The following is a 115,343-nucleotide window of genomic DNA, read 5'->3' as shown; positions in this document are numbered from 1 at the left end:
GCGCCAGGCACAACGGCATGATGCTTTAATCAGCAAATTATTGGCAGACTGAACCAAGTTTCAGTATGATGCCCAGTCATTTCTTTACCTGTGGAGTCGCACACATATGGCACGCGTAACTGTTCAAGACGCTGTAGAAAAAATTGGTAACCGTTTTGACCTGGTGTTGGTCGCCGCTCGTCGAGCACGTCAACTGCAAACAGGTGGTAAAGATCCTCTGGTTGCTGAAGAGAACGATAAAGTCACGGTTATCGCTCTGCGTGAAGTGGAAGAGGGCCTGATCAACGGTAAAATTCTGGACGTGCGTGAACGCCAGGAACAACAAGAGCAGGAAGCCGCAGAAATGCAGGCGGTTTCCGCTATCGCGGAAAGTCGTCGTTAATCTACGGTAGGTCTGCCTTGTATCTGTTCGAAAGCCTGAATCAGCTTGCCCAAAAATACCTGCCCGGGGCTCAGATTGAGCTCCTCAAGCAGGCTTACACTGTTGCGCGGGATGCCCATGAAGGGCAAACCCGTACCAGCGGTGAGCCTTACATTACTCATCCTGTCGCAGTTGCCTGTATTTTGGCCGAGATGCGTCTCGACCATGAAACGCTGATGGCCGCCTTGTTGCATGATGTTATTGAAGACACGCCCGCCACCTTTCAGGATATCGCCCAGCCTTTCGGCCCTGTGGTTGCCGGGTTAGTCGAAGGGGTTTCCAAACTTGATAAGCTGAATTTCCGCGATAAAAAAGAGGCACAAGCGGAAAATTTCCGCAAAATGGTCATGGCAATGGTGCAGGATATCCGCGTCATTTTGATCAAACTGGCAGACCGTACCCACAATATGCGCACGCTCGGCGCGTTACGCCCAGATAAGCGCCGCCGTATCGCCCGGGAAACGTTAGAGATCTACAGTCCCTTAGCCCATCGTTTGGGTATCCATCATCTGAAAACGGAGTTAGAAGAGCTAGGGTTTGAAGCCCTTCACCCTAACCGCTACCGGGTTATCAAAGAAGTGGTAAAAGCGGCCCGAGGTAACCGTAAGGAGATGATCCAGAAAATTTTGTCTGAAATCGCAGGCAGGCTGGCTGAAGCAAATATCGAGTGCAAAGTCAGCGGTAGGGAAAAACATCTCTATTCTATCTATCGGAAAATGCACCTCAAAGAGCAACGTTTTCATTCAATTATGGATATCTATGCTTTTCGGGTCATCGTTAACAATGTTGATATCTGTTATCGGGTTTTGGGGCGGATGCACAGCCTATATAAACCCCGTCCGGGCAGAGTCAAAGACTACATTGCCATCCCTAAAGCTAACGGCTATCAATCCTTGCATACTTCCCTGATTGGCCCTCACGGCGTGCCAGTTGAGGTCCAAATCCGCACCGAGGATATGGATCAAATGGCGGAAATGGGCGTCGCAGCACACTGGGCTTACAAAGAGCAGGGTGAATCCGGTACAGCCGCACAAGTCCGTGCTCAGCGCTGGATGCAAAGTCTGCTGGAATTACAGCAAAGTGCCGGTAGCTCTTTTGAATTTATCGAAAGCGTTAAATCTGATCTGTTTCCTGATGAGATTTACGTTTTTACCCCGAAAGGGCGCATTGTGGAATTACCTGCCGGTGCCACCCCGGTCGATTTTGCTTATGCCGTACACACCGATATTGGTCACGCCTGTGTTGGCTCGCGAGTTGATCGCCAACCGTACCCATTATCTCAACCGCTTACCAGCGGTCAAACGGTTGAGATCATTACTGCGCCGGGCGCTCGCCCAAATGCGGCCTGGCTGAACTTTGTCGTCAGTTCAAAAGCCCGCGCTAAAATTCGTCAGTTGCTAAAAAACCTTAAACGAGAAGACTCCATTGGGCTAGGCCGCCGTCTGTTAAATCACGCGTTGGGTAGTGGGAAGAAACTGGTTGATATTCCGCCGGAAAGTATCAATAAAGAATTGACGAGAATGAAACTCTCGACAATAGACGATCTGCTGGCTGAAATCGGGCTTGGCAATACCATGAGTATCGTCGTCGCCCGTAATTTGCTAGGCGCGCCGCCAGAAAATACCACCAATACCTATCACAACAATGGCGCCCGTAAATTACCCATCAAAGGCGCTGACGGTGTGCTGATTACTTTTGCCAAATGTTGCCGACCCATCCCCGGTGACCCTATCATCGCCCATATCAGCCCCGGCAAAGGGTTGGTTATCCACCATGAGTCTTGCCGTAATATCCGTGGTTATCAGAAAGAACCCGAAAAATTTATGGCCGTCGAGTGGGATCAAGAGATCAATAACGATTTCACCGCCGAAATAAAAGTGGACATGTTTAACCATCAAGGGGCGCTGGCAAATCTAACCGCCGCCATTAATGCAGCCAATTCCAATATTCAGAGTATGAATACCGAAGAGAAAGACGGCCGGGTTTACTGTGCTTTTATCCGGCTCACGACTAAAGACCGTATTCAGTTAGCGAATATTATGCGCAAAATCCGGATCATGCCGGATGTGATGCGAGTCAGTCGTAACAGAAACTAAACCGGATAGCCCGTGCAAATCAGCAGGTCAACAGCCAGCAGCGCTATCTACCGGCGATGACGTCGCCGGATATGGGGCTGGCGGCATATCATCCTGGTTATCAAAGAACAAACCAATCAATACTGAATCAACCTCATCCAGTATGCGGTCTAACCAACCCTCCCCACCTACACCAAACATCAATACCAGCCCGATAGCGATAAATAACAGTGGTAAGATCCATGTTCGGCACCAATACGCTAACAGCATACGGGGATACCGCGAGTAGCGAATTTTGTTGCCCAATAAAAACCCACAGACGGCCAACAATATGATCCCGATAGCCAGTACCATCCGACTTATCAGCCCCCCATAAGGCATCACACACAGAACCGATAAAAACCCGTCTTCCATCATGTCCCGCCAGATAACCACATGAGTGATACAACTCAGGAGATAAACGGACCACAAGCCCGCTGCAAAAACCAAGTACGCATGTGATTAGCTTGTGATGATGTCCGGGAGCGCGTCGACTTCACCGTTTTCGTTACCGCCGCCTGACCCTTCTGGGGCATAGGTTCAACGACTGCCGTAACAATCAGCATCAGGCGACGACTTCCCTGTTTCTCACGAAAGAAGACTTTTTCACAGGCGATCACATCACGTCGCTCATTGTAGATATAATTCATCACATCTGTTGCCCGGCGTTCTGTCACTCGGAACACCTGGCTGATTTCACTTTTGGTAAATCCGCGCCCCTTCAATAATCCCCAATACGCGACTGCCATGTACAACGGTGTATCTTTCAAATGAGACAAACAGGCTGGCAGCCGAAAATCCCCATGATTACTTTGTTTGCCGGTAATAGTCTGACCTCCAGGCAAATCGGTCTGGCTGCCGCTTATCTGAAGCAGCATTGAATCATTAACATTGGTTGTCATTTTACTCTCCACTGGTGACTAACTGGTCAATTTGTTACCACATGAGAAATGAAATAGTGTGATTTATTGAGACGAAGTACCTATGGCGGCTAAGCCACCATGCCATATTTAAATACCTTGCCAGCGCAGCGTTATTTCACGACTAGAGTTGCCGTCATAGACGTTTTGAACTCACCAGAAAGCTTGGGGTCTATCGCCTTCGTTTGCCAAAGCTGCACAAAAAACCTGTTGAGAGAATGATGAGAATAATACACTACATTATTTTTAGTTTTTTTCACGGCTGACTTAGCATCTACAGTAAAAACCAGCACACTTTTAGGGTCAGCTGCAGAACCAAATGTTACTGGCTGACCAATCTGGTTGCCGCCTACAAGCTTAGTCTGTATGCCTAGAACTCGCGGCAACAGTTTTATCTCCAACGCGTTACCGAAGTCCTTAGTCCCCTCCGCCTTAGTGTCCATCACTATACTTTTACCATCAACACCTAGATGCTCGGTAGAAAAATTCACAATGGCTACGCCTGTATCTTCCTCATTGGGTGTATTGCATGCAACACTTATCAATAGATCATATATACCTACCGTTTTCCGGTGTAACTCTATTGGGAATATCGCGTCCGACGGCTCCCGGCGAATCTCTCCGAAATCAAAATTATTACTAGACTCACTTTCAAAAATACAAGCCGGAGGGGACATCACTGTTACAGGGTCTTTGATAGTCGGAAGAATTGGTCTAGACCACCACATAAAATCCCCTCCATCAATTAAAATACCCACAGGTGCATTAACATTCTGGGTTTCGAATTCAACTTTTTCATCGGCCTTTCGCTCCCATGAAAAATCTACCCCTTGACAAGACACATTAAAAGAAAGGTCACTTAGTTTTGCCTTTGCTACACTTTCATCATCCTGATTACCAGTAGTTCTCGCCTTGAGCGTTGATAGTTCAGAATAATTTGCATCTGGATATGGCTTATTAAGGCTCACCGTAAGGTGTACAATGGCTACTCCTGGACGACCATTTGTAAATTTGGCTTCAATTGAGCATTCGTAACTGCCTGAAACCACTCTCGGGACTTTAAAAATTTCCCCGTGCCCTGCTTTGATCTGGAACTTGACCTGATCCAACGTTTTACTACTACCCCACTTCATAGACAGTGTTGGAAACACATCTTTTAAGGTCGCTTTACCCGTTGCCGGATAAGTGATTATTCCGTCACTCCACTTTACCTTTCGAGCAGGCCCCAGAGCTTCAATGGCGCGATCAGCATTCCAATTTATTGTCGACGCGGCGAACAGTGTGGGAGAAGAAAAGATACCCACGGATAGGCATATCATCCCCACCCATATCGGCATCGGCCACCAGCGACAATGAACCACCATCCAACTCATATCCTGTTTTATCTTGTTAATAAATGTCTTATTCGTCTTCATCGGCTGCCCAACCGGGAGTAACTTCCCAGTTGTCCTGTTAGAAATTTTCATTCGTTGATACACCCCATCCCGACCAAATCACATCCGCCTTTCAGAGGGTCCTCTTCCTAATAATTATGGTTTTCCACATTAGGTTGTCAGTGCAGAGCCACAACACATTGCCTCATCTTAACGACAGGTTTCGTTCAATTGCCTCATTGGATTCCAGCTTTTATCTGCCTTCGCCTTTACCGGAGGAGGCCCCAGGTTAAACGCCACCTCGCACTGCCTGTCCGGTGTACTGCCCCACTTCACTTTCAGTACCCCGCTGGGTGGCATACCACTCAGGTACACTTGTCCACCCTCCCCGACTATCGCGGCCAGATTTGTGTCTGTATCCCCTTTAAGCCCCGCCATTGCCCCAAACGGCACGGGCTTACCGTTATAGGTCAAATTCATCAGCAACTGCTGCCCAATACGCACGGGGTAATCCACCATCACAACCGCGCCACTCGTCGGGAATACGTTCTTGCTACCCTGTGCCATGTCAGCCCCTTCCGGCAGCGATGACGGATCTAAACTGATACTATTACGGCTGTACGTCTGGGCATAAGGCACAACCGCATATCCCCAGCGATTAGTAGTCACCGAACTGGAATTCATCACACGAATACCTGCAACCCCCGATGTCCGCACTAATACAGCAGCATCACCAATACGCGATGCCAAAGTAACGCCATGCTGATGTGCAATCAGTCCTCCACTAAACCCGTAGTTCACACCACGTCCCCCCCATGAATCGTAGTTGTATCCCAAGTTGGCTTGCCCAAAGGAACCAAGATATCCCATTGACACTGATCCGCTGCGCCCTCTCCCTTTATTCGCCTGACTCTGCGATACGTTCCAAGACAGACTATTATCATCCAGCACCGATCCGCCTATGCCCAACTGGTTATTACTGCGTCCCGTACTATCACGGGAAAAACTATAGTTAGCATACGCATTATTCAGCGCCGCATAGGAGCCAAACAGACTCAGTGGAACGTTTACGTTCAACGAAATTTGCCGGTTCTCAGGCCAGTCACCGTTACCGCGCATGCGATCAATGCTGTAATTAAGCCCCCAGCCCACACGGTAGAAAGAACCATTCAATCCCATCGATAGTGTGGTGTTAGTTTTAGAGCTTCCCCAGTAGTTATCCCGCTGACCACTGAGCCACAGAGAATAGTTACCGGGCAATGACTGGCTCAGTCGCATCTGCCAACTACTGCGTCGCCGCTCAGACATCCAAGAAGGGAGTTCTCCCCAAACACTGTAGCCTTGAGTATTCGCATCCGAAAAACTCAGGTAATTACGTGTGGAATAGCGGTACGCGGTTAAATCCACTGTCGTGCCAGTGGTCAGCATACTTTTCGAATATTTAGCGCGGTAAGATTCCCCACGCAGGATGTCAGGCGTATTTTGTAACCGGGTCCGGGAAGTCGTGATATCCGCAGATAATGCCCCCATCATACCCAGAGAGAGCCCAGTTCCCAGCGCCGCAGATTGGTACGATTGCGCCACCAGGCCACCACCGTATAACGTGACGTTACCAGGCAGACCGTAAATCATCGAGGCCATACCAAACACCGGCTTACGTATGCCGCTGCCATATCCACTACTGTAATAACGCCCGGCGGCCACTTCGTACTTGAATTGCCCCTGCCGCAACATCATAGGCAGACTGGAATAGGCCTGAGTGAACCCATGATGAGTACCATCGGCCTCAGTTATCGTTACCTGTAAGTCTCCCCCGACCCTGCTGCCCACCAAGTCTGTGATACGAAATGGACCGGGTGCCACGTTGGTTTGATAAATCACACTGCCATTCTGCGTCACCGTAATCTGAGCATTAGATTTAGCTATCCCACTGATAATCGGCGCAAAACCACTCAGCCTGCCGGGCATCATCGGGTCACTGGTGGCAAGCCCAATACCACGATAAGGAAAACCATCAAACACCTGACCTGCCACACTACCGGTCGAGGTATCCCCTATCGTCAGATCACTGCGTAACGCCACCACGTCCCGCTGCAAATAGGTTTGCTGAAAGTTCCAACGTTGCTGGGATTCGGTTGTTTTTTTCACTGCGTCATTGAATGAGTCATACCGGTTATAAGTTTGAGTGTTATAAGAATAAGTAGCCGTATTACGAAGACGCCAGGCCCCCAGATTCAATCTAGAATTGAAGCTACCGAACAGACTCTGATTAGTCTGTTTATTGCCAAACTGTGAGCGTTGATTCTGGCTGCCATTGATGCTGTAGTTCAGTAAAAAAGCCGGAATGCCCTCCTGCCATAACTTCGGATCAACCAGGCCATTCGTTGAAGGCTTCATCGCTATTTGGGGTACGCTTACATTCAGCTGCATCTGGGAAAAGTTCAAGCGGGCCGCCGCTTGGGGAATCAATTTACCCAACGGACTCTCTATCGGCTTATCCACCGGCAATGCTTTCAATGCTGGTATACCGCTGATATTAACACCAGCCGCTTCCAACAAATCTGGGGTAAGTACCGGCGTCAGCTCGGCATTACCCTCGCTATGACGCTGGAACGTAATATCACGCGTATCAAAAAAAGTACCATTCACGTAGATATCAACACGGTAAGTTCCCGGCGCCTGACCTCCTACGGTCTCAAACTGTGATAAGTCTACCGGTTGACCGGAATTCGAACCAAAGTCCAATAAAGCCGGATCAAAATAATCACGCGCTGTTGCCTGAGCGCTCCATCCCGTCAGAAATGCCAGCATCACCCGACAAAAAACGAGAGACCCCCCCATTTGGTGCTTTGATAGGGTAAGAGAAGTAAAAATACCTTGATTTACACAACGACAACAAGTAGACGGCCGTTTTGAACGACGGCTTATTGCCGGAATCAACACTTTCATTCTTAATTGCCATCTCTTATTTAACATATAGAGGTTCATTGCTCATATCTATTCTGTCGATATCTTGCAACATCGCTATTGACCACTGCCGGATACGGCAATAGATCTACTCTCTTCATCAGTGTCTAACCCAAACTCATCAATAGCACGCCACGATACAGTGACATGACTACCAGGAGACACTTTACCCGCCGGCAGCGACCAGCTCTGCTGACCAAAGGGTGGCACCATCCTAAACAAATCCTTGCCCGGTACGGCAAACGAACTTACATGCAAAGTCTGCAACGTTATCCAAAACGGTGACGGATTAGACAGCATCACGACATCCTCTTTTACTGACGCACTTAACTGTTTCACCGCACCGGCAACCCCCTTTTCTGGTAACCCTTCAGGACGGTAGAACAATTTCACCGCCAGAGCTGTCACCATTCTCATCTTGCCAGAGTCATCTTTAGATACTGGTAATTGTTTCTCAGAAGGCAACATAAGCAGATTCAGAAAGAACAGAGATTCTCGATCTTTCGGCAAAACCCCACCAGTACGAAGGATTTTCAGCACCTGCCGTTCATCTGCCCCCACCTTCGCAATCGGCGGAATAACGATAAATGGCGCCTTAACCCCCAGCGGTAAACCGGTCTCTGGGTTTAGTTCTCGTACGATTGACTGAATGAGATAATTGTTGTCGCTGTTATTAATGAGTGTCGAAGAGACTCCGTTGCTGGATGATTCAGGATAAATCACACGAGCGTCATCGAGATACAACCCCTTCAGACTCTCTGCTGCCCTGAGCGGCAATACCGGTAATATTATTGCCAGAACACATGACACAGTTATAACGATCTGTTTTATTGAAATATTACGCTCCACCATGTCATGCTCTTCCAATTTCAAAATATAAAAACATACTTAGTCGGCCCGTAACGTACCGCTCTGTAGTCTACTCACTCCACCGGCATCGGTGATCATCGACCATGTCACTTTACTTCCCGCCGTACCTGCCAAGGAAAAAGTCATCTGGCCGAAAGGGGCCAACATTGACGGGGCTTTGTTAAGATCTACTGCCTTGCCATCAAGTTTCAATTGGGCAAAAGTCTGGTAATACGGTGTTGGGTTAGTCACTACGACAGTATTGCCTGCTCGTATAAATGTCAGTCGGCCATAGGCCTGCTCCGGTGTCATCGGCAGCTTATCTGGCCGGTAGATAAGTTTAATATTCATCCCCAGCGCAATAGACAGAGATGCTCCAATCTCTCCTGGTTTTCCATTGCCATTGGCCTTGCTCTCATCTAGTGTTTTCTTCGCCGGGATCGCATTAATACGAAAACGAAACAGAGACTCTCGATCAGCTGGGAAATCACCACCAGTACGTATAACACGCATCACGTTCAAGCTATTACCCTCCATGCGAAACAACGGAGGCAACACGGTAAACTCCGATGAACGGGTATTTGAGTTATCTCCCGGAGTCACAGCAGCTTGTATTAGATACACCTCATCGCCTGAATTCTGCAATGACATGCTTTGCACCTTGTCGCCCTGATGATAAATAATACGTGTCTTCCTCAACATAAGACCCGCATGTGCTGGTGACGATGCCATAACCGCCCATATCGCCAGCATTCCCATGACTATCATCTTTTTCATATATCCCACTTCATCTCAGAGAATCAGACAAAATCCCTTGAATACACCCGGCTTAACGCCATCTACTGATACACAAACTCAAAATGTATCTTCACATCCGCAACTCCTCCGCATAATACATTGGTATCGTTATTCTCTGTTTTGCAGGTTACTGGATTATTTGTATCGCCCAGACCTCCCACATACGCCCTGAACCTCCTCATTGTTCCCTCCAATTTCCCACCATTTCCTTTTACACTGTCTGAGAGGTCTACCCTATACGGATCAGTCCCCTTCCTTACCTCTACAAACTTGCTAGTTCCCTCGTCGAATAACCTAACCCCTACTCCTTTAGTACTGTTGTTAACAACATCACTGTCATCAGGCATGAAAAGCTCCCGATCTGTTATGGCAGGCACATCACTCCATATGTAGAAAGCGGGTTTTGATTCGCCTAGATCACAGTCACTAAACATAAAGTTCAGTTCCACGGGATCTCTTGCGATATATTTGCTATTTCTGAGTTCACTGGCATAGACCGGAGCGAAATCATCATTATAAAACCCGGCAAAGCTGGACCCATTCACACTCAACACACAGGTCGGAGGCAATAACATGCCTCTGAAATTGATTGTACGCTCCGTATCCGTATCCGCCTGCACTGGAAAAGTCGTCACACAACCGATGGTCCATCCAATCAGCATCATGAAGAGCAACACATATTTTGCCCTGCTGTGATATGTCATTAATTCACTGTTTATAAGATTGCTATTTTTCGTTTTCATCTAACTCTTTCCGCCTCTCCCAATTTTTATCATCCGTGATAAATCACACCTCACTGATAAGAATATGTAAATGTGACGTGCGCAATCAGCGTCCCGGGTTGAATAACCTTACTATCTATTCCACGTGCGATTGCTACCATTACATACATCTCAGCACTGCCCTCATCAAATTCAACCTGGAACGGGAACTCCATTTCCTGATGATTGATTGACAACTGATCATTCAGCCCTATTTTCTTCTTCTCATTTTCTTCGATTAAAATAATAAACCCCAGCCCCTCAGAGGTACCAGAATCACCGGAACTAGGATCACTAAATATCACACCATGTTCAGCGTCGATGGTATTTCCAGATACAGTGATCTTGGGTATAAGGCCGAGACTCCCCGGATCGCCACAATTCGTTAATTTCAGCTTAAATGACTTGGGGGCTGATACATTCCCTTCATGACTAAACTCCGCCGCCAGCAGGGAACCAAAATTCAGCTCCGAACCCTTCATATCACCACCACCGATCTCTATGTCACAAGGATCAGGATAAACATTTACACGCAGCTGTACGTTTACCCCACTCGTGATCGTCGCAGGGTACTTGGGCTCGGTCTTGGACTTGGAATCATCAGCCATGACGCTGCTTGCCAGGAACAGCAGAACCGTTACAGAACTCCAGCAGAAGCAGCGCATCACAACCTGCAATACCGGGTTTCTACCCTTGGTCAGGAAGGTCGACTGGTCATTCAGCCTGCTTTTTTTTTGTTCTGTCGCTGTCCCAAACATCGTGCTCACCTCAAATTAACCCTATCACTCTTCTGTTAACGCGATATCACGCTGCAATGCCGATACATCAACGATAATTAAACGTAAACGTCAGCGTAGCCTTGATTTTTCCTGCCTTTTTGCAGACCGCTACCGTCTGCCCGCCTGCCAAAGCACATACCAGTGAAAATTTCACCGGCACAGTAGGCGTTTTATCGTTTACGATTGTGCCTTTATTAGCCAGATGAAAAGGTTCACCGTCCTTTAAATCTGGGGACCATTCTGTTCCACTAAACTTCTTCAATTGCACAGTGATGCCCACTGCCGTTGAAGCTTCGTTTTTTTCATCTGCTCCTTTATCACGAAACAAGCTCTTATCATTCGTACCAACATGATTTCCGGTAACGGTAATCGTGGGAGTAATACTGTTTCTATTGACCACACTCGTGCAATTTCTCAGCGTAATCTGAGTTTCCCTGTTAACTTTTCCTAATACCAAGTCTGCAAACTGCACTATGCCCAGCTCGATATTATTGCTGTCCACAATGACATCACACGTGCCTTGAGTAATTTCAGCCTTAAATGTGGCCCCGGCAGAATTCGCTGCCCACAAGGGACCAGAAGAGAGCCACAGAACCCCACCCATGCCTAGGTAACTCAGGTATCTCTGTATACGCTGAACCCTTGAAATACCGGCTTTACTGAATTTCACCATCGAAGTTCTCTCCACCGCCGAGATCGTTGATCACCGCCCATTCCACTTTCTTTTTGTTCTGATTGTTCTGAGCGGGATAAACATGGGTGCTGAAAGGCGCCAGCATTTGCGGATGACTGTCAGAAAACTTCACCGGCACCCCATCAACTTTGATCTGGGTAAAGCTGATGTGATAAGGCGAATTGTTACTGACTTGAACGCCACCGGGAGCATGGGTAAAGCGCAGCGCTTTGTATGCCAGCTCTGGTGTACCCACCAACCCCGTTGGCCGATAAAATAGTTTGATCGTATTGCCGATGGCATAGGCCAGCCCACCCGAAATCTTAGCGCTTTCAGAGCGCTGGCCCGGAGCATTACTACCGGGAATGGCAGAAGCATTAAAATAAAAGACGCTCTCCCGGTCAGTCGGCAACTGACGGGTATCACCCAAGATGCGCAACGTATTGGTCCCTTGAGGGTCCAGACGGAATAAAGGAGGCGAGACATAAAATGGTGTTTTACCCTTGCCATCAACGGTGGAGCTGATTTTAGCCGTCACCAAGTAAGGGATATTAGTTGTCGTATTACGCACCGAGACTATTGCTTCAGCTTTATCCTGTAAAAAAACAATGCGTGTAGCGTTGATGCCAAACCCGCCTTCAGCCCAGCTCTGTGACGCAAACAAAAATATGCCCAAGACGAGGCTTTTTACTATGATGTTGGGAAGTCGGAGTTTACTGATCATTATTTTTTCTCTTTTCGCCTCGTTACTCAGCCAATAGCGGTTTATAAAACGCCGTTTCAATCATCCAGAACTTGCAACCTAAAGAAGCCTGAAGAGAGGCTCCTCAGGCTGGTTTATCGAATTAACAATTACTCATATGCTATGGAAAAGTTAAGAGGAGCATGAATCTGCTGAGGAGATGGTTTTTCAGCCACTGACGCCATATAAGCTTTAAAGGTTACAGACTTGTTATTAAGAGCTTCCACTTTAGGATCTTTATCACTTGATGAAGCCAATACGATCTTGCTGTCTTTCTTAAGAAGCTCTTCCGTTGCAGTAGAGGAATCACCAACCTTATAGGTTAATGCAACACCCGCATTTGGAACGAAACCCTGCGTATTACCCTGACCATCACTAAATACATCAGTTGTTGATGCTATCGTAGCCCCTGTCACCAGTAGCTTAAGTGATTTCTTTGCGGCAACAGTCCCATCACAGCCACCGACACCGACAGAAAAAGTTTCATATCCAGGAATAACAAACTTTCCCTCCAATAAGCTATTCGAACCAGCCCCAGGCTTGAAGTCATCTGGCTTATGGTTACCCAAACTCACATCACCATTTTTTACGCCACTGGTAATGTCACATGACACATCCGAAACAGTACCGGTAATGGTCACTTGAGCATTATTTTTCGCATTAGCAACCGAAGCTGCCCCCAAAACCAACGCCGCCACGACGCTTATCTTTAATATCTGTCTTTTCATTTCATTAATCTCGTTTAACTACTTAACTAAAGTCCGATTCAAATTCGTGTATCATGTTTTGACAAACAGAGACATCTAGCTGTACATAAATTTGTCAATTAGGACCATTTTGACAATTGAGATACAAAAATTTTTCTGTGCAAAAACAGAGCAATATAGAGATAGCTGTAGTTATTTTGCAAATTTTAAGGATATTTAATTATTTAATCCGAAATTAGTAACAGTAATTTCTTTAAAGTAACGAAGGAAGTGTAATGTTTTTACATATTGGAATAAAAAGAGTGGATTATCGAAATGTTTTTGTGGTAAGATGTTTGGGATTTACAAATATATACAAATCTGTCTCTTTTTTTATTAGAAAACTTTCAGTATAATTTCTAGGCAATTGTATCTCAATTGTCAAAATGGTCCTAATTGTAATTGCTTAACGTTTACCCTTTATACCCCAAACCCCTTGAAATCGTTCAGCATTACTGGCAGTATAGCGCACTGTATGGCGGATGTTTTTATGTCCAAGGTAATCTTGTATCAACCGGGTATCTATTCCCCGGTCTGCAAGAGCAAAACCGCAGGCATGGCGCAACATATGCGGATGCGGATCTACAGAGATATTAGCCAATTGTCCTAATTGGCTAATAATCTGATAAATACGCTGGCGAGTAAGCGGTTTCCCACAACGTGACAAAAACAGCCAATCACTATCAGCGCCCTGAAAAGTTTTGCGCACTTTAAGCCATGCCTTAATCGCCTTAACTTCACGCTGCAACAAAGGATGATTAGTACAAAACCCGCCTTTTAATCGCCTGATATATAAGCATTTTTCTTTTAATTCCATATCAGATAACCGTAAATGCCTGGCTTCGCTAACACGAAAGCCGTGAATATAGCTCATATACACCAGACAGTAATTCCGTTCTGGATTAGGCCCAACTTTTGCCATCTCCAACATGCTTTCTACTTCTGATTGAGTCAGATATTTTCTTTGGCCCATGATTATTTCTCCAAAATATATTGATAGTACAACCCGGCTATATCCCGCTTAGAACACCCTAACTCTGGGGACCCAGACCAGGAACAGGCAGAACCTGAGGATAAAATACACACCAAACCCAAATGATGCATGTTGTCTACCCAGGCTACAGAAGGTTATACAGATATGGGATAAAATTTAAACACCTTTTTTGATTATTTTTTCACCTCAAAAGAATGTTAGTTTACATTTGGTTGACGGGGAGGATTATTCAAAACAGACTACAAGAACCTGTCGTTACAAATCGTCTTCTCGGTTATAGCAGCTTACTCTCAAGGTATTGATATGATTTTCAATCAGTTACTGGGAAAAATATTCCGTTGATTACGTCAAACCCGTCTGTATTATTATGGATGGTAAATAGGATCAGGCCGTGGTCTGTGAAACATGACGGACGGCCATGCAATCAATGGAGATAAAGAAACCGTATGAAAGGCCAACTGCTTGATGCCATCCCTTTGACTTCCCTGCATGGCATCGGGGCAAATCAGGCCGCAAAATTAGCAAAAATAGGACTGGTTAATTTGCAGGATCTGCTGCTACATTTCCCGCTGCGTTATGAAGACCAAACACGCCTTTATACGATTAATGATCTTTTACCGGGTATTTCCGCCACCGTCACAGGTGAAATTCTTCGTACCGATGTTGTTGTTAGTCGTCGTCGAACCCTGATCTGCAAAATTAGTGATGGTACCGGTGTGCTCACACTGCGCTTTTTTAACTTTTCTATGGCAATGAAAAGCAATCTCGCGAAAGGGAAACAGGTTGTTGCCTACGGTGAAATCAGAAGAGGCAGTCAAGGCGCCGAAATTATTCATCCTGAGTATAAGATTCAAAATCATACTGGAAATGTGCAGCTTCAGGAGACATTAACACCGATTTACCCCACAACGGAAGGTGTTCGTCAAGCGACGCTGCGTAATCTCATTGATCAAGCACTGAAATTGCTAGATACCTGTGCAATCAATGAACTCCTGCCGGAAGAACTTAGCCGCTCTATCATTAGTCTGCCGCAAGCATTGCATATCTTGCACCGTCCAACGCCAGATATTGCTCTGGCGGATCTGGAAACTGGCAGACATCCAGCTTATCGCCGTCTGGTTCTGGAAGAACTTTTAGCGCATCATTTAAGTATGTTAGCCGTCAGAGCTGGCGTACAACGCTATCACGCTCAGCCATTGCCGATGGAAAACGAGTTAAAACCGCAATTCCTTAATCGCCTGCCATTTTCGCCAACTCATGCGCAACAGCGGGTTGTCTCGGAAATTGAGCAGGATCTGGCAAAAGATGTTCCCATGATGCGACTGATTCAAGGCGATGTAGGTTCAGGAAAAACACTGGTTGCCGCATTGGCTGCGTTGCGGGTTATTGCTCATGGCAAACAGGTTGCCCTGATGGCGCCGACTGAACTACTGGCAGAACAGCATGCAAATACCTTCCGGCAATGGCTGGAACCTTTGGGGATTCAGATCGGCTGGCTAGCGGGTAAGCAAAAGGGGAAAGCGCGTCAGAAACAACAAGAAGCCATTGCCAGCGGTCAGGTCGCCATGATTGTTGGTACGCATGCCATGTTTCAGGAACAGGTGAAGTTTTCCGGTCTGGCGCTGGTGATTATTGATGAGCAACATCGATTTGGTGTTCATCAACGTCTGGCTTTGTGGGAAAAAGGACGTGAACAAGGTTTTCATCCTCACCAATTGATTATGACGGCCACCCCGATTCCCCGTACCTTAGCAATGACCGCTTATGCCGATCTCGATACTTCTATTATTGATGAATTGCCACCGGGGAGAACGCCGGTCACAACAGTTGCGATCCCGGATACACGCCGCGAAGAGGTTATTAAACGGATCAAAAATGCCTGCCTTGATGAAAACAGACAAGTCTATTGGGTTTGTACGCTGATTGAAGATTCTGATGTGTTGGAAGCTCAAGCCGCGCAAGCCACCAGTGAAGAGCTGACTCTCGCCTTACCGGAACTGAAAGTTGGGTTAGTGCATGGCCGAATGAAAGCCGCAGAAAAACAGGCAGTGATGGAGGCTTTCAAATGTGGAGAATTACAGCTTCTGGTCGCCACAACGGTTATCGAAGTTGGAGTGGATGTGCCAAATGCCAGTTTGATGGTTATCGATAACCCGGAACGGCTTGGCTTGGCGCAACTACATCAATTACGCGGACGAGTCGGCCGTGGCGCTATTGCCTCCCATTGTGTTTTACTTTACAAAACGCCGCTGAGCAGTACTGCCAGAATACGCCTGCAAGTACTCAGAGACAGTAACGATGGTTTTGTTATCGCGCAAAAAGATCTGGAAATTCGTGGTCCCGGGGAGCTATTAGGAACACGCCAAACTGGAAATGCGGAATTTAAGGTGGCTGATTTGCTAAGAGATCAGGGAATGTTGCCGGAAGTACAGCGTATTGCCCGGCATATTCACCAACGCTATCCTGAACATGCTCGTGCCTTAATTGAACGCTGGTTACCGGAACGGACACATTATAGTCATGCGTGATTGAGAACATATCGGCGCGGGCTTTTCGCTTCTCAACGCTGCCAAAAATATGGATATTTGGTTTTATTCAATAATTAAGATGCTCTGCTACAGGACTTTCTTTTAATTATTCAGTTTAATTGGCAATATATTATTTCAGAAGGAATTAAAAATCTAATTATAAAGATAAGTAAAATAAAATTCTTATTCTAATCTGCTATTTTTCATTATTTTCTTAAAAAAATTAAATCCAGTACCTCGGATTAATTGATACGACGTTTCACTATCCGAAGTCTTTTACCCGCTAATTGGGGTAACAGGCGGTTCCGACATTTTTCATCAAATTCAGTTATAGTGTATGCGGTATTAGCGCAATGTTATGCTCAAAGGTAAAAATGGTAATAGATGTAAATCTATGATAGGAAATTTTCATCAATGTAATATTGAATTACTAAGTTTAAATAGTAAATGTTTCTATTAACCCAATGAATGTAATTTTAAATATTTTCTTTTCGAAGTATAAAACTTTGATAGAGGTCACACAAATATTAGTTTTGTTTTGGTTTTTTTATCTATACTTAATTTCATTATGGTATACATTAGGGTGTTTTTAAATTAGAGCTAAATAAATCTACGTTGATATAATGGAGAGTTTAATATGATTTATGCTAAAAATATTTCAGATAAGGTGGTTAAAGTTTCAATTAATAAATGGGGTAGTGAAGAAGGTGATGACGAATATGTTGATATTAATCCAGGAGAGGTGGCTCAATGGGGTAGATCAGATGAGCGCGGTTTTTTAATGTCAGTAGCACGCAAAGATAGTGTTACATTGTTGTATTCAATAAGATCAAATGGCTACATAATTATTTATAATAACTCGGTTGAAAATAACGGTAGCCGAATAGATTCTTTATATTCCATACCATCCGTCTAAAAAAATTTTATTATTGCACTAGTTTTCTTAATTTAATTTCAGATCATATATTGTTGAATTAAATGTAAATGTTAATTATTGACATAGTGGAGGATTTATGATTTATGTTAAAAACCTCTCAACTGAACCGGTTAAAGTTTCGGTTAATAAATGTGGAGAGGAAGGCAGAGAGGAATATTTAGCTCTTGATTGTGAAGATGTAAAGGTGTGGGATCTATCCGATACGCATGGTTTTATATTTTCAGTAATTCAGCGAGGTATTGAAAAATCATATTCTGCTTCGCAGAACAGTTTTATTATTATTTTTGATGATCATGTACAAGATAGCGGCACTAATATATCTCATTTAGAGAAATAAATGAGAATTTGTCATCTGATTTAATTGAGTGTTAGACCCAATTAAATCACCATCATCAGGAATGGAATCTCCATTCCTGAACTATTTATATTCAATGGTTTGCTACTTTCGCCCGTAATGCTTGTTTTCCTGCTTCACTGATAAAGATATTTCCAGCCTATTTATGATTAATCAGTTGTTTTATCAACTTCCGCTGACATAATTTCCAGACTGGGTATTTAGAGAGGATGTATATCTTTATGGCTACTCTTATTAATACGCAAACATGTAACTTAAATATATAACTTAAATATATAACGTAATCTTATAATGATTATCTGTAAAGCAAAGAATAAGAATCACCAAGGGTGGCGTAATATATTTTCTGTTTATAAAAAAATGAGTTATTTTTGTTTTTTTAGAATTTATATTTCAAACTATTTCGTAAAGTTATTTTCTTTTGATATTTATTTGAAAAGTGGTTTTGGTAATAACAGGGCGGGAGAGCTAACATTTCGAATTAAATAAACGATAGGCTGAACCGAGGTATTATGGCTCAGCCTTGTTTTTCGTGTTTTTTAGTAATTCATAATGACAATGGATTAATCATCATATTCACTGTGTACTATATTATCGCCACCAACATCCCAGGCTAATCTTTCTCCATTCGCCCGCAGGACTGAGAATGAACTTCCTGATGCGCTCAAGCTGACTATATCTTGTAATCGGGCTATCCCGGGTGGAACGCTGATACCACCCCCGCCATTGTCCCCCCAGGAAACCACACTGCGGTCTGCCCGTAGGACAGCAAAGGCATAAGTTGCTGCTTTCAGACTGGCGACATCCTTTAATGCGGCAATTTCGGGAGGGATTTCACCGCCTCGAAGATTATCCCCCCAGGCGACTACGCTACGATTTGCCCGCAAAGCCGCGAAAGCATAGCCTGTTGCACTTAGACTGACAATACTGCAATTGAGCAATTTCTGGCGGGATTTGCCCGCCATAGTCCGAAAGTACCCAAAAGTCATCTTGGTTGGCGGTTGGCTATTTTGATTACTGGTAGCTCCATACACTTTTAGCCATAATGGCTATTCGAGCCATTTTTAGACGGTAGGTGATGTATGGAAATTATTCCCGCACAACTAGCTAAGAACCAGTTTGGTGATCTGCTTAGGAAAGTTCAGCGTGAACCTGTGGAAATTACTAAGCATGGAAAGCGCGTGGCCGTGGTTATCTCTCCTGAAGAGTATGATCAGTTCGCACAGCTCAAGTTACAGAATTTAAAAGCCGTTCTGGCTGAATCTATTGCACAAGCTGATCGTGGCGAATTGCATAGTATTGATGATGTATTTGCACCGTTGACGGTTGATGAACTTGAGGGTAAGGCTTAAGGATGAGTGTCCGGTTTACTAAGAAAGCCAGAGAGCATATTCGTGCAATCAAACTCTATTCTATGCGCCGATGGAGGGCGAATGTCGCGGAAGCTTATTCAACTTCGTTACGTGTGACTATGACGGAAATTCTTGATCGTCACCCATCCCCTGGCCGTGATCGCAGTGACGATCTTTATTTTGGTGTGCTGAGTTTCCCCGTAGAGAGCCACATTATTTACTACCGGGAAGTTCCGACTGGTATTGAAGTGTTGGCGGTGTTGCATCAGACGCAAGATCCACATAACCATCTATAATGAAGAGCATAAAACATGGGATACTTTATTTAATTCGCAATAAAATAAGCAGTTAAACTTTTTTATCAGATGTTTGAGTGAATTACCCGAGCGCCGTTTTCCTCAGAAACCTGAGTTGTCGAACTATTTCATCCGGTTCTCACCGGACACATACCCCACAGATTTTATGCTCTCTGTACGCTATGCAGCTCAGCACATGGCCTCCTACCAAACCCTGACTTTCTCACCAGAATCCCGGCTGGAGGTCAGGAAGAGTTGTTTAGCAGGACGAGGGAAAGTCAAAAAAATCCCGCGATTTTCATCGGGGGATTTGTATAGGAAAGACAACAGATATAGGGGATTATCTCGTTAAACCTGACAAACAAGAGCTGTATCAAGGCAATTTCGTTGATAATCATCCCAAAAACCTGGGGAATGAGCCTCAATATCGCTTTGTAACAGCATTGGTTTTTGCCATTTAAATTGTTTGAACCCTGCCTTTTGGATCGCTGCTTGATATTGTTCACGACTCCAACGATACATAGTGAAAGGGCTAGGTGGTGTGGTAAGAAATTCAGCTTTCAGGAGAGTGGTGTCTTTCACCGGCTCTTCACTCAGAATTTTTATACAATAATTCTCATAATTCCCTTTCTCTAATCGATAATCAGGTTCAAAGGTATACGCAATTAGTTTACCGGAAGGCTTGAGATGAGCAGCAATGACACGGAACATAGTTTCAAGGTCTTCAATAGATTCTGCATGGCAAAATAACCAAGCTGCATTAACTATGTCAAACTTGCCAAATGACTCCATCTTGCAGACATCTCTTACGTGAAATTCGATATCGTCACCGTATTGTTGTGATTTGCTTTTCGCAATCGCTATCATGTTATCTGATATATCAACTCCAATGACTTTTGACGCACCACGATTTTTGTATTCTCGACTAAAGAGGCCATATCCACAGGCTAAATCTAACACTGATTTCCCGTGTATATCTCCTGCCAGATTGAAGATAGTTCTGATTTCTACTTTGATATGGTCAGTAGCATCTGAAAAGCTCTCGTAAAGATGTGCAATAGGGCCATATAAAGTGTTATCTTTCATGTTTTTTTATCCTTAGCTAAAGGCCAAAATACTTTATTTATCGAAGAGATATATTACTTAGTATGAATTAATAATTACTGAAAATTTTTCTCTTATTATAAATAAGATTCCAAAATAGTACCACATCTTACATCACTCACGATTCCATATATAACAATTGGTTAGCAAAATAACGCATAGCAAAATCATGAAACGTTATCTATATTAATACGTTAGTGATGAATTAGATATGATTTTTTAATATTGGTTAATTTTCGGATAAATATAAGGAGGAAAATAAATATAAAATACCTATGATGTGTTCTGTGGAAACTATTATTCTTATAATAATTATGTCGTATCATCAATTGTTGAAATTAGAATAATCTCAGCGTTAAACAATAGAAAAATGACAATGACCCGTCGTTATGCCTTTATATGGACTCCCCTGAACGATCAACGGATTTTATACGGGTATATCAACAACAATACTGCACCAGCTATTCAGTTGGTGCAGTATCTTGCTAATTTACTCTACACCGCCGGGAATACCGGCAACAGCAGATAGAGTTTAATCACAATCGCGTTAACGATATCGATAAAGAACGCGCCAACCATCGGCACCACCAGAAACGCCACATGGGATGGCCCAAAGCGATCGGTAATCGCCTGCATGTTCGCAATGGCGGTAGGTGTCGCCCCTAAACCGAAACCACAGTGACCCGCCGCCAGCACCGCAGCATCATAGTTTTTACCCATCACCCGATAAGTAATAAAAATTGCATACAACGCCATGACGATGGCCTGGATAGTGAGAATGACCAGCATGGGTAATGCCAGCGATGCCATCTGCCACAATTTCAGGCTCATTAGCGCCATTGCCAGAAACAGGGAAAGGCTTACGTTACCCAGTACAGAAACCGCTCGGTCAAAGACTCGGTAAAAACCTAACACCGACAGACTGTTACTGAGGATAACTCCGATAAACAGCACACAAACGAATGTCGGTAATTCAAACCATGTACCTTGCAGAAGTTCAGATACAAAATTACCTGCCATTAGACAGATAGCAATCAATGCGATCGTTTCCAGCATGACCAACGCAGTGATCATCCGCCCAGTATAAGGTTTTTCAAATGCTGTTGGCACTTCGGTATCATCTGACCTCAAGCCTGGGGTTTTGGTATTTCTCACCAGAAAACGAGCAACCGGGCCACCAATCAAGCCACCCAGTACTAAACCGAAAGTCGCACAAGCCATTGCTACTTCTGTTGCATTTTCAAAACCATAACGCTCACTAAACAGTTTACCCCAAGCGGCACCGGTACCATGACCACCAGATAGGGTAACAGAACCCGCCAGTAAGCCCATTAATGGGTCCAGCCCTAACAGTTCAGCCAGGGCGATACCCACCGTGTTCTGAACCAGCAACAAGCCAACAACGACGAAGACAAATGTGAGCAAGACCTTACCACCCGCTTTCAGGCTGGCAAGATTGGCATTCAAGCCGATAGTGGCAAAGAAAGTTAGCATCAAAGGGTCTTTAAGAGACAAATCAAAGCTGATTTCCCAACCTATTGTTTGTTTAACAGCTAAAAGAATCAGAGCAACTAACAGGCCACCGGCGACCGGCTCAGGAATGGTGTATTTTTCAAGAAATGGGACTGATTGTACAAGTTTGCGCCCAAGTAATAGTACTAATGCGGACGCCACAAGCGTGCCATAAACATCAAGATGATACATCTATGTACCCCAGCTATATTGTTAAAATTATGTAAGTTATTACGACGTTATACTCATCCTTTAGAAAACGCCAAAAGCAGGCAACGCTGGATTAGAAAAAAAATCTGCAACAAACACAAGTTAAAACATATAAAAATGTGACCAAAGCGAATCATGGCAACGAACAGAATTTTTACGCAAACGATTGCCTTTACACCATTGATCATTAAAATGCGTTCTTTGTCAGTCCGGAATTTCACACCATGCTCACCTCATCCCCTGAACAGGCTGAAACAATACCCCCGAAAAAACCAGCTAGTGAATTGATTTATCCGGTGCGCCGTAAAACCCCGCTCTTCGGGGAGGGTGTGAAGATTATCGCGCTATCTTTAGCGGTTGGTATGGGCGTTGCTCAACAACCGCTAATTTTACAGTTCACTCCTGATTGGCTGAAAACTTTACTCTCTTCCGGTATTGCTGCCGGTGGTCTGACAGCCATCACTCTTAATCTGGTATTTCCTCAGGAGAAATAATCTTCCTATAAATCTGATATCGGGTTACACATAATCAACTCATCACGCACGTATATTTCATCATCATCGCGCGTGATGATGATTTATCTCCTAGCGGTTGGAAGGCCAAACAAAATCATTACCAACCCAACCATCAAGATCGTATTCACTCATACACTGCTCAGCAAACCCTTTCAATTGATCCACTAAGCCCGTGGCTTGGGAAGCCAACAACACATCGACCCTGATAGCTTCATGGTTGCCGGAATAATTGCGCTCGTATAATTCATGCCTGCCAGCAAATTCCGTACCGATAGAGTCCCAAATCAGTTTCATGAGCTTGACTCGCTCAACTGCACTATAACCATTGGAGCCACGCATGTATTTATCAAGATAAGGAGACAATTCCGGGTTGGAAAAATCGCGGGCATGAGAGTTAATATAAATCAAGGCACTGCCCAGATCCTGTTCAATAATTTCTTTTACCCGCGGGTAACCCAACGTCATAAACCAACGATAAGCTATCCCATATTCGTACCGAGGCAATAAGGCATCTCCACGCCAAGGCTCCGGAGATTTAATCATCGCATCACTGAGCGCCCAAAACATATTACGCCATGACAATACTTCACCAACCCGTGCTTGCACGCCACGAAAATCCTTCGTACCCGTAGCTTCAACACCCTTAATAAGCAATCCAGAAAGAAAATCAAGTTTAACCGCCAATCGAGTCACACCATGCAACATAGCCCGATGAAAATAACCCGATTCAGCAAAAAATAACGAAACTTTATCCACATCTCCATAGATAAATATGTTTTCCCAAGGAACCTTCACTTTATCCAGAATCATTATCGTATCGTTCTCATCAAATCGGGACGAGAGCGGATAATCAAAAGGACTGCCCATTTTATCAGCTGCCATTGCGTAAGAAGGACGACAAATTAATTTCACTCCCGGGGTATTCATCGGCAAGGTAAAGACCAACGCAAATTCCCGTTTCTTTATTGGTAAACCGTAATGACCAATAAAGTTGTAGTGACTAATCGCCGATCCTGTGGCAACAACTTTAGCGCCGCTGACAATTAATCCATCATCACATTCTTTTTCAACATGAATACAAATATCCCCAATTTCATCAGGTGATAAATGACGATCTATTGGCGGATTAATAATCGAGTGATTCCAGTAAAACACGCTCTCCTGCGAACGGATATACCAGTTTTTTGCATTATCAGCAAAATCACCATAAATTTCCGGTTTTACGCCGAGCGAGGTAAGAAACGAAGCCTTATAATCAGGGCTTCTACCCAACCAGCCATAACTCATGCGAGCCCACGCGGCAATAGCATCACGATCAGCAATTAAATCTTGCTGTGAGCGCGGTATACGGAAAAAAGGATGTGTTACACCACAACTCCCCGTATCTGTCGCCGTGGTCAGTACGTCACGATAAGCAGGATCGTGCAAAGCGTCGTAGAGTTTCGCAACAGCTCGGGCCGGATTTTGAAAAGCAGGATGGTTGACAACATCGTGAATACGTTCACCATAAGCCCAGACTTCCCGACCATCATTTAGCCCATCCAGAAATTCCTTTCCATTAAGTGGGCGGGTTGTGCGGATATTACCTTCATCCGACGATTTTTGTTTCATATTTTCTGACATAGAAGATTCCTTACATTATTTATTTACCAGAAGATGGGTGAAAATAAACTATGCAGTGTTATTTCAAGCATCAATCAAATTGAGAAAGGAATAGAAAGGAATGACGAAAAAAAATACCATTATTCCATTTACAACCATCCACTAATACATTAATTCATTCAGATGTCATTGGCTATATTGTCATGCAATAAAATATAGATTTAATAATTATATTAATCACACAATATAATTATTAACAAATTAATACAAACATGCCAAGTCATTAATAAACACTTAGCACAAAAAACAAAAATACAATTAATCAAAGACTAATCCCAGAAGTTTATTTTAATAGAATAAAACGATAACGAATAATTGATTATTTCCCTCATTTCATATCCTGAAATTATTATAAATAACAACTAATATATACCCTATGGATTTCAAGTTGCATCGCGACGGCAAGGGAATGAATCCCCGGGAGCATAGATAACTATATGACCGGGGTGAGTGAGTGCAGCCATGAAGGATGACGGGTATAGTGACTTATTGGTATTTCTATTGTTAAATTATACAAATGTTACAAATAATAATTTCTCCTCGCTCATAACTTTTATTCACCATCTCTTGAGTGAACACAAAAATTACGGCATAAAAGGAAGCTATAAGCCGATTAAATTGGAGTCTGATGATGAGATGGTTAGGAAAATCGCTGGTTACTCTGTTATTACTGGTAATACTGGCAGTAATCACTGTTTATGTCGTGATGCAAACAAATTGGGGAACACATCAGCTTAGTCAATGGTTGAGTCATCACAGCCGTTATCGGGTTCAAATAGGCAATATCGAACATAACTGGTCACAACCGGGCACCCTGGCATTTTCCAATATTGTCATTAGCAATCAGCAACAGACTTTCATTTTAGCAGCTCAAGTTGTCGCATTCGATTTCAACTGGCAGCAACTTACTTCCCCGCGTCATTTTCATCGTCTGTTATTGCAACAGGGCCAATTAACAATCAAAGGCCAGCAACAATCCTTGCCTTTTAGCGCCAACATTCTACAACTTAATCAGATGGCTATTCAGTCAGAAAATGCAAGCTGGCAAATTCAAGGGCAAAACATCACTGGCGGTATCACCCCCTGGAACCCACAATCAAATACGTTGGCAGGGAATGGGGAATTTCAATTCAGCGCTGATAAACTGAATTTCAATGATATTTCTCTCGAAAAAGTCATTATACGAGGAGATAACCAGCAAAATACCCTCACTCTCCGTTCATTTGGTGCAACATTGGCACAGGGTGCGGTATCAGGTAATGGGCAACGTCTGCCTGATGGCAGCTGGCAGTGGGATAATTTACTTATCAGCAATATTCGTTGGCAAACGCCAATGACACTTGACGAGTTATTGCTAAAAACGGACAAATTACCCGCCGTTCGCATCAAAGATCTGAACCTTACGAATGCCAAGCTGGAAGGTAAAAACTGGTCTGCTAACTATCTGGATATCTCAGTAAAAAATGTCGGTTTGGCTAACGGCAACTGGCAGGCAAAAGAGGGCATTATTGATTTCAACGTTATGGATACTACGCTAAATGATCTTCATTTCACCGATGTTATTGGTCACCTTCTTCTTACAGGCAATGAACTCACTATTTCCAATCTCACTTCCCGTTGGGAAAAGGGATTATTCCACGTCAAAGGGCAATGGAATCACCAAACAAAACAATTCAACATCACCAATGCAACGGTTGCCAGTTTAACTTATACCTTGCCACAAAACTGGCATCAGTTGCTGAAAAAATCATTGCCTAAATGGATATCCGGATTCTCCATTAACGAGCTGACAATTAACAACAGCTTGTTGATTGATATTAACCCCGATTTTCCATTCCAACTTACTGCCCTCAGTGGTTATATCTATGACATGGAATTACTGAAAGAAGGGAAATGGGGAATCTGGCGTGGCTCTTCGAACTTAAGTGCCACCAGCGCAACATTTAACAAAGTTGAATTACGTCGCCCTTACCTTAAATTACATACAGAGGGAAATAAACTGATCCTCGACCAATTAGATGCCTCTGTTGATGATGGATTACTAAAAGTGAAAGGTACAGTAGATCAACAGGTACAGAAGCCATTTACTTTAGATTTCCGGGGAATAGATGCAGATTTAGCGATTTTGCCTCAATGGCGGTGGGTGCCGTTGAAATTACAGGGTAAAGGCAATTTCACGCTGTTAATACAGGGAGATCTTGCTGCTGATGATATTAAAAGTACTATCGATGGTTCATTGACTGCCACGGATAAACAATCAGGCAGCGAAACTCAAGTCATTAATAAGGGGCAAATATCCACACCAAACTGTGAAACTTGTCCGGTTGTTAAGCTATAGTAACGAATATTCGGGTACCTATGTGCCCGACTCAACCTTATAATAGTTATTTTCTATTTCAATCCATTAATAAAATCTCCGATCAGTATCAGCCGAAAAACCACACTAATATCGATGACATTAAAAACGCAATTAAATTTCACCAATGAAGTTGTAACAAGGTACAAAAAATGACGTGTATACTGCCTGAAGCCATTGAAAACAAACTGCAAAATTATGACCGTATTGTTGTCGGCGGCATCATCAGAGACCAAAATAGCCATATTCCGTTCTTACAACGAGCGCCTGATGAATCCCCGCCTAATCTCTGGGAAATTCCTTCCGGCGGTGTAGAAAAAGGAGAAAATCTATTACAAGCACTATCTCGTGAAATAACTATCTCGTGAAATAGAAGAAGAGACCGGACTGCTTCTTGATAATGTTATTGGTTTTCTCAGCGCGGTGGAATATTCTATTAAGCAGACTCTATGCCTTCAAGTAAATTTTAATGTCATATGCACAGGTGAAGTTAAGCTTTCTCCTGAACACACTCAATATATATGGAGCAATATAGCCAATTTCCGCACTAAACTTGATGATTTTATGCTGCGTGTACTCAACGAAGCTTAATTTTATAAAAACGACTCTTATTATTGCTACTGATGATATGAAAAATCCCCAGTGGCATATTTAATGCCACTGAGAAATCTAAGCGATAGCCGTATAAGCATTTGGCAATACCATATAGGTACCCGTAAATACCGCACCGATTCCCTGATCACCGCTAACAATCACATCCAATTTCACTCTCGCTTTACTGCCTTGTGCCAAACGAGCCAAATCGCCGCTCATATTTTTAAGATCGGCAACAGATTTTGGCCTGCCAACAACCGGTTTTTTGTAACGGATATCGGCATCAGCCAGAATGATATCACCACCTAGTTGACGTTCCTGTAACAACAGCCAGATCAATCCCCAACCGGTCAGGGTTGCCAGAGAAAACAGACTGCCAGCAAAGATAGTTTGGTGAGGATTTTGATTACCAGCTTCCGGCATGGTGGTAATAAAGCTCTGACCGGTATATTGAGAAATTCGTACCCCCATTTTTTCACTGAGGGGAATATGTTTGTACCAAGCCTGTTGCAGTTCGTTGCACCAATCTGGCCGGTGAAGAATATCATCAAGTGTTGCAACCGGCTTTATCATCAGAAAATGGCGAATGGGTGTCGTTTGTGGGCTAGCAATTAGCCCACGGTTTTCAAACCCCAATTTACTGAAAAACTCCACCGCATGTTCACGAGCACTGCATACTACCCGTTTAACACCCTCCTGACGGGCAACAGATTCCAAAGCCATTGCGATTAATTTTCCTAACCCTCTACCTTGCATGTTGGGATGCACTGCCAGAAAGCGGATTGCCCCTTCACTATCCGCATTGATATATAAACGCCCTACCGCCACCGGGTTCCCTTTCTCATCCACAACCATCTGATGATGAGCCATCGTGTCGTAACCATCTTTCTCAGAGCCTACAGGCTGATGCAATGGCTTACGCAACATTTCCCAACGAAATCGATAATATGCTTCCAGTTCTTGTTCTGTTTCAGGTACTCGCAGATGATACATAGAAACTGCCCCTTTCTTTTGCTCATGATGTTAATCGGGGATGGTTGCGTTCTACTGGCTATTTTTGGTTGCTAGACCTGCAACCAGAAAGTGACTGGCCCATCGTTTGTCAGGCTGACTTTCATATCGGCCGCAAACCGCCCGATTTCTGTTTTTACACCACTTTGGCGGCATAGTTCAACAAAATAGCGATATAATTCGTCGGCCTTATCTGGGGCGGCGCCACCGGAAAAACTGGGTCGCATGCCCTTTTGAGTATCGGCAGCCAGTGTAAACTGGGAGACAACTAACAAACTGCCTCCGATTTGTTGGACGTTCAAGTTCATTTTGTCCTGTTCATCACTGAATATCCGATACCCTATCACCTTCTCACACAACCGTTTTGCTTTCTGTTGATCATCTCCTTTCTCAACACCTAGCAACACCAGCAGGCCGTGACCAATTTCCCCAACCACTTCGTTCTTAACAACAACATTTGCCTGTGTTACCCGCTGGATTAACGCGATCATATTTTTCCTTTACTCAAATAATAGCATCAGCACACTATCCTTTGTTATCCGTTCAATCCCTCATTTTGTTCAGAAAAACCGCTTGCCTCGAAATAATCTGGCACTGTCTGCCTATTAACAACATGAACGCTATTGATCCCTAACGCACTGGCTGCTTCCACATTTTCCAGCACATCGTCAAAAAACACCGTCTGATCCGGTGAAAAACTTTCTGTCTCAAGCACATATTTGAAAATATCCGGTTCAGGTTTACGCATTGCCAAATCCTGCGACAAATAGAGGTAATCAGCGGATGCTGCAATTTCAGGATAATTATGAGCCCAGTAATCCAGGTGCAAACGGTTTGTGTTGGATAACACCACAACCCGGTGTCCCTCCTCACGTAATTTCTTCATTATCTGAATGACTTCAGGTCGAATATTAATAAAGATAGCATGCCATCCAGCAGCAAACTGCTCAAAACTGAGTGAAATATTCATTTCCTGACATAAAGTATCAGCGAATTCCAGATCAGTAATTTGACCACACTCATGTTTTTCAAACGTTTCTCCCATAGAGAAACTTTTAGTCAAAGTCGCAAGAGGTGTCCCGCTCAAATTACTCCATACCGCTAAAACTCTTTTAAAATCAATCTCAATAATCACATTACCCATATCGAAGATATATAACATAATTACCCCCTGGCTAATTAATAACTTTTTACTTTAATCGTATTTTCAATGAGAAAACAGTACGGACAAGTAAAAAGCGAATTACTTCACGGTATTTTTCTTACGAAACGATAAAGTAGCATCCAGATTAAAAAAGTCGAGTAAGGTGTTATAGTTATGTTGTGGTTCCTCCTCTGTATCGGCCTTCTTCTGGCTGGATATTTCATATATGGCAAGATTGTCGAAAAGATATTCACTATTCGACCAGAAAGAAAAACCCCTGCTCTTTCTATGGCTGATGGTGTTGATTACGTTGCTATGTCCACCCCAAAAGTTTGGTTAATTCAGTTACTAAATATTGCCGGCGTTGGTCCTATTTTCGGCCCAATTCTTGGTGCCCTCTATGGCCCGCTTGCCATGCTGTGGATTGTATTCGGCTGTATCTTTGCCGGTGCAGTACACGATTACTTCTCCGGTATGCTCAGTGTGCGTGCCAGCGGTGCATCCGTGCCCGTTATCGTTGGTAACGAACTGGGCAAAACCATGAAGCATTTCATGAACATATTTGCTGTTATTCTGCTGATGCTAGTTGGAGTCGTCTTTGTTTTGAGTCCAGCCGGCTTACTGAATAACTTGCTGAAAGAGGCAATGGGTTGGGATAACATTGCTATCTGGGTCGGTGTTATCTTTGCTTACTATATTCTCGCAACGCTGGTGCCTATTGATAAAATCATCGGTCGCCTTTACCCACTGTTTGGTGCATTGCTGCTGTTTATGTCTGTTGCGCTGATGGTCGGTTTAGCGATGAGCGATAAGCCTTTCTATTCACAAGGATTGGATTTCACCACTAACTTTAACCCGAAAGATCTGCCTGTCTGGCCATTGCTGTTTGTCACGATTGCCTGTGGCGCTATTTCTGGTTTCCACGCCACTCAATCTCCGCTGATGGCACGTTGTATGCAGAATGAAAAAAATGGCCGTTTCGTTTTCTACGGCGCAATGATTGGTGAAGGTATTATCGCGCTAATCTGGTGTACATTGGGCCTGAGCTTCTATGAAGATACTAACGCATTACAGGCCGTGATTGATCAAGGTACGGCCTCTCTGGTTGTTCACGAAGTGTCCACGTCTCTGTTAGGTACTGTCGGCGGTATTCTGGCAATCCTCGGTGTGGTGATTTTGCCAATTACTTCTGGCGATACTGCATTCCGTTCTGCCCGGCTTATTATTGCTGAATTCCTGAATATCCCTCAGCAACAAATGACCAAACGTCTGTTATTAAGTGTGCCAATGTTTATTGTCGGTTATCTGATTACCAAAACCGATTTCAATATCATCTGGCGTTATTTCGGTTGGGCGAACCAAACCACAGCAATGGTCATGTTATGGGCTGCTTCCGCATGGCTGCTGCGCCGTAATAAATTCCATTGGATTACCACCCTACCAGCCATGTTTATGACCGCGGTGTGCTTCACCTATCTAGCATTTGCACCAGAAGGTTTTGCGCTAAACTGGAATATCTCTGTTGTTATCGGCCTGGCAGCAATGGCGGTTGTCACAATTGCTTTCTTTGCAAAAGTCCGCTCTCAATTAGCTTCCGATAATATAAAAGCCAAAGCATTAAATGAGTAAAAACCCAAGAAGAGATTAAATATCACAACAGCCCCTCACGATAAAAAGTTGAGGGGTTTTAATTGCCCGTGATAAAAAACATTTATTCCTCCTGAAAATATCAGACGAGATATCACATGGATATTGATAATTTAAGCGTTACAGCCAGAACAATGAGTGTCTACATATTGCAAGTTATGCCAGAAGCACACGGCTCATTATCGTGACAAACAATGAAAAAGAATTCATCTGGGTAGAGGATTAATTGTAGAAAATTGGATAGATTAGGCCATTTAAAAGCAAACCTACGAATAGTCGTTAAATTGGGAAGTTTCCAGACAAAGATACGATTTGTCGTTTTTAATCGTTTCCTGCTTAACTATTAAATAAAAAACAACTCATTGAAACTCTCGCCAAATGATAATCACGCTAATCCTGCTGAATGGTGGCAAACATAAACAAGATTGACTACAATTGTTATTCGCAGCACACTACGTATAGTGTGTTAAATCATACACCATTCGAATACTAAAACTTTGCTTTAATAAATGTAGGTTTGTACGTTTTCAAATGCGATACCAAAGAGAACGACACCCATTAATGGCACCAAAGCTCTTCTTTTAATGGACAACTTGTCTTTGGATAATTGATCGCTTGTATCGAAGTAAACGATCCTAAACTGAGTTCGATAAATTCCCTACCCTGAAGAAAGCAATCTACTACAGGGAAAGGTCTTGAATGTTTTTAGAAAACAGGAGAATCAACCATGTATATGTTTTTACCTTTTTTACTCGCATTATTTGCGGTTATCACCACCCTATATGGAAAGTATAAAACGAGTTATACCCTATGGGGTCTTCTTTCGGTGACGACTGTAGCTTGGTTTATCCATCATGCAACCGATTCGTTAAATCTATCTTTTTAACGGGAGACAATCTGATGAATCAGGTATTAGCAACAAAACAACAGATCAGCGTCGGCATGATATTTAACCTCATTGGGTTATTTGCTATCAGTGCTGTTCTAACCCTTGCTTTCTATTATCAATTGGTCCTTTCCGAACTCCCTTGTCCATTATGTCTGCTACAGCGAGCAGGCATGATCATGATAGGGTTTGGTTTTCTGTTTAATCTGTGTTTTGGTATCAAAAGCGCGCACTATGGCTTATCTCTTATCGGCTGTGTCGTAACTGGCATTGTTGCGATCCGACAAGTATTTTTACATATCACGCCCGGTGATCTCGGTTATGGTTCCGCGCTTTTTGGTATACATTTCTATACTTGGGCCCTTATCTGCTCAGTTATCGCGATTATCGGCATATCAGTCATGCTGATATTGAAAAGCCTGGAAAAAACAACCGAAGAAAAGCAAAAGACGTCTGCCATCGGTCAGATTGTTATCGGATTATTTGTCATATTAATTACCGCAAATTTAATCTCCACTATTTTGGAGTGTGGCGGTGGGCAGTGTGATGACAACCCAACGTTCTATCAATTGCTCGGTAAATAATCTTCGATTTGTTCAATTTGAACAGACAAATCCCAGAAAACTCAGGGCGCCATTGGCGCCCTAAGCATTGGTATTGCAGGAAAGATTATGCTTCTTTACTGCGATACGCACGACGGCGTTCGTTTTCCGTCAAATAGCGTTTACGCAGACGAATAGATACCGGGGTCACTTCCACCAGCTCGTCATCATCAATAAACTCCAAAGCCTGCTCCAGGGTTTTCTTAATATGTGGAGACAGGGTTGTCGCTTCGTCAGTACCAGATGCACGGACGTTAGTCAGTTTCTTACCTGTCAGACAGTTAACTGTCAGGTCATTAGAACGAGAATGAATACCGATCACCTGGCCTTCATACACTTCTGCACCATGACCAAGGAACAACTTACCGCGATCCTGTAAGCTGTAAAGTGCATAAGCAACCGCTTTACCCTGACCATTGGAAATCATCACGCCGTTCTGACGGCGACCGATTTCACCCGGACGAATATCATCATAGTGGCTGAATGTTGCATACAGCAGACCGGTACCGGAGGTCATCGTCAGGAACTCAGTACGGAAGCCAATCAGACCACGGCTTGGAATAACATAATCAAGGCGCACACGGCCTTTACCGTCTGGCAGCATATCGCGCAGATCTGCTTTACGCTCACCCAAGGCCCGCATCACATCTCCCTGATGCTGCTCTTCAATATCCAGCGTTACTTGCTCGAAGGGTTCTTGCTTACGGCCATCGATCTCACGGAAGATAACTTTCGGACGGGATACCGCCAGTTCAAAACCTTCACGGCGCATGTTCTCAATCAGAACAGATAAGTGCAATTCACCACGGCCAGAAACACGGAACGCATCCGGATCTTCTGTTTCTTCGACACGCAGGGCGACATTGTGAACCAACTCTTTCTTTAGACGCTCAAGAATTTGACGTGAAGTGACATATTTGCCTTCACGTCCACAGAAAGGGGAGGTGTTAACACAGAAATACATGCTTACCGTCGGCTCATCAACAGCCAGCGGCGGCAGCGCTTCAACAGCATTAGTATCACACAGCGTATCGGAGATATTCAGCTCACCCAAGCCGGTAATCGCAACGATGTCGCCCGCTTCCGCTTGCTCACTCTCAATACGCTCCAACCCCAGATGGCCCAGTACCTTACCGATTTTACCGTTCCGGGTTTTACCTTCGCTATCAACAATCGTAACGTTCTGGTTTGGCTTAACAGTACCGCGCTTGATACGACCAATGCCGATAACACCGACATAATTATTATAGTCAAGCTGAGAAATCTGCATCTGGAATGAACCATTAAGGTCAACTTTCGGTGGCTCTACATGATCGACAATCGCCTGATACAACGGCGTCATATCTTCCGCCATATCATCATGATCAGTACCGGCAATTCCCATCAATGCCGATGCATAGATAATGGGGAAGTCCAGTTGCTCATCAGTCGCACCCAGATTGACAAACAGGTCAAACACCTGATCCACAACCCAATCAGGACGTGCGCCAGGACGGTCAACTTTGTTAATGACCACAATCGGTTTCAAACCATGAGCGAACGCTTTCTGTGTCACAAAACGGGTCTGAGGCATTGGCCCGTCCATAGCATCGACCAGCAATAGTACACTGTCAACCATAGACATAACACGTTCTACTTCACCGCCGAAATCGGCATGTCCCGGAGTGTCTACGATATTAATACGGTAGTCATTCCATTTAATGGCGGTATTTTTTGCGAGAATAGTAATTCCCCGCTCTTTCTCCAAATCATTGGAGTCCATCACACGCTCTGTCGCTGTCGCACGGTCACCGAAAGTACCGGATTGTTGCAGCAGCTTGTCAACCAGGGTAGTTTTACCATGGTCAACGTGCGCGATGATGGCGATATTACGCAATTTTTCGATCACAAACTTTGCCTCAGGCATTTTATAAATGGCGCGCTATTGTACACACATTGGTCGAAGGACTAAACAGGATCACAATAATCTATGCTTAACAACTTGATAACAATGAAATTGTGATCCCTTTCACGCCTATAAACAGACGCACTTTCGGCACAAATGCACTAATATTGTGCTTCGCAGTAACATAATTGCACCAATTTAGTGCAACATTCCCTAATATCAAGGTATCCCATCACGGGTATACTCACAACACAGTATATGGCAAGGCGTTAAAAAGTTGGCACGCTTTTCGCAAATGCTTTCGTGATTGAATTGATTTTCACAACTATTTGACTTTCACAACGATACCCTATGGATTTCAAGATGCATCGCGACGGCAAGGGAGCGAATCCCCGGGAGCATAGGTAACTTGACCGGGGTGAGCAAGTGCAGCCAACAAAGAGGTAACTTGAAAGATAACGCGTATATAAGTTTGCAAACGTGTAAATAGCCTTGTTAAGGTAAAACGATGTGACTGTGTTTTCTTTAGTCTTAACCACGACCATTTTATCAAGACCGACACAAACCAGGAGAAACCGAGTATGTCCGTTGAACATGTTTTAACCATGATTGAAGAGCATCAGGTGAAGTTTATTGATTTGCGTTTCACTGATACCAAAGGCAAAGAACAACATATGACCATTCCTGCTCATCAGGTTAATGCAGACTTCTTTGAAGATGGCAAAATGTTTGACGGATCTTCAATCAGCGGTTGGAAAGGGATTAACGAATCTGACATGGTACTGATGCCAGACTCAAGTACAGCCATGCTTGATCCCTTCTTTGACGATGCCACATTGATCCTACGTTGTGACATTCTGGAACCAGGCACCATGCAAGGTTATGATCGTGATCCCCGTTCCATCTCCAAACGTGCTGAAAACTTCCTGCGTTCAAGCGGAATTGCCGATACTGTCCTGTGTGGACCAGAACCTGAGTTTTTCCTGTTTGATGATGTGCGCTTCGGCAGTGCCATGTCTCATTCTTACTATTACATCGATGATATCGAAGCTGCATGGAATTCCGGGACGCAATACGAAGGCGGTAACAAAGGCCATCGGCCTGCGGTAAAAGGCGGTTATGCTCCGCTGCCTCCTGTTGATTCTTCGCAGGATTTACGTTCAGCGATGTGCCTGACGATGGAAGAGATGGGGTTGGTTGTAGAGGCTCACCATCATGAAGTAGGAACAGCAGGCCAAAATGAAATCGCTACCCGCTTTAACACTATGACCAAAAAAGCGGACGAAACCCAGATTTACAAATACGTCGTACATAATGTCGCGCACAATTTTGGCAAAACCGCAACCTTTATGCCAAAACCACTGGTTGGTGATAATGGCTCCGGTATGCACTGCCATATGTCTCTGTCTAAAAACAGCACTAACTTGTTTGCCGGTGACAAATACGGCGGTCTATCTGAACTAGCGCTATTCTACATTGGCGGTATTATCAAACATGCTCGTGCGCTGAACGCGTTTACCAACCCAACAACCAACTCTTATAAACGTTTGGTTCCGGGCTATGAAGCACCAGTGATGCTGGCCTACTCTGCCCGTAACCGTTCAGCATCTATCCGTATTCCCGTTGTCGCCAGCACCAAAGCTCGCCGTATTGAAGTACGTTTCCCTGATCCGGCAGCTAACCCTTATCTGGCATTCGCCGCTCAATTGATGGCTGGCCTTGACGGCATCATCAATAAAATCCATCCCGGTGATGCGATGGATAAAAACCTGTATGACCTACCACCGGAAGAAGCCAAAGAGATCCCCACTGTCGCCTCTTCTCTGGATGAAGCACTGGCAGCGCTGGATGCCGATCGCGAATTCTTGACCCGTGGCGGAGTATTCACCGATGACGCCATTGATGCTTATATTGACTTGAAAAACAGTGAAATAGAGCGTGTCCGTCTGACACCACATCCACTGGAATTTGAACTCTATTACAGTGTGTAATTAGCAGCGCCGTTTCCGCTGATCATTTTTTGTTGCCGTGAAACCTTTAGCCCATCTTCGGATGGGCCCTTTTCCTACCATCTAAATTTCAGGCTTTGACTAGGTTTTACGCTCGAACATGATACAGTGCACCAAAAAAGTGCAGGAGTGTGGATGAAAACGGAAAATCTGCCCGATAGCGGGCAAATATTAAATTCGCTCATTAACAGTGTACTGGTACTGGATACTGATCTCGTCATCCGCTATGCCAACCACGCAGCACTACAATTATTCGCTCAGAGTGCCCGTAAATTATTCGGTACACCTCTTCCAGTACTGTTCAGCTATTTTTCACTAGATACAGAATTGATGCGCTCTAGTCTGGTCAGTGGCCAGAGTTTTACTGATAACGAAGTAACATTAGTGGTTGAGAACCGCTTTCACATTATGTCGCTCAGTGCCCAACCAATTTCCGAGCAGTTCATCTTGCTGGAACTGGCACCTATGGATAGTCAACGCCGGTTAAGCCAAGAGCAGGTACAACAAGCTCAGCAGATAGCCGCACGGGAATTGGTTCGGGGGCTGGCACATGAAATCAAAAACCCCCTTGGTGGGTTGAGAGGAGCCGCACAATTACTGTCAAAAGCACTGCCTGATCCTGCTTTGCAGGAATACACCCAAGTGATTATTGAACAAGCCGACCGATTGCGCCATCTGGTAGACAGATTGCTTGGCCCACAACATCCGGGTGAACGAATTAAACAAAGCATTCATTATGTTGCTGAACGGGTCTCCCAATTAGTCTCGCTGGAAATGCCGGATAACGTCACACTGGTAAAAGATTATGATCCCAGTTTGCCAGAACTGGCCCACTATCCTGATCAAATTGAACAGGTATTGCTAAATATCACCCGTAACGCCTTACAAGCGCTAGAAAAACAGGGGGGAACCATTACCCTCCGCACTCGTACTGCTTTTCAAATTACCTTGCATGGCAAGCGCTATCGTCTGGCTGCCAGAATTGACGTGGAAGATAACGGGCCAGGTATCCCGCCACAAATTCAGGACACCTTGTTTTACCCAATGGTCAGTGCGCATGAAGGCGGAACAGGTCTTGGTCTATCCATTGCTCGCAATTTAATAGACCAACACTCCGGCAAAATAGAATTTACCAGTTGGCCGGGGCACACAGCATTTTCTATCTACTTACCAATTAAGAAATAGAGGATAACGATGCAACAGGGAAAAATCTGGATCGTCGATGATGACAGTTCAATCCGCTGGGTACTGGAGCGGGCGTTAAGTAACGCGGGGATGGAATGTACCAGTTTTGCAGACGCGGATAGCGCCCTGACCGCACTAGCCCAAAACACGCCTGATGTACTGATTTCGGATATCCGTATGCCGGGAATGAATGGGCTAAACCTATTGAATAATATCAAACAGAGCAACCCGTTGCTGCCAGTCATCATTATGACCGCTCATTCTGATCTGGATGCTGCGGTCAGTGCTTATCAGCAAGGGGCTTTTGACTACTTACCAAAACCCTTTGATATTGATGAAGCCGTTGCCTTGCTGGAACGAGCACTTAGCCACTCCCGCGATCAGAATCAGCCAACTAAAAACCCGCAGGTCGTCACACCCGTTTCTGACATGATAGGAGAGGCGCCTGCCATGCAGGACGTTTACCGCATTATCGGCCGCCTCTCCCGTTCCTCTATCAGCGTCCTGATTAATGGCGAATCCGGTACCGGAAAAGAGCTGGTGGCCCATGCGCTGCACCGTCACAGCCCACGGGCCAATGAGCCATTTATTGCCCTTAACATGGCAGCCATCCCTAAAGATTTAATTGAGTCAGAGTTGTTTGGTCATGAAAAAGGGGCTTTCACCGGCGCTAATCAAGTACGCCATGGGCGGTTTGAACAGGCTAATCGCGGTTCACTATTTCTTGATGAAATTGGTGATATGCCTCTGGACATTCAGACCCGTCTGTTACGGGTATTGGCGGAAGGCCAGTTCTACCGAGTTGGCGGTTATGCTCCCGTAAAAGTGGATGTGAGAATTATCGCGGCAACCCATCAGGATCTGGAACGTTTGGTAGAGCAAAGTAAATTCCGTGAAGATCTCTATCACCGCCTCAATGTTATTCGTATGCAATTACCGCCTTTACGTGACAGAGTAGAGGATATCCCTCGCCTGACCCGCCATTTCCTACAACAGACCGCCAAAGAGTTGGGCGTAGAAACAAAGATTCTCCATCCTGACGCAGAAATGGCCTTAATGCGCTTACCCTGGCCGGGCAATGTTCGCCAGTTGGAAAATATCTGCCGTTGGCTGACAGTCATGGCAGCAAGCCAAGAGGTACTGGTACAAGATTTGCCGCCTGAATTATTTGAAACTCATCATACCGAAATCGACATAACAACATCTGTAAATACCGTACCGGCAAATACGACAGCTACAAATACAACACCGGAAAACTGGCCGCAGCTACTTGCCCAGTGGGCAACAAGCGCCTTGGAAAACGGTCAGCAGGATCTGCTATCCGAAGCATTACCGTTATTGGAGCGTACCTTACTTGATTGTGCCCTTAAGCATACCAAAGGCCATAAACAAGAGGCAGCACGATTGCTAGGTTGGGGACGCAATACTATTACACGGAAGTTAAAAGAACTTGGGTTGGAGTAAGGAGATAATATCTCCATCCCTATAACCATTTTGTGGAATTTAATATATCAGATTCCCCATTAGCAGGATTAAATAACCGATCTCGATCACACTTTATACTATCCATTCAGACAAGGACACAATACTACACTAAAGCCGATGTCACTATTATTCCTGGCACGGGTAATACCGCTGGAATAAAAAAGCGACGTTGACAAAGTTTTTAGATTGATTAATCAAACCAGTGTTGAAATGCAGACAGTAAAACCACTTGATATAAAATTTTAGGGATCGTTATAACTGATTGACTAGCTGTATTATATCTGATAAAACCAGTATCAAGCGTGATTAATTTACGATCAATCGAGATAATAGAATCGACAAAAGGCAAGATTGAGCAGTATCTATCACCTTCCAGTTGAAGACGACAATTTTGTCCAAGAAACGGCGTATCTGAAAGAATAGCGCTTCCTGATAAGGAGAAACCCAATAACCTCAGAAATCCTGATGTACCTCATTGAGAATGTGTGACGCACTACCAACGTAGTTATATGCAGCTAACTTAACCCTGACCAAAGTTACAGGGGTATATTGAGTAATAACCTAATTTAAAAAAACCACAACCTCGGTTGTGATTTAGATTCAAACCAGTAATTATAGGGTTGGTTTAAAATAATGAAATGGTGTCGGATTATTATGGCAGTTATTTTGTTTTATTCTCTTTTCGTTGGTATGATGCAAGTATTGTCGCTTAATTTTTATGTTTTTCATGATTATTTTGGCTGGTGGAAAATTCCAGCCAAAGTGGCCGCTGCTATAGCCTCTCTTTACGTTTTTGTTCTACTTGTTAAGTTTTTTCCTCTTATTATTGTTATTTTTATATGTAGCTTGGTTATGGTGGTAAATGTATGGCATTGGTCATTATGGATTTCGATCCTTATACTTATTTGGCCGGTTATTGTTGTCTTGTCTTATTGCGTACTAACCAAAAGCCTGAAATATAATACATCAGACTAGTACTACAACCATAATTCTCTTTCCCAACAGACAATACATTCATAGAAAAGCTTAAATCATACTATTTCTCAGTATTGTAATTATCAGAAAAAATACAATCTCACACTGGAGCTGGCTACAAAGAATAACGGAACTTCATTACACATGTTGATTATTTTTTATAGAATAAATCAAAATATTTGGAATTTATATTTTATTTTACGGAAACCAATATCTGACATTGTACTTTTTTAGTGAATTTTTGTTACTTGATTGATATAGTTATTTTTATATAAATATGTTATCTTAATTTTTATTAATTAAGATAACATATGGATGACAGAGGTACATTAATGCAACAAATAAATAATGCTCTAGTTAATAGCTCAGTTATAGCTGAGGACAAACTAACTGTAATGATGATATTCTGCTTTCAATTATTATCATCTACAAATACAGATGAAGTTAATATGCATATCTCTGATGGTAGGGTATTAACACTGAAATTCGAAGAAAATTTAATTAATCATTGATTTGGAGCTTATGTATGGAATCTAGTATCGAAAATGACCTCTGGAAAGAGGTAGATCGGCAAAATGATTTGCTTTGGAGAATAGAAGAAGCTAAGCGTGTAGCGGGCCTCAGTCTCGAAAGGGCAGTAAATGACACTATAGAATTAGGTGAAGAGGTCGTAGATACTATAGGCTTAGGTATGAGACGTAAGCTCTGGCAACTTTCATATTTTTTTGACGGTTATGAAGATGTATACGGAAGGATAAAAGAAGAAGATCACAGAATGAAATTAAATCTGATGGATCTTAAAAATGAAAATAAAAGAAAATTCATTTCGAGAATAACAGAAATATATGTTGATGAAGTATTTAAAGGTAATGAAGAAAAGGAAAAAGAAAGAATATATGGAAAAATATTAAAATTTTCCGCTAAAGTGACAATAGGTAAATCAATTAAATTAAGTGTATCAGCTATAATAGCAGAAGCCATATATTTAAATTTAATTAAAAAAACCATAGTGAAAAATGTAGCCAAGCGATTTATAAGTGGATTATTAAATATTGCCCAATTTTATGGATATTATGAGAAAGCATCAATATCAGCAAATAGACTTAAAATAACATGTCCACAACTCTATTGGGCTTTGTATTTTCAAAAACTGGAAATGTTATATTTTATAGTTGAACCTGAATTAGAAAAAGGAATTTATTTAATAGAAGGATTTAGGAATAAGCAGGTCAGCGAAGAAGAAGTTGCACGTGTACTTGCACATATGATGGGTGATTGAATTTATATATGAAAAATAAAACATTTAGTAAAGGGTGGTTCAAAAATCTTTTTTATGTATTTATTAAAGAATTATTGTGGTCAAATATGCCCGTTGTAGCCATTTTTATATGGGGGATTGTATCAGTGTATTTCTTCCCCGATGAATGGTGGATTGCATCTTTAATAGGAAGTATTGTAATTGTTGTTCTATTTCTTGTTCTCACATATTTAAGTGAAAGAAAAAAAAGCTAAGCATATATGCTTAGCTTTAATTTTTAATAAATTCGTTCATCCCATATACTATAGGCTGATGTTCCTGCTGTTACATGGTTCCATGTAATGGATTTATATTTAAGAAAAATTTTCTCATACGGCATTAACTCATTACTATTAATTGAATTTGGATAAGTACAGGAAATATCAACAATAGTTGCTTCTGTAATTTTTACTTCATAAAAAATCTCTGACTGCCCTGTCTGACTTGTCCTATAAAAAATAAAAACACCATTCAATGATTCGTTAGAATCTATAGCCATAGCCAACAATGGGGATGATTTATCAATAGGCTTGATAAATTGTATGGGATGATGACTTACGTTCTGGTTACGAGTTATTGCGTGATTTAGACTGAGTACCTGTATTTGATCTTCATGTCCTTTTTGGTATCGATTCCCTATAGAATCGAGGGTTGAGCATCCAGCTGATATTAAGCCTTGTTTCTTACCATTTAATGTTAGATAAATCATGTATGACATAAAGATTACCATCCTAGTTTTTTATTCAAATGATGTTAACTCGATATTTGGGCTAAAGAAAAAAGTAACTTAACATATAAAAAACTTATGAATACCGGAAGGATTTTTTCAGTGAAAAGTTAACTGTGTTTCCCTCCAAAACATAGCTCACGAGCAGTTAAAATCACATACTCGGCCCATAATTACGATAAGGTTTATTTTTCAGCGCCGGTTGCTCTAACTTCTGCTACCTTATCGCTTGTTCTGTTTGTAAAAACTCTCAAACTGTTGGAGCTGCGCTGTCCATTCGGTCACACAATTGTTTAAGTAATCGACTTGTTTCAACAACGTGACGTTTTCTTCCGAGGCTCACTCGAACATGTTTTGCAAGGAGAACTCTATTTACGATTTTGTATAATTGCCCTTTTATTTAAATAGATATATACCTGTGCTCATTGAAACTGCTTGATTTTCGCCCAAATGAGGTTCAGGGTATCCGTCATGAAAATATTCATTACCGATGAACAAAAAGCCGAACTTGAACACCTCTATCACACCTGCCGTGATAAGAGAGAGTGTGATCGCATCAAAGCGGTCCTCCTGGCCTCTGAGGGCTGGAGTTCTGTCATGATCGCTCAGGCCCTGCGTCTTCATGAAACGACCGTTAATCGTCATATCAGCGATTACCTTAATCACCGTAAAATCAAGCCCGAAAATGGCGGCTCTCAGAGCCATCTCAGCGAAACACAGACTCAGGAACTTATCGCCTATCTGACCGCGAATCTTCTGCCTACCACACAGGCGATTATCCGCCTTGTCAAAGAAGCGTGGGATATCCGTTACACCGTTCCCGGCATGAATAAATGGCTACGCCACAAGGGATTCAGTGATAAAAAGCCGACCGGCGTGCCACACAAGTTCAACGCGGAACAGCAGCGGGCCTTTATAGAAACCTACGGGAAACTCAAGCAGGAAGCCGGAGACCATGAGCCCATCCTGTTCATTGATGGCGTCCATCCCACGCAGGGGACGAAACTGGCTTATGGCTGGATGCGTAAAGGTCAGAAAACCGCGGTGAAAACCACGGGAAGCCGTACCCGTCTGAACCTGATGGGTGCCCTTAATCTGGCTGATATTAGTAAAATGGTCGTACGCGAGTATGACCGTATCGACAGTTATCACATCGCCGAGTTTTTCATTGCCATCCGTGAGACCTATCCGGTCAGTCAGAAGGTTCATATTATCCTTGACGGAGCCGGTTACCACCAAAGCAGGCTGGTGAAAGACTGGACTTATGTGATGAATATTGAGCTTCATTACCTGCCGCCGTACAGCCCGAATCTGAACCCGATAGAAAGGCTGTGGAAGGTGATGAATGAACAAGTCAGGAATAACCGTTATTTCGCCTCGACGACCTTGTTCAAGCAGGCAATACATCGCTTTTTTACGGAAATATTACCGGAACTGGCCGGGAACCTGTCGTGCCGTATTAATGACAACTTCCAGGTTATGAATCCTGCATCTTCAAGTTAAGCGGGTATAGGTAAATGAGGTTAAGTAAAAACTATAAAACCGGATACCCAAATGTAAAATAAAAAATTTTAACGAGGTTAAAACCTTCTTATTTAAAAACCATGCTCTGAACAATCAAATCACCCTTGAAAACTGACGCTGGTGAATCTGTTGGCGTAAATAAATATCAAAACACATACAGATATTACGAATCAGTAACCGGCCTCGTGGCGTTACCCAAATCTGTTTCTCATTCACTTCAACCAATCCATCTTCAACCAATGGCGCTAATAATTGCAAATCTTCTGCGAAATAGCGGGTAAAACTCAGCCCATATTGCTGCTCAATATCGGCAAAATTTAGACGGAAATTACAGATAAGCGCTTTAATAACATCACGGCGAATACAATCATCTCGGGACAAAGTTAAACCACGCCATAAGGCATGCCCCTGTTTTTCTAATTCCGCATAATAGGTTTTTAACTCTTTTTGATTTTGGCAATAACTATCGCCCAACATACTGATAGCAGAAACTCCCAAGCCTAGCAGGTCACACTCTTCCTGAGTGGTATAACCCTGAAAATTGCGATGTAATTTCCCTTCCCGCTGAGCGACTGCCAGTTCATCATCCGGGCGAGCAAAATGGTCCATGCCGATAAACTGATAACCATTGTTTGTCAGCGTTGCAATTGTTTCTTGCAATATATCCAGCTTTTGCTCGGCACTCGGTAAATCATGCGCTTTGATTTTACGTTGAGCAGCAAATAAGTTCGGCAAATGAGCATAATTGAAAATACTCATTCTATCCGGTGACAATGCTAATACTCGCTCCAGAGTGAAAGCAAAGCTCTCTGGTGTTTGTTTCGGCAGACCATAGATCAGGTCAATACTAGTGGAATTAAAACCCGTTTTGCGGGCACGGGCAACCAAAGCAAAGATAAACTCTTCATCCTGTTCACGGTTCACCAGATGCTGAACTTCTTTATTGAAATCCTGCACACCCATGCTCAGACGGTTAAAACCTTTATTGCGCAAGTGATCAATCATATCCAGTTCAATTTCACGTGGGTCAATTTCAATGGAAATTTCAGCATCTGGCAGAAAATCAAAATGGTTACGCAACAATCCCGTCAATTTACTGATTTGGTCTTTATCAAGGTAGGTTGGTGTACCACCACCCCAATGCATCTGACTCACTTTACGGCCAGAAAACAACTTTGCCCGGTCACGAATTTCCCGTTCAAGCCATTGCAAATATTCATCCGCTTTATGCTTTTGACGGGTGACCAGTTTATTACAACCACAGAAATAACAGAGCTTATGGCAAAACGGGATATGGAGGTAGAGAGAAAGCGGTCGTTCAGGGTAACAGGTAGCAGCCTGGATAAATGCTGCATTGTCATACTGTTGATTGAATTCCAGCGCCGTAGGATATGAAGTATAACGAGGGCCGGAATAATTGTATTTCTGGATCAAAGGCAGATCCCAAACGATGGCTTGCTCAGACATGCTTATCCCTTCCGATGTTTTTGCCCATCAAAACGTAACGCTTTCATATGCTTAATATGTTGCGCCGTTGTGACTCTGCGCAGCCGGGTTTTACGCCGCGATAATCGCCATAGTTTACCCAATAACCATAGCAAATAACATACTAATAGTATGGTTATTAGGATCAACCCGCCTCTGATCATGGGAGATTAAATTATTTACCTTTCAACAGTTGCATAATGTCATCCTGCTTCTCTTCTTCACTCTCTTCCTCATCCAGCTTAATACCTAACTCTTCCATCAGAGCATCAATCCGATCCAGCGTAGTGTCAACATAAGCATGCTCTTCTTTAGACAGACTTTCGCCATTTTCCAGACGCTCTAACAATGCATCCAGACGATCGTCGTTTTCCAGCATCGCTAACTCTTCTTGTAGCGATAAACGTGGTTTTGTCTCGACCTTATTAGCAATGACAGGTTTTGTCGGTTGTTCTCCAACGATCAGCGGAACAGGTACTTTACTGCCAAGACGTGGATCACGTTGCTGTTTGCCTGACTGATGTTTATCACCGCTCTGCTCCTGATTGCGGTTACCGGGCGGATTGCCGCGATGTTTTTTCTCACGCTTACGTGCACGCCCTTCCGCATTCAATTCTTCGCGGTTTTTTCTTTTCTGTTTACTAGCAGATGTTTTGGCTGGTGCTTTTTTCTTTAACGGGTTCATAGCCGGTTACTCAGTTTGGTTTATCAGGGTATTGCTGCGCCGGAATCTAGCAGAAACTGCACATATAGAAAAGCGCCGTGAATAACTCTTTATCTTTTAAAAAATATAGCCAAAAATCTCTTATCATTCATGCATGGTTTAACCATCAACAAATATTCTATTACTCTTAGCTTTCAATAAATGATAAATCGATATGCCTATTTTTGATACTTCTTGCTATAAATACGTTTACTTGTGGGTAGTTGGTTATGCTTTGTTATGGATGATAGTGAGTTATTCATTCGACCCAACCGTCCCTTATGATGCCGTCGAAGCATTGAACTGGGGAAAAAACGGCGAATGGGGTTCACCTAAAAATCCGTGGTTAGTGGGTGTAATGATGCTGCCTGCTATCCATATAAGCGGTGTTTCATTGAGTTTTTACTGGTATTTCATTCACTTTATTGCTATCGCGATTGGCATGCTCGGTGTATGGCATCTGGCGTTCCGGCTAACAAGGAAAAAAGAGCTGGCATGGCTTGCCATGCTGACATTGAACCTATCCGGTATTATTAACTTTGATATTATTCCTTACAACGATAATTATCTGCTAATTATGCTATGGCCGTGGGCTATGCTGTTCTTTCTACGAGCCGTGTATGACAATCCGCGTTGGTGGCTGGCATTTGCCCTCAGTTCCGGGCTGGCAGCAATGGGGAAATACTCCACATTGGCACTGGTTGGTTCGGTTTTTCTGTTGACTCTATTTGTGCCTAAAGTTCGACAATGTTACCGCCAACCCGCGCTCTATATCGCACTGGTTATCTGGTTTGTGCTGGTACTGCCTAATTTCTGGTGGCTATGGAACAATGATTTTGCCGCTTTCAAATGGGTAGATTCACAAATAGATAATGGATTTAATCTACACACTACCCGATCGTTATTATCGGTATTTTATCCGCTGATTATCGTTGGCATTATTATCTATCAGCTTGGCGGCCGTATTAGCTGGCCGAAGGAGCAACCGAACCGATTGGTAAACATTATCATCTTGTTGCCATTACTGATTATCTACTGCTGGTTCTCATTCAATAAGGGGGGAAGAATGACAGAATGGCTGCACCCCTTTATGTCCGTTTCATCAGCGCTGTTGGTTGGTTCTATTACTCGTTTTCCACAGAAATCATTACGCAATACCCTGAGAGGGCTGATTGTCGTCGCAGGGTTGATTCTGATGGGATATGTACTGATTATGGCAGCCAATATTCGCGGCGCCGGCCATAAATTCGAAGGTATCAAAGATTTTTCCTGGCAACTGGAACAACGCTGGCATCAACGCTATTCGACACCGCTCCATTATGTCGGGGGCGAATACTTGCATCAGTGGCTGACTGTTTACGCGCCAAGTCAGCCAGAGACTATTCAACCTTGGATATCAGGAGAGCAGGCACCCAATATCTACAACCGCCATGTTAAGGAAAGCGATATTATACGTGACGGTGCTATTCTGGTAGGTGCAAAGGGAAAAACCTGCGAACAAGAAGATTTTCACAGTGTTTTGCAAGACTGGTCAAAATTAAGAATAAATAGTAAGGAAGAATTTCTTTTCCAGCCCGAACCTGAAACGAAACCAATACTGATCTGCGTAGGTTTTGTGTCACCGGAAAAATATCAGTAGTTTTCTCTGAAATTTGAAAGCCTGATTTAACAGGCTTTCAACATTTCATACGCCTTTAGCATCATGGCAATATACAGTATTGTCTACAGAGTTATATGTAATGTTACTCTTTGTCTGTCGGAAAACCTTACTCAATGCTGCTGTCTGTAAGAATGCCAAATCGTTGTTGAAGTATTGGCCCAATCTCTTTAAGCGGACCTTCACTTAACATACTATCGTGGGAACAATTAATATCATGCAAGACGATGTTTCCTTCAACATACTCCCCCCATAAGTGCGGATCATAATTAACATTATCGGCTTCGCTATGGCCTTGTAGTGCCCTAAAGAATACGAGGTCACCTTGAAACCGGCTGGGTGAAAACTCACTGAGCAAACGCGGTGCATCTCGGAATTCGGCAAGAATACGTTCGAAAATATTCTGCTCGAGGCTTGCTAATGGATGCTCGATCTCAGACAGCCGTTTTTTCAAGCCAGCCACGCTTAGCTGCTGCTCGTTTTCAGGTGCCGAACCGGTAAATGCCTCAAACATTGCACGCAGGCTTTCTCGATCGGTGCGTACCATGTCTCGATAAATCTTCCACAACGGATAACCATCCATAAAGATCAGGACATTGACCACTTTATTATCCTTTTGCAGCAAGGTGGCTATTTCATGCGCGAGATGACAACCGAAAGACCAGCCCAGCAATGAGTAAGGCCCCTCTGGCTGGATCTTATAAATCTCTGCCAGATAATTTTTCGCCATGTCATAAATCGATGGTGGTACAAAGCCGGTGCTCAACCTGCGTGCCTGAATGCCATAAAGAGGCTGCTGCTCGCCCAGATACGGGATCAGCCCCGCATAAGACCAACTCAATCCTCCCCCAGGGTGTAAACAGAACAGCGGCGTTTTTTCGCCAGCCGGTTGCAATGGCAGCATGATGTCCAGAATATTGCCACACGGGCTGCTTTCAAGACGCCTCGCCAGCAGTACAACGGTGGGCGATTCAAACAGGTCACGAATAGTCAGCTTCTCATCCAATTCTTTTTCGATACGCACAATCAGCCGTGCCGCCAGCAGTGAATGCCCTCCCAGTGCGAAGAAGTTGTCATCAATGCTGATGTGTTCAACACTCAATAGCTCGCAGAACTGCTCGTAAAGCCATTTCTCGCTTTCAGTCTGTGGTTGGCGGCCTTGCCGCAAACCGAAGTTTGGGTGTGGCAACGTGGCAACATCCAACTTGCCGTTGGCGTTTAATGGCAGTTCTGCCAGCAGCATGACCACAGCAGGCACCATAAAATCAGGTAAATGCTCACGCGCATGCTGTTGCAACAACACCGGTAGATCTTCGGGGCTTGCAAAGGGCACCACATAGGCAACTAATTGTTTATTGCCCGAATTATCCTCGCGCGGAATGACCACCGCTTGCTGCACGGCGGAGTGCTGCTTCAGCACGACTTCGATTTCCCCCGGTTCAATCCGGAAACCGCGAATTTTCACCTGCTGATCGCTGCGGCCAACAAAGTTGAGCACGCCATCACGCCGCCATTTCACCACATCTCCGGTGCGGTACATGCGGCTGCCCGCAGGCCCGAAGGGATCGGCGATAAAGTGTGCCGCACTTTGCCCCGGACGCTTAAGATAGCCACGCGCCAGGCCGCGGCCGGCAATGTATAGCTCCCCTGGCGCGCCAACTGGCACCGGCTGTAAAAATTCATCTAATACATAGAGGCTGGTGTTATCCAACGCGGCACCAATAGGGACGTCCAGATAAGGGGCATCTGTTTTGGCGATGGGGTAATCCGTGGCGTAGGTAGTGGTTTCCGTTGGGCCATAGATATTCATCAATTCAAGATTGGGCCAATGTTCCCGCACCGCCTGCACCGCGCTGGCGGATATCTTTTCACCACCGGTGAATACCTTCTGCAAAGAACCCAGGCATTGCGGATGTTCTTCCGCAATCAGCCTGAATAACCCTGATGTCAGAAATGCGGCGGTTACTTGTTGTTCAACGATGGTCGATGTCAACAGATCCAGATCGAGATCGTTGCCCGGCACGATGACGGCCTGATGGCCGTTAAGCAGAGTGGCCCACAGCTCATAGGTTGAGGCATCAAATGCGTAGGGGGAATGCAACAGAACACGCTGGTGATGCTCGCTGCGCCAGCGCCGATCGAGAGTCAGGGTAATGACGTTATCTTGCGTGGTGGCGATTCCTTTGGGCTGCCCCGTGGAACCTGAGGTAAACATCACGTAGGCCAGATTCTGGGCGCTTACCGGCTCGCTGACCCACGCAACATTGTTCTGGGTACTGGCGTTGACTACGGTTTCCACCTGTAAACTGGCCGGCAAAACCACGCGGCTATGTGTATCATCCACCAACGCAACCTGCATCCCGACTTCATCCACGATATGCTGCCAGCGTTCCAAGGGATCGCTGGTACGCAGCGGCACATAGAACCCTCCGGCCTTAATTACAGCCAATATGGCGATCGCGAGCGACAGCGAGCGCTCCATCAGCAATGCAACGCCATGTTCCGCTTTCACGCCAAGCTGTTGCAGGCGTTGTGCCAAATCATTTGCGCGCGCGTTCAGTTGCGCATAGGTAAGCTGCTCATCACCACAACTCAGAGCAATGTGTTCTGGTACCACCGCCACCTGTTTTTCAAACAGGCAGGCCAGCGACGCCATCGGCACTTTCTGTTCCGTGGCATTCCACTCGGTTATCATTTTGTATTGCTGCTCGGCAGTTAACAGTGGAATATTCGCCACTGGTGTGGCTGGTTCTTCTGCAATGAACGACAGCAATCGAACAAGGTACTGCGCGAGCGCCACCACCGTATCGCGATCAAACAGATCGACGGCATACTCAATCTGGGCATTGAGTGCACACACCTCACCATCATCGCTATAGACCTCATCAAAATTGAACGTCAGATCGAATTTGGCAGGGACAAAACCAACCGGCTGCGGTTTCGCCTGCAAATTGGCAAATTGCCGGGTGTTGTCGCCGTTATTTTGCAATACCAACATTACCTGGAATAACGGATGTCGTAAGGCAGAACGCTCAGGGTTAAGCGCTTCTACCACCTGATCAAAAGGCACATCCTGATTTGCATAGGCAGAAAGCATGAACTCACGCACGCTGGCAAGCAACTGATTAAATTCAGGGTTACCCGCGCAATTTACTCTCAGCACCAGCGTATTGACAAAGAAGCCAATCAAATTGTCCATAGCTTCGTCGACTCGCCCGGCAACACCTGTGCCCAGCGTAATATCATCGCCAGCCCCCATCCGGCTAAGCATGACGGCGACTCCGGTTTGCAGCAACATAAATGGCGTTACGCCCTCATCACGCGCCAGTTTTTTCAGGCGGCCATAAAGCGCTTGGTCAATCGCATAGCTGACCCGGGCACCTTGTTGACTCGGTACGGATGAACGCGGGCGATCGGTAGGTAGATAAATTTCCTGGGGCGATCCTGCCAGTGCGCTACGCCAGAATTCGATTTGCTGTACGCCGCGCGTGGAGGCATCCTGCACATCCCCCAATAGTTGGCGCTGCCATAGCGCGTAGTCGGCGTATTGCACGGTTAGTGGCGCCCACTTCGCTTCCTGGCCCACGCAGCGCGCCTGATAGGCCAAAGACAGATCGTGTAACATTGGCCCTAACGAACCGCCGTCACAGGCAATGTGGTGAATGACCAGCAGCAGCACATGTTCGTTCTGGTCCGGTAAGTGGAACAACCACCCACGCAGCGGTAAATCATTTGCCAGATCGAACTGCCAAGCGGCAGCTTTGTCGATGCTTTCCTGCAGCTCCTCCGGTGTCACATTGCCGATGATCAGAGACGGTGCCACGCTATCAGGCGCTAGAATATGCTGATAAGGCTGATCAAGATGCAGAGGATATAGCGTGCGCAGAACCTCATGGCGCTGTACCAGATCGCCCAATGCCTGGCGCAATGCTTCATCATTGAGCGGCCCATTCAGCTTCAGGGCAAGCGGCATATTATACGCGGCATGATCGTTGCCAATGTTATCCAACAGCCACATTCGCTGCTGGGCAAAGGAAAGGGGTAAATATTCCTCACGGGCCTGGCGCGTGAGCGTTTCACGGCGTTGAGTGCCCTTTATCGCCAACTGCTCGGCAAACTGCGCCACGGTTGGGTAATCAAACAGTGTGCGGATCGGTAACTCAATGGCTAATACTCTGGATACACGGCTAATCAGGCGCATCACTAACAGCGAGTGGCCGCCCAACGCAAAAAAGTTGTCGTCCATGCCTACCGTTTCCAGCCCCAGCACCTCGGCAAACAACCCTGCCAGAATTTCTTCCTGCGCCGTGCGCGGCTGGCACCGTCTGCCGCCATGGTTGAAGTCTGGCACCGGTAATGCGCGTTTATCCAGTTTCCCATTGACCGTCAAAGGGAAACGCTCAATCTGAAGGATGGCCGCAGGCACCATATAGTCAGGGAGTTTTGCCGCCACGCGGTGGCGCAGTGCCGCCGTGTCAATAGCAGCGTCACTGTCGCTGGTGATATACCCCACCAATTGTGGATTGCCAGGCTGATCTTTACGCATCAGCACCACGGCTTGGGTGACCTGCGGGTCATCCGCCAGAGTCGCTTCAATTTCGCCCAGCTCAATGCGGAAACCACGTAGTTTCACCTGCTGATCGGCTCGGCCTATATAGATCAGCCCGCCTTCTGGCGATCTGAAGGCTAAATCGCCCGAACGGTACATACGGGAACCCGGTTCACCATACGGGTCGGCGACAAAGCGCTCGGCGCTTAACCCCGCGCGGTTCAAGTAACCGCGCGCTAGCCCGGCACCAGCAATGTACATTTCCCCTTCAACACCTATAGGAACATAGCGCAAAGCGTTATCCAACACATAGATACGCAGATCGGGGATCCCAACACCAATCGGGCTACCCGACTGGCTGCGCATCATTGCCGGAGTCAGCGCCTGATAGCTGACGTGCACGGTTGTTTCGGTAATGCCATACATGTTGATTAATTCAGGCGCTGCCGAATCGTGGCGTTGGTACCAACGTTCAAGCTGGCTGAGATCCAGCGCTTCCCCACCGAATACCACTTTGCGCAGCGTCAGTGGATATTTCTTCTCGCGATCGCTTTGATCCGCTTCTATCAATTGATAGAAGGCAGAGGGCGTCTGGTTTAATATCGTGACTTTCTCTTCGCTCAGTAGCTTGAGGAATGCCTGAGGATCGCGGCTCACCATAAACGGTACGATGACCAGCCGCCCGCCATATAACAATGGCCCCCAGATTTCCCACACTGAAAAATCAAAAGCATACGAATGGAACAGGGTCCAGACGTCATTACGGCCAAAATCGAACCACGATTGCGTTGCTGTAAAGAGCCGTAACACGTTTTCGTGCGGGATCAGCACCCCTTTCGGGTTCCCCGTAGAGCCAGAGGTGTAAATGATATAGGCCAGGTTTGCCGTACTAACTGGGCGTAAAAGTTCATCGGGTTGAAGATCCCGTTTGCTGAACGGCACCAGGCGCTGCTGATATTCAGGAATATCAACCACCAAATCAGACGTGGAGCCGCTTAACGAGCCGGCATTTTCTGCGTTGGTGATGATAAGCGTCGGTTTGGCATCTGACACGATAAAACCAAGCCGTTCGGCAGGGTTATGGAGATCCAGTGGTAGATATGCAGCGCCAGCTTTTAATACGGCTAACAACGCAATCAGTGTCTCCATCGAACGTGGCAACGCCAATGCCACGACATCCTCAGTGCCAATGCCGCGGTTCACCAAATAACGAGCCAACTGATTGGCCCGCTGATTAAGTTCGCCATAGCTCAGGCGATCGTTGCCCAAGCTCAGCGCAATCGCATCCGGCGTTTCGTACGCGCGTTTTTCAAACATTCCGTGGAGCGTATCGGCTGGCAATGATGCCAGCACAGGGTAAGGTTGAACCATGGCCTGAACTTCTTGCGCCAGCAGCAGCGGTACGCTGCCAATAATCGTCTGCGGATCGTCAATGATGGCATGCAGTATCAGCATGAAGCGCTCGGCCAGGTTTGCCACAGTTTGATCGTCAAACAGGTCTGGCAATGAGCTGAAGCGCAGGGCTAGCGTTTCACCCGGAACCGCCACCAACCCAAGCGGGTAATGCGAGGCATCCCCGCCATGGTGCACCGTTAGCGAGATGTTCAGCTCGGTATCAGATTGCTCACTGCTGCCTTCTATGAGCGGGTAGTTCTCGAACACCATCAAGGTATCAAACAGCTCGCCATAACCGGCATCCGCCTGGATGGTCGTCAGGTCAAGATATTGGTAATCAAGCAACCGGGTTTGCTCTGCCTGTAGGCGTTGCAAAAGCGTAGTAAACGTCTCCGCCAGGCTGAACGTCAGGCGTAATGGCACGGTATTGATTAGCAACCCAACGATGCTTTCCACGCCGGGCAATTCACCTGGCCGGCCGGAAACCGTGACGCCGAACACTACATCGCTGCGCCCCGTCATTCCTCCCAGCAGCACGCCCCATGCGGCCTGGATCAATGTATTTACCGTCACGCCAAGCTGTTTGGCGCGTAAGTTCAGCCGCTGCGTGTATGCCACATCCAGATGCTTATGCAACAGATTCGGTTGCAGATTTTCCGTGGTGCGCCCCTTTGCCAGGCAAGTTGGTGCCGCCAGGCCACTTAGCGTTTCGCGCCATACGGCTCGCATTTCGTCAACATCACGCGCCGCAATCCATTGCAGATAGTTGCAATAGGGGGTGATCGGCGGCAAGGTGCTGCCTTGCGCATCACCCAGATACAGAGTGCATAACTCTTGCAGCAGGATAGGAATTGACCAGCCATCCAACAACAGGTGATGGTTGGTAAAGACCAGATAATGCTGCTGTGCCGCCAGTTTGACTAGGGTGAATCGCAGCAACGGCGGATCGTGCGGATCAAAGCGCTCATCATAATCGGTCTGTAACAGCGCGGCGAATGCTGGCTGTTGCTGCTCTGGTGATAGATGGCTCAAATCCACCTCACGCCACGGCAACGGTAGCCCCACCAAGATCAGTTGCACCGGCGTTTCTACGTCTTCGTACTCAAACCCCGCGCACAAGTGCGGGTGACGTTGTAGTAAGGTTGTGACAGCCTGTTTCAGCTTTTGGCTATCTAAAACGCCAGCAAACTGGAAAACCTGTTGCACCTGATACGCATCACTGCCTTGGGTATCGTACAACATATGGAACAACAGACCTTTCTGTAATGGCGATAATGGTAGTATCTCTTTAATTTCCATATTTATTTCTTCTTCTTCCACTTGGCTTGAAGTTTTTCCAAGCTATTCTGTTTAAGCGATAGCATCGTGATGTCCGATGGTGTGAATCCCCCCGCGTCAGGTACCGTAGAAAGCTGCGACATTGCTTTTAGCCAACGGAACCAATGGTTACCCAACACGCTAATACTCTTTTCCGTGTGCAGCGCTCTGGCCCATGACCAGTTGGAAACCAGAACCGGCCCTTCCGATCGCTCTTCTACCAACGCATTGAGTGAAAGCGCATGAGGGAGCGCAAAATTGTCATCAGCCGTTATATCCAGCAGATTCGCCTCTGCGACCACCTGCCAGTCACGATCGCCACCCGCAGCCATGCGGCCCAGATAGTTGAAGCCAATCTGGGCCTGCTGCTGCTGTGACAAAATTGGCCGTGTTTGCAAATTCAGATAGCGTAGCAACCCATATCCAAGACCGTTCGCAGGCACTTGGCGTAGCTGCTCTTTGATGCGTTTTAGCGCATGACCTAATGAATAAGGGTCTGCCATCTGCGTAGCGCCCGGTTCGAGCCGCACAGGATACATGTTGGTGAACCAGCCAACAGTGCGCGACAGCTCCGTGCCGGGAAGTTCTTCACGCCCGTGCCCTTCAAGATCCAGCAGGACATCCGTCTGTGAAGTTTGCCGCCAGTCATTAACGGCCAGAGCAAAGGCGCAGAGCAGCACGTCGTTGATACCGGCATGGAAGAGCGCCGGTATCGTCCCCAACAACGGTTGGGTAAACGCCGCCGGCAACTCAAGCCGCAATGAATCGCTGGCCGCAACGGTGTCTTGCGCCCCGTCTAGCAGGCGGGAAGTCAGCAACGTATCCGGCTTCGCCAGCACCGTTAGCCAGTGATTCAGTTCGTTACTCCGCGCATTGGCCTCTTGCTGCAATTGATACGCCCACGCACGGAAAGAGGTACCCACCGGCAACGGATCCGGCGTTTTCCCCGCGCTCAGGGCTGCCCAGATGTTTTGCAAATCCGGCGCTAAAATACGCCAAGAGACACCGTCCACCACCAAGTGGTGAAGCACCAGCATCAGCCGGCCAGGCTGCCCGGCGGATGCGCGGAACCAAACCGCCTGTAGCATTTTGCCCGCCGCCGGATCGAGGCGCTGTTTTGCGCGTTGGCTTTCTGCCTTGATGCAGCGTTGTAGTTCCGCCAGCGTGAACGCCTGGCAATCCACAATGCTCAATGCGCCATCCACGATGTCTGACATCATTGGCGGAATGGTCAGCAGGACATCACCGCTCGTGGAGCGATTCGCCACCAGGCGCAAGGCATCGTGCTGCTCTAACAGCAGCGTCAGCATCTGCCTGAGTTGTTTCTCATCCAGATGCTCCGGCGTTTGCAACAACGTTGCCTGGCTGAACCCGTTGATGTTACCGGGGTTTTCCATCAACCAATGGATAATTGGTGTAACGGGTAATTCACCTACCGCGCAAATCCGCGTTTCAGCAACCGTGGTAATGTTCGCCTGCATTTTTCTGGCCAAGGAAGCAACGGTTTTGTGCTCAAAGACCTGGCGTGGTGTGAATATCCAACCAGCCTGGCGCGCACGCGCGACCAGCTGTATCGCGGTGATACTATCACCCCCCATTTCGAAGAAGCTGCCGTCAATATCAACCTGTTCCACGCCCAATAAATCGGCAAAGAGCGTGCAAAGCAGTTGCTCTTGCGTATTGTGCGGGCCACGGTGATGGGGCTGATGGAAATCAGGCTGCGGCAATGCGTGCCGATCGACTTTACCGTTCGGCGTAACCGGAATTGCCGGCAGCATGACGATGGCCACAGGCACCATATATTCCGGCAGGTGACTACGCAGATATTCGCGTAGTTCTGCGGTATTAACGTCCCCTTCACTCACCACGGCGTAAGCAACCAGTTGGCGAAGCCCCGGCTTATCTTCACGCACGATCACCGTGGCCTGGCTCAGTTGAGGATGCCTCAGCAGCAGGGATTCAATTTCACCCAATTCAATACGGAAACCCCTGATCTTGACCTGATGATCCACACGCCCAGCAAACATCAGCTCACCGTTGGTTTGCCAATAGGCGACATCGCCGGTGCGATACATTCGGCTACCTGCCACGCCAAACGGGTTCGCTACAAAGCGTTCCGCTGTTAAATCCGGGCGCCGCACGTAGCCACGGGCTAGGCTTTCACCTGCGATATACAACTCGCCTTTTACCCCTAGCGCGACCGGTTGCAAACGCTCATCCAGAACATAGACCTGCATGTTGACGATCGGCGTGCCGATAGGCGGCGCTTTTCCAGCCGCCAACGGTTGGCTCATGGTGACGCAGACCGTGGATTCACTTGGCCCGTAGGCATTGATCATCCGGCGCCCCTGGCCCCAATAGTCGATCAGCTCCGGCTGGCAGGCTTCGCCCGCCACCACCAACGTCTCCAACGCAGGCAATGGCTTACGCGGCATAACCGCCAACCCCACCGGTGGCAACGTGGCGTGCGTCACGCCTTGGGCCAGCATCAGTTCATACAGCGGCTCCCCCGGTGACAGCGCATCACGGCCTGCAACGACCAGCGCCGCACCGCTTAACAGCCCCATACTGATATCCCAGAACGAGGCATCGAAGCTCGGTGAAGCAAACTGCAACACGCGGCTTTGCGGCGTAACATGTAATCGCTCGACCATGCTGGCAACCAAGTTGCTGATACCCCGGTGCGTCACCAGAACGCCTTTCGGCAAACCGGTAGAACCAGAGGTGTAGATAATGTAGGCCGCATTATCGATGCTCAACTTCCTTGGCAAAGTAATGCTTTCCGCTTGCTGCCGGGCCAATTGCGTATGCAGCACCGGTTGGTCAATCTGCAAACTGGAATACTGCGCCCCCAGTTTTTGTACGAACGCAGAATCCGTGATGACCAGCGCAGGCTGCGAGTGTTCCAACATATAATTCAGGCGTTCCTGAGGATAATCAGGATCAAGCGGTAAATATGCAGCGCCGGTTTTCAGCGTAGCAATCAGCGCGACAATCAGATCAACCGAGTGCGGTAGTACGATGGCAATGATGTTTTCTGTGCCAACGCCCCTTTCCATCATCAGATTCGCCAACCGGTTAGCCCGTTGATCCAACTGGCTATAAGTCAGCCGTTCGCTTTCCCCCAGCAGGGCAGGCGCATCCGGTGTTGCTTTGGCAAGGGCTTCGAATTGTTCGGCAAACGTCTTGGCCGGCAATTGCCGGGCAGTGTTATTCCATTCGTTGACAATCTGTTGGCGTTCGCGTTCGCTAAATAGCTCCAGCTCATTGATATTGCAGCATGTATTGCAACTGATGGCCGCTAGCATATTAGCGAAATAGCCCGCCAAGCGCTCAGCGGTTTTGCCGTCAAACAAGTCGGTAGCATATTCAACGATGCCGTTTAATGAGGCTGGCGTTTCTTCAAAGTTGAAGGTCAAATCAAACTTCGCCACCGGTAGCAGCGGTGTACCAACGCGGGTGTTCAGTCCATCAAAATGGACCTCGCCACGGGCGTTGTTTTGCAATACCAACATTACCTGGAACAGCGGATGGCGCGACAGAGAACGCTCTGGGTTCAGCGCTTCCACCAAGTTTTCAAACGGCAAATCCTGATGTTCATACGCCTGCAATGCGCTATCGCGCACGCGCGCCAGCAATTGATCAAAGGTCGGATTCCCAGAAACATCGGTGCGCAACACCAATGTATTGGTGAAAAAGCCGATTAGAGGTTCCAGCGCTTCATCGGTACGGCCAGCAATAGCCACGCCCAGTGGAATGTCATGGCCCGCGCCTAACCGGCTCAGCAGCACCGCCAAGGTCGCCTGCAACACCATAAACAGGCTCGCATTTTGCTGCCTTGCTACTTCAAGCAAGCGTACATAGACCTCTGGATTAACTTCAAAACGCCATTGCCCGCCTTGATAGCTTGAACTTTGTGGCCGTGGCCTGTCGGTTGGCAACTGCAACTCTTCCGGCAGCCCATGCAGCACTTCGCGCCAATACTCCAATTGGTGGCTTTGCAGGCTGCCCGTATCACGGGGATCACCCAGCAGTTCGTGTTGCCACAGGGTGTAATCGGCATACTGCACCTGTAGTGGCGCCCAGTTCGGCGCTTGCCCCTGCAACCGAGCATGATACGCCAGCGCCAGATCGCGCAGTAGGGGAGCCAGTGATGCCCCATCGCTGGCGATATGATGCATCAGGAATAAAAGCACATGATGATTCGGTTCAACATGGAACAGCCAGGCCCGGCAGGGGTTTTCATACGCTAAATCAAAGATATATTCTGATGCTGCCAGCACCTCTTCATCTAAATTCTCAGCAAGGACGCGGTGCAACGTCAGTTCGCACTGTGCGTCTTCCCCGCAGGCAATCTGCTGATAAACGTTACCATCCGACCGCTCCTGAAAGCGTGTGTGCAGGCTTTCATGGCGCGCCACCACATCATTCAACGCTGCTGCCATGGCAGGAACGCTCAATTCCCCCTGCAACTCCAGCGTCAACGGCATGTTGTAGAGGGATTTACCCCCTTCAATGCGGTCAACCATCCATAGCCGGCGCTGGGCCGCAGACAACAACAGGCATTCTGGCCTTGGTTTCACCTGCAACGCTGGGCGCAGTGTGCTCCCTTGCCCCAGGCGCTGCGCAAACTGCGCTACCGTTGGTGCTTCAAACAGATCGCGGATGCTGAGGTCCACCTTTAGCGCTTTGCGAACATGGCTGACAAGGCGCGATGCCAACAGGGAATGACCACCCAGATCGAAGAAATTATCGTCGATGCTAACCTGGGACAAACCGAGGACCTCGGCAAACAAGTGACACAGTTTGCTTTCCTGCTCATTGCGTGCGGTTCGCCCGTGGCCAACGTTGAATTCTGGAACGGGTAACACGCGCATATCGACTTTCCCGTTGGCAGTCAGCGGGAATCTCTCTACTACGCTCACAACTGCCGGCACCATAAAATCTGGCAACCGGGCGCTCAGCGTTTGTCGCAGCAATGTGGGTTCACACTGTCCGATTTTTTCGGCAATGACATACGCGGCCAGCTGTTTATTTCCTTTTTGCGGTTCGAAAATGCACACGAACGCCTGGGCAACGCCTTCCTGCTCCAGCAATGTCGCTTCTATCTCGGCAAGCTCGATGCGGAAACCACGTATTTTGACCTGCTGATCGCCACGGTTTAGGTACTCCAGAACCCCTTCCTGCCGCCAACGAACCCAGTCGCCAGAACGGTACATGCGATCGCCACTGCTGCCGAAAGGATTGGCGATAAAGTGTGATGCCGTCAGGCCGGGTTGGTTAAGGTAGCCGTGCGCAAGCCCAGTACCAGCGATATACAACTCGCCAGAAACGCCGACAGGCACGGGTTGCAAGTAGGTATCAAGCACATACACTTGCATATTGTCCAACGGCGTGCCAATAGGCACCGAAGCGCTATCCGGTACGCTATACATAGTATAGGTTGTTGCAAAGGTAGTAGTTTCGGTTGGCCCGTAGCCGTTCATCATTACCAGTCCAGGGCAGCGCCGCATAACGGTTTCGATAGCGGATTTTGGCAATACATCGCCACCGGCGAGTAACAGGCGCACACTGGCCAGGGAAGAGGCGTGGTTTTCCGCCATCAGCCGGAACAGGCCAGCCGTTAGCCACAGGGCGGTTATTTTTTCATTGGCGATGGTCTGCGCCAGCACATCAATATCCAGCTCACCCTTTGGCGCCACCACTAATTGCCCACCGCACAATAGAGGCACCCAAAACTCGTAGGTCGAGGCATCAAACGCAGCAGGGGAATGCAGCAGCACACGCTGATGATCTTCTGGCAACCAGCGGCGATCGCAAGCTAGTGCTATAACGCTTTCCTGGTTTACCGCAATGCCTTTAGGTTTACCTGTTGACCCAGAGGTATACATAATGTAAGCAAGGCTGGAGGGTCCGGCGTTGGTTGTCGGGTTGATTTTTGACCAGCGTTTCCCAGCAGAATCGGCCACGTTGCGTATCACAAAGTGCGCCGTTGGCAGGTGGTTATCGACATCAGTAATCAATACCGCTGCACCTGCGTCATCCAGCATCATTTGCTGCCGTTCCAGAGGATCACTGGCGCGCAATGGCAGATAGGCTGCACCAGCCTTGATCACCGCCAACGTGGCAATGACCTGATCGATCGAATGCGCCATGAGCAACCCGGCGCAAAACGCTTCCGCCCCGGTGAGTTCGCGTAACCGGTGTGCAAGGTGATTGGCCGCGATGTTCAACTGGGCATAGGTTAACGTTTTGCTGCCTTCTTTAACAGCAATAGCGTTTGGTGAACGGGCAACCTGCTGTTCAAACAGCACACCCAACGACAGGTTTGGCAATTCTACGAGCGTATTGTTCCAAGTTTTGAGCAGTTGTTGACGTTCAAACGTATTTAACAAGCAAATTTCACTAATTTTCTCAGTGGGCCTGTTTGTCATAATGTTCAATACACTGAATAAGCGGTCTACAAATCCCGCAACGGTTTGCGCATCGTATAGGTCAGTCGCAAATTCAATATGTCCTCTTAAAAGACCTTGTTGTACATCCTCTTTGAAAACAAACAGGAGATCGAACTTTGCCGTTTTAGTTAATAACTCCTGTTGCTCAATACGTAACGGCAAAAAGATATTGCCCAACGAAAATTCCTCTTCCAGCACCATCATGACTTGAAATAATGGATGCTTAGACGCGGAACGATGTGGGGTTAAAAACTCGACAACTTGCTCAAAAGGCAAATCCTGATGCATATAAGCATCAAGTACTGTTTTACGAACCTGTGCTATCAGGGAGACAAAATCAGGATTACCAGAAAGGTTGGTACGTAATACCAATGTATTGGAAAAAAGGCCAATTAATGGCATTTGGGCTTCATCTGTACGGCCCAAAACGGGAGTGCCTACCGATATATCATCACCGGCCCCCATTCGATGAAGCAGCACGGCAAGAGCCGTTTTTAGAACCATGAACAGACTGGCTTCCGCTTGTAAAGCCAGGCGTTTTAGACCCTGATATATATCCTGAGGAACTGAGAATTTATAGCAATCACCTTTGCTACTTGGCTTCGTGGGCCTAGGTTGCACACTAGCTATTGTTACCTCTTCTGGTAATAACGCTAGCTGGTTACACCAGTAATGCATTTGTTTCGCATACAAACCTACCGATTTTTGCTCATCAGATAGTAATATATGTTGCCATAATGTGTAATCTGCATATTGCACTGGCAAAGGCGGCAGTGAAGAATTTTCTCCTTTCAAGTGAGCCTGATAGTAATGGTCCAAATCATGTAGTAAGGGGGAGATAGAACCACCATCTCCCGCAGTGTGATGGATTAATAGCAAGAATATATGCTGCTCGGGTTTTATCCGATACAACCAAGCTTTAATAGGCAATTCTTTATCAAGCCTGAAGATATAACCAACCTGCTGAGTTAACTCTTTTGTAATTTGAGACTCATCCAACTCGTGAACATGCAATGAGAACGAGATTTCTTCCATCGATACAATATATTGGCATGGTATATCATCCTGTAGGGTCAGATAAGTACGCAAACTTTCGTGCCGTTTCACTACATCAGACAGCGCTGTTGAAAGTGCGATGGTATCCAATTCACCATAGATGCGTAATGCCATAGGCATATTATATGCACTGCTCTCATTAATCTGTCCCTGTAACCACAGACGTTGTTGGGCAAATGACATTGGCAAGATATTTGGTCGTGACTGGGGGGTCAGTTTTTCTCGTAGAGAATATTTTTTGCCTGTGTCAGCTATAACCTTGGAAAGCTCTTTAACCGTTGGAGATTCAAAAATAGCTTTTAGAGGTAATTCAATATCTAACTGAATGCGTAAACGAATAAGTAACTGTATTGCTAGTAGAGAATTTCCACCAAGATTGAAGAAGCTATCATTAATACCTATCGACTCAAATCCTAAAACCTCCTCAAAGATTTTGCATAAGATTTTTTCCTGGGATGATTCTGGTAAAACTCGCTCACCTGACTTGAATATCGGTGCTAGCAAAGCGTGGCGGTCTATTTTACCATTCGGCATCAGTGGAAAACTATCCACTATCATAATAACTGCCGGCAGCATATAGTCAGGTAGGTGTTTTTTCAGCCATTTATTTAATTCTTCCGACGAGCAAGAATTGGGTTTGCGCAAAACAACATAGGCTACCAAATATTTGTTGCTGATACTTTCTTTTCCGTACGCAATGACTAGCGCATTCTTTATTAATGGTGATTTCAGGAATGTATTTTCAATTTCTCCCAACTCAATTCGATAACCACGAATTTTTACTTGATTATCGACACGCCCCAAGAAATTGACATTCATATCACTTCCCCAGCAAGCCAGATCGCCGGTACGATACATACGCTGCCCAGCGGTTCCAAAAGGATTTGCGACAAATCGCTCGCTGGTCATAGCGGAGAGGTCTAAATAGCCAAGAGCCAATCCATCACCTGCTATATATAGTTCTCCGGGATATCCTACTGGCACAGGCTGAAGAGCCGTATCAAGGATATAGATCTGCGTATTTAGTATTGGTAAACCAATAGAATTTGGCTGCACAGACTTTGCCGTCAGTTCATGTAAAGTAGACCAAATGGTGGTTTCAGTAGGACCATAAACTTGAATGACTCTATGTGCTAGAGACACCATACGTTCAGCCAGATTCTTAGGCAACGAATCACCACCAACGATTGCGGTGAGGTTACTCAATGAGTTTGGCTGATACTCAACCAATCCTTGCCACAAAGCGGGCGTGCCTTGCAAATGAGTTATGTTATTTCGGACGATTTCCGATGCCAATAAATTAGGATCCCGTGTAGTGTCATGAGACGCTAACGCTATTGAAGCTCCATTAACTAATGGTAAGAATATTTCCAAACCTGCGATGTCAAAACCAATCGTTGTAACAGCGAGTATTCGGTTGCTAGGTTTTATTTGCAGTGACATTTGCATTGCGTAAAGAAAATTAGTAAGCGAATGGTGTGTAATCACTACTCCCTTAGGATTCCCTGTCGATCCTGATGTAAACAAGATATACGCAGCTTGATTAGCAGTAGTGACTACTCTAATAGGGTTGTGAATTGATTGAGAATTGACTAATAAGGAGATATTGATATCATCTAATTGTATCTGAAGAGCATCTAAACAAAAGTTAAAATTAACATTAATTGACGTCAATACAATTTTCGGTTTTGCGGTTTCAATAATATATTTCAGACGTTCTTCAGGATAATCAGGATCTAACGGTATATATGTTGCACCTATCTTCGATATAGCTAACAATGCTACAATTAAATCAACGGTCCGAGGTAATAGTAACGCTACGGTGTCATTAGGGAGAAAATGTTGACTTAATAAATAATGACCCAGCTTGTTTGAGCTTGCATTAAGTTGAGCGTAAGTTAAAGAAATATCACCACAATATAACGCTGATTTATTTGGGGATTTTTTTACTTGATCTTCAAAACGATCAGCAAGTGTTAACGAAGGGATTGATGCCAGAGTTTTATTATTAATAATTTCTAAATTTCTATATTCATTATCATTTAGCAATAACAACGAACCAATGGTAGCATCTTGATTTGTTAACAAATCATAAAAAACTTTCAACATCCGAGAGGTATGTTCAGACAACTGTTCTGGAGAATACAACTCACTATTTGCATCAAATCCAAGGGTCAAAGGAACTTCTTTATTATAATCAAAGAAAAAAATGTTGAGATCAGAAACAGGTCCATTTGCAATATTGCAAGGTAGTATTTTACTTTGATGAAAATATCCACCATTATCAAAGCTTTCAACGTTTATACTTATTCGATATAATGATTCACCACTATTAATTATTTTTAAATCACGACACAGATCTTCATATCTATATTTTTGATGACGTAAGACCGTCATGATTTGTCTCGCTGCTCTGGCTAAAACCGTCTTCAAATCCAAATCTGGCGAAAGTATTAATCGCATTGGAAGTATATTTGCCATCAGTCCTGGTATAATACGTTCTTTCCTTCCAAGCCTTCCTGTTACTGGTAAACCGACTATGACTTCAGAAAGTCCCGTCATGCGATGCAAGTAAACGCAAGTTATGGCAATAAGCAAGTTAGGTAATGTGCAATTCATTTCTTTTGATTTTTTATGCAGCAGGTCAGTTAATTCATAACCCAAACTCACACGATGACGTATTATAGTTCTTAAAGGAGGAGCTATTCGATTCGCTAGGCTAGCAGGAACAGGAATATCAGCAAATAGATTTAACCAGTAATCACGGTCACAAATAAATCTGGAAGAATTATGATAATCAATATCACCATCAATAAGTTCCTTAAATTTACCGAATGGTGAAGGAGGAGGAGAACCATCAATAAAAGAAGCGTTATATAAACTTATGACACGTTGAATAATGAGTGATGCCCCCAAACCATCCATAACTATATGATGATAACAGTGGAAATACAAAAATTTATTTTCTGCTATTTTTATTAGTAATATTTCGAATGGAAGCTTCTCACAAATATCAAAAGATTGCTCCGTTCTTGCCATTAAGAAATTTTTAGCTTTCTGGAGTGCAATTTCCTCTCGAAAATCGCTGTAATCAATAATTTTTGGTTCATAGTTATTTATAGAAAAAAACTTCTGTTTAATACAATTATCAAATTTATAAAAACGAGAGTGTAAAGCCTCAGCTTCTTCTACTGTTTTTCTAACCGCCTCAGAAAAATATTCAACATTTATATCACCATCAATTATAAAATATTCGCTTATATTATTTATTGACTTATTTTCTATAATTTCGTTGAATGACCAAATTCCGAACTGCGCAGATGTTAAATTACAATATCCATCCTTATTCATATATAGTCTGCCTTAGCTACAAATGTTATAGGGATAATGTTTTTGTTTGGTGGTTTCGCATAGTAAGCGCAACATAATTAAGCTACGAGTAAACAAGTTCGTATCCCTTTAAATAGTTCATTTGGGGTTTTGTCACCATGAGTCTTTCGGGGACGATTATTTAATTCTAAACCGTTATCAAACGTCATTGTTTTAACCATTTGTTTTAACGGGTATAAAGCCCTCACTGTGTCTTCAGTTACTTCTGATGCTTGTTTTCCGTTCAGTTTGATAATGATTATATAGAGTGTCTTACGTTCAACCAGCGTTGATAATACACTTTTTTTATCTTTTCCTATTATCACATCACCTTCCCAATCACCAATTCATGCTTTTTTATCAACGATTTCTGGGCGTTCATTAATACTGACTTTGTTTTTAATTTTTCCCCTTCTTTCATAACAGCCATACCGTTTACGATACGGTTTACTGGCAATTCTGAGATATTGCCATAAGTCACCTCTATCCATTTGATCTTTATAAATCAATCTATAAATGGTCTCATGATGCAAGGATATCCCTTCATACTTCCTTAGATAGTCAACCACCTGTTCAGGACTTAAATCTTGACAAATTAGCCGCTTTATCCATTTTTTTATTCCTTTGGTCACTTTTGTGACTTTCTTAGCAAAATAACAGCAAGATCCTCCTGAAGATGAGCCTGTTTCGGACAATATTCTTTTACTTTCTGATTTTTTTCAGCTCTCTGCTACTGGTTGATAAGTTTCGATTAAGTGATTGAGCAATGAAACGTTGTGAAAAACCCGCTTTTTTTAAACTAAAAATCGGGTATCTTTCTGCTTCGGTCAGCTGTTTATAAATCATAGTGCATTTTTCTGTGGCGGAAAATATGCCTACTATAGTAACTGACCACCCTTCTGAAAAATTGCACTTATTAGTCGAATCCGCCTTTTCTAATTTATTTCACTGCAAACTTTTCAGCCTCATATCTTTCCAATTACTCTCTACAAAACCCAAACAATTCTCACGTTTTTCTGGTCCGTAGATAACTTGCCAACCAGCAGGTACTGCGATGAATACAGGCCATAACGAGTGTTGATTTTCATCATTTATTAATACAAAGAAATCAAGAAATTCATTTTCAAATGGATTGCTCAAAACATAAATCCTCAGTTTAGTTCATGATTTAAAAAATATTATGTATTAACTTTGACAAGTCAATAAAAAATATTTGTTTCGTGACAAAAGCCACATTTATGATTATTTTATATTTTAAAAAAGTTGTAATACACAATGAAATAACACACTCACTGTAAAGACAAATATTGAATAAGATATTATTCACATCATATAATCTAGTGATTAATTTTATTTTTTATGATTAATTGGATTAAGGAGAGCATAAAAAACGTTAGGTATTATTCTATGCTGTAATCACTTCGGTTAGATGGTTTTTTGTTTCTTCTCCCAATTTTACTCCCGGATACCAACGCTCAAATTGTGCCTCTAGCTCACCGTTTAATACGGCCGTTCGCGTTTTCAATAAATAATGAATGCCTTATTAGCTCCATTGCATTTGTTGCTGATAAAGCCTCTTTTTATCTCTCTATACTTTGATCAGTTGATCTGACTCTGATGTAGGAATAACGCATGTTTCCCTTGGCAGTTAACTTTTGGTCGGTTAAATCTAACTGCACCGAGAGCATCTATGAAAGGGCAGATATCTCTGGTTGTCGTAGTCTCATCAGCATTCATTATGGCACCAAGGTTTTATTCCTTTCATCTGCTAATGTGGCACCAGGCATTCCATTACCGGCTAAACAAAATGGGGATTTGATGACAGGCGTGTTGAATCGGTTATCTTATTGCCAATCGGTAAAGTGCCCCACACTTTTTTAGGTTCATCAGGTGCAGAACTCATTGAGGTGCGGGCATCCTTGCCCATAGAGACGCCGGATAGATTTAAGCAAACCTACCATTAATCAAAATCAGGGTTGCAAAAACGGGGGGTGACCCTATATTTTATGTCCTCGTCTTAAGTCATGATCGATAACAATCAACTAAAATATCGAATATTTCTGTAAATCCAGAAGGTGTATACCCTATTGATTTCAAGATGCATCGCGACGGCAAGGGAGTGAATCCCCGGGAGCATAGGTAACTATGTGACCGGGGTGAGCGAGTGCAGCCAGCAAAGAGGCAACTTGAAAGATGACGGGTATAAATCTAACAAGCAATAATAAGATGCCGCATTTATTATAATATTTTATAAGTTATATCATCGCCATATTATCTAAAAAGATTATTATTCTGTTATTTCAACGGGTTTTTATTATTTTTACAAAACTCTTTATTTACCTTAATAATTTCATTATTGTTTTGATTTCAGAATGAAAATATATTTCAATAATATAAAATCGGAAAAATAAATTAACATTAAAAATCTCCCTATAATTAAAATAGGGAGATTATACCGTAAATATAGATAATTAAATAAAAAGAAAAACTAACATTGGGGAGCCAAAATCAATTTTTCTTTCCGCCATAAACGGAAAAGAGATATTTTCCTACGCTGTAGCGTGAAGCGGCGAACAAGATAATTTGCTGTTAATTCCAGTGCCAGACACATCACGAAATAAATTAATGCGACAAATAAAAAGACTTCTGTCGGGTAAACCATGCTGCGGTTATTAACCTGAGTCGCCAGAAATGATAGTTCCGCCACGCCAACGATATAAGCCAGAGAGGTATCTTTTATCAGCGCAATCCACTGATTAATAAAGGAGGGTACCATCATACGCAACGCTTGTGGCAAAACAATGTACCAAAGTACCTGCCAACGGTTAAAACCTAACGATAATCCTGCTTGCCACTGACCGGCACTAATCGCAATAATCCCCGCTTTTACCCCATGAGCCAAGTAAGCCGATGTAATCAGCGCCAGAGCACAAACCACCGTGGTAATTTCTGGAATTTCCACACCAAGCATCACAGGCAACAGGAAGTAAGTCCAGAAAATTAGCATAATGACGGGAATTGCCCGGAAAAAGCCCAATACCGCAGCTAACAAGTTAACCCAGAAGCCTTTCAGCATCGCCAAAGCAATACCTGCAACCGTACCCAATACAATAGAAATCGCCCCGGCCATCAAACTGATAACTATTGTCAACGCCGCCCCTTCAAGAGGACCATCAGGAAACGTACCTAACAGTAGATAGCGCCAGTTTTCTGCAATGACTGAAAAATCCATTTTAATGTCCTCTCGTTATAGCTTGTTGTTGACGCCATTGCCCCCAACCTTCCATGACGGCAATGGTGGCGATATACAGCACCGTTGCAACACCGAATGCTTCAAACGTTTTCAATGTTTCGGTTTCTACTTGACGCGAAGCATATGACAGCTCAGCCACGCCAATTGCCATTGTCAGTGACGAGTTTTTCACAATATTCATATATTGCCCTAGCAATGGCGGCGTTGCGATCTTCAACGCTTGTGGCAACACCACATAACGCATTGCTTGCCAGCCAGTGAGTCCTAGTGCATGAGCGGCATATTTTTGCCCACGCCCTATACCGCGGATACCAGCACGTAGCTCTTCCGCTACGAATGGCGCTGAATAGAGGGTTAAACCAATAAATCCAGCCAGGAATTCGAATGAAGGCCAGACCAATGGTAGACCTAACAGGTTGATTTCATGAGGCGTGTTCAGCCAAAGCATCACCTCTTGCGGCAATATTTGCCCTGAGGCGAAATACCAGAAAAACAGTTGCACCAGCAAAGGCGTATTGCGAAATAGCGTGGTGTAAGCAGTTACCGGCCAACGGAGAATTTTCAATTGGCTGTCACGAGCAGCAGCCAATACAAATCCTAGCAAGGTGGAAGCTACAACGGTACAAGCGGATATCCACAGCGTAATCAGGAAACCTTGCCAAAGCCACCCCAAATATTGGGGAGCAAGCAACTGTTCTGTAACAAATAACTCAAACATATCTTACAATTACCAGGTATTACCAATGACAAAGCCCCGCAACAACAAACGAGGCTAGTTACCAAGGGCTTATCACTTATATTAGGACTCTGTTTGCTGCTCCAAAGGCGCAAATTTAAAGTCACCTCGCGGTTGGGCGGATTTGGTTTCCGGGCCAAACCAACGGTTATAAATTTCCGCCGCTTCACCCTCTTTTTCCAGTTTTAGCAAAGTCTGGTCCACCGCCTCAACCAAGCGCTCCTGCCCTTTCGCCGCTGCCACTGCCTGATATTCACGGGTGATGCTAAAAGGAGAGATCTCAAATTCAGCTTTTTGGGCTTCCGGTACATTAGCCAGCAGACCAACTAACTTGGCATCATCCTGCGTGATGGCTTGTACATTGCCGTTACGTAACGCAGCAAAGGCCAGAGGCGTATCGTCATAAGAGATTACCTTGGCTGTCGGATAATGTTCGCGCAATGTAATTTCCTGTACTGTTCCTTTATCAGCACCAATACGTAAGTTTTTAATGTCTTCGGGAGATTTTAAAACACCTTTACGGGCAATAAATTTTTGCCCAGTGGCAAAGTAAGGAATTGAAAAATTAACCTGTTTAGCACGCTCATTAGTGACGGTAAAGTTGGCGGCAATCAAGTCAACTTTCTTTGATGCCAACAAAGGTAAACGGTTTGCCGGGTTAGTCGGACGAAGCTCCAATTTAACACCCAAGTCATTTGCAATCGCATTTGCGATATCTACATCATAACCTGCCAGTTTTTTAGTTTGCGGGTCAATAAAACCAAATGGTGGATTACTGTCGAAAACAGCGATCCGCACTGTGCCGGCTTTTTTAATATCATCCAGCTTATCCGCCTTCGCAGCACCAGTAACCAGTGTTAACCCGGCCAATAACGCCGTAATAAGAACGCGAGATTTCATTAAACACTCCTGACAATAATTAATTCTTTATTAATCATCACAAGCTATCAATTTCACTATAGTGCATGAAATAATATAAAACACTATACTTATAACTATTAACAATCATAAGATAAAAAATGCCGGTAAAAATACCAGCATTCAGATTATTGACCAAGTGGTTAGCGAGCTATTCGTTATCTTTCGTCAACAGCTTTTCCAGTTCATCACCACCTACATGCCGGAAATCCTGCCCTTTAACATAGTAGAAAATGAATTCACAGATGTTTTGACAACGATCACCTATTCGTTCAATAGAGCGTGCACAAAGCAGGACGGTCAGTACACTTGGGATGGTTCGAGGATCTTCCATCATATAAGTCATAAGCTGGCGGACAATGCCTTCATACTCTTTATCCACCTTTTTATCTTCGTGATAGATACGAATCGCTTCTTCCAGATCCATGCGGGCAAAAGCATCTAACACATCATGCAGCATCTGGATGGTATGACGGCCAAGGGATTCCAAACTAACCAACAGTGGTTGATGCTGATGTGAGAATTTCTCAAGTGCCGTCTGGCAAATTTTATTTGCCACATCACCAATTCTTTCTAGTTCAGCGATTGTTTTTGAAATTGACATAATCAGCCGCAGATCACTGGCCGTTGGCTGACGCTTAGCTATGATACGAACACACGCTTCATCAATAGCCACTTCCATCATATTGACCTTATGGTCATCCTCAATCACTTCACGCGCCAATGCGGCATCCTGATTATGCATCGCGGTAATGGCTTTGGAGAGTTGCTCCTCCACCAGCCCACCCATTGCCATCAATTCAGTACGGACATGTGCCAGTTCAGCGTTAAACTGACCAGAAATATGTTTGTTGAGATTCAGATTGTCCATGTTACGCCCCGTAATTAACCATAACGACCAGTAATATAATCTTCAGTTTGTTTCATTTTTGGTGTGGTAAACAATGTGTCTGTATCACTGAATTCAATTAATTCACCAAGGTACATAAACGCCGTGTGGTCTGAACAACGCGCGGCCTGTTGCATATTATGAGTCACAATCACCACGGTATATTCAGATTTCAATTCGCTGATCAACTCTTCAATTCGACCGGTAGAAATCGGGTCGAGGGCTGAACAAGGTTCATCCAACAGCAAAACTTCTGGCCGGATCGCAATGCCACGCGCAATACACAAACGTTGCTGTTGCCCGCCAGATAGACTGTATCCGCTCTGATACAGCTTATCCCGAGTTTCATTCCATAAAGCTGCTTTTGTCAAAGCCCACTGAACACGTTCATCCATTTCTGCTCTGGAGAGTTTTTCAAACAGACGGACACCAAACGCGATATTGTCGTAAATGGACATCGGAAATGGCGTTGGTTTTTGGAATACCATGCCAACTTTTGCCCGTAGCAGCGCCACATCCTGTTTATCAGTCAGGATATTATTGCCATCCAACAAAATTTCACCTTCTGTCTGCTGCTCACCATACAGTTCATACATTTTGTTGAAAGTTCGTAGTAACGTAGACTTACCGCAACCCGACGGACCGATAAAAGCGGTGACTTTGTTCTTTGCAATATTCAACGTTATGTTTTTCAGCGCATGAAATTTGCCATAGTAAAAGTTCAGATTGTGGACCTGAATTTTGCTGCTAGCGATATCATTAACTATGCTCATTTACTTCTCTCTGTTGAAAATATCAGTCAGTGCTTTTTCTTGACAAATAGCACACGCGCCACAATGTTAATCAGCAATACACACAGGGTTATCAATAATACGCCTGCCCACGCCAGTTGCTGCCATTCGGAGAATGGACTCATGGCAAATTTAAAAATGGTAACCGGTAAGTTAGCAATTGGCTGGCTCAGATCGGTACTCCAGAACTGATTGGAAAGCGAAGTGAACAGTAATGGTGCCGTCTCTCCAGCAATTCGAGCAATGGCCAGCAACACACCGGTGATAATGCCGGATACCGATGCTTTCAGCGTAATGGCTGAAATCATCTTCCACTTCGGTGTGCCTAAGGCATAGGCGGCTTCGCGCAGGCTATCAGGAACCAGTTTTAACATGTTTTCCGTGGTTCTGATCACAATCGGCACCTGTAGCAACGCCAAAGCAATCACCCCCGCCCAACCGGAAAAGTGCTGTATTTTCGTCACAACGACCATGTAAACAAATAAACCGACAACAATAGAAGGGGCTGACAGCAAAATATCATTTATAAAGCGGATCACCTCTGCCAGCCATGAACGGCGGCCATATTCCGCCAAATAGATACCTGCCATGATCCCCAGAGGCGTACCGATAACCGTCGCCCACAGAATCAGTAATCCACTGCCAACAATGGCATTTGCCAAACCACCACCTTCCGTATTCGGTGGTGGCGTCATTTCGGTGAACAACGCCAATGACATGCCGTCGAAACCTTTGGTGACGGTGGAGAACAGAATCCATACCAGCCAAAACAAACCAAACAGCATGGTCGCCATTGATAACAGCAGAGCGAAGCGATTTTTTTGACGGCGCCATGCCTGTTTACGGCTACGTACATTGGCATCAATAGGCTTTTGTCTGTCTACGGTTGCCATATCAGCGCCCCTCATTCTTCGCCAAACGCATAATCATCAATTTCGATAGCGCCAGCACAATAAAGGTGATCACAAATAGAATCAGACCAAGCTCCATCAATGATGCGGTATGCAAACCAGACTCTGCTTCCGCGAATTCATTCGCCAGCGCAGAAGTGATGCTGTTGCCGGGCATAAACAGTGAAAAACTGTCGAGTTGGTAGGTGTTACCGATGATAAAAGTCACCGCCATCGTTTCCCCCAACGCACGACCAAGGCCCAACATGACACCACCAATCACGCCATTTCGGGTGTAAGGCAACACGATGTGCCAGATAACTTCCCAAGTAGTACAGCCGATACCATAGGCGGATTCTTTCATCATCACCGGCGTCTGTTCAAAGACGTCACGCATAACCGAAGCAATATAAGGGATAATCATGATAGCGAGAATGACACCCGCCGCCAGAATACCAATGCCAAAGGCAGGGCCGAAGAACAATTCGCCCACAATTGGCATGCTGGCGAGGAGATTACCGACGGGCTGCTGGAAATAGGTGGCAAACAACGGCGCAAAAACAAACAACCCCCACATGCCATACACAATACTTGGGATGGCAGCCAGTAACTCAATGGCAATACCAAGCGGACGTTTCAGCCAGTTAGGCGCCAGTTCCGTTAGGAACAGGGCAATCCCAAAACTGACAGGCACTGCGATAATCAACGCAATCAGCGAAGTAACCAATGTACCGTAAATCGGTATCAAGGCGCCAAATCGCTCTGCCGGAACATCCCATGTTTTCTGCCAGAGGAAAGAGATGCCAAACTGTTGAATACTAGGCCAGGAGGCAATAATCAGCGAGATAATGATGCCTCCTAACAAAAATAAAGTTATCAGCGCAGCTAGCCTAACCAGTGCGCTGAAAATAATATCGCCATTTTTACTGGGTGCTTTCATTGCCGTTTTTTGTTCGGCCATAGAGCTTATTCTCATTCGTGGTTAACTCCCCCTTAAACGGGGGAGAAATTAAAACGACAAATTTAATCGATATTTAAAGCAATCGATATTTAAAACAATCACTATCAACACGACTTAATACAGGGCCTTACCATTGCTATCTTTTATCTGGGTTTTCCAAGCCGCACGAACTTGCTCAATCACCTCTTTAGGCAGAGTTGCATAATCCAGATCGTTTGCCTGCTTACTCCCTTTCTCATAAGCCCAGTCAAAGAATTTCAATACTTCTGCCCCCTTCACTGCATTTCTCTGCTGTTTATGAACCAGAACAAATGTGGTGGAAGTCATCGGCCACGCATTTTCACCTTGCTGGTTTGTCAAATCCTGAGCAAACGTTTTATGCCATTCCGCTTTCTTCGCTGCGGCACTGAAACTCTCTTCTGTCGGGCTAACAATGTTGCCATTAGCAGATACCAATTTGGTATAAGCCAGATGATTCTGTTTAGCGTAAGCATATTCAACATAACCAATGGAACCCGTCAGACGCTGAACAAATGCGGCAACCCCATCATTACCTTTACCGCCTAAACCAATGGGCCAGCTTACGGTAGAACCTACACCAACTTTTTCTTGCCACGCTTTATTCACTTTAGAGAGGTAGCTAGTAAACACAAAGGAGGTACCGGAACCGTCAGCACGACGTATCACAGCAATATCTTGCTCCGGCAGTTTGACTCCCGGATTCAATTGAGTAATTGCTGGATCATTCCACTTTTTCACTTTACCTAAATAAATATCGCCTAAAGTTTTACCATCCAATGTCAATTCACCAGATTTAATCCCCGGGATATTAACCGCCAGTACCACCCCACCGATGACGGTTGGAAACTGAAACAAACCATCAGCAACTAACCTTTCGTCGGATAAAGGGGCATCGGAAGCACCGAAATCAACGGTATTTGCCAGAATTTGTTTTACGCCACCGGAAGAACCGATGCCTTGATAATTGACTTTATTACCTGTCTCTTTTTGATAAGAATCCGCCCACTTGGCATACACCGGTGCGGGAAATGTCGCACCTGCCCCGGTTAAGCTAGTGGCAGCAAATACAGACAGAGTTATCAAAGAAAACGTCGCTGCCATTATGCCGGCTATGGTGGTACGCATCAGTTTCATAATCCCTCCTAATGGGATATTGAGAATCAACAAGGAAATATATTCGTCAAATCAAAAAAGGTGCAGGAGGGAAAATAGGTCAATTTAATTACAGCAAAATGTCTTAATTATGACATTTTTATGACAGCGTAATGGAAACTTAACCTGAGACTGACATAAAACTGTCATCTCCACACACCATTAAAATCAAATATTAGGAGATGATTATCAAGCCGTTAAAAATTATCTTCCACGACAGGAATACAGACACGGATAGATAATCCCCCTTTGAGGCTGGTGCCCATTTCAATTTTCCCGTCATGAGCATCAATAATTCGCTGAACAATCGCCAGACCTAACCCTGTTCCACTACTACTGCGTGCTCTTTCACCGCGAACGAATGGCTGAAATAACCGTGGCAAATCTTCCTGTTTGATGCCAGCGCCATTATCTTCTACCTGAAACCAAGCAAATTTATTTGTCTGACCACTACTCACTTTAATCCAGCCGTTACCATAGCGATTGGCATTAACCAACATATTAGCCAATGCCCGTTTAATAGAAATCGGATTGGCGTTAACAGTTATTGGGTTAAGAGACAGATGGTTTTCAATATCCTGCTCATAGCCATTTTCTGCGGAAATCACCTCTTTGAGAATAGAATTCAGCTCGCAGAATTCCATTGGCATTTCCTGCCCAGTACGGAGATAGTCAATGAATTGCTCAATAATGGCGTTACACTCTTCAATATCTTTATTGATAGATTCAGACAGATAAGCATCTTCCTTGCTCATCATTTCTGTTGCTAGTCGGATACGTGTCAGCGGCGTACGCAAATCATGGCTTACTCCGGCAATTAATATCGTACGGTCACTTTCCAATAACTTTATCCCGGAGGACATTTGGTTAAATGCGCGAATGGCTGCACGAACTTCCAGAGAACCCGCTTCCCGCACCGCTGGCATCATAATACCTTTACCTGTTTGCCTGGCGGCATACTCCATTTCCAGTAAAGGCCGGTTCTGAAAACGGATATAAAGCCAGATACAACCAAATATCAGTAATAGAATTGCCAGTGTATAGCGGAAAATAGGAGAGAATTGATTTTGTTCGATCTCAGTCAGAGGAACCCTGACCCAAATATCGGGGGCCAGATAAGAATTAAGCCAAAGTATAGGGCTATCTGTGTTTATCTCCAGACGAAGATCAGCCTTGCCGCCAAGGTACTCGCCCATCTTCTCACTCAGGAAATCATAACGTTTGGCCCAACGTAAACCTTGTATCTCCGCGTCAGATTCAGAATAGAGCGTAATACCCAACTCCTGATAAATCTCCCGGCGAACTACCGGCGATATCACCAGAAAAGAGCCATCCTCTAGCTTCAACTTTTCAGCCATTAGGGTACGAACTTCATACGCTAATACCTTATTGAACTGCTGCAAACTTGGCATAATAACGAAATTCACAACAACCAAGTAGCTGGTTACCAGACTGATGAACAGCATAGCCATAATCAAGAATAAAGTATGGGTAAACGTGCTGCGAGGGGAGAATCGCAATAATTTCATACACGAATTCCGTCTGGCACAAAGACATAGCCCAGACCCCAAATAGTCTGGATATAACGAGGATGTGTAGGATCTTCTTCAATCACACGGCGCAGACGTGAAACCAAGACATCAATCGATCGCTTCATCGTACTATATTCCCGGCCACGAGCTAAATTCATCAGTTTATTACGGGACAGTGGCACGCCAGGATAAGAAACCAGTACTTTCAATACGGCAAATTCTCCACTGGTTAATTGAATATGTTCATCTCCCTGAAACATTTCCCGCGTACTCAAATTGAGGCTAAACTTACCAAAATTAATAATCGCATCATCCTCAGCCGGTAGGCCCAATAACTTATTCGCCTGACGACGTAATACCGCCCGGATACGCGCTAATAGCTCACGGGGATTAAATGGCTTCGGAATATAATCATCAGCGCCAATTTCCAGCCCAACAATACGATCTACCTCTTCTCCTCTCGCCGTCACCATAATAATCGGTACCGGATTACTTTGGTTTCTCAGCCTTTGGCAAACAGAAAGCCCATCCTCTCCTGGTAACATTAAATCCAATACGATTAAGCTAACAGATTCCCGTGTCAGTAAGCGGTCCATCTGCTCCGCATTAGCAGCACTACGTACCTGAAAACCTTGTTCTGTCAGATAACGCTCTAATAACGTTCGTAAACGCATGTCATCATCCACCACAAGGATCTTGTTATCTACTTGCATTATCAAACTCCAAAAAACACTACATGCTTTGATAAATTTATCATTTTGAAAGAGATTAACCCAAAGATAGAAACCAGATATCTGTATTTTGAGACTATTCCTAATAGGACTTATTTCCACGGTTATTAATTCGAATGATTAATTTAGTGGTTTATTACTGACAATGAGAACGCAGTAATTCACTGTCAACTATCGAATTTCTACCGTTATTTTGCCACCCACCAACCCACCAATTAGCGCCCTGGTTACCGGCAAATCGATAGAAATCTATTTATTAGCTGGATTAAATTCATCAGGCAGACTAAACGAAAAATGCCCTTTGCTGCATATTATCTGCTTACCTCCGCCACGGTTTTTCCTTACTAACGAGGATCTGGATCGATAATGTTCAATTCACCAACGTTTGAACAAAAAACTACTCGACGGTCGACTTTTCGTCACCTTTTCTCACTATAGTAAGCAATTTCGCTTGTTTTTTCTTCACTTAAACCTTAACCGCCTGTTTCATCACCAGCAAGATTCACAGCATACATACTATTCAGTACACAGAACCATAAATTATATGATGAACATTATAAATATTAGAGCCAAATATCATAATGAGTAGACAGGTAAAGCAATCTTGTTACCGAAAATGCTAACTCGAAACCGTCTGTTAACCATTTATCTCTCGTTTTAACATCCATGTTCACCGCAGTGGGAGCGTATCGTATTCTCTTGCCACGCAGCCGAATCCATCAACAGTGATAAATTTATTCAACCGACAACGCCCCAAATGTCACTAATGCGTTAATCTTGCAAAACAGCCGGGATTTATTGATTAATGACTAAAAACCGAGTCTCAATTTGACATCTACCAAAATGGGCGGTTTTATACACTTATGAGGTTAACTACAGTATCTACATCAAGATAAAATGAAAACTAAACTGATAACCCGCGAAGGCTACAACAAATTAAAGGAAGAACTGGATTATCTCTGGCGTGAAGAGCGCCCAGAAGTGACTAAAAAAGTGACTTGGGCAGCAAGCCTCGGTGACCGGAGTGAAAACGCAGATTATCAATATAACAAGAAGAGGCTACGGGAGATTGATCGCAGAGTCCGATATCTAACCAAAAGCTTAGAGGAATTGCGGTGTGTTGATTATTCCCCTCAACAAGATGGACGAGTGTTCTTCGGTGCATGGGTAGAGATCGAAAATGATCAAGGTGAGATTAAACGCTTCCGTATTGTCGGGTACGACGAAATTTTTGGTCGCAAAGACTACATATCCATCGATTCTCCAATGGCCCGGGCTTTATTGAAAAAAGAAGTTGGAGATAGTGCAATCGTTCATACACCAACAGGAAAAGTGTTGTGGTACGTGAATGAAATCGAATATATAAAATATCTTTCGACATGACGTAGTTAGCTATATATCGAAGAATAACAACCGAATGAATCGCACTCCAGCGATTCATTCACTCTGCAAAGGCGCAGGAAATGAATTAATAAGCATAACAAGCAGAAAAAACCGACATTCAGAACTACAATTCGTGTATATATACGTGTAGCATACACGTATACTCAATGCCGGAGATAAATCATGACAGCAAGACAACGCAACACACAGAGCGTCACAATGACTGTAGAACGAAGCTTACTGAGCCGGGCGCGTGAAGCAGGTATTAACTTTAGTGCCACACTGACCGCCGCCTTGGATGCCGAATTACGCAATTACGAAGCGCTGAAATGGCGGGAAGATAATAGGGAAGCTTTGGAGGCGTTAAACCGTTTCCATGATGAACATGGTTGTTTTAGTGATGAACACAGGACATTTTAACAATGCAATTCACCGTTTACCGTAATACTGGGAAAAACGTTGTTTATCCCCTATTGCTGGACGTCACGAGTGACATTATCGGGCAGTTAAACCGCAGAATTGTGATCCCACTGTTGCCAGTTGAAAAATATCCTGACAGCAGTCGCCCTGTTCGAATGATCCCCGTTATCAGGCTGATAGACGACAAAGAATATGCAGTCATGACTCACGAATTGGCCAGTATATCTGTTTATGCTTTGGGTGCTGAATTTTGCGATGCATCGCAATACCGTAATCAAGTAAAGGCGGCATTCGATTTCCTCTTTGACGGTATTTAAGTCGGATAAGAGCAGACTGTTGCCAGACTGCACTTATCGACGGCAGAGATCCAATTAGCATTGAAGAGACTAGAGGAATTAGACAGAATGAATAATCAGAATCCCCACTATTTCAGAGCACTTAGTTTAATTCATGACGCAATCAAAAACGCGAGAGCAAATGATTCAACTCACATGCCATGCCGCAATGGGTAAAATCGATTATGTCAGCTGAACAGGTAAGAACTCGAATTTATTCATTAGCCCATTAAAAAATTTAAAATGGGTAGATTCACATAATTAAGTGCAACATTGTTAATCTGGAAGTAAACATGTTCGTATTCCATTAAATAAATTCTTTAGGTAATCCCTCCATTTTTAACGAAAATCAAAAGTAGATTTGTAATTAATTAGTTACCTGCTTCTGGAATAATGCGATGAAACTCAAGTTTTTCCTATTCTAGCTATCCTTTTAGTTTAATTCTGATATTCAGAAACAGCTCATAGCAAATCCGGTAACACACTTATGGTACCAACGACAACTTATCACATTTGAGTTCAATCGCGGTTGCTATAGCGTAACTCGTCAAAATAAGATTAGACGTAAACTGGAAATTATTTCTCTCAGAACGTATAAAGGGGGGTTTTATGAATATTTGAAGCTTATCCACCAGAAGAAAACGCAGCATGAATGAATCTCTGAGCCAAATTATTGCAAATGAGCTACAAGCGCGGCCACAACAGGTACTTTCTGCGATTAGCCTGCTTGATGAAGGGAATACTGTCCCTTTTATCGCACGCTATCGTAAAGAAGTTACCGGAGGTCTGGATGACACCCAACTCCGTCAACTTGAAACCCGCCTTAGTTATCTGCGCGAACTGTCGGACCGCCGCCAGACCATTCTTAAATCCATTGATGAGCAAGGCAAACTGACCCCAGAACTGGCAGAAGCCATTAATGGAACTCTCAGCAAAACAGAGCTGGAAGATCTCTATCTGCCATACAAACCGAAACGCCGTACTCGTGGACAAATCGCTATTGAAGCGGGTCTTGAACCACTAGCGGACGCCTTGTGGCAAGATCCACAGCAAGAACCAGAGCAGGTTGCCGCTACCTTTGTTGATATCGATAAAGGTGTGGCTGATACCAAAGCGGCTCTGGATGGCGCGCGTTATATCCTAATGGAACGTTTTGCCGAAGATGCCGCGCTATTGGCGAAAGTACGTGACTATCTATGGAAGAATGCCCATTTGGTCGCTAAAGTCGTTGCAGGAAAAGAGGAGGAAGGCGCTAAATTCCGCGACTATTTTGATCATCATGAACCTATCGCACAAGTCCCTTCTCACCGTGCATTAGCTATGTTCCGTGGTCGTAATGAAGGAATACTGCAACTTTCGCTAAATGCTGATCCCCAGTTTGATGAACCACCAAAAGAGAGCTATTGCGAACAGATTATTACGCAGCATCTTAATCTGCGCCTGAATAATGCACCGGCAGATAGCTGGCGTAAAGCTGTAGTGAACTGGACCTGGCGCGTTAAGGTATTGCTACATCTTGAAACTGAATTGATGAGTACCTTGCGAGAGAAAGCGGAAGATGAAGCCATCAAAGTATTCGCCCGCAACCTGCAAGATCTACTGATGGCCGCGCCAGCGGGTATGCGCGCAACAATGGGGCTCGATCCCGGTCTGCGTACCGGTGTCAAAGTAGCTGTTATCGATGCAACCGGCAAACTGATTGCCACAGACACGATCTATCCACACACCGGGCAAGTGGCTAAAGCTGCTGCAAGCGTGGCAGCATTGTGTCTCAAACATCAAGTGGAACTGGTCGCCATCGGTAACGGAACGGCTTCCCGTGAAACAGAACGTTTCTTCGCGGATGTGCAAAAGCAGTTCTCAGAGATAAAAGCCCAAAAAGTGATTGTCAGTGAGGCAGGGGCATCGGTTTATTCTGCCTCTGAGTTGGCGGCACTGGAATTTCCTGATCTGGACGTTTCACTACGTGGAGCAGTCTCTATCGCCCGTCGCTTGCAAGATCCACTGGCCGAATTGGTGAAAATCGATCCGAAATCCATCGGTGTCGGTCAGTATCAACATGATGTCAGCCAGAGTCAGCTTGCCAAAAAATTAGATGCCGTCGTTGAGGATTGCGTAAACGCCGTCGGCGTGGATCTCAATACTGCTTCTGTTCCGTTGCTAACCAGAGTTGCCGGGTTGACCCGCATGATCGCCCAAAATATCATCAACTGGCGTGATGAGAACGGCCGTTTCAATAACCGTACACAATTACTAAAAGTCAATCGCCTCGGGCCAAAGGCTTTTGAGCAATGTGCTGGATTCCTGCGGATTAATCACGGTGATAACCCGCTGGATGCATCGACCGTTCATCCAGAAGCTTATCCGGTAGTGGAAAAAATTCTGGCGGCCACTGAGCAGAAACTCCAAGAATTGATGGGTAACCCTGCTTCATTACGTGGATTGCAACCTCAGGATTTCACCACCGAGCGATTTGGTGTTCCAACCGTTACCGATATTTTGAAAGAGCTGGAAAAACCTGGCCGAGATCCACGACCAGAGTTTAAAACCGCGACTTTCGCGGAAGGCGTGGAAACCATGAATGATCTGCGTCCGGGAATGGTGCTGGAAGGTGCAGTCACTAACGTGACTAATTTTGGCGCATTTGTCGATATCGGCGTTCATCAAGATGGTTTAGTTCATATCTCTTCGCTGTCCGATCGTTTTGTAGAAGATCCCCATACCGTGGTAAAAGCGGGTGATATCGTTAAAGTAAAAGTGCTAGAAGTTGATCTGAACCGCAAGCGCATCGCTCTGACCATGCGTCTTGATGAGCAACCGGGAGAAACTCCCTCACGCCGCAATAACAGTGCACAAGCTGACCGCCATCCTGAACGCAATGACAGGAACCGTAACACTTCCCGTTCTTCTACCTCAGCCGGAAACAGTGCTATGAGTGATGCGCTAGCTGCCGCATTCGGAAAAAAACGTTAAGATTCCCATCACGGTAAGATGCACTGCTTCGGCAGTGCACGTTTCATGGTTCCTGCCAGAAAGAATCCAAACTCACAGATTCATATCAACTCTGAGTGACTAAGTGATTAAATTAACACCAAAAATGAAAATAGGATTAACATTGAAATTAATGTTGGTTATTATTCTCATTTGCAATTATTATGAATTGGATGCAAATCATACTTCATAATAATGAGTATGACTAATTTTCGATATTATACCCTACGGATTTCAAGATGCATCGCGACGGCAAGGGAGCGAATCCCCGGGAGCATAGCGAACTATGTGACCGGGGTGAGTGAGTGCAGCCAACAAAGAGGCAACTTGAAAGATAACGGGTATATCTTACTTACCACATATCCCGGAAGGTTATATGCAACTTCTTCCAGACCATAGTTACAAGATCATTGGTTTTTCTCCGAAGATCAGCCCAGCTTACCGACAGAAATTGCTGTCATTAGGTATGTTGCCCGGTTCTTCATTTCATGTTGTCCGCTTAGCGCCTTTAGGTGATCCGATACAAATTGAGACTCGCAGAGTCAGCCTGATTCTGAGAAAAAAAGACTTGGAATTTCTCACATTAGACAGCGTTCAATGCAACGCATAATTCGTTGCAAGCAACGAAACGGTTACTCTTAATTTAATCTGGCACCAAAAACATGAAAGCACTGACCATTGGCCTAATTGGCAACCCTAATGCCGGCAAAACAACATTATTTAACCAACTTACTGGCGCCCGACAACGTGTAGGCAACTGGGCTGGCGTTACAGTAGAACGAAAAGTTGGCCGTTTTACCACCGTGGAACACAAAATTGAGTTAGTTGACCTGCCGGGAACCTACTCTCTAACCACGATTTCTGAGCAAACATCACTGGATGAGCAGATAGCCTGCCACTATATCCTGAGCGGTGATGCTGACATGCTGATTAACGTCGTAGATGCTTCTAACCTTGAGCGAAATCTCTATCTGACGTTACAACTGTTGGAATTAGGTATTCCATGCATCGTTGCGCTTAATATGCTGGATATCGCTGACAGTCAGCATATCCAAATTGATATTGCTGAACTGGAACAACGCCTCGGCTGTCCAGTCATTCCAATGGTTTCAACCCGAGCAACGGGACTAAATGAGCTGAAACGGGCAATTGACCGCCATAAGCAGAATTCCGGGCAGTCACTGATTCACTACCCTGATTGCCTGTTGCAAGAAATTGAGACGTTATCTGGTGCAATGTCAGACAATTTTCATGCTCAACAACGCCGCTGGCTAGCGCTTCAGATGCTTGAAGGGGATATTTACAGCCTGGAACGTTCCGGTCTTGCTACCTCAATGCTGATTGAATCCAAAGAACGCTTGCAACAACAGCAACATGAAGAGCCCGAACTGGTGATTGCCGATGCGCGCTATCAAAGCATCAATACATTGTGCATGGCCGTGATTGATACCCAAAAAGCCATGCCAAACAAACTCACTCAGGCAATTGACAGAATTATCCTTAATCGTTGGTTAGGCGTACCTATTTTCCTGGCAGTTATGTATTTAATGTTCGTGCTGGCAATTAATATCGGTGGTGCGCTACAACCTATCTTTGACAGTGGTTCTGTCGCTATTTTCATTCATGGGGTTCAATGGCTTGGGCATACCTTAAGTTTTCCAGAATGGCTGACGGTTTTCCTCGCGCAAGGCATCGGTGGTGGTATCAACACCGTTTTGCCGCTGGTACCACAAATCGGCATGATGTATTTATTCCTCTCTTTTCTTGAGGACTCCGGTTATATGGCGCGGGCGGCGTTTGTCATGGATCGTCTGATGCAAGTTCTTGGACTACCGGGTAAATCGTTTGTCCCGTTGATCGTTGGCTTCGGTTGTAACGTCCCATCCATTATGGGGGCGAGAACGCTGGATGCGCCGCGTGAACGCTTGATCACGATTATGATGGCCCCCTTTATGTCTTGCGGTGCACGATTAGCCATCTTTGCCGTATTTGCCGCCGCATTCTTTGGCAAAAACGGGGCAACCATTGTTTTTTCCCTTTATATATTGGGCATTGTCGTCGCTATTCTGACTGGCCTGATGTTGAAATACACCATTATGCGTGGCGAAGCTTCACCGTTTGTTATGGAACTCCCGGTTTACCATATTCCACATCTAAAAACCTTGCTTCTGCAAACCTGGCAACGCCTGAAAGGTTTTGTTATCCGTGCCGGTAAAGTAATCGTTATCGCCAGTATGTTCATCGGTGCACTCAACAGCTTCTCATTCTCTGGTAAGGCGGTGGATAGCATCAACCAATCCGCTCTGGCTTCAGTCAGCAAGGTTATTACGCCTGTGTTACAGCCAATTGGCGTTCACTCTGATAACTGGCAAGCAACTGTTGGTTTGATAACTGGTGCTATGGCAAAAGAAGTGGTAGTTGGGACACTAAATACGCTGTATACCGCAGAAAACATTGCTAATGAACCGTTTAATGCAGATGAGTTCAACCTATTTGCTGAACTGAAAGATGCAGTTGGTGAAACTTGGGATAGTTTGAAAGATACCTTCACTCTGAGCGTGCTTGCCAACCCAATCGAAGCTAATAAAGGTGACGGTGAGATGGATAGCGGTTCTATGGGAACCATGAGCGCCAAATTTGGCTCCGCTATTTCAGCTTACAGTTATCTGATCTTTGTTCTGTTATATGTACCTTGTGTTTCGGTGATGGGCGCGATTGCTCGTGAAACAAGCCGTGGTTGGATGACATTCTCCATTCTGTGGGGACTGAACGTGGCTTATTCAATTTCAGCTTTGTTCTACCAGATGGTGACTTTCTCACAACATCCACAAAGCGGCCTGATTACCATTCTGACCGTCGTCATATTTAACGCGCTAGTGTTCTACTTCCTGCGTCGAGCACGCAGCCGTGTGACGATGAAGTTAATCAGCAACCCGGGAAATAGCTGCCACTGCTCCAGTGGAAACTGTCACTAGGAGTTGAAAATGATTAGCCTATTACAAGTAAGGGATGCCGTTGCTCTGAATGGACGGGCAGATGCTAAATTGCTGAGCCACCAGCTTTCTGCTTCATTATCGATGGTAGAAGCGATGCTTGAACAACTTACAGTGATGGGCAAATTGGAAAAGGTTGATGCAACTGCCTGCCTAAGCGGGGGTTGCAAACAATGCCCTGAAGCACAGAAATGTGATATGGCGGTTTATCGGATCGCTGGGGAGTGTTGAGCCATTTATAGAATGGCTAACATATATAGTTAGTTTGAGACAAACCCCATTTTTTTAAAGTGGGGTTTGTCAATATCTGTTGGTCCAAAAAGTCATAAGTCATAAGTCATAACTAAACACATACAGTCTATTGATTTACAGGCATTTGAAAAACAAATTCTCCCCCAAGCGCAGCAGCATAGCGGCTTAAAGTATCCAGATTTGGCACACTCTTACCATTTTCCATACGACTAATGTTTTGCTTCTGAGTACCAATCTTCTGAGCAACATCTTGTTGAGTAAGATGTAACGTTTTACGTGCATCTTTAAGCTGTTTCATCAATTTTTTGCGGATCTGGATATCGTTATATGCTGCCAGAGTCGCGGCGTCTTCTAAGAGAAGCGTTTTAGCTTCAGAAAACGGGATAATATCGTAATCATTATCAGACATTTTTAAGACTCCGTTTAACTTCTTTCATTCGTTTTAACAAATTCAGTTAATTACAGGATACACAATGGATAGCAGTATATTCGTCGCTCTAACGCACTTGACAAAAGTGTGTATTTACAGGGACTGCTACCGGAGACCTACAATCATTTTCTTCAGTCGTTTTACAACTCGTTTAAAAGGAGTTACATACATATTTTTCACACCAGAATAATCATCGTATTTTTCGCCAGTTGCACCAAAAGTCAACACTTCATCTGCCTGAGGCATAATTTGTGTTTTAAATAAGCGATCCCAAAATGAAAAAATAAAACCAAAATTTTTATCATGGTGTTTAACAGAACTACTATGATGTAATTGGTGATATGCAGGGCTAACAAGAATATCTCTAATAAAAGGAGGATATCTTAAGTAAACCATAGAATGTTGTAAATTCAAACCAAACATAAGAAGTAAAAACATAAATACATTTTGCCCAGCAAAAAGAATATACTCGTTCTGAGCATTGAAAAAATAAGACACTCCACCTGCATATACACCTGTAAATAAACTTGCTATCAGAATAAAAGATCCTTGATTTACAGGGTGCGACCTATAAGCAGTTAAAGGTGTAAGATTTTCAGCAATGTGATGAATTTTATGGAATTCCCACAACACCCTGATTTTATGAGATATAAAATGTTCGAAAAAAACTGCAAAGTCAAAAACAATAATTGCTCCTAAAGTCAAAACCAAGTTGAGAGCTATGCCAGGAATAACATGAAAATGAGGAATGCCAATGAATGACAGGAGATTTATAGTTCCTTCTTTAAATAATAAAGCTGACGATAAAATAAGGGAATATGTAAATCCAAACACTATCTTGTCGACAAAATAAAAAATGAAATCATCCTTTGATGATTTAGATGTTAATTTATGCGCTTTAACTACTATTTTGCTGACTTTTAATGGATTGACCGATTTATTTTTATAGGAATAAAACAAAACGGCAATCAAAAAAGCCATAAACAAATAGCCAATGAACAACCCATGACTTGGTGCAAAAAACACAGTTAATCTTTTAAAAAAAGGAATAGCAATATCCTGATATATAAAATCAAAATAACTACTGAGATTCTCCATATTTTTTCCATTTGTTTTAGTTTAAATTTGCAGAGAATCTGATTGACATTGTATGGTTTCAATCAGTCTTATAGCATCTAAAGATTTTTTTTGAAGTTCATCAAGTATATATTTGTCTTTATTTCCTTTGATGAAATCAATAAAATTATATACCATTCTGTGATGTTGTAGATCTTTAAGGAATATTTTTTTATATTCCTTATCAACCAATGGCTTTAGTCCCGATGTCATTTTTACTCTCAAAAATGGCAGCATCTTACCATAGACAAAGGAGCCGCAATATGGCATTACAAAATCTTGAATGCTAATCTCGCCCTTTTCACCAGATATTGTTACTTCCTGCCTAGCTGTAGAACCCCGATAGGATGAAGCTATACTGAAAGTTATATTAGAGCTTGTTAAACCTATAGCATTAAATTCGAGAATAGCTCCTGTCTCTTTCTTCAAAACAAATGAGTTTAATTTAGATATCTCTTTTCTTTCAATAAGCGATAAAATCATACGAATAGGGTATCAACCAAGATCGCCAAGGGCACCTTTATCCTCAAGATAAAGGTTAAATTTTATATGTGAATAATCAGTACTCGGCCAAAAAAAATTTGAGTCGATTCTGACAATTTTGCCCACATGTTTATTTATTAGTTTCGGTAATGAATTATATAACTCATTATGCACAAAGTGCGTTGCATCCATCCAAATAATATTTCTCTCTTTTGAGAGTTCAATAAATTCCGAGAGAAACACAGATGAAGGCAAAGGCTTTTCAACTAAAGTATGCTTTTTATACTCGAGACATAATCTCATATAAAACTCTTTTGTTGAACTGGGAGTTGCAATATAAACTGCATCCAGTCCCGGATCTTCGAAAAAAGCTTCAGGTACATTGTAGCCTTTTCCTTTTCTGCTACAGAACTCGCCACAAAATGATTCTGCGTTATTTTTACTTCTTGATAATACAGAATAAACTTTAACACCAATATTAGCACAACTCTTAGCTATGACTTTTGCCATTAATCCTGTGCCAATAATTCCTAAATTAATCATAAAAGCACCTATAATCTAAATGTTCTGTTACTTCGACTTCAAAGGTTAAATTTTTAGGAACAATAATTTCATCACCAGATTGTACTAATGTCCTCTTTCCCTCAATGATAAAATAGGCTTCTCCACTATAAATCCTAAAATGCTCAGTAGTTTCCGCAAGCCAGCGATATTTACCTTTTACCATAAAACCAAAGGTCACCAGATTATCATATTCATCTTGAAAATTTCGGATCACAGATCTCCCGTCAAAAAAATATATGTCTCTATAAATTTATATCGGCCATTACACATAGTAAGTACTTAGCTCCTTTATATAATCATCGTCGATACTTAGTTTTTCTTTAAAAGGTGATGTGATAACTTCAGGTACAGGATCGTAACCAAGATGTAACCTTTTATCGAATCTTAATGATAAATCCCGTGTATAACACAAAATAAGTTGTAATCTATTTTTATATGGACAAGGCTCTCTCCAGTGTTCAAATTTCTTCCCGTCTAAAATCAGAAGGTCACCAGATTTCATATTTACCGGTTTGTTTTCTACGTATAAACTCCAATCAGCTTCCTCTTTAGTATGTATGCCAATCGAGATAATGTAATCTACAGAGTTTCTATCCTTATGCTTTGGAAGTGCATATTCCTTTTTATAATTCCATAAAAAAGAATAACTCGGATATACTTTTTCATTTACAATGTCTGATACTAAAATTGCATATTTCGCGAAAAGTTTAGAGTGTCTGGCTTCATCATTAACAGCTTGGGCTAGTCCTATTTTCAACGAAAAATCACCACATTGAAGCAGTAACTCCACAGCATTTTGCATTCCCAAAATTTCAACATGAACAGATAAACTCGCAACGACTATAGCTATCTCGTATAAGCTTTCAGGGATCAAATCTCTCCCGGCCAAGTTCCAATTCAGATTGCTATCCCATGTTTGCTTAGTTTTTCCTTTCAAGTACAAGTCATAGTGTTTTGCATTGATAAAATCAATATTACTAAGCTTATTTTGGTTGTACATATTTATTCCTCTCCTCAGTTAATTTATGCTTTTTAAATAAAAAATACAGAAATATCACAGCAAGCAAGATGCTTGTTAATCTAAAAGTGAATTCGATAGAAATGAGTTTTGCAATATACCCACCAATAATTGGCATCAAAATTGCCACTACAGATGAAATCTTCTGTATATCTCCTGTAGCTTTTCCTACGTGCTCAAAACCAATAATATTTCTTACACCGTATCTAATTGCGAAAAACGTCACACCAGAGGCGATACCAACGAGAAAAACCAATAAATAATATGTAGCATAGTGATATGTTTTTGCGTCTAAAAAACCAAATCCCCAAAAAGCCACAAAATTAGCCATAACGGAAAATAATAAGACATTCTTGGCTGACAACCTTTTAAGTAACCAGCCAGAAACTCGCGTTCCGACTATGCCACCGACCCCGAGAAGTGAAATTATGTAGCCTATACTACTTTGATTTTGCCCAATCTTCTCGAAGAAGATACCGAGCATATCATTGCTAAGAAAAAAGGCTAAGTTTGACAAAGTATAGGCCGAAACAAGTAAATATAAATCCGGTTTATTTCGCAATTGCTGTACGAATGAGAAACGTTCTACAGCAGTAACATTTATACTTTTATTTACATCAAGCCGAGAAGTATTATCAAAGTACGATGTCAACATGCCGACCAGATTAAATGCCATTGATAATAACAGGACAAACCATAACCCATAGTTTGTGTTTAGATATACAACAAGCAATGGAATGATTATTCTGCTAAAGTTGGTAATATATCCATAAATCTCATAAAATCTTTGAGATTCATTATTATCTACATTCAATTTTGTGTTTGATATTCCAAGCCCACACCGACAGGTTGTCTTGATTAATGTAATAACATAAAGAAATATAATTGGATCAGCTACAGATAGAAAAGGCATGGTAATGCCATTAATAAAGAACAACAATGTCCTCCAATTTAATACATTTCCTTTGTCAAACAGCTTGCCGAATAATCCACTTGCCACCAGAAATGGAGCAGCGAAGCAAGCACCCAATATCCCCATTTCGGATGGAGTAGCATGCAGGCTATATATAGCTATGATGCTTAAAATAGCGTAATCAAGATAAGTATCAAGTTCGTGGACACCTATACTAATGTACTTTTTCATCAGTTATCACCCAAGTGAGGATAGGTATAAATAAATTTTTACACCTATCCTTGGTTTTTAAAGTTTTATATTAGCTAGCTAGAGGTTGATAGTCCATGATGTCTCATTTTTAAACTTTAGGTTGATATATTGCCTTTAAAAATCATTCAAATACATACCACATAAAAGATTGAATAATATTTTCTCGTATTAATCTCATTGCCCACTTTGCTTTTATTTAATATATCTATTTAGTAGTACCATTAAATTACTGTCCGATTTATTTTAGATCAATCATTCCATTTTACAATAATTTGGTTCAGTAATATCTATATATACGATCTTTTAGCACTAAAAATAAGATTCTGCATTAGTGAAACCAACACTTTATTTTATGGAATTATTCACTTTAAAATATGTTTTCTGAAATAAATAATATTTACATCGAACTTTCTGGCCCGTACCAATCCCCCCTGCTTGGTAGCCGACCTAAGTATGCAAAAGGAAGTGCTGCAAAACGTTATCAGAAAAAACTCTAAAGTCCCTGTAATAAAAGAGGGAGTTAAATGCCTGAGGCATGATCAGAATATTTAAAAAAATTCAGTTCGTGGAAATACTTAAGCATGATTTGATCAGTTAAAAAATATTTCTCAAATGAAACATTCGAGATATCGTAGTCCGATAAGCTTTTTGCTGGAGGTAGTAGCCAAATTAATTGCTTACACCTTCCAGCCCAAAAAACGAGTCTGAATCCACGTGCCTCTGAGCTAACTGCCCTTTAAACAGATCTATAAGGTTAGTCAGAATACTTCATGTTCTATACCATAAACAGCGGCTTCCAAAGCTAGCCGTTTCTTAATTCTCTACTAACAAACTCAGTCAACAACCCAACAAACTCATCAGGATGAGAAATAAAAGGCGCATGAGCGGCATGACGCATCATAGCTGAAACTGAACTCGGCCATTTTTCATCAAGAATATTGAGGATTTTTCTTGGCACCAACCCATCCAGATAACCGTAAATCCGCAGGAATGGGATGGCAAGATCAGCCAAAGGCTCCCTTAAATCTTCGGTACGCAAAATTTCCAAGCCAACATGCAGCACTTCAACAGAAGGCATCGGCTGCGCCAGCACAACAGATTTCAGTAATCGCGCATCCTGACGGGCGCTATCTGTGCCCAACGTCTGTAAAGCCAGGAAACGCTCAACTGTGCGCTGGAAATCTTCACTCAACTGATGTTCGAAATCGCGCAAAACCTCCGGCTTAATCCCCGACCAGTCACTTTCTGCGCTAAAATGCGGTGAAGAAGCCACAGTAATTAATCCGGCAACCTTATCCTGATGGTCAAGGGCAATCCGGCTGGCAACTAATCCTCCCAACGACCAACCTAGCCATAGCGCATTTTCAGGCGCATATCGCCAAACTTCATCCGCCATGTCAGCAAGATTCATCGGGCCATATTTCTGGCTACGGCCATAACCCGGTAAATCCACCAGATGCAAACGAAAATGCGGAGCGCATCGCATTTCAATGGAACGCCAAACTTCCGCATTCAGCCCCCATCCGTGCAGCAACACAAGATCACGCGAATCTCCCGCAGAAGTCTGCCAAAATAGATCAGCCATTGTTATTCTCAACTTTATTTGCCATCAAGGAAGAAACCTATGCTAACAATGGTTGGGTACTGTTGGCTATGCCGTCAGCCTCTTTGGTTTCCACATCATGGAGTATGCAGTTTTTGCAACAAGCGGCTGAAACGTTTGACAAACATGTGCCCGTGCTGCGCTCTACCCTCAGAACTCTCTTCACTGCCTTGTGGACGCTGCCTCAAAAAACCGCCTCTATGGGAAAATATGATAGCGATTACCGACTACTGCCCACCACTGAGTGGCCTGATTCGTCGCTATAAATATCACGGTACCCCACAACTTGCGTCAGTTCTGGCGCGTCTGTTTCTGCTGCACTGGCAACAGGGCTATCGTGATGGACGATGGTATAAACCCAACATTCTGCTCAGTGTGCCACTGCATCGACGCCGGCGCTGGAAACGGGGATTTGATCAAAGTGTATTAATGGCAAAGCAGTTATCAGAATGGCTACAATGCGATTACCAGCAAAGCTTTCTACAGCGGACGCATGCTACACTACCGCAAAGAAATTTATCGGCAGCACGGCGTAAAATTAATCTCAGGAAAGCATTTCAGCTTTGTGGCTCCGTCGCGGGACAACATGTCGCCATACTTGATGATGTGATTACCACCGGTGCGACCATGACTGAAATTTCCCGTTTGTTAATTCGTGCTGGTGCCCATTCAGTGCAGGTCTGGGCGATTTGTCGAACCTTGTAGTCAATACGAGAATGGGCGTATTATAACCAACTATAGCAGTCAACTATTGAGCAAATGATATGATTAATATTACTGAAGCAGCACAAGCTCATTTTGCCAAATTACTGGCAAACCAAGAACCGGGTACACAAATTCGTGTATTTGTCATCAATCCAGGCACACCTACCGCTGAGTGCGGCGTATCTTACTGCCCGCCTGATGCTGTTGAAGCAACAGATACTGAATTGAAATTTGATCAACTGTCAGCTTACGTTGACGAACTGAGCGCCCCTTTCCTTGAAGAAGCTGAAATTGATTTTGTCACCGATCAGTTAGGCTCTCAGCTAACATTAAAAGCCCCTAACGCCAAAATGCGTAAAGTTTCTGATGATTCCCCACTTATCGAACGTGTGGAATACGTTTTGCAGTCACAAATTAATCCACAGTTAGCCGGTCACGGTGGCCGCGTTAGCCTGATGGAAATCACGGATGATGGTTTTGCTATCCTTCAATTCGGCGGCGGCTGTAATGGCTGTTCAATGGTTGATGTCACCCTGAAAGAAGGGATTGAAAAAGAGTTGCTGAACATGTTCCCGGAACTAAAAGGGGTAAAAGACTTGACTGAACACCAACGCGGTGAACATTCTTATTACTAATAACGTATTACTGATCACTTATTACTGATAACAAATTTTCCCGCTCGGATAATCGTCGGGAAAACATTATTACAATAATAATCTAACGGGATAATCTCTAAGTTTTCAAGAGCAAGTCAAAATATATATGGAACATTTTCAAACCATCAGCCCTGAGCAGGCTTATCAACACTGGCAGGATAAATCCGCCATTATGGTGGATATCCGCGATCCACAGAGTTTCCGGGCGGGTCATGCATGTAATGCTTTTCATTTAACCAACGACACATTGAATGAATTTATGTTACAGGCCAATTTCGAGCAGCCGGTTATGGTTATGTGTTATCACGGTCATAGCAGCCAGAATGCCGCTCAGTATTTATTAAACATCGGTTTTGAAGCTGTCTACAGCATTAATGGCGGTTTTGAAGCTTGGCGCAGAGACTATCCTCACGCTGTTGACTCCTTACCTAATCCGGCATAACACACCTCATGATCCGCGTAATCGCTATTTCAAACCCGCGTCTAGCGCAAGCCTTTATCGATTATATGGCAACCCATCAGGTCCATCTCACTATGCGCCCCAGTCACGATGAGCAACACGTCGAACTATGGCTGGAAGATGACACTAAACTTACTCTAGTTCAGCAAGAGCTAGAGCAATTTACCCGCGATCCGCTAAATGAACGTTATCAAGCGGCCAGTTGGCAATCTGGCGATGTGAATCACCCATTGAAGTACCACAATAATCTGAATTGGCAATATTTAAGTCGTCAGGCAGGTCCGTTAACCATCACGGTTTTGTTCCTAAATATCGTCGTTTATCTCTGGATGCAATTTGCCGGTGATGATCAGGTGATGTCTTGGCTGGCATGGCCTGACGATAGCCAACATATGGAACTATGGCGTTGGTTCACTCACGGCTTACTGCACTTCTCACTACTGCATATCATCTTTAATCTCATGTGGTGGTGGTATCTTGGCGGGCAAACAGAAAAGCACCTCGGTACAGGAAAACTGTTTGTCATTATGATTGTTTCCGCTGTTTTCAGCGGCTGGGGACAATCATTATTCAGTGGTTCTCATTTTGGCGGCCTTTCTGGGGTTGTTTACGCTTTAATTGGTTATGTCTGGCTAACCGGTGAACGTGCTCCCGAACGTGGTATCGGTGTTCCCCGTGGTTTGATGGCTTTTTCGATCTTCTGGCTGATTGTTGGATACTTCGATGCATTTGGACTATCGATTGCCAACGCCGCCCATTTCTCCGGTTTAATTATCGGTTTACTGATGGCGTTGTGGGATAACCGTCATACATTCAAAAATAATAACCGACACTTTTAGACACTTAGAGGACTATCGTGAAGCAAACTCAACGGCATGATGCAATAGTTGAGCTGGTACGCCTTCAGGGCTACGTCAGCACTGAAGAGTTGGTTGAACACTTTAATGTCAGCCCCCAGACTATCCGCCGTGATTTGAACGACTTGGCAGATAAAAACAAAATACAGCGGCATCACGGCGGTGCCGCATTGCCATCAAGTTCGGTTAATACTGCCTATCATGACCGCAAGATCATGTGGTCAGAAGAGAAAGCACGTATTGCGCAACGTGTTGCTAGCCATATCCCGGATGGCGCAACGCTGTTTATTGATATTGGCACCACACCCGAAGCTGTCGCTCACGCACTGTTAAATCATAAAGCTCTGCGGATTGTCACTAACAACCTCAATGTCGCTACCCTGTTGATGACAAAAGAAGACTTTCGTTTAATTCTGGCGGGTGGGGAGATTCGTTCCCGTGATGGCGGGATTATCGGTGAAGCCACACTGGATTTTATTTCTCAGTTTCGGCTTGATTACGGCATTCTCGGCATCAGTGGCATTGACATGGATGGCTCATTACTGGAATTTGATTACCATGAAGTACGCATAAAGCGCGCAATTATCGAAAACTCCCGTTGTGTTATGTTAGTCACTGACCATTCTAAATTTGGCCGCAATGCTATGGTTAATCTGGGTAACATGAATCTCATTGATCATCTATTTACTGACCAACTTCCCCCGCCAAGCATCCAGAAAGTGATTGAGCAATATAACGTGCAGCTCGAACTCTGCTAAGAATTTTTTCTATATTCAGGGGATAGCACTATCCCCTATCTCCTTGCCGTTCCACAATTACACCATCTTTTAGCTTCTTCATTAATACCATGTAAATCATATGGATAAGGTAATATTTGTTATCTATATCACGTGAACATATTTTTTCTTAGCAAATAGTTGGCTATTGATCGATTTCTGATTACAATCTTGAGCGAAAGCGAGCATTAAAGAACTATTTCGAACATTTTAGGGGGATGCATGGAGACTAAAGACTTGATTGTGATCGGCGGCGGGATCAACGGTGCCGGAATTGCGGCAGATGCTGCTGGCCGGGGACTCTCTGTTCTGTTGCTGGAAGCACAAGACTTAGCCAAAGCCACATCATCCGCCAGTTCAAAACTGATCCACGGTGGCTTACGCTATCTAGAACATTATGAATTCCGTCTGGTCAGCGAAGCGCTGGCAGAACGTGAAGTTTTACTGAACCTTGCACCACACATCGCTTTTCCGATGCGTTTCCGCCTGCCGCACCAGCCACATTTGCGTCCAGCATGGATGATCCGTATTGGCCTGTTCCTCTATGACAATTTGGGCAAACGTGTCAGCCTGCCTGGCAGTAAAGGGCTAAAATTCGGTGCCAATTCTGTTCTGAAACCAGAATTGGTCCGTGGCTTTGAATATTCTGACTGCTGGGTTGATGATGCTCGTTTAGTTGTCCTTAACGCTCAAGAAGTCAAAAAACGTGGCGGGGAAGTCCGTACCCGAACAAAAGTGACCCGTGCATGGCGCGAACAAGAGGGTTGGATGGTCGAAGCCGAAGATCTGCGTACAGGTAAGACCTATACTTGGCGTGCAAAAGGTCTGGTTAATGCTACCGGCCCTTGGGTTAAAGAATTCTTTGACGATGGCCTGAAATTGAAATCACCTTATGGTATTCGCCTGATCAAAGGCAGCCATATTGTGGTGCCAAGAGTGCATGATGAGCCGCAAGCTTATATTCTGCAAAACGAAGATCACCGTATCGTATTTGTTATTCCTTGGATGGATGAATTTTCCATTATCGGAACCACCGATGTAGAATATCAAGGTGATCCAAAAGAAGCGAAGATTGACGATCAAGAGATTAATTATCTGCTGAGAGTTTACAACGACCACTTCAAGAAACAACTTAGCCGTGACAATATCGTCTGGACCTATTCTGGCGTACGTCCACTGTGCGATGATGAATCCGATTCACCTCAGGCAATTACGCGCGACTATACCCTTGACATTCATGATGAACAGGGCAAAGCACCATTACTGTCTGTGTTCGGCGGTAAATTAACTACTTACCGTAAGCTGGCAGAACACGCAACCGAGAAGCTCATGCAATATTATCCCAATGCCGGAAAAGCCTGGACCAAAAATGGTCAGTTACCGGGGGGTAATCTGGAAGGGTGCGATCGTGATGGTTATGCCCGTTTATTGCGTAAACGTTACAACTGGTTACCGGAAGGTGTTGCTGTACGTTATGCGCGTACTTACGGCAGCAACAGCGAACTGATTCTGCAAGGTGCTAATAATCTGGCAGATCTGGGTGAATCTTTCGGCCACGGTTTGTATGAAGCAGAGCTTCGTTATCTGGTTGATAATGAGTGGGTTGTTGAACTGGATGACGCAATCTGGCGCCGGACCAAATTGGGTATGTGGCTGAATGAAGAACAGAAGCAGCGCGTTGCAGCATGGTTGGCGGAGAATGCTAAACCACGTAGCGAGATTTGATTTTTCTTCACAGAAAATCATTGATCTTCCAGTTTAGAAAACGCGACTACCGCGAGAATATTAAAAACTTTCTCGCGGTTTTTATTACGTTGAACTTACGTCCTATTTTTCCTTTAAACGTTATATTAGTCTTTCCAACTCAAAATTGACACAAAAATTAGCAAAATATTATATATATTAAGTGTAAAATACTGCCCTATTCTCCATGTTGGAGCAATTAACCTACGAACATTTTAAGATTCTTATATAAATAATACTTTTGATTCTTTTGTATTATGGAGATAATATAGACACTTCTATTAACTGTTATGGGATTAATATAGGATGTTTATATGAGCTTTTCTATTTACTTAAAACTAACTGGCCGCAAACAAGGGTTAATATCATCAGGGTGTTCAACATCTGACTCCATAGGAAATAGATATCAAATTGGACATGAAGATGAAATTCAAGTTTTATCTTTCGTTCATAGTCTAACTAGAGAACAAAATTCTGATCATCACCCAGTAGATTTCATAAAAATAATAGATAAATCATCTCCTCTACTTGGCATAGCTATTTCTAATAATGAAGTTTTAAATGCTTTTTTTGATTTTTACAGAATTAATTCTTTTGGTGTTATGGAAAAGTTCTACACCGTTGAGTTAAGAGATGCTTCTATTGTTGATATATGTGCTAATTATCCTCACAGTATAGACAGTTCAAATGCAATACCATTTGAAACTATTTCTCTAGCATACAAAAGCATAACATGGAAACACCACATAGCTGGAACTTCAGGCTATAGCATATGGGATGATAGAGTGTACTAACACATTATTAATCAATGCCATACCTTATTGTTGAAGTTATTTTAACTTCAACAGTTTTTTCTTTACTTTTATTGTAACAAAATACGACGCTATAAGAATAATTATCCCTCCAATTATACCAAACCCTTCTGGGGTAATTACAAACCATGCTAAACAAAGAGCAAATGTTATGAAAATTCCAACAAGATCTATTACAAAAGATTTAATCAAGTCCATTTTTCTTCACCAATTATCTCATGTTAAGTTAAAGGTAAATTAGTCTTTCTATTTCATCTAAAAGTAATTTTTCATCTTCTAAGGTTATGATATTTTTTCTATAAATATTTATTAATTTCGACATGTATGGTTCAACCAAAAAATAAAGCATTTCTAACCCCTTTTTCTTTAAGGCTAAATATGTCACAGGGGATTCTATTTTTAATTTTCGTGCAGATCTAGCTGCTTTTTCAAAGATCCCATAAATAGCAAGGGAGTTTATTGATATGTTTAAAAATGTTGCTATTTTTGCCTTTACAGATGGAAGTGCATTTATCTTAACCGATATTAAACTTGTTATTGCAGTAGCTACACTAATCTTTGTTGCTGTTTGAACGCCATATGTTGCTACTACTAAATTAAATTTCTCAGATATAATTCTTTGTGTTCTCTCAGGAATAAAATCATACATTGTATTTATGATTGTAAACACAATATCATAAATGACATCTCCTTTTTTAAAAATCGTCTTAATAGCTGCATCAATCATTCTCTGGTCTTCATTGGATATCTGCTTACCATAAATATCTTTATACAAAAAAGCTTGAGAGTTTCTCAATCTAACTAAACCTAAATAAATATCCTCCATAGTTGAATATACAATTGGTGCAGATTTTCTTGTTACATTATCTATGTTTTTTGCTATAACATGATCAGCCTGTTTTTTGTATGACAGATAATCCATAATAGAACTCCTTAGCCACCTATAGAATAGTCATTACAACATAGACATTTTCATTAATATAACTAATATGTCAATAGAAAAAGATAATAGATGTCACAGTTTCTCATAGATAGTAAGTGCAACATAACTACGCTACGAGCAAATAGGCCCGTATTCCTTTAAGCCATTCATAATCTCATTGGCATGATCTTTAAACCTTATGTTATGCAATACTTGCAATCATACCGTCAATATCCTATAAATATTTAGTATCAAATAACGACTTCATAGCAGTCATTGCCACTCCTTGCGTAAATTATTTTGATATTCCAATCCATCCGATTTTTTGTCCCCCCACAAACCGAAAGCACTATTATTCTGTTCTGAAATATTAGCATCAAGATAAGCATCTATTGCTTTTCGGATCTGTGCAGCACGTGACTTATCAGGAGAACGTTCCTTCAAAATCTCAAGCTTCCTAATCGTTTCTTCCGGTAAATCTATATTAATTCTTACCATAGCAACCATATTTATTTCCTCTTATCAGATATCAGGTGTATGTATCGTATACCTCATTAGTTCGACTGTCTATTTTTTGGTCCAAAAAATCATTTTGATAACTAATCAACAAATTTTACTCTGAAAATAGCAATTGATCATGTAAACAAAACATTTAAAACATGTGACTTTTCCATTTGCAATAATACCTAAAATAGCCTATAAATAAAGCTATTACATACATATTGATACGGCTTTTTTAATTCTATCTTTGATTAATATACGGAGATGAGAATAATCATATTTGATACTACTGCCAACTATCTCTTTGATTAACTAAAAATTCAAATAAAAACAAATTCTTAAGTTATTTTTAGGGAATAAAATTAACAAACGACTTGGTAGCAATAGGTCCCCTCCAAATTATAACTAGCGAGATATTACATGATTATAGATATGAATATTAATGAATTATTGACAGCCGAAGCCTCATTTATGCTGGGAACCCTGACGTTAGAATCTAACATTATCGGGGTTATGAAATACGAAGATGGCGCCATTTTGATAACCCAAGATAGTCCGTTCTACCCGAAGAACTATAAGTGGCCAGACCAACTACATGATCATGGCATAATCTCAATAGATGATAAAGAACTCGCCGTGACAAAAGTTTATACCGCTGGCCTTATTGATGGTCATTTATATATAGACCAGGAAATAACGAAACAAGCAACACCGCCAGCTAAAATTATGCCAGCACACTACTTACCTGATTTACAGGGAATTTCTGAAAGAGATCTCATAGGGAAAACGGTAACTCTATCTGTGAACGATAAGACAAGATATAGGGTAAGTGCCACACACTCGATGGCTCACTTTATGTCTCTTGCTTTGAATAAAGCAACTAATCATATATGGTCTAAAGTATACGATACCGATGATTTAGGAAACTATAATTTAGATAAAGCCGCCATTTACCAATCTTCTATCACAGAACTTCAATCCGTTGATACTTATCGCTTTGGTAAATCGATCAAAAAGAAAGGATTTGATGAAAATATATTAATTGAAAACCTAGATAAAATTAATAGGGAAGTTAATAACACACTTAATAATTGGTTATCTCAGGGTGCGGAAATAACCATTGAATATCAATCAAAAGAGATTAATGATACCAGATTATGGAAATCTACAATTGATTCTACGGTGGTCACTATCCCATGCGGAGGCACTCATATAAATAATATTAATGAGGTCAAAGGCGTAAATGTTGAAATAAAGATCGGTGAATCTGCTGATTTTATTCAAATAACGACTCGTTGTGAAATATAGAGCCATGAGCCTCAATTTGCTTTATTTCTTTTTTATCTTATACCCTATGGATTTCAAGATGCATCGCGACGGCAAGGGAGCGAATCCCCGGGAGCATAGATAACGATGTGACCGGGGTGAGTGAGTGCAGCCAACAAAGAGGCAACTTGAAAGATAACGGGTATATATAATACTGGGCCAAAATTGGCCTATTATCAATAAATCGGTGCTAAGATTATGACATATTATAACTATCAAACATCGCTAATCTAAAGTTTATTCCTTATAATAAATAAAAAAGCAAAACCTTCTCATAAATCTATTTTATTTTCTATTCGATAAGGATTGAATGGCTAATAAAATAACTGCAAAAAAAGAAGCAGATTTTCAAGTTCCTTCTTATAACCTATATCCCTCATCCTCTTACGCAAATAAAATATTTCATGAATATACTTCTACATAAATTAAATACTTCTCTGTTGTTCTACCATAAGAAATATCAATCTTTCTGTAATAAATCTTTGACAGTATATCCTTGATTGGGATGATTCGGTGTTTGTGGAAATGCCATCATTAGGTTCTGCTTATTAAGCAGTGGTTTTATATGGCGCTGTCTGAGATTCTTTGCAGAACGATTAAGTAGTATGCTTAACACATCAATACGGATATAGTGAGACTCACAAAGTTTCATAATAATCGATTGCATTTGTTCTAGCTCTAATCGACGATTTTCATAAGCTGGGTTTCAATTGCATTAAGATATTTTCAGGTATCAAGCTCACTGTCGGTAATTCTAACAAAGTTTGTTCTGGTGTCTGACGTTCATATAAATTAGGCCGACGCCAGTCAGCAGAAGACCATCCACTATACCCAATGGATTTCAAGATGCATCGCGACGGCAAGGGAGTGAATCCCCGGAGCATAGATAACGATGTGACCGGGGTGAGCAAGTGCAGCCAACAAAGAGGTAACTTGAAAGATGACGGGTATATATATTTGTAACCCAGCATGCTTACGTTTCATAAGATTTCAAATGGAGACGCTAAATGTATATCTATCAATTACACAACTGCTATAATGACTGTCTACCAATTTGCTACACAGGTGATTTATGAGAACACAGCCTAAAGAAACCCCGATCAACATCCGGGCGAAAGCCTTCCAGCGGGAGCTTATTGACCATGCAGCAAACCTGCTCTCAAAGACCCGAACTGATTTCATCTTGGATGCTGCCTGCCGCGCAGCCGAAGATGCCATACTCGATCAGCGCCACTTTTTCGTTAACGACGAAAAATACCATGTGTTCATGCAGATGCTGGAACAACCGCTTTCTGATAATGAAGGTTTTAAAAAACTGATGGGATATAAAGCTCCGTGGGAATAAGCACACCTGAAATATTAACGGCTGAACATAATATAAATGATTTTTATTGCCAGCATGAAACATTAAACGAATGGCTTTCACGCCGGGCTTTAAAAAATAATAAGCTCGGCGCGAGCCGCACACTTGTTATTTGCAAGGAAGGTACAAAAGACGTTATCGGTTATTATTGTCTAAGCGCCGGTTCAATTAATCATATTGAATCTACACCATCGCTTAAACGCAATATGCCAGATCCTATCCCTGTAGTGCTTCTCGGCCGTCTGGCTGTCGATGTGGAATATCAGGGGAAGAAGCTCGGGGCATTGCTTCTCCAAGATGCTTGGAAGCGTGTCGCCAGCACGGCAGAACAGGTGGGCATTTCGGCTATAATCGTCCACGCACTTGATGAGAGCGCTCGAACGTTCTATACGCGTCTTGGCTTCGCCCAGTCACCGTTGGAGCCATACACGCTGATGCTTCCATTAGGCAAACAGAAGTGACTGTTCCCCGCCGTAAAAACGGCGAGTTCTCTTGCTCTGTTTCTAACCGCTTAAGCTTACCAGATAATTAAATAACAGGTCATTAGAAGTTCAAATATCACCACTTAACAAAATTGAAAATTATTAAATACCAAAAAGAATTTTTACTAAATCCTTTCTTCTCTTTGGCATATTATCGGAATAATATTTTATTCCAATGCAATAATAACTACTCCTTAAGTATTAACCAAATCCACCGCTTCACGAGTCAGGCGGCCAATTTCCTGCCAATTTCGGTTATCCACCAGCGCTTGACTAACCATCCATGAACCACCACACGCCACAATACGCGGTACAGCAAGATAATCGCGGATATTGTTTGGTCCGATACCTCCAGTAGGCATAATTTGCAGTTCGGTATAAGGTGCTAATATTGCTTTAATCATTGGCAAACCTCCAGAAGGTTCTGCCGGGAAGAATTTCAGCAGTTTTAACCCCAATTCCATTGCGCCTTCAATCGCACTTGGATTATTCACACCCGGAATAATAGGAATATTTAATTGCTGACAGGCTTTGACCGTATTTGGATTAAAACCCGGAGAAACCATAAAATCGGCGCCAGCCTGTTTCGCAGCAACCACTTGTTCACGATTCAGGACGGTTCCCGCACCAATCAGCATATTCGGCTGAGCCTCTCTCAACAGACGAATAGCTTCCGCCGCTGCCGCAGAACGGAAAGTAATTTCCGCTACCGGCAAACCATTATCAGCTAACACCTTACCTAGCGGAATAATATCTTCCGCACGCTCAACAGTAATCACAGGTACAATTTTTAACTGGCGCAACTGCTCAATCATCTGTCTCATCGATTTTTCCTACTGTTAAAAGAAACCATCAGTCACTGTCTTAGTGTCACTGACTGGAATAATCGCCCCTTTATGCTGAATAACGCTACCAGCCAGACGATGCCCCATGATTGCCGCTTGTTGTATTGGGCAATCCATCAAAAATCCTGCCAGAAACCCAGCATTAAAGGCATCTCCTGCCGCCGTAGTATCGACCACGTCAACAACCGGTGCCGTTGGGATTAGCTCAATCGGCGTGTCCTGTATCAAATGCTGATAATAGCAACCGGCAGGCCCCGCTTTAATAACAGCTTCTTTAACGCCTGCTTGTTTAAGGCGAATCATGGTTGCTGTAACCGATTTATCGCCCCACAACTTACATTCATCTTCATCTGTCACCAGTGCCAGTGAGGTAAAGGCGAGTAATTTCTGATAGCAGTTCTTGGCTTCCTGCACACTTTCCCACAATGTCGGACGGTAATTACTGTCGAAAACGATGGTTTTTCCCTGAGCAGCCAGTTCAGCCAACGAGTTTAGTAACTTTTCACGATCATCAGCAGGCAAAATAGCCAGGCTGATGCCACTGAGATAAATGGCATCCATCCGCTGTAATGCTTGCATAACCGAAGAGAAATCAGGATGGCGCACCATATAACGAGCAGCGGAATCACTACGCCAGTACAGAAAAGTCCGTTCTCCCAGTTCATCGAGTTGAATCAAATACAATCCCGGTTGATGAGCCGGATCACGCAAAACCAGATGGGTACGAATACCCTCGTCTTGCCAACGAGTGATCATCCCTTCACTGAGGGGATCCACCCCTAACGCCGTCACAAAATGAACGGCAATCTCCTGTTGGCTTGCACGTGCTAAATAAACCGCACTGTTCAGGACATCACCACCAAAAGCCTGATACATGGTAGCAAAAGGGACGCCATTAAGTTCAATCATACATTCACCAAGGAATGCAATCTGTTTCATGAGTTTTCTCCCGGCAAGGCAAAATAACGACGGGCGTTATTAAAGCAAATATCCTCAACCATCTGCCCTAACATAGCTTTGTGGTTAGGAATTTCGCCCTTTTCTGCCCATTGCCCCAACAAGTTACACAGAATGCGACGAAAATATTCATGCCGCGTGTATGAAAGAAAGCTACGAGAATCGGTCAACATACCCACAAATTGACTCAGCAGCCCAAGTTGGGAAAGTTGTTCAAGCTGACGCAACATGCCATCTTTCTGATCATTGAACCACCAGCCCGAACCAAACTGAACTTTACCGGCGATACCGCCACCTTGAAAGTTACCGGCCATCGTTGCAATTACTTCGTTATCTCGTGGATTCAAGCAGTAAAGAATCGTTTTCGGCAACTCATCCGTCACATCCATACTGTCCAGCAAACGAGATAATGGCCAAGCGATATTGTTATCACCAATGGAATCAAAGCCGCTATCCGCGCCAAGTAAGCGGAACATACGGCTATTATTGTTGCGAATAGCGCCGATATGCATTTGCATCACCCAACCACGAGCGGCATATTGCCGGCTAAGCCATACCAGAATCGCCGTGGTGTACTGTGCAATTTCAAGCTCAGAGAGCGTTCTCCCTGCCAGCCGTTTTTGCAGGATGCCATTTAATACCGTTTCATCAGGAATAGGAACATAGCGTAGATTTTCTATGCCGTGATCAGCAGCCCGGCAGCCATGAGCAGCAAAATGCTCAAGCCGACGCTCCAACGCGTTCAACACATCAGCAAAAGCAGCGATCGATACATCAGCCACGGCCTCAAGCTGTTTGATATAGTCAACGAAACCCACCAGCTCAATTTTAAACACCCTATCAGGACGCCAGCTTGGCAATATTTCGATATCGAAACTCTCATCTGTCGCGATTTGGCGGTGATATTGCAGAGAATCCACCGGATCATCCGTAGTTCCAACCATACGCACATTCATTTGCTGCATAATGCCACGAGCTGAAAATTCCGGTGTTGCCAGTTTTTCGTTGCATTGATGCCAGATTTCATCAGCAGTTTGCGGCCCGAACAATTTCCCGGTAATACCAAATGGACGACGTAATTCCAAGTGAGTCCAGTGATAAAGCGGATTCCCTAATGTTAGCGGTACTGTTTTTGCCCATGCCTGATATTTTTCAGCATTACTGGTTTGCTTGCCGGTAATCAACGATTCATCAATACCCGCACAGCGCATAGCCCGCCATTTATAATGATCCCCTTCTAACCAAATCTGACTAAGATTATCAAACCGGCGATTTTCAGCAATTTCTCGTGGATTAAGATGACAGTGATAATCATAAATCGGCATATCTGCGGCATGTTCATGATATAGCTGACGAGCAGTTTCACTGTTTAGAAGAAAATCTTCACACATAAAATTTTTCATATCTTTGTTCCTGTCAGCCAAATCAAAGTGTCGCCACAGCATGACGGGCGCCGCGTTCCAATAATAATTGATAAGCTTCGGTAACTGCCCGGACAAGATGCGAATTAGCTAATAATGGGCTGCCGAAAATCGCCAACAGTGCAGGCACTACATCAGCAGATAACCCATGTTGCTGATAAATAGATTTAAATTGCTCAACGAGCGGATCACGCACATTAATCAATTTGCCTTGTTCATCTTTTCCACTGACATAACGCATCCACCCGGCGATACCCAAAGTTAAATGGCGGTAATCGCTGCCGTTTGCCAGATGATAAGTGACAGAATCAAACATACGTTGTGGCAGTTTCTGGCTGCCATCCATTGCTATCTGCCAGGTTTGATGCTTAAGGTTGGGGTTACTAAAACGCTCAATCAGTAGATGAGCATACTGAAAGAGATCGATTCCTGGCGGCATCGTCAAGGTTGGCGCTTGTTCTTTCAGCATCAGATCCAAAGCAGCTTGCCGATAATCGGGGTTTGCCATTGTGTCAGCAATATGTGCATACCCCGCCAAATAGCCCAGATAGGCTAAAAATGAGTGACTGCCGTTTAACATCCGTAATTTCATAGTTTCAAAAGGCACCACATCTTTAACAAACTGCGCCCCTGCTACATCCCAGTTTGGACGGCCATTGGCAAAGTTATCTTCAATTACCCACTGACGGAAAGGTTCACAGGTGATTGCACACGGATCATATACCCCCAACTGTTCAGCTATCTGCTCCAACGATTCTAATGTGGCCGCAGGAACAATACGGTCAACCATAGTGCATGGGAACGTCACATTCAGTTCAATCCATTGGGCTAACTTTTCATCACGTAAGCGGGCAAAACCCACCACCGCTTCACGGGCAACTTTGCCATTCTCTCTGACATTATCGCAGGACATCACCGTCAATGGCGGTAAGTCACGTTCATAACGCAGACGAAGCGCCTCGACAATATAACCAATGGCCGATGTCGGTTCGGTTGGGTTAGCTAAATCCCGTTGAATGAATGCATTATTCACATCCAGTTTGCCGCTGGCTGCATCGATGCAATACCCTTTTTCGGTAATCGTCAGAGAAATAATCGCCACTTGCGGCTGCGCTATAGTTTCCAGAATACCTTGCTGACCGACAAACTCAGGGTGCAAAGCATCAATCATAGAGCCGATAATTTTCAGCTCCGCTTTTTCCGCCCCTTTCTCCGCAATGGTACACAAGCAATCCTGCTCTTTAAGTTGCTGAATCAACCGATGACCGGAGAACAAACTAACTTCACAAATTCCCCAGTCACTGCCCGTTTTTTCCAACATATGGTGAGTAAAAACCGCCTGATGTGCGCGGTGAAAAGCGCCACATCCCAGATGAACAATACGGGTAACCAATTTTTGACGATCATAAGAAGGCAGAGAAATAGCAGGATTGATGTTGCTGTTGGCTATATTACGGATCATAGAACAATTCCTGTTTAATGACGCGGATTACCTGAATGCTCAGTCATTCAGTAACATCTGAGGCAACCACAAGCTCAGTTGCGGTATAAAGGTCACCAACATCAACGCGATAACCAAAGCGCAATACATGGGGACTAAGGGTTTCAATACCTTATTAATGCTGACTTCACCGATAGAACAGCCAACAAACAGCGCACTCCCTACCGGCGGTGTACAGATACCAATAGCCAGATTAAAGGTCATAATGATGCCAAAATGTACCGGATCAACGCCCATATTCTGCGCTACTGGCAGGAAAATCGGCGTAAAAATCAGAATCGCCGGTGTCATATCCATAAAGGTTCCGACCAACAACAGAATGAGATTAATGACCAACAGAATAACCAGAGGGTTTTCAGAAACCGCCATAAGTGCATCAGCGATCAAATAGGGCAGATCCGCATTCGCCATTGCCCAAGACATGCCCATTGATGCACCAATCAACAACAAAACAATGGAAGTGGTCACCGCAGAATCCAAAATGATTTTGGGTAATTGGGTGATACTGACTTCACGATAAATCAATACTGCTAATACAAAGCTATATAACACGGCAATCGCCGAGGCTTCTGTGGCGGTAAAAATACCCGCAATGATCCCTCCCATAATAACCACAACCAGCATCAGAGAAGGCAATGCGCGAACCAATGTGGTGAAAAACTCACTCCATGTCGGCTTAGGTGATACCGGATAACCACGGCGTTTGGCAATAATTGCCGCCACAATCATCAAGGATAGGCCCATCAAAATACCGGGAATATAACCTGCCAAAAACAGCGCCGCAATTGATGTGCCACCAGAAACCAGTGAGTAAACAATCAAGGTATTACTTGGCGGGATCAACAAACCGGCAGGGCAGGAAGCAATGTTTACCGCAGCAGAATATTCCGGCTCATAACCCTCTTTTTTCTGCATCGGCGCCATCGTTCCACCGACCGCCGCAGCCGATGCCACCGCTGAACCCGAAATCGCACCGAAAAACATATTCGCCATAATATTGACGTGCACCAGAGAACCGGGCAAACGGCCACCTATGACTTTTGCCAGATTAATCAAACGGGCAGCAATTCCCCCCTGATTCATCATATTCCCCGCCAGAATAAAAAACGGGATAGCGAGTAAAGAAAAGTTATCAACACCGACTGCCATACGTTGCGCAACCACGGTAATCGCCGCTTCCAGTGGCAAAGTCATCATAATTGCCAGTAATGATGATAAGCCAATCGCAAAGGATACCGGTACACCCAGTGCCAGCAACACGGCAAAACTACCAAACAACGCTAAAACCACTTGCCAATCCATAAGCCCATCCTCTTCTGCCTGGTGACTTTATTGATTTTCAGAAATAACCGCGTCTTTACCTGAAAAATTCCGAATCAGAGCAATAATGTCTACCAACACATAGCAAATCATCAGAACACCGCTAATTGGCAGACATAAATAGACATATCCCATCTGTAATCCCAGCGCGGGAGTGATCTGCCCGGTTTCAAGGGTTGAGATCACCAGTACCGATCCACCGTACACCAGCACGATCGAAGCAAACAGAGCGATCGCGGCCTGGATCACCAAACCCACACTATTTTTTCCTGTTCCCTTAAGTTTTATCGTTAACAAGTCGATAGCTAAATGACGATGTTGACCTGTGGTATATGCCGCGCCAATCATGGCAACCCACATAAACAGATAACGAGCGAGTTCATCGGTTACCGTACTCGGCGTACCAAACACATAGCGGGAAACCACCTGCCATGTGACACAAAACACCAAAAAAACGGAAAGGCTGACGGTAAAAAATGCCAAACCTTTATTGATGCAATACACAAGGTTTTTCACGGGACTTTATCCTTATTGGCCTCAACGGAGGCCCTATCTGGTCAACCAAATAGCGGAAAACTTTCAGACCAAAATCAGTAAAGGGAACTTTACGTTGCTTGGATTATAAGATCCAGGTCAAAAAAACATCCAGTGAGCGGGATCACAAACTGACTGGTTCACCAGTTGTGCCGATTATTTTGTGATATTGGTCAACCAAATTGCTTTTACTTTTTGACGAAATCCGAAGTGATGCTTATGGTTTGACCGTCAGTTCAGTTGTGCCCGTAACCTATTTACAACAATTGGAGAACGAATAATGAGCAATACTAAGCGGATTTTATCTACTGTAATCGGAGCGATATTTGCCTTAGGCGCGTCACAAGTTATGGCAGTAACAACATTAAAACTCAGCCATAACCATAACCGCGACCATGCAGTGCACAAGGCCATGACTCAGTTTGCTGATGAAGTTCGCCAAAAAACGAATGGCGATGTTCGTATTCGGATCTATCCAGACGCACAATTGGGTAACCAACGGGAATCGATGGAACTAATGCAAAATGGCGCGCTGGATTTAGTTAAATCTAACGCCGCAGAACTGGAAGCTTTTTCGCCCGTTTATTCCGCTTTTAACTTACCTTATCTGTTCCGCGATAAAGCCCATTACGAAAAGATTAAAAACGGCGAGATTGGTAAAGAGATTCTGACATCCAGCAAAAACCGTGGCTTTATTGGCATAACCTACTATGAAGCCGGCGCTCGCAGCTTCTACGCCAAAAAACCTATCCGCACGCCTGAGGATCTAAAAGGCATGAAAATTCGGGTTCAGCCTAGCCCAACCGCCATTTCTATGGTGAAAAACTTAGGTGGTAACCCAACACCGCTGGCTTATGGCGAACTGTATACTGCTCTACAACAAGGTGTGGTAGATGCCGCAGAAAATAATATTCCCTCTTTTAGCCTGAGCCGTCACAGTGAAGTTGCCAGATACTTCTCGCTGGATAACCATACTATGGTGCCAGACGTCCTTGTTATTTCTACTAAATCGCTAAATAAGCTGTCAGCAGAGCAACAAAAAATTCTCATCAATGTTGCCATTAACTCCTCTCAATATATGACGCAATTGTGGGAAAAATCAGAGGAGAAAGAGCGCCAGAATGCAGAGAAAATTGGAGTCAAGTTCGTCGATGTGGATCAAAAATCGTTTGAAGAAGCGGTCAAACCGATGTACGACGACATTAAGAAAAGCGACCCAGTGCTTTACCGCATGGTGGAGCGCATCCGCGCAGTCAGATAATTATTGGTGAAGGCCATTTGGCCTTCGCCCTTAAGTGGCATTTTTGGTTGACCAATTTCTATTTTTGATTATTATCTACACAACACCATCGATAATCACGACAACAATAGTGACACCATGAAGCATTTACTTGAGCCAAAACGTCCTTACCAAGAAGTTGGCATTTCATTAAGAGAGATGATTGCCAACCAGCAATATCGTATCGGGGATCGCTTACCTCCAGAGCGAGAACTTGCTGAATTATTAAGAGTTTCCAGAACCGTTGTGCGTGAAGCATTAATTATGCTCGAACTAGAAAACCTTATTGAAGTCCGCAAAGGTTCCGGGATCTATATTATTAACCGCCCTCACCTACCCACTTCCTCTTCATGCTCAGTTAACGCAGCAGGACCTTTCGAGCTATTACAAGCTCGCCAATTACTGGAAAGTAATATTGCCGAATTTGCCGCCATGCAAGTGACGCCAAATAACATTGCTAATATGCGTCGAGCATTACAAAAAGAATCCGAAGATTTGGCCTCCGGTGAAGATGAATCCGGCGACAGAGAATTCCATCTGGCGATTGCGGAAGCCACCCATAACAGTATGTTAGTTGAACTGCTTAAACAATCTTGGGCATGGCGGGAAAATAATCCCATGTGGCAGAAACTGCACACGCGAATTACCGATAAAGATTATCGTAAAGAATGGCTGGATGATCATCAGATCATTTTATCCGCCATGATCAAAAAAGATCCGGCGGCAGCGAAACAAGCCATGTGGCAACATTTGGAGAATGTGAAATTACGTTTACTGGAATTATCTGATGTTGATGATCCCTATTTCGACGGTTATCTCTTTAATTCATATCCCTATGAAATAGCAAAGAGGCGTAATTAATTTAACGAAATAATTAATAATTTTTTATATCCAATTATTCTGGTGGATTTTTTTCATTCTGGCATTTGCATAAAGGTAAATAACAATGGAACAAACCTGGCGTTGGTTCGGCCCAAATGACCCTGTTTCTTTAGATGATATCCGTCAGGCTGGTGCAACCGGCATCGTTACCGCATTACACCATATTCCTAACGGACATGTTTGGAACAAAGATGAAATCCTGACTCGCAAAACCCTCATCGAAAATAAGGGGCTTATCTGGTCAGTTGTTGAAAGTGTGCCTGTTCATGAAGAGATTAAAACCCAGACCGGTCACTATCAGCAATGGATTAATAATTACAAAACTTCACTGAAAAATTTGGCGGAATGTGGCATCGATACCGTCTGCTATAATTTTATGCCCGTGCTGGACTGGACACGCACCGATCTTGAATACACACTCCCTGATGGTTCTAAAGCCCTACGTTTTGATCAAATTGCCTTTGCCGCATTTGAAATCTATATCCTCAAACGTCCAAGTGCAGAAGCTGATTACACTGTCGAAGAACAAGCTCAGGCAAAAGTCTATTACGACAACCTGTCTGCTGCTGATATTGAGAAACTCACTGCGAATATTATTGCTGGCCTGCCGGGGGCCGAAGAGGGCTATACGCTAGCAGAATTTCAGGCACAATTAGATCGCTACAAAGATATTACCCGCGATAAACTGCGTGAACATTTAGCTTATTTCCTGCACCAGATTGTTCCTGTATGTGAAGAATATGGTTTACGTCTGGCAATTCACCCGGATGATCCGCCGCGTCCTATTCTGGGCTTACCACGTATTATTTCCACTATTGAAGATATTGAATGGCTAGCAACCATTGAACCAAGCCCGGTTAACGGCATTACCATGTGTACTGGTTCCTACGGCGTTCGTGGCGATAATGATTTGGTTGAGATGATTAAGCGCTATGGCAACCGAATCTATTTCACTCACCTGCGTTCTACCCAACGGGAAGAAAATAGTAAAACTTTCCATGAAACCGCTCATCTGGCAGGTGATGTGGATATGTATAACGTAGTGATGGAAATCCTGCGTGAAGAATATCGCCGTAAGGCGGCTGGAGATAATCGTTTAATTCCAATGCGCCCTGACCACGGTCATCAAATAATTGATGACCTGAAAAAACAGACTAATCCCGGCTATTCCTGTATTGGCCGATTAAAAGGTTTGGCAGAAATTCGCGGTCTGGAATTAGGTTTAAGGAGAGCGTTTTTTGAAAATAAATAATGGGTTTGAGTAATTAGCTATATACCCTATGGATTTCAAGATGCATCGCGACGGCAAGGGAGCGAATCCCCGGGAGCATAGGTAACTATGTGACCGGGGTGAGCGAGTGCAGCCAACAAAGAGGCAACTTGAAAGATAACGGGTATATTTATTAGTAACCCTATAAAGGGTTACTTTATTTAGATGAAGTTACATTAAAGTAATTGACTACAACTTTATATACAGGCTCATTTTAAGCTAAAATTTTAATTTATTATTTTAGTTGATTTATTAAGATATAAATTTGGAGTGAAAAAATTCCTATCGGACCACATATTTTACAATAAATAATAATAGGTTATGCCAATTTATTTTTAGCTTCATCTGTCGTATAAACCTTAGACTTATCTTCACCAGATGTCTGCGGATTACGAAAGGATTTCAATCCACCTTTCTTCCAATCTGGCCATTGTTCAACTATTTTACTCGCTTCATTTAAATAAGCTAAGAACTCTTCTCTCTTAGTCATTTTTTTAACTCCTTTATTAAATTATTCACGTTAGCTGCTGACTCGGTCTCTTTTTCTATATAAGATAATGATAGCATCTTCATCCTCAACCTTCCATCCTTCCTATACCATTTAATAACTTTACCATCCTTATTTTTTCTTTTTATTTTATATCCTATCCCCAAATTTGTTGAAAACAAATTAAAGAAACAGCGAGGCCCAACACCCACAAATGGTTCAAAAATCACTTTATTATCAGAAGATTCATCTTCAGGTGTTGAAATAGAATCAACATGGAAATCAAAAGCTTTACTTTTAGGATAAGGTTCAATATATACAACTCGCCTTATACCACTAGCAACAATATGTTTTGCGCAATTATGACAAGGAAACGTAGTACAATATAATATCCCATTATGAGTACTAATATTACTTCTCGCACATGCCAAGATTGCTTCCATTTCAGCATGTACAACCCTTCCATATTCGGTAATATCCTTTATCTTGCTTTGCAGGAGATATTCCTTAAATACTTCTTTTTTTTCATCCACAATATCTTTAAGTATATCTTCAATAATTAATCTTTTCTGTTTCGCGTTTGAATCTTCGCCTATTTTATAATCTCTACCATTTTCAGCATCTTCGATTATATCTCCCACATAATCAGGCCAATATAATCCCCCGCCGAACCGTGGCACATCATTAGCCCCAGTTGAGATTATGCTCTTATCTTTCGTTAATACAGCACCAACCTGGCGGGAAAGATCTCCAGATCGTAACGAAGCAGAAAAAGCCATAAACATAGCATACTCATCAAAGGTTGGAGTAACATATGGATTACCAAAAATAAGATCTAATATTCTCCATATATTATTGTCGGTCCTGTTTTTATTTCCATCATAGCTTACAAAAAAATCAGATAACTCATAAGTATCTCTGGTATGCTGCCCCCATTTATTCCCTTCATCGGAATCACGATTAATCAATTCTCTAGCCTTTACTTCATCAATACATTTATCAACGGTAAGATTTCTCAATCTCTGAAATTCACTCGTATATACACCTATCAGGAAAAACCCATTTGCATAAATCTCCCTTAATGCATTGACTTCATCCGGGTGTTTGAGAGAATGTATAATATACGCCCTCCTAATAGACGGTATTGATAAAAAGCGCTTCTTCTCTCTTCTTTTATTTATTTCTGCTACCGCAGCTAATGCCAATATAGAATTATCCTGACTAATCTCTCTTAAATAATTACCCTCCGACATTAAACAACTTATCCTTTCATAATTATCCTTCGTTGAGGGAATATCTCTTAATACTGAAATAATTTCAGAAGATATTCTTATCTCCTGTACATCATATCTGAACGCATTAAGCTTCTGTGTTATAGAGTCTTTAATTATATCCAAATCCGTTCCTACAGCACCAACTAACCCAATAACGATCTCAGAATCAAAATCAGGAGACATCTGATCATTCCCAGATAGATATGTTTTATTTATAGTAACCATGTTAAATATTTATTCCTATTATCGTTCTGCTCTATTTAAAATAGCCGTTAATTACATTTATAAAAAATGGACAATAACATTCAAACGGCAGATTCGACTAATAAGTGCAATTTTTCAGAAGGGCGGTCAGTTGCTATAGTAGGCATCTTTCTCGCCAAAGGAAAATGCACTATGGCCTATACACAACTGACCGAAAC

97 protein-coding genes and 2 pseudogenes (1 of these 99 running past the window's edge) are annotated in these 115,343 nt (G+C 43.7%); 42 read left to right on the top strand and 57 right to left on the bottom strand.

Annotation, left to right across the window (positions count from 1 at the left end):
• The 3 genes in view from gmk to spoT are tightly spaced (at most 54 nt apart) and all read left to right on the top strand, a layout consistent with a single transcriptional unit that may run on beyond the window.
• Positions 1-52, top strand: the end of a protein-coding gene (gmk, locus tag ACGF5R_RS05520; protein WP_112878899.1) for a guanylate kinase. Its footprint begins 572 nt before the window's first position; the window shows 52 of its 624 coding nt (coding positions 573-624); its start codon lies beyond the left edge, outside the window; its stop codon occupies positions 50-52.
• Positions 53-106: 54 nt separating this feature from the next.
• Positions 107-382, top strand: coding sequence for a DNA-directed RNA polymerase subunit omega (rpoZ, locus tag ACGF5R_RS05515; protein ID WP_011144672.1), 276 nt, complete (start codon positions 107-109; stop codon positions 380-382).
• Positions 383-399: 17 nt separating this feature from the next.
• The gene (gene spoT, locus ACGF5R_RS05510; protein WP_036846176.1) at positions 400-2,517 is read left to right on the top strand and encodes a bifunctional GTP diphosphokinase/guanosine-3',5'-bis pyrophosphate 3'-pyrophosphohydrolase; all 2,118 of its coding nucleotides are present in this window, start codon (positions 400-402) and stop codon (positions 2,515-2,517) included.
• Between the two features lie 27 nt (positions 2,518-2,544).
• Here the strand turns inward: spoT and ACGF5R_RS05505 are convergent, their stop codons facing one another.
• The 12 genes from ACGF5R_RS05505 to ACGF5R_RS05450 form a co-directional block, all read right to left on the bottom strand.
• On the bottom strand, positions 2,545-2,910 hold the full coding sequence (locus tag ACGF5R_RS05505) for a hypothetical protein (protein WP_387690025.1): 366 nt from the start codon (positions 2,908-2,910) through the stop codon (positions 2,545-2,547).
• A gap of 35 nt (positions 2,911-2,945) precedes the next feature.
• The gene (locus ACGF5R_RS05500) at positions 2,946-3,437 is read right to left on the bottom strand and encodes a CaiF/GrlA family transcriptional regulator (protein WP_036846182.1); all 492 of its coding nucleotides are present in this window, start codon (positions 3,435-3,437) and stop codon (positions 2,946-2,948) included.
• A 131-nt stretch (positions 3,438-3,568) separates the two neighbouring features.
• Positions 3,569-4,921 (bottom strand): hypothetical protein, encoded by a 1,353-nt coding sequence (locus ACGF5R_RS05495; protein ID WP_387690023.1) that lies wholly within the window; start codon positions 4,919-4,921, stop codon positions 3,569-3,571.
• Positions 4,922-5,038: 117 nt separating this feature from the next.
• Entirely contained in the window at positions 5,039-7,804 is a 2,766-nt protein-coding gene (locus ACGF5R_RS05490; protein WP_387690021.1) for a fimbria/pilus outer membrane usher protein, read from the bottom strand.
• Between the two features lie 48 nt (positions 7,805-7,852).
• Positions 7,853-8,647: a molecular chaperone gene (locus tag ACGF5R_RS05485; protein ID WP_112878905.1), complete on the bottom strand. Its 795-nt coding sequence runs from the start codon at positions 8,645-8,647 to the stop codon at positions 7,853-7,855.
• A gap of 36 nt (positions 8,648-8,683) precedes the next feature.
• The gene (locus ACGF5R_RS05480; RefSeq protein ID WP_228956793.1) at positions 8,684-9,421 is read right to left on the bottom strand and encodes a molecular chaperone; all 738 of its coding nucleotides are present in this window, start codon (positions 9,419-9,421) and stop codon (positions 8,684-8,686) included.
• 62 nt (positions 9,422-9,483) lie between these two features.
• The gene (locus tag ACGF5R_RS05475; RefSeq protein WP_387690019.1) at positions 9,484-10,185 is read right to left on the bottom strand and encodes a fimbrial protein; all 702 of its coding nucleotides are present in this window, start codon (positions 10,183-10,185) and stop codon (positions 9,484-9,486) included.
• A 50-nt stretch (positions 10,186-10,235) separates the two neighbouring features.
• The gene (locus ACGF5R_RS05470; RefSeq protein ID WP_387690018.1) at positions 10,236-10,961 is read right to left on the bottom strand and encodes a fimbrial protein; all 726 of its coding nucleotides are present in this window, start codon (positions 10,959-10,961) and stop codon (positions 10,236-10,238) included.
• Positions 10,962-11,028: 67 nt separating this feature from the next.
• Positions 11,029-11,655: a fimbrial protein gene (locus ACGF5R_RS05465; protein ID WP_387690017.1), complete on the bottom strand. Its 627-nt coding sequence runs from the start codon at positions 11,653-11,655 to the stop codon at positions 11,029-11,031.
• Positions 11,639-12,319: a molecular chaperone gene (locus ACGF5R_RS05460; RefSeq protein ID WP_240000845.1), complete on the bottom strand. Its 681-nt coding sequence runs from the start codon at positions 12,317-12,319 to the stop codon at positions 11,639-11,641. Before ACGF5R_RS05460 ends, ACGF5R_RS05465 begins: the two co-directional genes overlap by 17 nt.
• 188 nt (positions 12,320-12,507) lie before the next feature.
• The gene (locus tag ACGF5R_RS05455; RefSeq protein ID WP_146747917.1) at positions 12,508-13,125 is read right to left on the bottom strand and encodes a fimbrial protein; all 618 of its coding nucleotides are present in this window, start codon (positions 13,123-13,125) and stop codon (positions 12,508-12,510) included.
• A gap of 424 nt (positions 13,126-13,549) precedes the next feature.
• Positions 13,550-14,116 (bottom strand): tyrosine-type DNA invertase, encoded by a 567-nt coding sequence (locus ACGF5R_RS05450; RefSeq protein ID WP_049584031.1) that lies wholly within the window; start codon positions 14,114-14,116, stop codon positions 13,550-13,552.
• Between the two features lie 467 nt (positions 14,117-14,583).
• On the opposite strand from ACGF5R_RS05450, the gene recG reads away from it, so the two are divergent.
• From recG to ACGF5R_RS05435, 3 genes are all read left to right on the top strand, one after another.
• Positions 14,584-16,665: an ATP-dependent DNA helicase RecG gene (gene recG, locus ACGF5R_RS05445; protein WP_387690016.1), complete on the top strand. Its 2,082-nt coding sequence runs from the start codon at positions 14,584-14,586 to the stop codon at positions 16,663-16,665.
• Positions 16,666-17,302: 637 nt separating this feature from the next.
• Positions 17,303-17,581: a hypothetical protein gene (locus tag ACGF5R_RS05440; RefSeq protein WP_112878910.1), complete on the top strand. Its 279-nt coding sequence runs from the start codon at positions 17,303-17,305 to the stop codon at positions 17,579-17,581.
• A gap of 97 nt (positions 17,582-17,678) precedes the next feature.
• Positions 17,679-17,939 (top strand): hypothetical protein, encoded by a 261-nt coding sequence (locus ACGF5R_RS05435; protein WP_112878911.1) that lies wholly within the window; start codon positions 17,679-17,681, stop codon positions 17,937-17,939.
• A 581-nt stretch (positions 17,940-18,520) separates the two neighbouring features.
• Here the strand turns inward: ACGF5R_RS05435 and ACGF5R_RS05430 are convergent.
• Positions 18,521-18,922: a hypothetical protein gene (locus tag ACGF5R_RS05430; RefSeq protein ID WP_112878912.1), complete on the bottom strand. Its 402-nt coding sequence runs from the start codon at positions 18,920-18,922 to the stop codon at positions 18,521-18,523.
• Between the two features lie 117 nt (positions 18,923-19,039).
• Here ACGF5R_RS05430 and ACGF5R_RS05425 point away from each other — a divergent pair, with 117 nt between their 5' ends.
• Positions 19,040-19,309: a type II toxin-antitoxin system Phd/YefM family antitoxin gene (locus tag ACGF5R_RS05425; RefSeq protein ID WP_112878913.1), complete on the top strand. Its 270-nt coding sequence runs from the start codon at positions 19,040-19,042 to the stop codon at positions 19,307-19,309.
• A 2-nt stretch (positions 19,310-19,311) separates the two neighbouring features.
• The gene (locus tag ACGF5R_RS05420; protein WP_112878914.1) at positions 19,312-19,605 is read left to right on the top strand and encodes a type II toxin-antitoxin system RelE/ParE family toxin; all 294 of its coding nucleotides are present in this window, start codon (positions 19,312-19,314) and stop codon (positions 19,603-19,605) included.
• Positions 19,606-19,953: 348 nt separating this feature from the next.
• On the opposite strand, the gene ACGF5R_RS05415 is transcribed toward ACGF5R_RS05420, so the two are convergent.
• Complete coding sequence (locus ACGF5R_RS05415; protein ID WP_112878915.1) at positions 19,954-20,691, bottom strand: class I SAM-dependent methyltransferase; 738 nt, start codon at positions 20,689-20,691, stop codon at positions 19,954-19,956.
• Positions 20,692-21,204: 513 nt separating this feature from the next.
• Complete coding sequence (gene gltS, locus ACGF5R_RS05410; protein WP_112878916.1) at positions 21,205-22,413, bottom strand: sodium/glutamate symporter; 1,209 nt, start codon at positions 22,411-22,413, stop codon at positions 21,205-21,207.
• Positions 22,414-22,763: 350 nt separating this feature from the next.
• Here gltS and ACGF5R_RS05405 point away from each other — a divergent pair.
• Positions 22,764-22,925: pseudogene (locus ACGF5R_RS05405) on the top strand (xanthine permease XanP); the annotation flags it as partial.
• Positions 22,926-23,015: 90 nt separating this feature from the next.
• Here ACGF5R_RS05405 and ACGF5R_RS05400 read toward each other — a convergent pair.
• Positions 23,016-24,569 (bottom strand): 4-hydroxyphenylacetate 3-hydroxylase family protein, encoded by a 1,554-nt coding sequence (locus tag ACGF5R_RS05400; protein ID WP_112878917.1) that lies wholly within the window; start codon positions 24,567-24,569, stop codon positions 23,016-23,018.
• Positions 24,570-25,236: 667 nt separating this feature from the next.
• Between ACGF5R_RS05400 and ACGF5R_RS05395 the strand changes: the two genes are divergently transcribed.
• Complete coding sequence (locus ACGF5R_RS05395; protein ID WP_240000846.1) at positions 25,237-26,946, top strand: AsmA family protein; 1,710 nt, start codon at positions 25,237-25,239, stop codon at positions 26,944-26,946.
• A 170-nt stretch (positions 26,947-27,116) separates the two neighbouring features.
• Positions 27,117-27,332: an NUDIX hydrolase gene (locus tag ACGF5R_RS05390; RefSeq protein ID WP_387690015.1), complete on the top strand. Its 216-nt coding sequence runs from the start codon at positions 27,117-27,119 to the stop codon at positions 27,330-27,332.
• A gap of 301 nt (positions 27,333-27,633) precedes the next feature.
• On the opposite strand, the gene fabY is transcribed toward ACGF5R_RS05390, so the two are convergent.
• From fabY to yihX, 3 genes are all read right to left on the bottom strand, one after another.
• The gene (gene fabY / locus ACGF5R_RS05385; protein ID WP_112878919.1) at positions 27,634-28,551 is read right to left on the bottom strand and encodes a fatty acid biosynthesis protein FabY; all 918 of its coding nucleotides are present in this window, start codon (positions 28,549-28,551) and stop codon (positions 27,634-27,636) included.
• Positions 28,552-28,622: 71 nt separating this feature from the next.
• Positions 28,623-29,060, bottom strand: coding sequence for a D-aminoacyl-tRNA deacylase (gene dtd / locus ACGF5R_RS05380; RefSeq protein ID WP_112878920.1), 438 nt, complete (start codon positions 29,058-29,060; stop codon positions 28,623-28,625).
• Between the two features lie 44 nt (positions 29,061-29,104).
• Positions 29,105-29,731, bottom strand: a complete 627-nt coding sequence (gene yihX / locus ACGF5R_RS05375) for a glucose-1-phosphatase (RefSeq protein ID WP_387690014.1) — start codon at positions 29,729-29,731, stop codon at positions 29,105-29,107.
• A 156-nt stretch (positions 29,732-29,887) separates the two neighbouring features.
• Here yihX and ACGF5R_RS05370 point away from each other — a divergent pair, with 156 nt between their 5' ends.
• From ACGF5R_RS05370 to ACGF5R_RS05360, 3 genes are all read left to right on the top strand, one after another.
• Positions 29,888-31,342, top strand: a complete 1,455-nt coding sequence (locus tag ACGF5R_RS05370; protein WP_387690013.1) for a carbon starvation protein A — start codon at positions 29,888-29,890, stop codon at positions 31,340-31,342.
• A 745-nt stretch (positions 31,343-32,087) separates the two neighbouring features.
• Positions 32,088-32,246 carry a DUF5993 family protein gene (locus tag ACGF5R_RS05365; protein WP_157852135.1) on the top strand — a complete coding sequence of 53 codons (159 nt, stop codon included), beginning with the start codon at positions 32,088-32,090 and terminating at the stop codon, positions 32,244-32,246.
• Between the two features lie 14 nt (positions 32,247-32,260).
• Positions 32,261-32,830: a disulfide bond formation protein B gene (locus ACGF5R_RS05360; protein WP_112878923.1), complete on the top strand. Its 570-nt coding sequence runs from the start codon at positions 32,261-32,263 to the stop codon at positions 32,828-32,830.
• A gap of 85 nt (positions 32,831-32,915) precedes the next feature.
• Here ACGF5R_RS05360 and typA read toward each other — a convergent pair whose 3' ends face one another.
• A complete protein-coding gene (gene typA, locus ACGF5R_RS05355) occupies positions 32,916-34,754 on the bottom strand; it encodes a ribosome-dependent GTPase TypA (protein ID WP_387690012.1) in 1,839 nt (612 codons plus the stop codon).
• A 560-nt stretch (positions 34,755-35,314) separates the two neighbouring features.
• Between typA and glnA the strand changes: the two genes are divergently transcribed.
• The 6 genes from glnA to ACGF5R_RS05325 all read left to right on the top strand — a co-directional run bounded on the left by glnA (position 35,315) and on the right by ACGF5R_RS05325 (position 41,899).
• Positions 35,315-36,724, top strand: coding sequence for a glutamate--ammonia ligase (gene glnA, locus ACGF5R_RS05350; protein WP_262980587.1), 1,410 nt, complete (start codon positions 35,315-35,317; stop codon positions 36,722-36,724).
• A 153-nt stretch (positions 36,725-36,877) separates the two neighbouring features.
• Positions 36,878-37,927: a nitrogen regulation protein NR(II) gene (gene glnL, locus ACGF5R_RS05345; RefSeq protein WP_113041197.1), complete on the top strand. Its 1,050-nt coding sequence runs from the start codon at positions 36,878-36,880 to the stop codon at positions 37,925-37,927.
• A gap of 9 nt (positions 37,928-37,936) precedes the next feature.
• The gene (gene glnG / locus ACGF5R_RS05340) at positions 37,937-39,391 is read left to right on the top strand and encodes a nitrogen regulation protein NR(I) (protein WP_387690011.1); all 1,455 of its coding nucleotides are present in this window, start codon (positions 37,937-37,939) and stop codon (positions 39,389-39,391) included.
• A 675-nt stretch (positions 39,392-40,066) separates the two neighbouring features.
• A complete protein-coding gene (locus tag ACGF5R_RS05335) occupies positions 40,067-40,387 on the top strand; it encodes a hypothetical protein (protein WP_387690010.1) in 321 nt (106 codons plus the stop codon).
• 526 nt (positions 40,388-40,913) lie between these two features.
• Positions 40,914-41,666: a hypothetical protein gene (locus ACGF5R_RS05330; RefSeq protein ID WP_112878930.1), complete on the top strand. Its 753-nt coding sequence runs from the start codon at positions 40,914-40,916 to the stop codon at positions 41,664-41,666.
• Between the two features lie 8 nt (positions 41,667-41,674).
• Complete coding sequence (locus tag ACGF5R_RS05325) at positions 41,675-41,899, top strand: hypothetical protein (protein WP_049583998.1); 225 nt, start codon at positions 41,675-41,677, stop codon at positions 41,897-41,899.
• A gap of 23 nt (positions 41,900-41,922) precedes the next feature.
• On the opposite strand, the gene ACGF5R_RS05320 is transcribed toward ACGF5R_RS05325, so the two are convergent.
• Complete coding sequence (locus ACGF5R_RS05320) at positions 41,923-42,402, bottom strand: Hcp family type VI secretion system effector (protein WP_387690008.1); 480 nt, start codon at positions 42,400-42,402, stop codon at positions 41,923-41,925.
• Between the two features lie 459 nt (positions 42,403-42,861).
• Here ACGF5R_RS05320 and ACGF5R_RS05315 point away from each other — a divergent pair, with 459 nt between their 5' ends.
• Positions 42,862-43,914, top strand: coding sequence for an IS630 family transposase (locus tag ACGF5R_RS05315; protein WP_387690006.1), 1,053 nt, complete (start codon positions 42,862-42,864; stop codon positions 43,912-43,914).
• A 114-nt stretch (positions 43,915-44,028) separates the two neighbouring features.
• On the opposite strand, the gene hemN is transcribed toward ACGF5R_RS05315, so the two are convergent.
• Together hemN and yihI are read right to left on the bottom strand one after the other, a co-directional pair.
• Positions 44,029-45,402, bottom strand: a complete 1,374-nt coding sequence (hemN, locus tag ACGF5R_RS05310) for an oxygen-independent coproporphyrinogen III oxidase (RefSeq protein ID WP_112879714.1) — start codon at positions 45,400-45,402, stop codon at positions 44,029-44,031.
• Positions 45,403-45,595: 193 nt separating this feature from the next.
• Positions 45,596-46,105 carry a Der GTPase-activating protein YihI gene (yihI, locus tag ACGF5R_RS05305; RefSeq protein WP_112879712.1) on the bottom strand — a complete coding sequence of 170 codons (510 nt, stop codon included), beginning with the start codon at positions 46,103-46,105 and terminating at the stop codon, positions 45,596-45,598.
• A gap of 193 nt (positions 46,106-46,298) precedes the next feature.
• Here yihI and ACGF5R_RS05300 point away from each other — a divergent pair, with 193 nt between their 5' ends.
• Positions 46,299-47,762: a glycosyltransferase family 39 protein gene (locus ACGF5R_RS05300; protein WP_112879711.1), complete on the top strand. Its 1,464-nt coding sequence runs from the start codon at positions 46,299-46,301 to the stop codon at positions 47,760-47,762.
• A gap of 127 nt (positions 47,763-47,889) precedes the next feature.
• Here the strand turns inward: ACGF5R_RS05300 and pttC are convergent, their stop codons facing one another.
• The 14 genes and pseudogenes from pttC to ompR form a co-directional block, all read right to left on the bottom strand.
• Positions 47,890-55,044, bottom strand: coding sequence for a phototemtide A non-ribosomal peptide synthetase PttC (gene pttC / locus ACGF5R_RS05295; RefSeq protein WP_387690004.1), 7,155 nt, complete (start codon positions 55,042-55,044; stop codon positions 47,890-47,892).
• Positions 55,026-65,903: a phototemtide A non-ribosomal peptide synthetase PttB gene (gene pttB / locus ACGF5R_RS05290; protein WP_387690002.1), complete on the bottom strand. Its 10,878-nt coding sequence runs from the start codon at positions 65,901-65,903 to the stop codon at positions 55,026-55,028. The genes pttC and pttB overlap by 19 nt, the downstream gene beginning before the upstream one ends.
• Before the next feature lie 77 nt (positions 65,904-65,980).
• Positions 65,981-66,767 (bottom strand): annotated as a pseudogene (locus ACGF5R_RS05285) (IS30 family transposase).
• Between the two features lie 99 nt (positions 66,768-66,866).
• On the bottom strand, positions 66,867-67,070 hold the full coding sequence (pttA, locus tag ACGF5R_RS05280; protein WP_232832414.1) for a phototemtide A NRPS accessory protein PttA: 204 nt from the start codon (positions 67,068-67,070) through the stop codon (positions 66,867-66,869).
• Between the two features lie 1,339 nt (positions 67,071-68,409).
• Entirely contained in the window at positions 68,410-69,153 is a 744-nt protein-coding gene (locus ACGF5R_RS05275; protein ID WP_112879597.1) for an amino acid ABC transporter permease, read from the bottom strand.
• A 1-nt stretch (position 69,154) separates the two neighbouring features.
• Entirely contained in the window at positions 69,155-69,892 is a 738-nt protein-coding gene (locus ACGF5R_RS05270; RefSeq protein ID WP_262980927.1) for an amino acid ABC transporter permease, read from the bottom strand.
• Positions 69,893-69,973: 81 nt separating this feature from the next.
• A complete protein-coding gene (locus tag ACGF5R_RS05265; RefSeq protein ID WP_112879599.1) occupies positions 69,974-70,810 on the bottom strand; it encodes an ABC transporter substrate-binding protein in 837 nt (278 codons plus the stop codon).
• 169 nt (positions 70,811-70,979) lie between these two features.
• On the bottom strand, positions 70,980-71,699 hold the full coding sequence (phoU, locus tag ACGF5R_RS05260; protein WP_011144618.1) for a phosphate signaling complex protein PhoU: 720 nt from the start codon (positions 71,697-71,699) through the stop codon (positions 70,980-70,982).
• A 14-nt stretch (positions 71,700-71,713) separates the two neighbouring features.
• Positions 71,714-72,490 (bottom strand): phosphate ABC transporter ATP-binding protein PstB, encoded by a 777-nt coding sequence (gene pstB, locus ACGF5R_RS05255; RefSeq protein WP_112879600.1) that lies wholly within the window; start codon positions 72,488-72,490, stop codon positions 71,714-71,716.
• 26 nt (positions 72,491-72,516) lie between these two features.
• Positions 72,517-73,401 carry a phosphate ABC transporter permease PstA gene (gene pstA, locus ACGF5R_RS05250; protein ID WP_112879601.1) on the bottom strand — a complete coding sequence of 295 codons (885 nt, stop codon included), beginning with the start codon at positions 73,399-73,401 and terminating at the stop codon, positions 72,517-72,519.
• A 1-nt stretch (position 73,402) separates the two neighbouring features.
• Positions 73,403-74,359, bottom strand: a complete 957-nt coding sequence (pstC, locus tag ACGF5R_RS05245; protein ID WP_387689999.1) for a phosphate ABC transporter permease PstC — start codon at positions 74,357-74,359, stop codon at positions 73,403-73,405.
• Between the two features lie 114 nt (positions 74,360-74,473).
• Positions 74,474-75,514: a phosphate ABC transporter substrate-binding protein PstS gene (gene pstS / locus ACGF5R_RS05240; RefSeq protein ID WP_112879603.1), complete on the bottom strand. Its 1,041-nt coding sequence runs from the start codon at positions 75,512-75,514 to the stop codon at positions 74,474-74,476.
• A 215-nt stretch (positions 75,515-75,729) separates the two neighbouring features.
• Positions 75,730-77,061 carry a two-component system sensor histidine kinase EnvZ gene (gene envZ, locus ACGF5R_RS05235; protein ID WP_112879604.1) on the bottom strand — a complete coding sequence of 444 codons (1,332 nt, stop codon included), beginning with the start codon at positions 77,059-77,061 and terminating at the stop codon, positions 75,730-75,732.
• On the bottom strand, positions 77,058-77,777 hold the full coding sequence (gene ompR, locus ACGF5R_RS05230; RefSeq protein WP_011144612.1) for a two-component system response regulator OmpR: 720 nt from the start codon (positions 77,775-77,777) through the stop codon (positions 77,058-77,060). The genes envZ and ompR overlap by 4 nt, the downstream gene beginning before the upstream one ends.
• Positions 77,778-78,692: 915 nt before the next feature.
• Here ompR and greB point away from each other — a divergent pair.
• The 7 genes from greB to ACGF5R_RS05195 all read left to right on the top strand — a co-directional run bounded on the left by greB (position 78,693) and on the right by ACGF5R_RS05195 (position 86,148).
• The gene (gene greB, locus ACGF5R_RS05225) at positions 78,693-79,178 is read left to right on the top strand and encodes a transcription elongation factor GreB (RefSeq protein WP_262980926.1); all 486 of its coding nucleotides are present in this window, start codon (positions 78,693-78,695) and stop codon (positions 79,176-79,178) included.
• Positions 79,179-79,361: 183 nt separating this feature from the next.
• Positions 79,362-79,598, top strand: a complete 237-nt coding sequence (locus ACGF5R_RS05220; protein WP_088374722.1) for a type II toxin-antitoxin system CcdA family antitoxin — start codon at positions 79,362-79,364, stop codon at positions 79,596-79,598.
• A gap of 2 nt (positions 79,599-79,600) precedes the next feature.
• A complete protein-coding gene (locus ACGF5R_RS05215; RefSeq protein ID WP_262980925.1) occupies positions 79,601-79,915 on the top strand; it encodes a CcdB family protein in 315 nt (104 codons plus the stop codon).
• A 666-nt stretch (positions 79,916-80,581) separates the two neighbouring features.
• Complete coding sequence (locus ACGF5R_RS05210) at positions 80,582-82,906, top strand: Tex family protein (RefSeq protein WP_387689997.1); 2,325 nt, start codon at positions 80,582-80,584, stop codon at positions 82,904-82,906.
• A gap of 394 nt (positions 82,907-83,300) precedes the next feature.
• The gene (gene feoA, locus ACGF5R_RS05205; RefSeq protein WP_112879608.1) at positions 83,301-83,534 is read left to right on the top strand and encodes a ferrous iron transporter A; all 234 of its coding nucleotides are present in this window, start codon (positions 83,301-83,303) and stop codon (positions 83,532-83,534) included.
• Between the two features lie 52 nt (positions 83,535-83,586).
• Positions 83,587-85,899, top strand: a complete 2,313-nt coding sequence (gene feoB / locus ACGF5R_RS05200; RefSeq protein ID WP_112879609.1) for a Fe(2+) transporter permease subunit FeoB — start codon at positions 83,587-83,589, stop codon at positions 85,897-85,899.
• A gap of 9 nt (positions 85,900-85,908) precedes the next feature.
• The gene (locus ACGF5R_RS05195) at positions 85,909-86,148 is read left to right on the top strand and encodes a FeoC-like transcriptional regulator (RefSeq protein ID WP_112879610.1); all 240 of its coding nucleotides are present in this window, start codon (positions 85,909-85,911) and stop codon (positions 86,146-86,148) included.
• A gap of 127 nt (positions 86,149-86,275) precedes the next feature.
• Here ACGF5R_RS05195 and ACGF5R_RS05190 read toward each other — a convergent pair whose 3' ends face one another.
• From ACGF5R_RS05190 to bioH, 8 genes are all read right to left on the bottom strand, one after another.
• Positions 86,276-86,578 carry a helix-turn-helix domain-containing protein gene (locus ACGF5R_RS05190; RefSeq protein WP_387689995.1) on the bottom strand — a complete coding sequence of 101 codons (303 nt, stop codon included), beginning with the start codon at positions 86,576-86,578 and terminating at the stop codon, positions 86,276-86,278.
• A gap of 126 nt (positions 86,579-86,704) precedes the next feature.
• Entirely contained in the window at positions 86,705-87,697 is a 993-nt protein-coding gene (locus ACGF5R_RS05185; protein ID WP_387689993.1) for a sterol desaturase family protein, read from the bottom strand.
• A gap of 21 nt (positions 87,698-87,718) precedes the next feature.
• A complete protein-coding gene (locus ACGF5R_RS05180) occupies positions 87,719-88,198 on the bottom strand; it encodes a hypothetical protein (protein ID WP_112878433.1) in 480 nt (159 codons plus the stop codon).
• A gap of 12 nt (positions 88,199-88,210) precedes the next feature.
• Positions 88,211-88,741 carry a Gfo/Idh/MocA family protein gene (locus ACGF5R_RS05175; protein WP_387689991.1) on the bottom strand — a complete coding sequence of 177 codons (531 nt, stop codon included), beginning with the start codon at positions 88,739-88,741 and terminating at the stop codon, positions 88,211-88,213.
• Positions 88,734-88,976: a pyrimidine/purine nucleoside phosphorylase gene (locus tag ACGF5R_RS05170; protein ID WP_158537785.1), complete on the bottom strand. Its 243-nt coding sequence runs from the start codon at positions 88,974-88,976 to the stop codon at positions 88,734-88,736. Before ACGF5R_RS05170 ends, ACGF5R_RS05175 begins: the two co-directional genes overlap by 8 nt.
• Positions 88,977-89,024: 48 nt before the next feature.
• A complete protein-coding gene (locus tag ACGF5R_RS05165; protein WP_387689989.1) occupies positions 89,025-89,762 on the bottom strand; it encodes a hypothetical protein in 738 nt (245 codons plus the stop codon).
• Positions 89,746-90,924, bottom strand: a complete 1,179-nt coding sequence (locus ACGF5R_RS05160; protein ID WP_387689987.1) for an MFS transporter — start codon at positions 90,922-90,924, stop codon at positions 89,746-89,748. Before ACGF5R_RS05160 ends, ACGF5R_RS05165 begins: the two co-directional genes overlap by 17 nt.
• An 823-nt stretch (positions 90,925-91,747) precedes the next feature.
• A complete protein-coding gene (gene bioH, locus ACGF5R_RS05155) occupies positions 91,748-92,530 on the bottom strand; it encodes a pimeloyl-ACP methyl ester esterase BioH (protein WP_387689985.1) in 783 nt (260 codons plus the stop codon).
• Positions 92,531-92,569: 39 nt separating this feature from the next.
• Between bioH and gntX the strand changes: the two genes are divergently transcribed.
• The 7 genes from gntX (at position 92,570) to ACGF5R_RS05120 (ending at position 98,539) form a co-directional block, all read left to right on the top strand.
• Positions 92,570-93,253: a DNA utilization protein GntX gene (gene gntX / locus ACGF5R_RS05150; protein WP_112878441.1), complete on the top strand. Its 684-nt coding sequence runs from the start codon at positions 92,570-92,572 to the stop codon at positions 93,251-93,253.
• A 59-nt stretch (positions 93,254-93,312) separates the two neighbouring features.
• Positions 93,313-93,888, top strand: coding sequence for a Fe-S biogenesis protein NfuA (gene nfuA / locus ACGF5R_RS05145; protein WP_387689983.1), 576 nt, complete (start codon positions 93,313-93,315; stop codon positions 93,886-93,888).
• Between the two features lie 127 nt (positions 93,889-94,015).
• Positions 94,016-94,351 (top strand): thiosulfate sulfurtransferase GlpE, encoded by a 336-nt coding sequence (gene glpE, locus ACGF5R_RS05140; RefSeq protein WP_112878443.1) that lies wholly within the window; start codon positions 94,016-94,018, stop codon positions 94,349-94,351.
• Positions 94,352-94,359: 8 nt separating this feature from the next.
• On the top strand, positions 94,360-95,208 hold the full coding sequence (glpG, locus tag ACGF5R_RS05135; protein WP_387689981.1) for a rhomboid family intramembrane serine protease GlpG: 849 nt from the start codon (positions 94,360-94,362) through the stop codon (positions 95,206-95,208).
• A 17-nt stretch (positions 95,209-95,225) separates the two neighbouring features.
• Positions 95,226-95,984 carry a DeoR/GlpR family transcriptional regulator gene (locus ACGF5R_RS05130; protein WP_112878445.1) on the top strand — a complete coding sequence of 253 codons (759 nt, stop codon included), beginning with the start codon at positions 95,226-95,228 and terminating at the stop codon, positions 95,982-95,984.
• Positions 95,985-96,224: 240 nt separating this feature from the next.
• Entirely contained in the window at positions 96,225-97,727 is a 1,503-nt protein-coding gene (glpD, locus tag ACGF5R_RS05125; RefSeq protein ID WP_387689979.1) for a glycerol-3-phosphate dehydrogenase, read from the top strand.
• A gap of 332 nt (positions 97,728-98,059) precedes the next feature.
• Positions 98,060-98,539, top strand: a complete 480-nt coding sequence (locus ACGF5R_RS05120; RefSeq protein ID WP_112878447.1) for an Hcp family type VI secretion system effector — start codon at positions 98,060-98,062, stop codon at positions 98,537-98,539.
• Positions 98,540-98,783: 244 nt separating this feature from the next.
• Here ACGF5R_RS05120 and ACGF5R_RS05115 read toward each other — a convergent pair whose 3' ends face one another.
• Positions 98,784-99,479 (bottom strand): hypothetical protein, encoded by a 696-nt coding sequence (locus tag ACGF5R_RS05115; RefSeq protein ID WP_112878449.1) that lies wholly within the window; start codon positions 99,477-99,479, stop codon positions 98,784-98,786.
• 273 nt (positions 99,480-99,752) lie between these two features.
• On the bottom strand, positions 99,753-99,986 hold the full coding sequence (locus ACGF5R_RS05110) for a ribbon-helix-helix protein, CopG family (RefSeq protein WP_232832401.1): 234 nt from the start codon (positions 99,984-99,986) through the stop codon (positions 99,753-99,755).
• Between the two features lie 426 nt (positions 99,987-100,412).
• Between ACGF5R_RS05110 and ACGF5R_RS05105 the strand changes: the two genes are divergently transcribed.
• On the top strand, positions 100,413-101,288 hold the full coding sequence (locus tag ACGF5R_RS05105; RefSeq protein WP_387689977.1) for a hypothetical protein: 876 nt from the start codon (positions 100,413-100,415) through the stop codon (positions 101,286-101,288).
• A 478-nt stretch (positions 101,289-101,766) separates the two neighbouring features.
• On the opposite strand, the gene ACGF5R_RS05100 is transcribed toward ACGF5R_RS05105, so the two are convergent.
• Positions 101,767-101,973, bottom strand: coding sequence for a hypothetical protein (locus tag ACGF5R_RS05100; RefSeq protein ID WP_387689975.1), 207 nt, complete (start codon positions 101,971-101,973; stop codon positions 101,767-101,769).
• Positions 101,974-102,131: 158 nt separating this feature from the next.
• Positions 102,132-102,290 carry a hypothetical protein gene (locus ACGF5R_RS05095; protein ID WP_387689973.1) on the bottom strand — a complete coding sequence of 53 codons (159 nt, stop codon included), beginning with the start codon at positions 102,288-102,290 and terminating at the stop codon, positions 102,132-102,134.
• Between the two features lie 88 nt (positions 102,291-102,378).
• Between ACGF5R_RS05095 and ACGF5R_RS05090 the strand changes: the two genes are divergently transcribed.
• Together ACGF5R_RS05090 and ACGF5R_RS05085 are read left to right on the top strand one after the other, a co-directional pair.
• Positions 102,379-102,651, top strand: coding sequence for a DUF1778 domain-containing protein (locus ACGF5R_RS05090; protein WP_046396352.1), 273 nt, complete (start codon positions 102,379-102,381; stop codon positions 102,649-102,651).
• Positions 102,642-103,130, top strand: a complete 489-nt coding sequence (locus ACGF5R_RS05085; protein WP_112878451.1) for a GNAT family N-acetyltransferase — start codon at positions 102,642-102,644, stop codon at positions 103,128-103,130. Before ACGF5R_RS05090 ends, ACGF5R_RS05085 begins: the two co-directional genes overlap by 10 nt.
• A 215-nt stretch (positions 103,131-103,345) precedes the next feature.
• On the opposite strand, the gene ACGF5R_RS05080 is transcribed toward ACGF5R_RS05085, so the two are convergent.
• The 6 genes from ACGF5R_RS05080 to ACGF5R_RS05055 are packed head-to-tail and all read right to left on the bottom strand — an operon-like array spanning position 103,346 to position 109,711.
• Positions 103,346-103,975 (bottom strand): bifunctional 4-hydroxy-2-oxoglutarate aldolase/2-dehydro-3-deoxy-phosphogluconate aldolase, encoded by a 630-nt coding sequence (locus ACGF5R_RS05080; protein ID WP_262980911.1) that lies wholly within the window; start codon positions 103,973-103,975, stop codon positions 103,346-103,348.
• Between the two features lie 15 nt (positions 103,976-103,990).
• Complete coding sequence (locus tag ACGF5R_RS05075) at positions 103,991-104,935, bottom strand: sugar kinase (protein WP_262980910.1); 945 nt, start codon at positions 104,933-104,935, stop codon at positions 103,991-103,993.
• Positions 104,932-106,356, bottom strand: coding sequence for a glucuronate isomerase (uxaC, locus tag ACGF5R_RS05070; protein WP_262980909.1), 1,425 nt, complete (start codon positions 106,354-106,356; stop codon positions 104,932-104,934). Before uxaC ends, ACGF5R_RS05075 begins: the two co-directional genes overlap by 4 nt.
• A gap of 22 nt (positions 106,357-106,378) precedes the next feature.
• Positions 106,379-107,833: a fructuronate reductase gene (locus tag ACGF5R_RS05065; protein ID WP_387690058.1), complete on the bottom strand. Its 1,455-nt coding sequence runs from the start codon at positions 107,831-107,833 to the stop codon at positions 106,379-106,381.
• A gap of 42 nt (positions 107,834-107,875) precedes the next feature.
• Positions 107,876-109,177, bottom strand: a complete 1,302-nt coding sequence (locus ACGF5R_RS05060; protein WP_387689970.1) for a TRAP transporter large permease — start codon at positions 109,175-109,177, stop codon at positions 107,876-107,878.
• A 27-nt stretch (positions 109,178-109,204) separates the two neighbouring features.
• The gene (locus tag ACGF5R_RS05055) at positions 109,205-109,711 is read right to left on the bottom strand and encodes a TRAP transporter small permease (RefSeq protein WP_112878457.1); all 507 of its coding nucleotides are present in this window, start codon (positions 109,709-109,711) and stop codon (positions 109,205-109,207) included.
• Positions 109,712-110,009: 298 nt separating this feature from the next.
• Here ACGF5R_RS05055 and ACGF5R_RS05050 point away from each other — a divergent pair, with 298 nt between their 5' ends.
• From ACGF5R_RS05050 to uxuA, 3 genes are all read left to right on the top strand, one after another.
• Positions 110,010-110,990: a TRAP transporter substrate-binding protein gene (locus ACGF5R_RS05050; protein WP_387689968.1), complete on the top strand. Its 981-nt coding sequence runs from the start codon at positions 110,010-110,012 to the stop codon at positions 110,988-110,990.
• A 117-nt stretch (positions 110,991-111,107) separates the two neighbouring features.
• Positions 111,108-111,869 (top strand): FCD domain-containing protein, encoded by a 762-nt coding sequence (locus ACGF5R_RS05045; RefSeq protein WP_112878459.1) that lies wholly within the window; start codon positions 111,108-111,110, stop codon positions 111,867-111,869.
• 85 nt (positions 111,870-111,954) lie between these two features.
• The gene (gene uxuA, locus ACGF5R_RS05040) at positions 111,955-113,142 is read left to right on the top strand and encodes a mannonate dehydratase (protein ID WP_387689966.1); all 1,188 of its coding nucleotides are present in this window, start codon (positions 111,955-111,957) and stop codon (positions 113,140-113,142) included.
• Positions 113,143-113,479: 337 nt separating this feature from the next.
• Here uxuA and ACGF5R_RS05035 read toward each other — a convergent pair whose 3' ends face one another.
• Both ACGF5R_RS05035 and ACGF5R_RS05030 read right to left on the bottom strand, forming a co-directional pair.
• Positions 113,480-113,650 (bottom strand): hypothetical protein, encoded by a 171-nt coding sequence (locus ACGF5R_RS05035; RefSeq protein WP_158537786.1) that lies wholly within the window; start codon positions 113,648-113,650, stop codon positions 113,480-113,482.
• Complete coding sequence (locus ACGF5R_RS05030; RefSeq protein ID WP_240000827.1) at positions 113,647-115,104, bottom strand: anti-phage dCTP deaminase; 1,458 nt, start codon at positions 115,102-115,104, stop codon at positions 113,647-113,649. Before ACGF5R_RS05030 ends, ACGF5R_RS05035 begins: the two co-directional genes overlap by 4 nt.
• Positions 115,105-115,343: the final 239 nt, after the last annotated feature.

Source organism: Photorhabdus sp. RM71S, from assembly GCF_042879355.1.
Taxonomy (GTDB): Bacteria; Pseudomonadota; Gammaproteobacteria; order Enterobacterales; family Enterobacteriaceae; genus Photorhabdus; species Photorhabdus kayaii.
This window is presented reverse-complemented; position numbering and strand designations above follow the sequence as displayed.

Excerpts from the sequence above, each read along its gene's own strand:
- rpoZ (WP_011144672.1), top strand. The coding sequence starts at position 107 with ATGGCACGCGTAACTGTTCAAGACGCTGTAGAAAAAATTGGTAACCGT.
- ACGF5R_RS05505 (WP_387690025.1), bottom strand. The coding sequence starts at position 2,910 with ATGGAAGACGGGTTTTTATCGGTTCTGTGTGTGATGCCTTATGGGGGG.
- ACGF5R_RS05500 (WP_036846182.1), bottom strand. The coding sequence starts at position 3,437 with ATGACAACCAATGTTAATGATTCAATGCTGCTTCAGATAAGCGGCAGC.
- ACGF5R_RS05495 (WP_387690023.1), bottom strand. The coding sequence starts at position 4,921 with ATGAAAATTTCTAACAGGACAACTGGGAAGTTACTCCCGGTTGGGCAG.
- ACGF5R_RS05490 (WP_387690021.1), bottom strand. The coding sequence starts at position 7,804 with ATGTTAAATAAGAGATGGCAATTAAGAATGAAAGTGTTGATTCCGGCA.
- ACGF5R_RS05485 (WP_112878905.1), bottom strand. The coding sequence starts at position 8,647 with ATGGTGGAGCGTAATATTTCAATAAAACAGATCGTTATAACTGTGTCA.
- ACGF5R_RS05480 (WP_228956793.1), bottom strand. The coding sequence starts at position 9,421 with ATGAAAAAGATGATAGTCATGGGAATGCTGGCGATATGGGCGGTTATG.
- ACGF5R_RS05475 (WP_387690019.1), bottom strand. The coding sequence starts at position 10,185 with ATGAAAACGAAAAATAGCAATCTTATAAACAGTGAATTAATGACATAT.
- ACGF5R_RS05470 (WP_387690018.1), bottom strand. The coding sequence starts at position 10,961 with ATGTTTGGGACAGCGACAGAACAAAAAAAAAGCAGGCTGAATGACCAG.
- ACGF5R_RS05465 (WP_387690017.1), bottom strand. The coding sequence starts at position 11,655 with ATGGTGAAATTCAGTAAAGCCGGTATTTCAAGGGTTCAGCGTATACAG.
- ACGF5R_RS05455 (WP_146747917.1), bottom strand. The coding sequence starts at position 13,125 with ATGAAAAGACAGATATTAAAGATAAGCGTCGTGGCGGCGTTGGTTTTG.
- ACGF5R_RS05450 (WP_049584031.1), bottom strand. The coding sequence starts at position 14,116 with ATGGGCCAAAGAAAATATCTGACTCAATCAGAAGTAGAAAGCATGTTG.
- recG (WP_387690016.1), top strand. The coding sequence starts at position 14,584 with ATGAAAGGCCAACTGCTTGATGCCATCCCTTTGACTTCCCTGCATGGC.
- ACGF5R_RS05440 (WP_112878910.1), top strand. The coding sequence starts at position 17,303 with ATGATTTATGCTAAAAATATTTCAGATAAGGTGGTTAAAGTTTCAATT.
- ACGF5R_RS05435 (WP_112878911.1), top strand. The coding sequence starts at position 17,679 with ATGATTTATGTTAAAAACCTCTCAACTGAACCGGTTAAAGTTTCGGTT.
- ACGF5R_RS05430 (WP_112878912.1), bottom strand. The coding sequence starts at position 18,922 with ATGGCGGGCAAATCCCGCCAGAAATTGCTCAATTGCAGTATTGTCAGT.
- ACGF5R_RS05425 (WP_112878913.1), top strand. The coding sequence starts at position 19,040 with ATGGAAATTATTCCCGCACAACTAGCTAAGAACCAGTTTGGTGATCTG.
- ACGF5R_RS05420 (WP_112878914.1), top strand. The coding sequence starts at position 19,312 with ATGAGTGTCCGGTTTACTAAGAAAGCCAGAGAGCATATTCGTGCAATC.
- ACGF5R_RS05415 (WP_112878915.1), bottom strand. The coding sequence starts at position 20,691 with ATGAAAGATAACACTTTATATGGCCCTATTGCACATCTTTACGAGAGC.
- gltS (WP_112878916.1), bottom strand. The coding sequence starts at position 22,413 with ATGTATCATCTTGATGTTTATGGCACGCTTGTGGCGTCCGCATTAGTA.
- ACGF5R_RS05400 (WP_112878917.1), bottom strand. The coding sequence starts at position 24,569 with ATGTCAGAAAATATGAAACAAAAATCGTCGGATGAAGGTAATATCCGC.
- ACGF5R_RS05395 (WP_240000846.1), top strand. The coding sequence starts at position 25,237 with ATGATGAGATGGTTAGGAAAATCGCTGGTTACTCTGTTATTACTGGTA.
- ACGF5R_RS05390 (WP_387690015.1), top strand. The coding sequence starts at position 27,117 with ATGACGTGTATACTGCCTGAAGCCATTGAAAACAAACTGCAAAATTAT.
- fabY (WP_112878919.1), bottom strand. The coding sequence starts at position 28,551 with ATGTATCATCTGCGAGTACCTGAAACAGAACAAGAACTGGAAGCATAT.
- dtd (WP_112878920.1), bottom strand. The coding sequence starts at position 29,060 with ATGATCGCGTTAATCCAGCGGGTAACACAGGCAAATGTTGTTGTTAAG.
- yihX (WP_387690014.1), bottom strand. The coding sequence starts at position 29,731 with ATGTTATATATCTTCGATATGGGTAATGTGATTATTGAGATTGATTTT.
- ACGF5R_RS05370 (WP_387690013.1), top strand. The coding sequence starts at position 29,888 with ATGTTGTGGTTCCTCCTCTGTATCGGCCTTCTTCTGGCTGGATATTTC.
- ACGF5R_RS05365 (WP_157852135.1), top strand. The coding sequence starts at position 32,088 with ATGTATATGTTTTTACCTTTTTTACTCGCATTATTTGCGGTTATCACC.
- ACGF5R_RS05360 (WP_112878923.1), top strand. The coding sequence starts at position 32,261 with ATGAATCAGGTATTAGCAACAAAACAACAGATCAGCGTCGGCATGATA.
- typA (WP_387690012.1), bottom strand. The coding sequence starts at position 34,754 with ATGCCTGAGGCAAAGTTTGTGATCGAAAAATTGCGTAATATCGCCATC.
- glnA (WP_262980587.1), top strand. The coding sequence starts at position 35,315 with ATGTCCGTTGAACATGTTTTAACCATGATTGAAGAGCATCAGGTGAAG.
- glnL (WP_113041197.1), top strand. The coding sequence starts at position 36,878 with ATGAAAACGGAAAATCTGCCCGATAGCGGGCAAATATTAAATTCGCTC.
- glnG (WP_387690011.1), top strand. The coding sequence starts at position 37,937 with ATGCAACAGGGAAAAATCTGGATCGTCGATGATGACAGTTCAATCCGC.
- ACGF5R_RS05335 (WP_387690010.1), top strand. The coding sequence starts at position 40,067 with ATGGCAGTTATTTTGTTTTATTCTCTTTTCGTTGGTATGATGCAAGTA.
- ACGF5R_RS05330 (WP_112878930.1), top strand. The coding sequence starts at position 40,914 with ATGGAATCTAGTATCGAAAATGACCTCTGGAAAGAGGTAGATCGGCAA.
- ACGF5R_RS05325 (WP_049583998.1), top strand. The coding sequence starts at position 41,675 with ATGAAAAATAAAACATTTAGTAAAGGGTGGTTCAAAAATCTTTTTTAT.
- ACGF5R_RS05320 (WP_387690008.1), bottom strand. The coding sequence starts at position 42,402 with ATGTCATACATGATTTATCTAACATTAAATGGTAAGAAACAAGGCTTA.
- ACGF5R_RS05315 (WP_387690006.1), top strand. The coding sequence starts at position 42,862 with ATGAGGTTCAGGGTATCCGTCATGAAAATATTCATTACCGATGAACAA.
- hemN (WP_112879714.1), bottom strand. The coding sequence starts at position 45,402 with ATGTCTGAGCAAGCCATCGTTTGGGATCTGCCTTTGATCCAGAAATAC.
- yihI (WP_112879712.1), bottom strand. The coding sequence starts at position 46,105 with ATGAACCCGTTAAAGAAAAAAGCACCAGCCAAAACATCTGCTAGTAAA.
- ACGF5R_RS05300 (WP_112879711.1), top strand. The coding sequence starts at position 46,299 with ATGCCTATTTTTGATACTTCTTGCTATAAATACGTTTACTTGTGGGTA.
- pttB (WP_387690002.1), bottom strand. The coding sequence starts at position 65,903 with ATGAATAAGGATGGATATTGTAATTTAACATCTGCGCAGTTCGGAATT.
- ACGF5R_RS05275 (WP_112879597.1), bottom strand. The coding sequence starts at position 69,153 with ATGGATTTTTCAGTCATTGCAGAAAACTGGCGCTATCTACTGTTAGGT.
- ACGF5R_RS05270 (WP_262980927.1), bottom strand. The coding sequence starts at position 69,892 with ATGTTTGAGTTATTTGTTACAGAACAGTTGCTTGCTCCCCAATATTTG.
- ACGF5R_RS05265 (WP_112879599.1), bottom strand. The coding sequence starts at position 70,810 with ATGAAATCTCGCGTTCTTATTACGGCGTTATTGGCCGGGTTAACACTG.
- phoU (WP_011144618.1), bottom strand. The coding sequence starts at position 71,699 with ATGGACAATCTGAATCTCAACAAACATATTTCTGGTCAGTTTAACGCT.
- pstB (WP_112879600.1), bottom strand. The coding sequence starts at position 72,490 with ATGAGCATAGTTAATGATATCGCTAGCAGCAAAATTCAGGTCCACAAT.
- pstA (WP_112879601.1), bottom strand. The coding sequence starts at position 73,401 with ATGGCAACCGTAGACAGACAAAAGCCTATTGATGCCAATGTACGTAGC.
- pstC (WP_387689999.1), bottom strand. The coding sequence starts at position 74,359 with ATGGCCGAACAAAAAACGGCAATGAAAGCACCCAGTAAAAATGGCGAT.
- pstS (WP_112879603.1), bottom strand. The coding sequence starts at position 75,514 with ATGAAACTGATGCGTACCACCATAGCCGGCATAATGGCAGCGACGTTT.
- envZ (WP_112879604.1), bottom strand. The coding sequence starts at position 77,061 with ATGAAATTATTGCGATTCTCCCCTCGCAGCACGTTTACCCATACTTTA.
- ompR (WP_011144612.1), bottom strand. The coding sequence starts at position 77,777 with ATGCAAGTAGATAACAAGATCCTTGTGGTGGATGATGACATGCGTTTA.
- greB (WP_262980926.1), top strand. The coding sequence starts at position 78,693 with ATGAAAACTAAACTGATAACCCGCGAAGGCTACAACAAATTAAAGGAA.
- ACGF5R_RS05220 (WP_088374722.1), top strand. The coding sequence starts at position 79,362 with ATGACAGCAAGACAACGCAACACACAGAGCGTCACAATGACTGTAGAA.
- ACGF5R_RS05215 (WP_262980925.1), top strand. The coding sequence starts at position 79,601 with ATGCAATTCACCGTTTACCGTAATACTGGGAAAAACGTTGTTTATCCC.
- ACGF5R_RS05210 (WP_387689997.1), top strand. The coding sequence starts at position 80,582 with ATGAATGAATCTCTGAGCCAAATTATTGCAAATGAGCTACAAGCGCGG.
- feoA (WP_112879608.1), top strand. The coding sequence starts at position 83,301 with ATGCAACTTCTTCCAGACCATAGTTACAAGATCATTGGTTTTTCTCCG.
- feoB (WP_112879609.1), top strand. The coding sequence starts at position 83,587 with ATGAAAGCACTGACCATTGGCCTAATTGGCAACCCTAATGCCGGCAAA.
- ACGF5R_RS05195 (WP_112879610.1), top strand. The coding sequence starts at position 85,909 with ATGATTAGCCTATTACAAGTAAGGGATGCCGTTGCTCTGAATGGACGG.
- ACGF5R_RS05190 (WP_387689995.1), bottom strand. The coding sequence starts at position 86,578 with ATGTCTGATAATGATTACGATATTATCCCGTTTTCTGAAGCTAAAACG.
- ACGF5R_RS05185 (WP_387689993.1), bottom strand. The coding sequence starts at position 87,697 with ATGGAGAATCTCAGTAGTTATTTTGATTTTATATATCAGGATATTGCT.
- ACGF5R_RS05180 (WP_112878433.1), bottom strand. The coding sequence starts at position 88,198 with ATGATTTTATCGCTTATTGAAAGAAAAGAGATATCTAAATTAAACTCA.
- ACGF5R_RS05175 (WP_387689991.1), bottom strand. The coding sequence starts at position 88,741 with ATGATTAATTTAGGAATTATTGGCACAGGATTAATGGCAAAAGTCATA.
- ACGF5R_RS05165 (WP_387689989.1), bottom strand. The coding sequence starts at position 89,762 with ATGTACAACCAAAATAAGCTTAGTAATATTGATTTTATCAATGCAAAA.
- ACGF5R_RS05160 (WP_387689987.1), bottom strand. The coding sequence starts at position 90,924 with ATGAAAAAGTACATTAGTATAGGTGTCCACGAACTTGATACTTATCTT.
- bioH (WP_387689985.1), bottom strand. The coding sequence starts at position 92,530 with ATGGCTGATCTATTTTGGCAGACTTCTGCGGGAGATTCGCGTGATCTT.
- gntX (WP_112878441.1), top strand. The coding sequence starts at position 92,570 with ATGCTAACAATGGTTGGGTACTGTTGGCTATGCCGTCAGCCTCTTTGG.
- nfuA (WP_387689983.1), top strand. The coding sequence starts at position 93,313 with ATGATTAATATTACTGAAGCAGCACAAGCTCATTTTGCCAAATTACTG.
- glpE (WP_112878443.1), top strand. The coding sequence starts at position 94,016 with ATGGAACATTTTCAAACCATCAGCCCTGAGCAGGCTTATCAACACTGG.
- glpG (WP_387689981.1), top strand. The coding sequence starts at position 94,360 with ATGATCCGCGTAATCGCTATTTCAAACCCGCGTCTAGCGCAAGCCTTT.
- glpD (WP_387689979.1), top strand. The coding sequence starts at position 96,225 with ATGGAGACTAAAGACTTGATTGTGATCGGCGGCGGGATCAACGGTGCC.
- ACGF5R_RS05120 (WP_112878447.1), top strand. The coding sequence starts at position 98,060 with ATGAGCTTTTCTATTTACTTAAAACTAACTGGCCGCAAACAAGGGTTA.
- ACGF5R_RS05115 (WP_112878449.1), bottom strand. The coding sequence starts at position 99,479 with ATGGATTATCTGTCATACAAAAAACAGGCTGATCATGTTATAGCAAAA.
- ACGF5R_RS05110 (WP_232832401.1), bottom strand. The coding sequence starts at position 99,986 with ATGGTTGCTATGGTAAGAATTAATATAGATTTACCGGAAGAAACGATT.
- ACGF5R_RS05105 (WP_387689977.1), top strand. The coding sequence starts at position 100,413 with ATGAATATTAATGAATTATTGACAGCCGAAGCCTCATTTATGCTGGGA.
- ACGF5R_RS05100 (WP_387689975.1), bottom strand. The coding sequence starts at position 101,973 with ATGCAATCGATTATTATGAAACTTTGTGAGTCTCACTATATCCGTATT.
- ACGF5R_RS05095 (WP_387689973.1), bottom strand. The coding sequence starts at position 102,290 with ATGAAACGTAAGCATGCTGGGTTACAAATATATATACCCGTCATCTTT.
- ACGF5R_RS05090 (WP_046396352.1), top strand. The coding sequence starts at position 102,379 with ATGAGAACACAGCCTAAAGAAACCCCGATCAACATCCGGGCGAAAGCC.
- ACGF5R_RS05080 (WP_262980911.1), bottom strand. The coding sequence starts at position 103,975 with ATGAGACAGATGATTGAGCAGTTGCGCCAGTTAAAAATTGTACCTGTG.
- ACGF5R_RS05075 (WP_262980910.1), bottom strand. The coding sequence starts at position 104,935 with ATGAAACAGATTGCATTCCTTGGTGAATGTATGATTGAACTTAATGGC.
- uxaC (WP_262980909.1), bottom strand. The coding sequence starts at position 106,356 with ATGAAAAATTTTATGTGTGAAGATTTTCTTCTAAACAGTGAAACTGCT.
- ACGF5R_RS05060 (WP_387689970.1), bottom strand. The coding sequence starts at position 109,177 with ATGGATTGGCAAGTGGTTTTAGCGTTGTTTGGTAGTTTTGCCGTGTTG.
- ACGF5R_RS05050 (WP_387689968.1), top strand. The coding sequence starts at position 110,010 with ATGAGCAATACTAAGCGGATTTTATCTACTGTAATCGGAGCGATATTT.
- ACGF5R_RS05045 (WP_112878459.1), top strand. The coding sequence starts at position 111,108 with ATGAAGCATTTACTTGAGCCAAAACGTCCTTACCAAGAAGTTGGCATT.
- uxuA (WP_387689966.1), top strand. The coding sequence starts at position 111,955 with ATGGAACAAACCTGGCGTTGGTTCGGCCCAAATGACCCTGTTTCTTTA.
- ACGF5R_RS05035 (WP_158537786.1), bottom strand. The coding sequence starts at position 113,650 with ATGACTAAGAGAGAAGAGTTCTTAGCTTATTTAAATGAAGCGAGTAAA.
- ACGF5R_RS05030 (WP_240000827.1), bottom strand. The coding sequence starts at position 115,104 with ATGTCTCCTGATTTTGATTCTGAGATCGTTATTGGGTTAGTTGGTGCT.